The sequence below is a fragment of the Chitinophaga sp. genome, assembly GCF_039596155.1.
In the GTDB taxonomy this organism is placed as follows: domain Bacteria; phylum Bacteroidota; class Bacteroidia; order Chitinophagales; family Chitinophagaceae; genus Chitinophaga.
Genome location: NZ_JBCNKF010000018.1, coordinates 57,672 through 165,126 on the forward strand (window position 1 = coordinate 57,672; position 107,455 = coordinate 165,126).

Here is a 107,455-nt window from a genome sequence, read left to right on the forward strand (position 1 = left end):
AATTTCTGAAATTGAGAGAGAGGTGTTCTGTAATAATATCTTGGCTTCCTGCACCAGCATTTCCTGTATCGCCTCTGACGCTGTTCGGGTCGTAGCATTCTTCACCACTCTGTTCAAATGATTGGGGGTTACATGCAGCATACTGGCGTAGTCACTTACCTGCCGATATTGAAGAAAATGTTGACTTACGAGCTTGTGGAACCGGGTAACCAAATGCGTTGACTGTGATGGGGAGTCATTCATAGGCAATTGTCGCTCATAGGATCTTTTGGCTGTCAACAATAGTAGGTAAGCATACATTTTTATAGCAGTGAGTTTGCCTGCATGATCCGCCTGCAGTTCATTGTTTATTTTTTCTACAAAAGTTACTATTTCATTGATTTCCTGTTCATTGCATTTTAGCAACTGTGAACCCGAGTAGTCGTAAAAGGGGAACTCGGCACCTATGTTCAGTGAGGTGAGGAGGCCATCGAGGAAGGAGGGGTGGAACAGTATATAATAGCCGAAGATGTCATTACTTGCATTCGACTTACTATGTACCTGACCAGGGATAGAAAAGGTAAGGTTAAACGGTTGGATATCGAAGTGCTCGAGACCTAACTGCATATGAATATTTCCCTGTAGTAGAATACCTATCCTGTAGAATGAAGATTTTGCCGGTCCATAATCAGCTATCATGCCTGCTGATGAGTACAACTCAAATCCAGGGATTTGAAGTTGTACTGGTAGATTGTTATATCCAAAGATCACATCGGAAACTGTACGATGGCGGTCTTTGTGAAATCGATCCAGGTGATGTGTGGGCAGAGACTTGGACGAAGGCATGGATCATGTGTGTTGAGAAGTGGTAACTTTATTAAGAGAGTTCTTCTACCCAGATATAATCTGCTTCAGTTTTTCGAAGAGAGAGATTATATCCGGCTACCATTATTGAGATTGGATCACCGAGAGGTGCGATTTTTTCAATCTTTACGGTTTCACCTGGCACGCATCCCATTTCCATTAATTTGATATGCAAGTCGTCACTTTCGAAAGCAGTAATCACGGCACTTTTTCCTATGGCAAGGGAGGACAATTTAATCGCACTTTTTTTCATCTCATGTGGTGTTTAATCAACGATGCAAAGGTACTTGCTGAAGGGGAGACCCCCAAAGATAGTGTGCTGTTAATCAGAAATTTCACTATACTTTTACATATACAATTAAACAGCAGTGGTATATGGCGATCAATTTTGCTTCCCATGAGGTAAAGGTCAACCTGAGGGATAAAATCAGGTTGAAGGCATACTTAAAAGAGAAGTTTACAAGGGAAGGACAGCGATTAAAGAACTTGCAGTATGTATTTTGTTCTGATGACTACCTGTTGGAGATTAATCAGCAGTTTCTCCAACACGATACTTATACAGATATTGTAACTTTTGAACTCGGCACTAACCCCAAGGTAACAGAGGGGGAGGTTTATATTAGTTACGACCGGGTGAAAGAGAACGCTGAAAAGTTTAAGGTCCCAGTAGAGCAGGAGTTACATAGAGTTATTTTTCATGGAGCACTCCATTTGTGTGGATATAAGGATAAGTCAAAGGAGCAGGCAGCGATCATGCGTGCAAAGGAGAACGAATGCTTGCAGGAGTATTTAGGTGTATCCCTATAAATGTTCCACGTGGAACATTTTAAAAATTCAAAGCCATCTCATAGAGATGGCTTTTTTATTGGCGTGGCTTACACGCTTCATCGGAACATATCTTCATTCCTATTATATCCTTTTGTTTGGTAAGCTATGATGTGTCGATATGTGTTCGTGATTATCAGTACATCTAAAGTACATCATAAGGTCACCAATATATCACCTCAATATCCAATCGATATTGAGGTGATATATTGGTGACCTTTTAGTGCTGATTTGGTGATGTATTCGTAACGTAGTTACATTATGTTCATGCTATTTTACAAGTATAATTAGTGGAGCGGTTTCCAGGTATTAGATAAACTCTAAAAGAGACAAGAAAGAGGTTTCAGGTCTTTCTTCCTCCATGCTAATCTATATTTCAAATGTTCCACGTGGAACATAATATGTGCTCCCTTGGTTGTACCTTTGCATCTCTAGTTATAAATAAAGTTATGTTTCCATCTTACGATGTTATAGTGGTAGGCGCAGGACATGCCGGTTGCGAAGCAGCGGCGGCTGCCGCGAATATGGGTTCAAAGGTGCTTCTTGTGACCATGAACATGCAAACTATTGCCCAGATGAGTTGCAACCCTGCTATGGGAGGGATTGCAAAGGGACAAATAGTGAGAGAGATCGATGCCATGGGTGGATACTCTGGTATCGTGACCGACCAGTCCATGATCCAGTTCCGTATGTTGAACAGGTCAAAGGGACCAGCCATGTGGAGCCCTCGTACCCAGAATGATAGAATGCTCTTTGCCGCCAAGTGGAGAGAAGCATTAGAACAAACTCCTAATGTAGATTTTTACCAGGATATGGTTAAAGGCCTCCTTGTAAAGGATGGCCATTGCTATGGTGTAGTGACAGGTCTCGGGCATGAGATCAAATCAAAATCCGTGGTCCTTACAAACGGTACCTTCCTGAACGGTGTGATGCACATTGGTGATAAACAATTTGGTGGGGGTAGGGTAGCAGAGAAGGCTGCTACTGGGATCACCGAACAATTGGTTTCACTCGGATTCGAAAGTGATCGCCTTAAGACCGGAACGCCTCCCCGAATCGATGCCAGAAGTCTGGACTACTCCAAAATGGAAGAACAAAAAGGGGATGACGTTATCACCGGTTTCTCTTACCTGGATGTTGAAAAGATAAAACCTGAACAACAAAGGAGTTGCTTTATTACCTACACAAGTGACGAAGTACACGAAATGCTGAAGACCGGTTTTGATCGTTCACCTATGTTTCAAGGTAGAATACAAGGGAGAGGACCTCGCTATTGTCCAAGTATCGAAGATAAAATAAACAGGTTTGCCGAGAGAGACAGACACCAGTTGTTCGTAGAACCCGAAGGTTGGAACACCGTGGAAATATATGTGAACGGATTTTCTACTTCCCTCCCTGAAGACGTTCAGTATAAAGCCCTGCAATTAGTACCGGGTTTTGAAAATGTAAAGATGTTCCGCCCAGGGTATGCCATCGAGTATGATTACTTTCCACCTACCCAGTTACAGTTCTCCCTGGAAACCAAACATATTCAAAACCTGTTCTTTGCAGGTCAGATAAATGGAACGACCGGGTATGAAGAAGCAGCTTGCCAGGGATTAATGGCAGGTATCAATGCTCACCTTAAGGCAACCGGACAGCCACCTTTCGTACTAAAAAGAAGTGAAGCATATATTGGAGTACTCATCGATGACCTGATCAACAAGGGGACCGATGAACCTTATCGTATGTTTACCTCCCGCGCGGAATTCAGAACATTACTCCGCCAGGATAATGCGGACCTCAGACTAACTGAACAGAGTTATAATATTGGTCTGGCGAAAGAGAACAGGATGGAAAGAGTGAAAGTAAAATCAACAGGAGTTGAAAAAATAAAGGTTATTCTAAAAGAATTGCCAATCGATCCGGAGGATATTAATCATTTTATGGTCGAAAAAAATACTTCTCCACTCACTCAAAGAATTCGTGCTTACCAGATTTTGCTTCGTCCTTCCATGGATATTTTCTCTATGAGAGATAACGTGGTAAAAATGAAAAATGCACTTGCACAATTTGACGATGAAACTTTGGAACAGGCGGAAATCCAGATCAAGTATGAAGCATATATCGAGAAGGAAACTGAACTGGTAAAAAAAATGAGCCAGCTGGAAGATCTCGTCATTCCTGATAGTTTCGATTATACAAAACTGGTGTCACTAAGTGCCGAGGCCAGACAAAAATTTAACAAAATCAAACCCCGCACACTTGGTCAGGCATCCAGAATCAGTGGAGTAAATCCGAGTGATGTACAGATCCTGATGGTATATATGGGCCGGTAATAGGCGTATTTTAAATTTTCATTTATAGAATAAAAAATACATGCTTTTATAGAGCATGTATTTTTTTTTAACTATATTCGTTTCTATAAGTAATGAATCATATCCCTCAATTGAACGACTTAATGATGTGCAATAACCACGGTATTTTTCTGTAGTATGATTCCTGCTTAAGACTTATGAAATTATCCACCTTAGAAAATAACTATAATTCGTTTTTATAAATTCCTGTATTTGTAGCTTAAGAAATTTGTCATGAAGGGAAGGTATTGCCTTGCCTATACATTACTTAAAGTGAAGGTTAAATTAGAAGTATAAAAAACACCCGGTCCGTTTCTTCGGACTGGGCTCTTTAAAAAATCAGAAAATTTGCATTTTTAGACCTCATTCGTATTGATTTCTTATAACTACTTGATTATCAATTAAATAAGATGATCTCATTATCTCCTTAAATTTCGACGATCGCTCAATTCGCCATATGATTACCTCAAAATAGTGGTCAAATTAAATTTACCCCCTTAAAATGCGTTTTCCTGTTTTTAGATACTTTTAGTAATTTGTTTAGGCATAACAACTCCCACATATGATCAAAATCTTACTCACCAGCACAGCTTTATTATTTGCTTCTACTTTGCTTGCTCAAACAGACACATCTGCTGAGAAATATTTACTCATCGGGGCCTATACTAAAACGCCCGATGAAGGGATCAGCGTTTATGCCTTCAATACCCAAACCGGTGCATTTCGGTTTGTAAGCACAGCTAAGAATGTAGAGAATCCTTCTTACCTGGTTATTTCCCCGGATCACAAATATGTATATGCGGTGAATGAAACCAATGGTAATAAACCGGGCAATGTAAGTGCCTTTGAATGGGATACTGTTTCAGGTCAACTCACCTTTTTGAACAAACAACCTTCGGGTGGTGATGATCCCTGTTATATCACTACCGATCAGGATGGGAAATATGTAGTCGTTGCAAATTATTCTGGTGGTAGTTTTTCTATACTCCCTGTAAAAGCAGACGGGCGCCTCGAGGCACCTGTACAAACTATTGAACATACCGGTTCCGGACCTAATAAAGAGCGACAGGAAAAACCTCATGTGCATTGTGTGTATTTCAGTCCTGATCATCAACAACTATACGTATCCGATCTGGGTATCGATCAGATAGCCATTTATAATTACCGTCAGGGGGACGTACAACCACTGGTTCCTGCTAACCCGGGTTTTGCACCGTTTCCTCCGGGATCCGGTCCCCGTCATCTCGTATTTCATCCGAATGGGAAATGGGTATATGTTATACATGAACTGGACGGAAAAATCACTTCCTTCCATTATGACAATGGTAAGCTGACTCCTTTTCAGGCAGTGTCTATATTGCCGGACAACTTTAAAGGGAAGTCATGGGCTGCTGACCTCCACATTTCGTCCGATGGAAAGTTTTTGTATGCAACCAATCGTGATCCGCTGAATAATATTCTGACCTTTTCTATCAATTCGAAAACAGGGAATCTGGTGAAAAAGGCAGAGACACCAACAGGGGGAAAAACACCGAGAAATTTTGTGATCGATCCTACTGGCAACTTCCTGCTGGTTGCTCATCAGGGTTCTAATAACGTAACTGTATTCAGGAGAGATAAGGTAACCGGACTCCTCAAAAAGCAAAAAGAAGAACTCAAAACTACAAGTCCGGTTTGTTTGAAATTCATAGGCAGTAATTAAGCCGCATTGGCATAACTTTTTCGGTACAAACCTTAAAGAATAAGCCATGAAAAATAAAGACTTAAAAAATAAAAATGCCGGGAATGAGCATATTCCTACTCAGGATGAAATAAACGAAAAGAGAGATCAGACATTTCCGGGATATCCTACTTATCCGGCCAGTGAAGACATTATGAACAATGAAGAGAGGGAAGATCTGGATGTGGAAGGGGTAACCGGATCACGCAGGATTAACAATGAAATCGCGAGAGAAGAAAGTACTATTCCACAGGAATTTGATGAGGAAGATGACCTGGATGTACCAGGTGCGGAACTGGATGACGAAGAAGAACTGATTGGTGAAGAAGATGAAGAAAATAATTATTACAGCTTAGGTGGAGACAGGCATGAAGACCTGGATGAGACGAATGAAGATGATATTTAGGTAATTGCCTGTCCCGATCTTCTCTTACAATAACGGTGTTAGCAATCTGCACACAGCATCAATAAAACGCTGCCAGATAGAGCGGTTTTTCCAGGTGCGCCTTTCGATCTGAACGGCATCCTGCAAATCCTGTTCGAAGGCAGCGTTTAATTTATGAACTACCGGTCTGTCATACACGACTACTGCGATTTCACTGTTCAGGTAAAAGCTCCTGTTATCAAGGTTTACAGTACCCACTATGGCCAGGTTATCATCAATCACGATCGTCTTGGCATGGATAAATCCCTTCTGATAAAAATAAACTTTTGCACCTGCATCCAGCATTGGTTTTACATAGGATTGTGCCGCATGTTGTACAAAGAATGAATCGCTTCGCGAGGGAATCAGTAACTCTACCGTTTTCCCCGCCAGTGCAGCCATTTGCAATGCAGTCAGGATCTGATCATTAGGAATAAAATATGGATTGCTGATGCGGATACTTCTTTTTGCTACATTGATCGCCATGAGGATCGTTTGCATAGACATCGGGAAATCTGAATCAGGTCCGCTGGCTACGATATCTGCAAAGCAATGTTCCTGGATACGGGAACGATGAAAGTAGGGATCGCTGAATGGAAATGTGTTCCTGCTACAATACCGATAGCTCATCATGAACTGTAGCTGTAACAGATTGACTACATCACCTTCCAGCTGTAAATGCGTATCTCTCCAGAATACAGGATGCTTACCATTGTTGAGATAGCGGTCATCCATATTTATACCACCGGTGAAGCCGATATTGCCGTCTATGACAATGATCTTGCGGTGATTACGATAGTTAGCGTTCAGGTAGAAGTTAATAAGAACAGGAGAGAACTTGAATACTTCTGCACCATGTTCCTCCAGCAGATCCGGGATGTCGCCAATGTCGCTACAACCCAGGTCATCGTATACAAATCTTACTTCTACACCTTCCTTTAATTTCTCTACGAGAATGTTTGCTACCTCATTGCCTACATCGTCTGCGGCAAAGATGTAGTACTCCATATGTATATGGTGTTTGGCTTCCCTGAGTGCTTTCATAACAGCAGGAAACTTCTCTTCACCATTGAGTAGGATCTGGACTTTATTGTTTTGTGAAAGGACGGAGTTTCTGGTATTCAATAACATAGCAGAAATTTCCTGTTTATTGGCTACGTGATGACGGAGCGCAAGCTGCATATGTTCAATTTCTCTACGCTGTGATTCCCAGTATCTTAGCATCAAAGTCTCGTCTTTACTGCCCTTTAGGGTAAAGCGGCGGCGTTTGCGCAGGTCACGACCGAGATAATAGTATACGATCAGGCCAAGGATAGGAACGAACACCAGCAACATGATGTAAGACAACGCTTTAACCGGATTTCGGTTTTCCAGCAGGATGGTACCGACCACACCTACAAAAGAAAGGCTGATCAATACATAGCCGAATATCTTGATGGCAATGTGCCAATCTGTGCCCCAAAGGAAGTATAATACCTGATACAAGCTATACGATGGTTATGTATGATAAAGGTAATACTGTTTTTTGTTTCAAGTTCGCCGAACTGCCTGCTATTACCTTTGACAGTGCCAGGCAGTCTGACAGGTGATGGTAATTGTTAATTTTCTATCTCTTCACCTTTTGTACCAAATAATTCTTAATATCATTCGTTCTAAAAATAATTAGTAATTTTTTTGTTGTAACAACAAACTGTACATGCAGGAATCAATCCTCTCCAAACTGGAGGCCTCAAGAAGGGAGTTGCTCGACCTGGGACTGCGTAACCCTTTATTAAACTATCGCCTACCGGTGAGCCGTGGTGTTCATATCGATCAGGAAAAGAGTGCCAACGTATATGAAGTGTTGGTAAAGCAAGGTAAGGCGATGACGTTTTTACCCAAACCAGGTAATAAAGAAACCAAAGAGAAGTCGGTTGCCCCGGAAGATAATACAGCCAGTATACTCGACGACCCCCATGCATTTTTGAAAGATGAAGTATTGGTAACCCCACCCGTTGCGGACAATGCGGAACTTCAGAAAGAAGAGCAGAAAGAAGGTTCTACCGCACTACCCGAAAGTGTAGTGTATGATACCCGTTTACAAACTACTGAAGCCGCTGCTGCTTTACAAAACAGGCTATTGAATACATACTATGCTGCACGTACCAGTCTGGAAGAACAAGGCGTGAATATTCTCTTCCTTACTTTAGGTATGCTGCAATGGTATGAAAAGGATAATACTAAAGAAGCAAGACAGGCACCATTGATATTAATACCGGTATCATTGGAAAGAAGTAGTGCACGCGAGCGTTTTCGTTTACGCTATACAGGTAGTGATGTGGAAATGAACCTGAGCTTACAAACGAAGATCAAAACTGATTTCGGTATTGTGCTGCCAGACATGCCTGAAACGGACGAAATTTCTATCAATGATTATTTGCAGGAAATAGCAGATGCGATATACGGCATGCCGAAGTGGGAAGTGAAAATGGATACTGTTGAATTAGGTTTTTTCTCTTTTGGAAAACTCATGTTATATCATGACCTGGATAGTGAAAACTGGCCTGATGATGAACAACCCGCAGTACATCCTGTATTGCAAAGTTTATTTGGTGCAGGATTCAGTGAAGGTGAATCTGGTGTGAGCGATGAAACATTTATAGACACTGAAACCGATGCACATGAAATGCATCAGGTAGTAGACGCAGATGGTTCTCAACTACTTGCTATGCTTGCTGTACAGGAGGGTAAAAATCTTGTGATACAGGGACCTCCAGGTACAGGTAAATCACAAACCATTACTAACCTGATTGCAAATGCTATTGGTGAAGGGAAGAAAGTACTTTTCGTTGCAGAAAAAATGGCTGCGCTGGAAGTTGTAAAGAGAAGACTTGATACCATCCAACTTGGAGATGCATGTCTGGAATTGCATAGCCATAAAGCGAACAAGAAAGAACTCCATCAGGAATTACGTCGTACACTGGAATTAGGTAAACCGGCGATCATGCAACTGCAACAGGAAGTTGCGTTGCTGCATGAATACAGACGGGAGTTGAATGATTATTGCCTGGCTGTGAATTCACCGGTAGGCAAAAGTGGATTGACACCGCAGCAACTCATGGGCTACCTGCTGCAATTAAACGAGGTAACAGGTAATCTGATCTTACCTCGTATTCCTATTCCGGATATTGATCAATGGAATGCAGGCAATATGCAGCGTGCAGAGAATATGGCTAACAGGATCTCTGCCAGACTTGCTGAAACAGGTATGCCATCTGCACTTTTATTCTGGGGTAGTCAGCTAACTATTTTAAGCCCGTCTGAACAGGAGAAGCTAACACCGCTCATGCAAAGAACTGTTGAGACAATTAAAAGTCTGCAACATGAAAGTGCGATGATTGCTGCGCAGGTAGGTATGCCGATGCCTTTGAATAAGAAAGATACAATGGACCTTTCTTACGTGGTGCAGCTGGCTTCTGTACGTCCTGATTTAACAGGGGTGAATATTTCGAACACATCGTGGTTACAAAGAAAAGAGGATGTAAAAGAACTGTTGCAAACAGGAAAAAGATTAGCACAGATTCACCAGGTGTATGATGCTATTTTAATACCGGAAGCATGGGAACAAAATGTACTGGAGATAAGACAAAACCTGTTAGCATATGGTGAGAAGTGGTTTAAGTTTGCAATAGGAGATTACAATCGTAGTAATCGTCAGCTGGCTGCTTTGTGTAGAAATGGAGCACCTGGTGATACTGCAGCAAAGCTAGCTTGTGTAGACGCCATTATGGAAGCAAAGCGATTGGATAAGCAGGTAAAGGATTATGAGCATCTTGCCAAAGATTTATTTGGTCAACGCTGGCAAAAAAGTGGCAGTAACTGGAATGAACTGGAAGCCATCTCTAATTATTTGAGTGATGTACACAGGCAGGTAAGTATTGGTTCATGTGATAAAGTAATCCTCTCTTATCTCGAAAAAAATGAACCGGTAGCAACAGCAAAAAAATACCTGGATATACTATTGAAGTATCTGCAGTTGCATGGAACTGCCATTGAACAAATCGTGACAGCGACTGCTTTCAATGAACAGATTCGTTACAAGGAAATTACTCCCTTATTACAACGTGCATATGAAGATCAGATCGTATTGATGGAATCGTGGGTGGCAGGTTTACCTGAAATCCATTTGATGATTTCATGGAACAACTTAGCAGCATCTGCTATTAATGAAGGATTGGAATCTTTGATTGATGCGGTGGTTTATTGGCCCGAAGCACAAAAAGGATTGACACCTGCCTTGCAGAAAACATGGTATGAATATTTGTATGAGCAGGCATTGTTAAAACATGCTGCATTAAGGAAGTTTGAAAGAGCGAGCCATGAATCTGCTGTGAAGCAGTTTGTAAAACTGGATACACTCAATCTGCAATATAACCGTGCCCGTGCTGCATTGAAACATTATGATGGTATACCACCCTTAGATGCAGGTGGCCAGGTAAATGTACTACGTACTGAGTTTAATAAGAAGGCGAGACACATGCCTATCCGCAAACTGATGCAGGTAGCGGGATTGGCAGTGCAGGCGATCAAGCCTGTATTCATGATGAGCCCATTGTCTATTGCTAATTTTTTACCTCCCGGATCTCTGCAGTTTGATCTGGTCATATTCGACGAAGCTTCGCAGGTAAGGCCGGTTGATGCATTGGGAGCATTGCTGAGAGGAAAACAATTAGTCGTAGTAGGTGATAGTAAACAGATGCCGCCGGGTAGTTTCTTTGATTCGTTATTAAAGGAAACTGATGATGAAGAGAATGTGACAGCGGATATGCCGAGTATTTTAGGAATGTGCGATGCGCAGGGTGCTCCGCAGCGTATGTTGCGCTGGCACTATCGTAGCCGTCATGAATCATTGATCACTTTATCGAACCAGGAATTTTATGAAAACAAACTGGTGATCTTTCCTAGCCCCGGTGCTACGCACACAATGGGATTGATCTATCACCATCTGAAAGATACGGTGTATGATCGTGGTAAAACACGAACGAATCCGCAGGAAGCAAATGCGATCACTGAAGCGGTGATCAGGCATGCAAAGGAACATCCTGATTTAAGTTTAGGTGTGGTGGCATTCAGCACGGCGCAAATGCAGGCAATACAGGAATCGCTGGAAGCAGTGAGAAAGAAGCTACCTGAAGTAGAGTCATTCTTTAAAGCGCATCCACATGAGCCATTTTTTGTAAAGAACCTGGAGAATGTACAGGGAGATGAACGGGATGTAATATATATAAGTATAGGATATGGTCGTACAGCCGATGGATCTGTAAGCCTGGCATTTGGTCCATTGAATAATGAAGGAGGTGAAAAGCGATTGAATGTATTGATCACACGTGCCAAACAGAGATGTGAAGTATTTACAAATCTCAGTGCTGATGATATAGATCTGAACCGTACAGATAGTGAAGGCGTAAAAGCATTGAAGAATTTCCTCTACTTCGCGCAGCATGGACAATTACATACACCGTCTGCTAATGGACTGCCTGCGAGAACTCCTTTTGAACAGGAAGTAGCGAAGCATCTGGAGACAGCAGGCTATATTGTGCATAAGCAGGTAGGTAGTAAGGGGTTCTTTATTGATCTGGCTATTGCTGATCCTGAACATCCGGGGAAATATATCATAGGTATTGTATGTGATGGTGAAGGATATAACTCTGCACGATCTGCCAGGGACAGAGATAGATTGAGGCAACAGGTGCTGGAAGATATGGGATGGAATTTATATCATGTATGGAGTACTGATTGGTTCCGGCATCCTGCCAGAGAAATCAAACGATTACTAACAGCCGTTGAACAGGCAAAGCGGAACGAAGTAATTGCTGAAGAAGAAACAGCGGTAGAAGAAGATTTTACCATGGTGAGAGAAGAGGAAGATATAACGATGCCGGAGTTGCCATTGTACGAAACGGCTAGCTTGCCAAAGGAAATTTCTGACAAAGAATTGCATGCGCATGGATTGGATAAATTAAGAAGCTGGCTCGAGAGAATTGTAGCCGTAGAGAGTCCTGTACATACTGATGAAGTAGCGAGGAGACTAATTGAAGCGGCAGGTGTGGCGAGAGTGGGTAGCCGTATACGTGAGACGCTGAAGCAGGCAATATTAAGTGCAGAAGAAAATGGTAGTATTGTGGTGAAGGAACCATTCCTGTGGGATGCAAAGATGGAAGTACCTGTGTTGAGAAGCAGAGCGAATATGCCGGCGGCATCAAAGAAGCTGATGTACATAGCACCGGAGGAAATGATGGTAGCAATTGAGAAAGTAGTGAGAGATGCGGTGGCAATTACAGAAGAGGCAGCGATTCCATTGGTATCTAAGGCATTAGGATTTAACCGGGCGACAGAGGAACTAAAAACAGAATTGTCAGGTGCCATAAAAGCAGCGATTGTATCCGGAGTAATTATTCAGGATGACCAATGGCTAAAGACAAATTAAATAGTAAAAATAAAGAGGATGGCTCATAAGTAAAAATAGGGGCTGAGAATCACTTAAACGGATACCCGACTCTATAGGGATACGAATAAAAAGAGGCTGTATCGTACTTATGATGCAGCCTCTTTATTTTTTGAACGTAATGATTTTACCGGGGGAGAAATTCATTTACTTTTTTAATACAAGATCTTCTCTTGCAGCCCAGTTGTTGATATCCTGTTTACTCAGTGCTGCGGCCATCATATCGGGAAACTTATCCGGCGTACATGCAAATACAGGGATTCCCAGATTGGATAGGAACTGTGCATTTTCATGATCATAATATGGAGCGCCATCATCATTCAATGCAAGTAATACAATTACCTGCACACCAGCAGCCACCAGTTCTGCCGCACGCTTACGCATACGATCATTGCTGCCGCCTTCAAATAGATCAGTAATTAAAACAAGTACGGTATCTGCAGGTCTTGTAATAATCTGCTGGCAGTAATTTAATGCTAACTGTATATCCGTACCACCACCTAACTGCACACCGAACAACAGATCAACAGGGTCTTTCAGTTCTTCTGTAAGATCTGCTACTGACGTATCGAATACGACCATCTTTGTTTTGATAGCGGGAATAGATGCCATCACAGATCCAAAGATGCCGGAGTATACAACTGATGTTCCCATAGAACCACTTTGGTCCAGGCATAGCACAACGTCTTTTAATGCTGTTGTTTTACGACCATAACCAATGCGTGTTTCAGGAATGATAGTTTTATACTCAGGCTGATAATGGCGCAGGTTCTTTAAAATGGTTGCATGCCAGTTAATTTCGTTATGCTTAGGACGGCGGTTACGAATGCTGCGATGCAGACTACCTGTAATAGCTTGTTGTGTAGGTTGTGTAAGCTTCTTTAATAACTCTTCAACTACACGGCGAACTACTTGCCTGGCAGTATCTTTTGTTTTATCGGGAATAGCATGACGTAATGTTAGTAATGTTGCTACCAGGTGTACATCTGGTTCTACATTTTCCAGCATCTCTTTTTCAAAGAGCATCTGCGTGATGTTTAGCCTTTGCAATGCGTCGCGTTGCATAACTTGTACTACCGAGGCAGGGAAAAATGTACGGATATCGCCTAACCAACGGCTGACGTTAGGAGAGGAGGGACCTAGTCCGCCTTTCTTTTCGCTATCGTAGAGGGCTTCGAGGGTCTGATCCATTTTCAGTTCATCGCCGGCAAGGCTGAAGCCGGTGCCATCTGCTTCCTTACCTCCGAGTACGAGACGCCATTTATGTAAGTTGTCCATGAAGTTTCTTTTAAAGGCAATTAATTTATAGTTGAATGCCCAGCATTTTCATTACAACCGGAATACCTTTTTCTGCTCGTGTTGTATCGAATTGCACATCGATACCAAATGATGCCGTGCTACCAGTTGTGATACCATTTTTAGCTTTCTCACCCAGTTTCCTTCTTTCAGGTTTACTAAACCCGGAAAATGTTCTCCGCAGTAAAGGTAGCAACTGTGTAAATGTATCCTGTTCCAGCTGGTTCATCCAGTTGTTTACAACTGTCCACAAATCATTGTCTACTAACAATAAGGTACCACTTCCTTTCAGAAATCCTTCCAGCCACGCCGCAGCAACTGCTGGAGGATTGGCAGTAGACATAGCATAACTGAATGTCTTCACCAGTTCAGCACCTGTAATGGTTCTGTGATCAGAAAGTAAGCGGGTGGCATATCCTGCTATAACAGGAGAGGTGTTAGTATTATGCGCGATATGAGATAATGTATGTGTCCATTGTGTAGAAAGATCGTCCTGTTGTAATAACAGGATGGCATCGTTCATATTGTAAAACAGCTCCAGCAGCTGCTGTGCGGCATCTTCTGCCAGGCTGGTACACGCAGCTGGTAAGCTGATACAGATACGCGTAATCATTCCGTTGATGATCTCTTCTACAAGGGCCGCATCTGTTTTACGCACGTTACCATATCTGCTGATCTGAACAAGGTTGGGTAATACAGTCATCAACTGCATCACATCGCCGGTAGCGGCTGCAAGGTTATTGATCTGCCGGATCAACAGATCAATCGCTGCATCCAGCTCTGCGGGAATGGCGCTTTCAAGCAGGGTACAAACTTCTTTCAGGTTAGAGGCTGACTGTGCACGATATTTTACATAACTATTTGTTGCCTCTTCTACCGTGTTGCCCCAGCTTCCCCTTTCGATGATATCGATAGACAGGGATGGGTCCCATTGTAAACGCCATTGTTCTTTGAATGTACCTTTGCCGGATACATCGTAACGATCTCCCCACTTAATTCCCAGCAATTCAAGACGATGTAAAAATATACTTCGTTCAAGGTCATTTTCTTTTCTGAGATCCAGCGTGTAATCTTTGAAATCCGCGGTCTGTGGTAAGCGGAGTTTCTTTTGCTGTTTTTCAATATCGGTCTGCAATGGCGGACGGGGTACATCCATGGGTACTTCCCCGATCTTATCACTGACGATCAGGGCTTTCTCAATCAGTTTAATGAGAATGTCCTCACCATTGCATAGTACACTCAGTGTAGCCTCATTCAATTCTTCCAAACCAGCTCTTGGTAATCTGCGCAGGGCAGCCAAAGCATTGGCCAGACGAACGGCTTCCATTACATGTGCAACAGAAATGTCTTTTTGTTCTTCTCTGAACAGTCTTGCTACACGTGCCATCCAGCGGGTACCATCATCAGCCGGATGGTGCCAGAGATGTTCGTACCAACCCGGAGAATTGATGCCAGCACCATAACCGCTGTTGTAACTCAACCGGTTATATGTCCATGGTACCCATGATACGGCTGTTTTTACTTTGGGTAATCCTTTCAGCAGGTCATTGTCTTCTTTTGCTTTTGGCATGTGTTTGAGTGCGGGTGCGTGCCATGCACCACATATTACAGCGATCTCTGTGTACATTTCTTTTTCTGCCTGCCGGATGGTTTTACGCATCCATGCTTCACGCAATTGTTCTTCTCTGTCGTATGGCAAAGGCAGCTCCGTACGTAAGGCATGCATGCCTTCGGTAATGGCATCAAATACCTGTTCTTCATCCTGCCTGTATTCAAACTCATGTTCCCACCAGGTTTCTTCTTCTTCAAAACCAGCGGCGGCGGCAAGCCATGCGATGGGATTACGTTTCACTATCTCCGTATCAGGCACAATAGCCATATTATTATTCAGCGAAGAGTCAGCTGCCGGCTGATGGCGTAGTTCAAACTGATGTGCCATTGGCAGATCCATAAATTTGACCGGGATCTTATTCTGGCGTGCATATAGAATGGCCTGCCATTCCGGGGAGAATTCCGAAAAGGGGTAGAATACAGCCTTTTTAGGATCGTCTGGCTGGAATACGAGAATAGCTACCGGGGGCTTCAATTCATCGTGCCCCACCCATTCCAGTATGCCATCAGCATCCGGGGGACCTTCTACCAGCACAATGTCTGGTTTGATTTTTTCCAGGGCGGCACGAACTCTTCTGGCAGAACCAGGGCCATGGTGCCGTATGCCCAGTATATGAATTGACATATTACGTGTTTACAGGTCCCGGAATGCCCGGTAAATATCTTTCCACTCGTCTCTTGTTTTGATGACAGTCTCGAGGTATTCCTGCCATACAATTTTATCCTGCACGGGGTCTTTAATTACAGCACCGATAATACCGGCTGCCAGATCGGCTGCTTTGAGGGCACCATCACCAAAGTAAGCCGCCATTGCCAGACCATTGTTTACTACTGAAATGGCTTCGGCAGTGCTCAGTGTACCACTCGGAACTTTGATCTTGGTTTTTCCATCGGCGGTGATACCACTCCGCAGTTCGCGGAAGATGGTTACGATACGGCGGATTTCTTCGAGTGCCGGTTTTTCGGCAGGGAGGTCCATTACCTTTTCGTAGCTCTCTACTCTTCTTCTCACAATATCGATTTCCTCTTCCATGTTATCAGGAACAGGTAGAATAACAGTGTTGAAACGGCGTTTTAAGGCGCTGGAAAGGTCATTTACACCTTTGTCCCTGTTATTGGCCGTAGCAATTAGATTGAAGCCTTTTTGGGCCATTACTTCGCTGCTGAGCTCAGGAATCGGAAGTGTTTTTTCTGAAAGGATGGTGATGAGGGTATCCTGTACATCTGCACCGATACGGGTCAGTTCTTCGATACGTGCGATCTTGCCATCTTTCATGGCACGCATTACAGGCGTTTCCACGATAGCGCCAGTAGTAGGACCTTCGGCCAGCAGCCGGGCATAATTCCAGCCATAGCGGATAGCTTCTTCACCGGTACCGGCGGTACCCTGTACGATCAGGGTAGAGTCGCCACTGATAGCTGCCGCCAGGTGTTCACTTACCCAGCTTTTAGCAGTACCAGGCAGGCCATATAATAGTAAAGCACGATCGGTTGTCAGGGTAGCTACTGCGATTTCCATGAGACGGCGGTTACCGATGTACTTTGGTTGTATTTCAAATCCATTTTTCAGTTTACCCCCCATGAGGTAAGTAACTACGGCCTGTGGGGATAGCTTCCACATATAAGGACGCTTTTCAGTATCCTGCTTTTGCAGTTCTTCCAGTTCCTGAGCGAACAGTTGTTCGGCATGTTGACGTAAAATGTTGGACATTTTTATCTGCTTAAAAAGGTGATCATTTTGTATTTGAGAAAGCTTTATTGATGGCTGCCTTGCAGGTCAATAATCTTTTGATGTGTTCCGATGTGTTCTTCCACGTCGCCTGATAGGCAGGGAGTTCAGGGGTGAAGCTTTCCAGTTCACCGCCGATCGATAAGGGGATGTTCTGCACCTGTTTGTCAAAGAAATTGCGATTGTACTGGTAAGGATTTTTTGCAATCCATCTGAATAATTCCCTGGTAACAGGCAGGCTCCATTCATAATTACGTTCGCTGAGGAAGCGGATCATAAACTGAGGTTCTTTTTCAAAGAATCTGAGTACATAAGCTTCCTGTTCGTGAACGGGTAGTGCTTCGAGTGCATCTTTGAAGAAGTCTTTACTTTCTTTCAGGATCAGTTGTAACCATTCCTGGTCTTTGAAGCGGATAGCAGCTAAGCCCAATGCCTGTATGAATTGTTGAGTGAGCTCTGTATTGTTGAAATAGGAGAGTACGCCCTTTTTATCTGTTTGCAGATAACCTTCCCACCATACCGGGGGAACATAGGTCGTGAGCTGATAGAGAATGAAAGCGTCGTCACTCACGCTTTTGGAGCTGCTCAATAACTGTATCCCTGAATCCGCAATCCGTTTATCAGAGGGAAGTTGCAATGAAATATCCAGCGACTTTTTATTCAGCAATCCTTTTTTAGCGGGGATAATGCTTTGTTGCAGTAGTTGCCAATAGGCCTGAATGATAGCAGACGTTGGTAATTGCTTGAGCAGGGTCCAGGCTTCGTCTTTTACTTTTGAACTTTTGTCTGTGAGTAGTGTTTCCAGCCAGGGAACATCTTCTTCATTTGCATTGATTTGCAATATTTTCAGAAGTTCGGCACGGGTAGCCGCGTTTTCCAGCGGCCAGGTCTGTTGCAGCCATTCTCTGGCCAGTGCAGGATCATCCTGTCTCAGGGAAGAGAGTACCTGTTTACGTTCTTCAAGAGAGCCGGTCTGCCAGCGTTCTGCTGCCGTATCTGACCTTTTGAAAGCCCATGCAGGATTGAACTGGCCGAGCCATTCGCCTCTTTTCCCACAAACGATGATCGCCAGATTTCGCCATTGTTTTTCCTTGATAGACATATCCAGCAGGGTAGGAATAAACTCAGGAGGGGCCAGTTGCTGAGCGGCAGCGCAGGCTTCCATCCAATAGAGGATGAGCGCCTGAAGACCCATATCAATGGCGGTGTATAAGGCCTGCCATGCAGCAGGACTACAATAAGGAAGTATTTCTTCAGGAGCAGCTTCCAGTGAAACGCTGCTATCCTGTAGTGAAGTGACACCGCTCTGGCGGTAGTTGAGCGCCAGGGCGGCCAGGTGTAGAAACTGTGTTTCCACATCCAGAGATTTATCTCCCAGTACGGTATCTGCCACAGCGGATAGTGCAGGGGGAAGATCGTCTTTGCGTAGTTGCTTTTTGCCTGTTCCTAACAGGACGGTGTTAACAATATTATTCCACATAAGTTTTTGTCCCGCGGTTACAATAGTTTATAAGAGCCGTTATGCCAGGCGCCTAAAGGTTCATATTGTTGTTCTTTTCCGAGCAGCGCCATTTTCAATGGCTTCCCACCACTCAGGGCGAGGAGCCTCCAGATGTTTGAGTAGCCGGTTTTCAGTGGCATCAGTCGTTCTTCCTGGTCTTTGAGCCACCATTGCAGATTATGTTGTACAGGGGTGAGTTGCTGTACGATGTAGGGTCTTTCACTGCGCACGGGCATCTGTTCGTACAGTGCCGTTTCGGTATCTGTAACCTGGGCCCATCCTTCCATACCTGTAACTTCGGGCAGGGAGATATTGGAGACAGGAAATTTGATGATGGCTCTGAGTGGTGTGGGAGAGGGGAAGAATACGAGTTCCCCCTGTAGCGCAATGCCGGGCGTAATGAGCACTTCAGGTCTTGACTGGTTTTTTACAAAAAACTGCAGAACCAGTGCGGATTTTTTGCATTGTTGTCCATACAGCCAGTAGCGCTCTGTGATCAGGTTCTCTTCTTCAGTGGTTTGTTTGCTCAGTACCAGCCAGTTGTCTTTGATACCTGTCTGCTGTTTGAGTGCTTCCTGATTCTGCGTAAAACCGATGAGAGTGCGAAGTTCCTGTTGTAAGGGTTCTTCCAGGTTTTCGCTTTGAGTATATCCCTGTACCACGAGGTAGATGCGCAGTAGCTGATCAAGAAACGAGATTTGCCAGCCATCGCTGAAGAAGTTGGTTTCGCCCAAGGCGCGTACCATGCCTGCCAGGCCGGGGGCTTGTGCATCGACCATTCTTCTGGCCATATTTTCCCAGTAGGCGTCTCCTTTTTCCGGGATCTGCAGCAGGCCATGCCGAACAATATCTTTTATCCAGCGCATAAGTTCTGCGATGCCATCGGCTACCTTTTGCTGGCGAGCCTGTAGTCTTTTTGCCTGTGCATTTTCGTCTACCGGTTTCTCTGTTTTCCCGACTTTTTTTTCAGCGCGTTTAGATAGCCATTCATCTACCCAGGCCGGAGGTGTATGGTCGGTGAAGGTATCTTTTTGCCGGGCATACAGGAGCATGAGTCCAATACCATGCTTGCAGGGAAATTTGCGACTGGGGCAGCTACATTTGAAGGCAACGTTTACGATGTCTACCTGGGTCTGATACGGTTTGCTCCCGCTACCCTGGCATTCTCCCCATAAGGCGTCCGTGTTGACGCCTTTGCTTACCCATTTTCCCGGACTTGCCAATGCAGCTCCCGCTTTACGGGAAGCGTCGTCCGGGGCTAAACCTATTACATGTTCTTCTGTCAGGAGCAATGGAGTAAATATTATGTTTACACAAAAATGAGCGAATAGAGCCGGACGTAGATCATAGCGATATAAGCCAGCAGGATGACTGCATTCAGTACAAGCAGCCAGTTGTAATCAATAACGGAGTATTTCTTTTTGATCACCAGGATGATGAGGGTGAGCAGTCCTGCGAAGAGCAGCGCAGGTGCAATCAGGGTGAGTTTATTTGGGATGACGAAGTGGGAATTTTCCAATCTTTTACTCCAGGGTTGTTCGCCTGTAATAAAAGGGAGTGCGCCGACAAATACGATAATGACAAATAAACGGATGGCCGATTTTGCTGCAATTTTGCTGATCTTAAGAGCCCTTGTTTCCTTTTCCATGATTGATGAATTAGCGGTCACTAAGTTCGGGATTTCGTATTTAAAATCAATATCAAATGGATAAGTGTTCCTACTAATAAGCTCAGTACGCTGAGGAATGTCATCCAGGTATTTTCACTGGCAAATCCACCGAGAAAGAGCCAGCAGAAAAAGTAGATGTGAAACCATGCTGGCACCAGCCAGGTAATGAAGGGCAGATGGAATAGTTTTCGTTTCATTTTAATGATCCCTATTGCTGTTAGTACCGCAAAGAAAAGGAGGGTAAATACCAGCTTATCTGCGCTCAGGATATTAAAATGATTTTTCAGGAAAAAAGATATGGGGAAAAGGGTGACATATAGTGCTACTTGTGAAATGAGGATGGCGAGTATGGGAATAGCTATTTTCCAGATGCGGGTTTTTTCCAGGTACCGGGAAAATATAGAGTAGAAGAATACAACGCAGAGCCAGCCGTAAAAATTACCCCATGGTACGCCGAAATATTGCGCGGTGAGGGCTACGGATGGATTGATGATGGTTTCCCAGTTCCAGTGCCACATATGGAGGCGGTAAGCGACAACGTCCATGCTCCAGTCGATGCTGAGGGCAAGGAGTGCTTCCATGGCGGCTGCCGGCCAGGTGGGTAGTTGCATGCTTTCGGTGATGAGGCGGGAGGTATACATGATGATACCCCAGCCGGCGCCAATGCCTACAGGTATGTCCCGGATCATGAGGAGGAAGTGCCCATATTTATAACCGGCGTTCGCGCGTACATTGATGTATTCCAGCAGAAGGCCAAAGCCAAAGCCACCGAGCAGGTAAGCCAGTTTGGAGACACCTTGTTTATAAGCGTGCCAAAGGCAGATTAAAAAAAGAATGTACATGCATATCTCGGTAAGGGGATAGCAGTATGCGGGGGGATAGCCGTAGGGCATATCGGCAAATGGACGGTTCATGTATATCAAAAATTTGGATGGCCAGCGGCCAAAAGCTTATAGTTCTTTATTCATGTACGAAGTCTTTTTGGTATCTCCCGAAAACACATAAACCACGAGAGAAATAAAAACGCAGATGGTCACATACCAGTAATACCAGGATTCATGCCCTATCTTCTTACAGTACAATGCGATATATTCGGCAGTACCACCAAAGACTGCCACTGTCAATGCATAGGGTAAGCCCACACCTAAAGCGCGTACTTTCGAGGGAAATAGTTCAGCTTTTACCACTGCATTGATAGAAGTATACCCGCTCACGATCAGCAACGCGGATAGTAACAAGAGAAAAGCGGTTGTCTCGGTATCCGCATGACTTACCGCAGTCAGGATAGGTACTGTAAATAGGGTACCGGCTACCCCAAAGGTAATCAGTAAAGGTTTCCTTCCTATCTTATCACTCAGCAGTCCGCAAAGTGGTTGTATGCAGGCATAAATGAGCATGAGCCAGAAGGTAAGTACGGTTGATCTTTCTTTTGTAAGGTGTACCGTATTTACCAGGAATTTCTGCATATAGGTGGTGTAGGTATAAAACGCTAAAGTACCGCCCATTGTCAATCCTACCACTGTGAGGATAGCTCTTGGATGCTCATTGAATAATACTTTCAGTGAGCCGCGTTTTTCGTCTCCTTTTTTTACAGAGATTGTCTCTTCCATATGGCGGCGGATGATGAGTGCGAAAAGGGAGAGCAGGGCGCCGATCACAAAGGGGATACGCCATCCCCAGGCATGCAGCTGATCGGGGGTAAGAAATACTTTTTGTAATAATAATTGCACTCCCAGGGCAACGAGTTGTCCACCTATGAGAGTTACATATTGAAAGCTGGAGTAGAATCCTCTTTTATCAGGTGTGGCAATCTCGCTAAGATAGGTAGCAGAAGTACCATATTCTCCGCCTACACTCAGTCCTTGCAGGAGTCTTGCAAGCAATAATAATACGGGGGAAAATAAACCGGCAGTCTGATAAGTAGGGGCAATGGCTATAAGCAGGCTACCCAATGACATCAGCAACACTGACAATGTCATAGCAGTTTTGCGACCCGTACGATCAGCAATAGTCCCAAAGAGCCAACCACCTACCGGGCGCATGAGAAAACCTACGGCGAAGATGGCGGCGGTATCGAGTAGCTGAGCAGTAGGATTCCCTTTGGGAAAAAAGGAGGGAGCAAAGTAAATTGCAAATGCAGCATAGGCATACCAGTCGTACCATTCGACGAGGTTGCCGACAGAACCGGTAAAGATAGCCCTGATGCGAAGAAGCGTGGTCATTGGTCCCTTGTGCGAGTCGATAATCATAAAGTGGTGTAAGGTGGATCGTAAAAATAAGGCTTATATTGCTGTACACTAGCATTAAAATATAAAGAGTCATATACATGGATGCAATCACAAAAGCGAAGAAAGCTGCCGGCGAAAAAGCGGCTGCTTTGGTACAACCAGGTATGCTGGTAGGATTGGGAACGGGATCTACCGCATACTGGGCGATCGAAAAGATTGGTCAGATGGTGAAGGAAGGGTTAAATATTCAGGCAGTGGCTACTTCCATCGCTTCGGAAAAGCAGGCCCTGGCGCTGGGGATACCCATCACATCGTTCAGCGAGATCCAGCAGCTGGACCTGGATATTGATGGAGCAGATGAAATCAGTGAGGAAGGACAACTGATAAAAGGTGGTGGCGGGTCACTGCTCAGGGAAAAAATTGTGGCACTGGCGAGCAGGCACCGTGTGATAGTAGGTGACGAAAGAAAATATGTAAAGACGCTTGGAAAGTTTCCATTACCGATAGAAGTCGTACCTTTTGGTTGGGAACTGGTATTCAAAACACTGCAGGCCCTGCAGGGGTATCCAACACTCAGAACGAAAGACGATCAGCCATATATCACAGACAACAGCAATTACATTATAGATTGTTCATTTGGGGTGATCCGGGAACCGGAGCTGCTCCATCAACAATTAAAAGCGCTGACTGGCGTTGTAGAAACAGGACTGTTCCTGAATCTAAAACCCACTGTGATTATTGCCTATGAAAATGGAGATGTAAAAACCATTTGAGGGAACGGATCGTCAGACCATTGAAAAACCTACATCTTTATGCTATACACAACTATTGTCGCTATCTGGCTGGCTTCAGAGATCTTTCTGAACCGCATTTTCCGTTCTGGTCCACAGGAAAAACAGAAAGCAGACAGAAAATCATTGCTCTGGATCTGGGTAACGATTATGGCGACGCTACCGCTGGGATCTTATGTAGCGGAACATACAGCTGCCCCGATCACGAGCTATGTTTATTTTCCTAAGATAGGAATAGCCCTGATTGTATCAGGCATGTTGTTCCGGTTCTATTCGATCTATACGCTGGGACATTACTTTACGGTAGATGTAACGATCCGGGAAGATCATCGGATAGTACAACATGGTGTGTATAAATACTTGCGGCATCCTTCTTACCTGGGATCACTGGTATCTTTTATAGGCAATGGTATTGCGATGAATAATTACATTGCTTTTGTGATAACCGTATTGCCTGTCTCTGCTGCATTTTTGTACAGGATGTATATAGAAGAACGGGTATTGATCAATAACTTCGGAGAGGAGTACCGGATTTACAGACAGAAAACGTATCGTTTGATTCCTTTTATATTCTGAGTATATTCGGGTATACATGATGTTAACCTGCGAATATAAAAAATGCATTTCTTTTCCTGACGGACAAGTCTAACGAACCACTATCCCGGCATTTCAACAACTTTTTAGCTGGAACCAGGGATCTGGGAGATGGTCTTTATATTATTTCATCAGAAGGAAGATGCGCGCTGCCTGCTGCTATCACAGCCAATAAGCATTTATCTTTAACTATGATATGCTGGCAGCGCTTGATTACGTGGCTATTCCGGAAGATGTAATTCCGGGAAATAATCATTTCATGGATAAACAGTAATGGGTTAACAAAAGAAATTATTCGGCAGACTTTTTCTGTATCAGAAAGCTTACAGGTAAACCGATGCCTCCGAATATAGAGATCAAACGAATATAAACAGGGGAGAAGTCATGTCTGGGGGGCGGATCAATATAATATGCCAGCAATGCGCAGTACCGACCCCAATCAGAATGAGCGAATTTCTAAGATCCTGAAAGCATTGTTTATTTTTAAAGTCAGGCACGGTACCTTTTTCTATCATGTACATTCTTTCTTTGTTAGTAAGGTATCTGATAGCAAATAAAAATATCAGCACACCTACACCTAACAGAATTGTTCCTGTATTCATAAAGCTCGGCTTCTTCCGCATCTTCTCTGTTCTTCTGCATTCTTATAATAAATGAAAACAGCACATTACTGTACAACTGCATCGTCATGCCGCGGCTATTGCCAACAGGAAGGAGTAACTGCGAATCTGTAATAGTTATTACGATGATAGTAAATGCCTGGTATTTTCCACAAGCATTTTACATCATGGAGGGAAGACCTAATAAGGGGTATAAAAACAGATATAATGTACTGTTTTTTCTTTTCTATTTATCGGCTTTATTGCCTTACTTTGATAAAATCCTGATGGCATGAAGTATACAACCTTTATTCAGCCGAAAGAGGCGCTGGAGAATTTGCATGATTCCAATTTCCTTTTTGTTGATTGCAGTTATTCCCTGGCAGATAAAAAGTGGGGTGTAGAAGAATATAAAAAAGCACACATTCCGGGTGCGGTATATGCAGATCTGCATTTTGACCTGTCTGGAGAAATTATAGCTGGGAAAACCAGTCGCCATCCGTTACCCAGAAAAGAGGCTTTGGTAAAGACCTTTTCTAAGCTGGGCATTGATGAAAACACGCAGGTGGTGGTGTATGATGCGACAGCTGGTTTTATGGCAGCCGCCAGAATGTGGTGGTTACTGCGTTGGGCCGGGCATGAAAAGGTCGCTGTATTGAATGGAGGAAAGGGGGTGTGGGCTGCACAGGGGTATCCATTGACGGCTGATATTATGCCATTGCAACCCAGGCAGTTTGTTCCGCATTTTGATGATAGTATGCTTGCTTCTGTAAATGAAGTAATGGCTGCAATAGAAGCGGGTAATACCTGTCTGATCGATAGCAGAACGGCTGACAGATATGCAGGTCAGAATGAAACGATCGATCCTGTAGCGGGTCATATTCCTACTGCTATTTCCAAGCCGTTTAATGCGCAGATAGGAGCAGAAGGTGTGGCTGCACCGGAGGTATACAAAGCGCATTTTAAAGAAGAATTTGCGAAAGGCAATGTGGTGTTCTATTGTGGTTCTGGTGTAACGGCGGCGTACAATGTATTGCTGTCAGTATATGCTGGGTATCCTATTCCTAAACTGTATGCAGGTTCGTGGAGTGAATGGATTACGGATCCTAAACGTCCTGTAGCATAAATTAAAACAACAAGATATGGTCATTATTGCGAAGATCTTTGTAGGCCTGGTCGCGCTCGAGCATCTGTACATTTTGTGGATGGAGATGTTTGCGTGGGAGACGGCAGGCAGGCGAACTTTTAAACAATTGCCTGCTGAGCTGTTTAAGCCTACGAAAGGGCTGGCAGCGAACCAGGGGTTGTACAATGGCTTCCTGTCAGCCGGGTTGATCTGGTCTTTCTTTATCAGTGATCCGGAATGGCAGAAGAACATAGCTGTGTTCTTTTTGAGCTGTGTGGTAATCGCTGGTATTTATGGTGCGCTGACGGCGACGAAGAAGATTTTCTTTGTACAGGGCTTGCCGGCATTGATCGGATTGATACTTACTTTGTTGGCGTAAAAATGTATTTTTGGTGTCACTATGAAAAATGTAAGCAAAGATTTCAATCCGACCATCAATCAGTCGTTCTACATAACGCGTAATTTATTGATTACGAACCTTAAAAAACACTTTAAGGTGCTTCATGGCCGTATGTTGGACTTTGGTTGCGGTAGCAAACCCTATAAGCCCCTGATTAACGTAGATGAATATATAGGTGTAGATTTTCAGGGCGAGGGGCATAGTCATGAGAATGAGCAGATAGATGTGTTTTACGATGGTTTGACATTGCCGCTGGAGGACAATTCGTTTGACAGTGTATTGTCGACAGAAGTATTTGAGCATGTGTTCAATCTTGAGGATATGATTTCTGAGCTGCACAGGGTGATGAAACCGGGTGGTACTATACTGATTACAATGCCGTTTCTGATCGCTGAGCACGAGGCTCCGAATGATTGCAGCCGTTATACTTCATATGGTTTAAAGAGCTTGCTGGAGCGTAAAGGATTTGAGATCGTGTATTACGAAAAACTGGGTACATCTGTTCAGACGCAGGCACAGATCAGGATGTCGTATATGGATAGTTCTATATTGTCTAAGTTGAACTTTTTCCCGCCATTGAGAAAGCTGGTAACGAATGTTACTATTTCTTTGATGAATATCTGGGTGATGGTGTTGAACGGGATTTTGCCTAAACGATATGATGCGTTTTTGAATCACATTGTTGTCTGTAAGAAGAAGTAAGCTACTGATATAAGGGCCATCTGAAAAGATGGCCTTTTAAATTTTAGGAAGGATCCTTTTGTAGGTAGCAAATGGGAAGAATTAGTGTTGTTATAGGGTGGTATTGGTTAGGGGGATGAGGAAGGATATATTGAAGAGATGTTGGATGGATATGTTGTAAACAAGGTGTTGGTTGTTGTTTTGAATTGCGGGGGCTTAATATTAAGAAATGGGATTTGAATTGGGGAAAGGAGGTAATTGAATCGGGATTGGGATATACAAGCGTCGAAGAAGCATCGAACAAGCATCGAACAAGCGTCGAAGAAGCATCGAAGAAGCATCGAACAAGCATCGAACAAGCATCGAACAAGCGGCGAATAAGCATCGAACAAGCGGCGAACAAGCATCGAACAAGCGGCGAACAAAAGGGGTCCTTGATATGGGCTTTATGGGCATAAAAAAAAGCGACTACTTTCGTAATCGCTTTTTTTGTGGTGAGGGCCGGAATCGAACCGGCGACACAAGGATTTTCAGTCCTTTGCTCTACCAACTGAGCTACCACACCAACTCTTTACTCACGTCCTTCTCTCGAAGGGAGTGCAAAGATAACAAAATATGAATTTAAAATCCAAATATTATTCTAAGAAATTATTGCAGTTGCGCGAATTTCTTCCAGAATGCCTGTCCATAGTGCATTTCGCTGTTCCAATGCTTCGCGGCAGGCGATAGCTGCTGCTTCCCATTTACTGGTATCTGTACCGCAAAGCTCCTGTACCATTTCCATTCCAAGGTGGCTATGGTGGTCACCATCCACTTCAATATGGCGTTCCAGATAGTATTTAAACAGGCTGATCTGTCCTGGGAATTGCTTGTCCAGATCGTTTACCAATGCTACGAACATATCTGGGATGAGGTCTTCACGGCCAAAGGTGAAGACAGCGGCCTGCACATAGATCGGTGCTTTTTCGATCAGGTCAAATGTATGTTGAACGAAAGCTTTTGCAGCAGGAGGGAAGGTATTGATCACATCAGCAAGGGCTACACCTTTTTGCAGAGACAGCAGGGCTTTTTCCATTACGGAAGTATCGGCACCCACCTGTTTCATGGCGTCCAGGTATAGTTCGAAATGGCTTACACGCTTGCCGTCCGGATCGATGTCACTCTCTTCTCCGGTTACGATCTCATTGATTAGAAAGCGGGTAGCTGCGCTTCCTACAGGTACCCATGGCAGGTTGGTACAGGTAAGGTTGCGTTGCAGTGATTTCAGGAGTGACATGAAATCCCATACAGCGAAGATATGGTACTGCATAAAAGACCTGATGTCTTCCATGCGTTGCATTTCATGATATAACGGATGCTGAATAATTTTCTCCCGTACAGGCGCAATGGCGGCCCTGATCAAATCATGTCCCATAATTGTTTTTTTAGTTCCCGTATACAACAAGGAACTTAATACGCATCAATTTCAATTGTTCAATGGTGTAGTCGCTGTCGATAAGTTCTTCGCGGGCCAGTGCCAGACTGGAGGTCTCGCAGCCTTTGAAGTATTCCATGATCTCGTCCTGGGCGTAGTCGTCCAGTTCTTCGTCAAGGCAATAGTCAAGATTGAGCTTGGTACCGCTTGCCACAATGGTTTCCATTTCATCCAGCAATTGGGGAATAGTGAGTTCCTTGTTGCGGGCAATGGTTTCCAGCGGCATTTTTTTATCGATATTCTGGATAATGAATACTTTCAGACCACTTTTGTTTACAACGCTTTTCATGACGAAATCGTCCGGTTTGACGATATCATTTTCCTCTACGTATTTAGAGATGACATCGACGAACTGTTTGCCATAGCGAATTGCTTTTCCTTTGCTCACACCCTGGATCTTTTCCAGTTCCTGTACGGTAGTGGGGTACTGGGTAGCCATATCCTCGAGGGAGGTTTCAAGGAAGATAACAAAAGGAGGTAAGTTTTTTTCTTTTGCTACTTTTTTGCGCAGTTCTTTTAGCATTTCGAAGAGTACGGGATCGGCGGAGGCCTGGGCTTCGGCTGCTACTTCGTCTTCTTCATTGCCTTCTTCTTCAAATTGGTGGTTGAGTGAGACCATGATAGAGTAAGGTGTCTTGAGGAACTTTTTACCCTTATCAGTGATCTTTAGCAGGCCATATTCTTCGATATCTTTGGCTATCAGGTCTTCCAGCATCATTTGACGGATGAGGGAGTTCCAGAAGTGCGCATCGAATTCTTTACCCTCGCCGAACACTTCCAGCTGGTTGTGACCATAGGTGGTGATCTGCGGGTTAATCTTGCCAGTGATAATATTGACAACGTAGTCGGTGCCAAAGCGCTCTTCCAGGGACTGGATGGCTTTGAGAACAATAACTACGCGGTTCTTTACTTCAATTTTCTCTTTTGGATTGCGGCAGTTGTCGCAGGCGCCATTACATTGACCTTCTTCGTACTTCTCTCCGAAGTAGTGGAGGATCACTTTTCGACGGCAGGCGGAGCTTTCAGCGTAGGCAACGGTTTCGTTGATGAGCTGGGCGCCCATTTCCCTTTCGCTGAGTGGCTTGTCGCGCATCAGGTGTTCCAGTTTCTGTACGTCCTTGTAGGAGTAGAAGCAGACACAGATACCTTCCAGTCCATCACGACCGGCGCGGCCGGTTTCCTGGTAATAGTTTTCCAGGCTCTTGGGAATGTTGTAGTGTATAACGAAGCGAACATCTGGTTTATCGATACCCATACCGAAGGCGATGGTGGCTACGATCACTTCACATTCTTCGTGCAGGAACATGTCCTGACGTTGAGCGCGGGTGCCGGCATCCAGACCTGCATGATAAGCTACTGCTTTAATATTATTAGCGGTGAGCATATCTGCCAGTTCTTCGGTGGTTTTACGGTTCAGTGTATAAATGATCCCGCTTTTACCTTTATGCTGGTGAATAAACTTAACGATTTCGCGAATGGTTTGTTCTTTCTTCCTTTTCGGGCGGATTTCGTAATAGAGATTTGGCCTGTTAAAAGAGGAGAGGTATACCTCGGGATTGCGAAGGCCCAGGTTTTTGACAATATCGCTTTGTACTTTAGGAGTCGCGGTAGCGGTAAGGGCAATGATTGGCAGATCGGCATTGATCATTTCAATCATTTCCTTGAGGCGGCGATATTCGGGGCGGAAGTCATGGCCCCACTCCGAGATACAGTGGGCTTCGTCCACTGCTATAAAAGAGATGTCCAGTTCCTTGAAAAACTCCAGGTTTTCAGCCTTGGTCAATGTTTCCGGTGCTACGTATAACATTTTGGTTTTTCCGGAGAGGAGATCGGTTCTTACTTTCTTGATTTGAGCTTTAGAAAGGGTAGAGTTCAGAAAATGCGCTACATTATCCTTGCTACTGTAGGAGCGAACTAGATCTACCTGGTTTTTCATTAAAGCTATGAGCGGAGAGACGATCAGAGCACATCCTGGACTCATTAATGCCGGAAGCTGATAGCAAAGGGATTTCCCTCCGCCGGTTGGCATAATGACAAAAGTATCTTTGCGGGCAAGAATGCTTTTAATGATAATTTCCTGATTCCCTTTAAAAGAATCGAATCCAAAATGTTCCCGTAATGCATCTATCAAACTTACCTTTACAACAGCCATTGCATTCAAAATTTAAAACAAATAAACTCTAAAGAAAGTAACAAATTATGGATATTGTTTATGTGTTTTTTAGGGGACACGAAGTTAACTAAAATTGCATTGACCCCCAATTAAATTTATGCCAAATGAGGTACAGTACTGGTTTGGCATGCGATTTCACAGCAGGGCCAGCAGGTAGGGGCTGCGGCAGATATGACGGGAGAGGGAAAGTGGAATGATTCGGCACAACTCATTAGAAAATAAGTCCATGTATAGGACTGTTTCTCCCTAATACTGGTTAACTTTGCAGTGCTCATGAAAAACAGAACGGATATTAATATAGCAGCTATAGCAAAAAGGACACTTCAGGTTGAAGCTGCGGCGATAGACCATCTTCAAAAGTTTATCAATGCTGACTTTGAGCAGTCGGTGGCACTTATAGCCGGTTGTAAGGGCCGGGTGGTCATCACTGGTATAGGCAAGAGCGCTATCATTGGCCAGAAAATTGTAGCTACACTTAATTCTACAGGTACACCCGCCCTATATATGCATGCAGCTGATGCGATTCATGGGGATCTGGGTATGATCCGGGATGAAGATGTTATCCTCTGTATTTCGAAAAGCGGTAATTCGCCGGAGATTAAGGTATTGGTACCATTGGTCAAAAGTTTTGGCAACAAGCTGATTGCCATGACTGGTAATGTTGAATCTTATCTTGCCCGGGAAGCGGATTTTTTATTAAATACGACTGTTGAACAGGAAGCCTGTCCAAATAACCTGGCGCCCACCACGAGCACCACTGCCCAATTGGCAATGGGGGATGCGCTGGCTGTGTGTTTAATAGAATGGCATGGTTTTACGGCTGCTGATTTTGCAAAATTCCATCCCGGAGGTACACTTGGTAAAAAATTGTATCTCAAGGTATTGGACCTATGCCGACAGCACGATGCACCAAAGGTTTACCTGGATAGTTCATTGAAGAATGTAATAGTGGCTATTAGTTCCGGCATGCTGGGGGTAACAGCCGTTTTAGATAGCGATGAGCAACTTAGCGGGATTATCACAGATGGTGATCTGCGCCGAATGCTGGAAAAGAGTATGTCAACTGACAATGTGACTGCCAGTGATATTATGTCTCGCCACCCCAAAACAATTCAATGTGAAGAATTGGCTGTAAATGCCCTGGAGTTGATGAGACAACATGATATTACCCAGTTGTTAGTGCTGGATGACAAGAAGTATATAGGTATTATTCATTTACATGATTTAATCCGGGAAGGAATTATTTGACACGATGACTTACGTGAACAGGCATTTTTATGTGGCCATTATGGCCGGAGGTATTGGTAGCCGGTTCTGGCCTTATAGCCGTACTGACTATCCCAAGCAATTCCTCGATATATTGAATACGGGGAAGAGCCTTCTGCAATGGACATATGAGCGATTCTCCCAGTTTATTCCACGGGAAAACATTTTTGTAGTTACGCACCAGCATTATATTGGCAAGGTGAAGGAACAACTGCCGGATGTGGTCTTTGACAATATTGTCAGTGAGCCATCCCGTAAGAACACTGCGCCCTGCATTGCATATATTTCGCACAAGATCTATGGACAGGACCCCAAGGCAAACATTATCTGTGCGCCGGCCGATCACCTCATCATGGATGCGACTGCATTTACCAGTACCTGCCTCAATGCGCTGATGTTCGTACAGAAACACAGTGCACTGGTAACCCTGGGTATTAAACCTACCCGTCCTGATACAGGATATGGGTATATCCAGTTTGAAACCCAGCAGGTAGCAGATAATGTATACCCTGTTAAGACTTTCACAGAGAAGCCTAATTCAGAACTGGCCAGGACCTTTATACAGAGTGGCGACTTCCTATGGAACGCCGGGATCTTCGTGTGGAACGTGAAAACTATTCTCGCCGCCCTGAAGACGTACCTGCCAGAGGTAGACGAGCTTTTTGAACAATACAGTGCTGCGTTGAACACACCCGGGGAGAGAAAGGCGATTGAAACCATCTATCCTCAGTGTACCAATATTTCTATTGACTATGGTATTATGGAAAAGGCGGACAACGTCTATGTGATTCCCGCCAATTTCGGCTGGAGTGACCTGGGTACCTGGGCTTCTGCCTACGAGAACCTGGAAAGGGACGATGCTGGCAATGCCATTCAAGGGAAAAACGTGATGATGATAGATGCGACAAACTGTATGGTAAGGGCGCCACACGAGAAGTTGCTGGTTGTACAGGGCCTCGATGAGTTCATTGTGGTAGATACCAACGATGTATTGCTGATCTGCCGTAAAGACAATGAGCAGGCGATTAAAGAGTATGTCGCGGAGGTAAAGCGCAACAAAGGAGAGAAGTACCTTTAAGATATGTCTAAATTACCCAATGTAGGAACGACGATCTTCACGGTCATGTCGGGCCTTGCTGTGCAGCATGCTGCCATCAACCTGTCGCAGGGTTTTCCTGATTTTGATTGTAACGATACCCTGAAGCACCTGGTAAACGAGGCTATGGAAGATGGTTTTAATCAATATGCTCCCATGCCGGGTATTATGCCCCTGCGCGAGGCAATTGCCGAAAAAATCCATCTACTCTACGGACAAACCGTGAACGCAGACACAGAAATCACTGTAACACCAGGAGGTACATATGCCATTTTCACTGCTATTGCCACTGTGATCAGCCCTGGCGATGAGGTGATCATTTTTGAACCCGCTTACGACAGCTACATTCCTAATGTATTAGTGAATGGTGGTATACCGGTGCGCATTCCGCTTTCATTTCCTGACTATCATATAGACTGGTCACTGGTAAGGAGCAAGATCACGACCCGTACTAAAATGATCATGCTGAATACGCCGCACAATCCTACAGGCAGTATTCTTACAGCGAATGACATTGCCGAATTGGAAAAACTGGTGGCGGAACATAATATCCTCATTCTTTCTGACGAAGTATATGAGCACCTCGTATACGATGGTAAGGAACACCTGAGCATATTGCGCTATCCAGCTTTACGCAAAAACAGCTTTGTTACTTTCTCGTTTGGGAAGGTATTTCATATTACAGGGTGGAAAATGGGCTACTGTGTGGCACCGGCTCACCTGATGGCTGAGTATAGAAAAGTGCATCAATACCTTTGTTTCTCTGTGAATACACCTATGCAATATGGGTTGGCTAAATTCCTGCAAACACCGGATCATTATCTGGGGTTGCCGGCATTTTTTCAGGAGAAGAGAGATCACTTCCTGTCACTTATGAAAGATACCCGGTTTACACCATTGCAATCTTCAGGGAGCTATTTCCAGCTAATGAAATATGATCGTATTTCTGATGAGGGGGATAAGGACTTTGCCATCCGGATCACTAAAGAGTTCGGGGTTGCGAGTATTCCGGTATCTGCCTTTTATGAAGAGGGGAAGGATGATCATGTAGTTCGGTTCTGTTTTGCGAAAAAGAACGAAACACTTGAGAAGGCGGTTGAGCGCCTGAGAAAGATTTAAGACTGGCCGCAGGCCATGAAAGATAAAAAAGCCGCCCTGTAATCAGAGCGGCTTCTCCTTTGTATATGACTACAAGCAGGGCTTGTCTTACACAGTCACAGGTTCCAGTTTCTCCTTTGCTACTTCCTCTCCAATAATCAGTGTATTTTCCAGGAAGGTCACTACGCCGGTTTCGACATCATACATGGCTCCGATAATACCTACTTCTCCATTGAGAATCATTTCGCGTAAGATATGACTTTGCTCCATAATAGCCTGTACAGAACGTTCTGTATGGATGTGCGTAACAGCATCCACGAAAGCAGGATTGGCGGAGGTTCTGTCTTCTGTAATTGTCTTTTCTGCATACACGGCGGGGGTGATTTTACCGAGCAGGGCAGTCAGGTTACCCATTTCTACTTTGTCGCAAGCACCTTTTATCGCGCCACATTTGCTGTGACCCAGTACTACGATGAACTTGGAGCCAGCTACTTTACAGGCATATTCCAGGCTACCCAGTACGTTTTCGGAGATCACAGCTCCGGCCAGACGGATACTGAAGATGTCTCCAAGGCCCTGATCAAAGATCAGTTCAGCAGAAGTGCGGGAGTCCATACAGCTTACAATGGCAGCCATCGGCCATTGACCATCGCGGGTTTCGTTAATCTGCTCCAGGTGGTCACGGTGCAGGCGGAGGTTTTCCACGAAGCGAGCGTTACCATTTTTCAGGAGTTCCAGTGTAGTTGCTGGTGTCAGTTTGTCTTGCAGAGATTTATTTAACGTTTTCATTCTTTTCACTTGTTTTTATTGGTTTTTAAATGGTGGGTTGACAATAGGTTTAGTTCAATTGCAATTCTTTCAGTAATTGCTCATGATTACCTGTGGATATTGTATGTACGTGTCCGGAGGTCATATTGGCTTGGTAATCTGCCGGAATATTTTCAGAATTCTGAATTTTATATTCATTTTTAAACCCCGTGAGCACCACGTTAATATTCTTTTGAGCTGCTTTTACATCTTTAAACTCCCTGATTGATTCCAGCACGTCGAAATCTATATAGGTAGTGTTGCTGGCATCTATTACTACGGTGGTATTTTCAGGCATGTGATCCAGGGTGAGCAGGATGCTGGCTTTGTTCAGGAAAGATACTTCCTGTGCCAGTTCCAGCCTGATACTGTCGCCATTCTGGTATTTTTCTTTGCGGAAATAGTAAGAACTGCGCATGTTACCTCTCAGAATGGCAATTATGCTAACTGCCATACCAAGTGTAATACCAATCAGCAGATCGGTAAATACGATGGCAGCTACCGTCACTACGAAGGGCACCCACTGGTACTTCCCATTTTTGAACATCTCTTTAAAGATTGATATTTTACAGAGCTTATACCCGGTCACCAGTAATACAGCGGCCAGGGTAGCCAGCGGAATCTTGTTCAGGATGGTCGGAATCAGGGCCGTACATACCAGCAATAGCAGGCCATGTGTAATGGTAGCAAGTTTGGTACGACCTCCGGCATTGATATTAGCCGAAGAGCGTACGATAACGGAGGTAATAGGCAAACCGCCGATCATTCCGCTTATAATATTACCAATACCCTGTGCCTGCAGTTCACGATTTGGAGGGGTATGTCTTTTGAGCGGGTCCAGTTTATCTGTTGCTTCAACGTTCAGCAGGGTTTCTACTGAGGCAACGATAGCCAGGGTAGCGCCTACGATCCATACTTCCTTGTTCGTGATAGCACTGAAATCGGGTGTAGTGAATTGTCCCACAAAGTCGCCAAAGCTCTGTGGTACAGGCAGACTCACCAGGTGTGAGGATGCTATGGCCAGTTTACTATCCATAGCAATAAAGATACCATTCAGCACCACGGCAGTAACCACCGCCACCAGTGGTGCCGGGATCACCCCTACTTTAGGAATCTTGTTCCAGTAGAGGATGATCAGCACCGAAATAATACAAATCAAAGTCGCACCCAGGTGAATGTGGTTGATAGTGGACAGCAAAGCAGAAATGCTATTATGACCGTCTACCTGGATAAAGGTAAAATCTCCTTCAGAATCGGCATCATAGCCAAAGGCATGTGGTAGTTGTTTCATTATAATAATGATACCGATGGCAGTAAGCATCCCTTTGATTACATTGGAAGGGATGTAGTTAGCGACGGTACCGGCCTTGAGAAGCCCGAGGCCTAACTGGATGACGCCACCGATCACAACGGCCATGAGGAATATGTCGAATACGCCAAACTTAGTGATGGCGGAGAGTACAACAGCGGTAAGACCGGCAGCGGGACCGCTTACGCTCAGTTGTGCGCCACTCAGGGAGCCGATCACCAGGCCGCCGATAATGCCGGCAATCATACCGGAGAACAAAGGAGCTCCGGATGCCAGGGCAATACCAAGACATAAAGGCACCGCAATCAGGAATACAACAAGACCCGACGAGAGGTCACCTTTGGCGTTCGAGAATATATTTTGCCTGCTCATAGTCAATAGAATTTAATTACGCTTGCGCGTGTTTGCTCATGGAGACAACAGTGCCTGTGCGCTAAGTAGTGTAGCGTGGACATAGTATTCCCAATGAAATTTGTGTTTGAGTAGTAATAAATGTGTAAAAGCAGCATCAATAGGCTATTATGCCAGATGCGATAGAATTAAAGAAAATGAGCAGTTAGCAATTTGGAGGAGGACAATGTATTTCCCTGGCGGGACCTTGGGAGATAGTTTCCATTACTGTATAATGGATCTTGCTAAGAAAAAGGGAAGGTTCATGGAAAGCATGATCATGATGCTTCAGCCATTTTAAGTCTTTGGCCACTTTGACTACATCATCGCCTGAGCATCCATCTGAGGGATGCTCCTCCACAATCTGATTATTAAACAGTAGCCTTCCCATCTCCTTTATTGGAAGGAGCTGGATACACATCAGTGTAAGAAGGAATATGCCGATAACCCTTTTCATGTGTCTTTACAAAATTAATAAAAGCTGAGACGTATCGTGAATATACGATTTAAAAATATGTTAAAGGATGTTTTTTTACCACTCATCATAAATTTTATTTTACCAGAAAACATTAAATAATTGGTTATTAATTATTTATGCTTTGGCAAGTAATAAACAAAGCAAATTATTTTGCTTAAAAAGGTATTGTGTATTGCATAGTAGTATAAATCCCCTTATCTTTGTATCGTAGATATCAAAAACCAATCATTATGCAAATAGTAAGACAATTAATAAAGCTCACTTGCCATGAACATAGATAACACACAATCACAGATGCGAAAAGGCGTGCTGGAATTCTGCATCCTCAGCATCATCAAGCAAGGAGAAGCTTACCCTTCAGACATTATCGAGAAAATGAAAGAAGCAAAGCTGGATATCCTGGAGGGCACTCTTTATCCTTTATTAACACGGTTGAAGAACGCCGAACTGCTGAGTTACAGATGGGAAGAAAGTAATTCCGGGCCGCCAAGAAAATATTTTTCCATGACCGACAAAGGGGAGCAATTCTACCTGGAACTGGAAAAGACCTGGAATGAACTGGCCAATGCGGTACATCAGCTCACAAGTAAATAACAATCCATCCAAACTAAAATCTAATAAATAGCAAACAGTAATGAAAAAGATTATTAACATAAACCTGGCCAGCCGCCTTATTCCCATTGAGGATAGCGCATATGAGATACTGCGGCAGTATCTGGACAGTTTGAAAAAATACTTTGCAAGGGAGGAAGGTGCGGATGAAATTGTGAGTGATATTGAAGGTCGTATTGCAGAGATCTTTCAGGATAAAATAAAGAAGGGTGCTCATTGCATCACTGATGAAGATGTAGTTGCAGTAAAAGCGATCATGGGTACACCAGATCAGTTTGAGGAAAGCGACGAGACCAATACCAAACAGCAGTCCGCTCCTTTGAATGATCCTATCCTGGATAGTTTCCGTACTAAAAAACGCTTATATCGTGACCCGGATGCAAAGGTACTGGGCGGGGTGTGTGGCGGTCTGGGCGCTTACCTGAACGTAGACCCGGTGATCTTCCGTGTCATCTTTGCCCTGCTGGCGATTGGTGGTTTCGGTTCCGGTATACTGGTATACTTCATTCTCTGGATTGTAACACCTGAAGCTAATTCTGCTGCCGAAAAGCTGCAGATGAGGGGAGAGCGGGTAGATGTAAATAATATCAAGGCCGCTGTACAGGATGAAATTAACGCTACCAAGGCCCATTTCAAGAATATCGGAAACGAAATGCGAAATTTTTCTCAGGGCCGGGGAAGACAAGTTGGAAATGATATAGAACGTTTTGGCCGGAACTTCTTTGATGTACTGGGCCGTGTTCTGATCGTACTGACTAAAGGGTTCTTTTACTTCCTGGCTGTTGTCATTCTCCTCGTCCTGCTGGTAGTGGGTGTAATGATCACAGTTGCTTCTCCGGTCCTGCTGCCATTCAAAGACCTCTTGTTGTCAGGCACTTTGCAAAATCTCCTCTTCTGGCCATCCGTATTCCTGTTGATCGGGATACCGATCGTAGGGATTATCATCTTCATCATCCGCAAGCTCACGGGTGTAAAACAGACCAATCGCTATGTGGGGTACACCCTCAGCTTCCTTTGGTTCACAGGCCTGGTGTTTGCCATACTGGTAGGTATTTCGGTAGCAAAAGATTTCAGATTGCGTAATACTGTAAAAGAAAATTTTGATATCGTGCAACCTTCTAAGGGTAAACTCGTCTTTAAAGAGGCGGAGAACCTGGTTCAGGTAGAAGAAAGTTTCTTTGATGATGATCTGAAGCTGGCTGACGATACTGTAATTATCAATAATTATCGTGTTAGTGTTGAGAAGAGTAACAATGACAGTTTCTATCTGGAAGTGCAGCGTAGCGCCAGAGGACGCAGCATCTCCCAGGCCAGAATGTTGGCGAGAGAGATCTCTTATCCCATCAATCAGCAGGATACAGTGATTTACCTGCCCGCAGGTATCTCAATCCCAAGAAACAGCAAGTTTCGTGATCAGCGGGTACGCCTCATCATCAGGGTGCCGGTAAACAAACAGGTGGAGATGGACAGAAAAGTTCGTAACCACTACCGCAACTGGAACTTTGACTGGGATAACGACTTTGACAATCACCGTTGGGATGACGATGACAGCGATGACGGCGATCACAGCGAAGTAATTAAAATGACCACAGATGGTGTGGATCATAAAAACAACGACCGCGAATCTGATAAAGATTCTTCTGACGATAATTATCGCTACAAAGGGAAACAGGAGCGCAACACGACCCCGGTAGAAGATTCTACCAAGGCAGCGTCCGCTACTGGTAAGGGCAAGGTAGCCTTTGAAGGCGGAGATGCCATCAGCTATAGCCTTTATAAACTTTTGAGCTAAGCTTTTCATCACAATAAGTTCAATAGTTAAAGAAATGAAAACTACCACGGTCTTCACCGTGGTTTTTTTATTTAAACATCTTTTTCCCGAATTGATCTATCAGCTGACGTTTAAATGCCTAGTTTTGTTTTTTTAACCGGAGAGAATAAGGAATGCAGGCTAATAAAAATGGAAAGATCAGTATTGCGCTGGTAGGGAATCCGAACAGTGGCAAGAGCTCGTTATTTAATGCTTTGACAGGACTGAACCAAAAGGTGGGTAATTTCCCGGGGGTAACTGTTGACAAGAAGACTGGTGCGGCCAATATTACTGCCTCACTGCAAGCCAACATCATTGACCTGCCCGGTACCTATAGCCTTTATCCTAAGAGTGCCGATGAAATGGTAACGTACGATGTACTGGTAAATCCTCAGGGTGATGAGCAGCCAGACATGATCCTCATTATTGCCGATGCTTCCAATCTGAAACGTAACCTCCTCTTTTGTTCCCAGATCATAGATCTGAAGATCCCTGTTATTATTGGCCTGACCATGATGGACATTGCCCGTAAAAAAGGGGTAGAAATCGATGAAGCAGGCCTGGAGAGGGAACTGGGGGTGCCTGTAGTAGCCATCAACCCGCGCAAGAATAAAGGGATCCCGGAATTAAAAAAGATCATAGAACTTCTAACCCGGGAAAAGCAGGCTGCACCTCCCCGGGATTTTATAGATAGCCGGGCACTGGCTCCGGAGCTAATCACCGATATCAAGAAGGTAGTACCTGTAAAAAGTGACTACGCTGCTTTACACATAGCGGTGAATTACAATGAACTACACTTCCTGGATGCTGCGCAAAAACAGACTATCAGCAGGGCTATTGAAACCCACCAGTTCAACAAAACCAAAATACAGGCGGATGAAATTATGCAACGCTATGCGCGTATCAAGCATATCATGCGCAATTCAGTAGTAGAAGCAGATCCTTTACAGAAACAGTTACAGACGGAGAAGATCGATGATCTGCTCCTGCATCGTTTCTGGGGATATGTGATCCTGCTGGGAATTATGGCTGTGATGTTCCAGAGTATTTTCTGGCTGGCGTCTTTTCCAATGGACTGGATCGAAGGAGGATTTGGTGCGCTGAGTGGCTGGCTATCCGACGTATTGCCACAGAACCAGATTTCCGACATCTTCATAAATGGTATTATTGCAGGTTTGGGTGGCATCGCAGTGTTTGTACCTCAGATCATGATCCTCTTCGGGTTCATTACCATCCTGGAAGATACCGGATATATGGCCAGAATCAGCTTCCTCACAGATCGGCTGATGCGCCAGGTGGGATTGAATGGTAAGTCAGTGATGCCGTTGATCAGTGGTGTGGCCTGTGCCGTGCCTGCTATCATGGCCACCCGTAATATTGAGAACAGGAAGGAGCGGTTGATCACGATCCTGATCACTCCTCTTATGAGCTGTTCTGCCCGCCTTCCTATTTATACAGTAATGATTGCCCTTGTAATACCCAACAAACCAGTATTAGGTTTCCTCAACCTGCAGGGATTGGTGATGATGGGTTTGTACCTGCTCGGATTTGTAATGGCATTGGTCATTGCTGCTATCCTGAAATTGTTTGTCAAGATTAAGGAGAAAAGCTATTTTATCATGGAACTGCCGGTATATCGTGCTCCACGGTGGATGAATGTAGGTACTACCATGTTGCAGAAAGCGAAGATATTCATTACAGATGCAGGGAAGGTGATCATGGTAATTTCTATTATCCTCTGGTTCCTGGCATCGTATGGACCTTCGAAAAAGATGGAGGCTGTCTCTACCAAATATGAACAACTAAAAGCAGCCCAACCAGATAAGACTGAACAGCTGGATAGGGAAGAGGCAATGGAAAAACTAGCCAACTCGTATGCCGGAGGGCTGGGGCACGCTATCGAGCCGGCTATCCGTCCTTTAGGTTTCGATTGGAAAATTGGGATTGCATTGATCACTTCATTTGCGGCCCGCGAGGTGTTCGTAGGTACCATGGCTACTTTATACAGCGTAGGTGAATCAGAAGAAGATAATGACGCTACTTTACGGGAAAAGATGCATAGTGCCACCTGGAGAGATGGCCGGCCCGTGTATACACTTGCCTCCGGGATTTCGCTGATGTTGTTCTATGCGTTTGCAATGCAGTGTATGAGTACACTGGCCATTGTAAAGAGGGAGACGAAATCCTGGAAGTTGCCCGCCATTCAATTTGTGTACATGACAACACTGGCTTATCTGAGTAGTCTGCTGGTTTTCCAGCTGTTGAGCTGATACTTTTTTTCGGCAGGATGATAGTGCGCAGTGAAATGTTTTATATTGCGAGCGATCATCCAGCTGATTATGAAAACAACCATTCTCTGTTGCCTGTTATTGACAGGCTTGTTTGCTAAAGCGCAGACCAATATTGATTCAGTTCAACTCATTAAAGATATCCGCACGTTATCTGACGATAAATTTGAAGGCCGCCGTACAGGTACAAAAGGCAGCAGAATGGCCCAGTTTTATCTTTTAGATCGTTTCAAACAATCTGGTTTACAACCCTTTAATCATACTTACGAATATCCCTTTTATTACCAGGAAGGAGATAAACAGGTCATGGGCACTAATCTGTATGGCTACATCAAGGGTAAATCGGCGTCTGTTATAGTGATCTCAGCTCACTATGATCATCTGGGCATTAAGAAAGACCAGGCAGGAAAAGATAGTATTTACAACGGAGCCGATGACAATGCCTCTGGCGTGGGTAGCTTATTGGCCTTACTGGGATATTTCAGGAAACATACTCCTGAGCATACCCTGATCTTTGCTGCTTTTGATGGTGAGGAGGAAGGGTTGAAAGGAGCGGCTGCTTTTGTGAAACAAGCTCCTGTACCCATAAGCAGCTTTTTGCTGAATGTGAACCTGGATATGGTGAGTCGTAACGATAAGAATGAATTGTATGTATGTGGATTAACCCCATATCCCGCACTGAAAAAATTTGTGGACGCAGCTGCTGCAAAACCTGGTACAGTAAAACTCATCGCGGGTCACGATCATAAAGAAGATGCCGGTAACAATTGGATTAGCCAGAGTGATCAGTATGAATTTCACAAACTGAAGATCCCGTTCTTATACTTTGGAGTAGAAGACCATCCGGACTACCATAAGCTTTCCGATGAGTTTGAACATATTCAACCGTCTTTTTATTATCAGGCTACCAATCACATACTGAATGTAGTATTAGCCGCTGACAAAGGATTATAAAGCTTTCAGCGAATCGGCAATGGTTTGCTGCCACCTGTATTGGGCTGCGTGGTTAGTGCCATGGCCAGTTTCACTGTCATAGGCTGCCTGAAGGCGGTTCATTTCCCTGAATGATTCGATGTATTCATATTGGATCATGCTGTCGTAATCATCGGCTGTTAGTTCCATTTGCGTCACCTTTTTTCTGAATCGCAGGGCCACCAGCCAGGTGATATCAAAATGAAGTTGTTCGTGTGCCAGGCTGTAATCGTCTCTTACTGCCGGGGTAACCCAGGAAGCGCTTTTGATATGAAAGGTCTGTAGGGTGAGGTTGATGTAAAGGGTATCTTTTTTTCTGATACTCCCCCCTTCGTAGGAAAAGCTGCTGTAAGACACGGCGCCGCTTTTCGGATGGGTTGGGGGAGCAGCTTGAAAATCAGACCATTGTAGTTTCCTGTCAGGTTTATAAAAGAGGGTATCAGATTGGGGATTTTCGATCCGGGTGTCGGGCACAAACACAACTTTGATGACTGGTGGGGCACTCATCAGTGATCCAAAAAGGTAACAGGTCCATATCATAATACTGCACACACATTAAAGGTACATTTTTCGTAACTTACAGGTTACCAAAACAATCACGTTATGTACGGTGGTGGATACATCTTTGACGAGCCGAAAAGGCAACCCCAGTCAATACAGGAACAGGAGGACCCCGAAAAACTGGCCGCTTTTGAAAAGCGCATTGCCAATGGGGAAAAAATCGAACCCGGCGACTGGATGCCGGCAGAATACCGCAGGCAGCTGATCCGGCTCATAGAACAGCATGCTCATTCAGAAATCATAGGCGCATTACCAGAAGGTACCTGGATCACCCGCGCTCCGGGGTTCAAGCGTAAACTGGCGTTGATTGCCAAAGTGCAGGATGAAATTGGCCATGGTCAGTTGCTTTACAATGCAGCAGAAACCCTGGGTAAATCCAGAGAAGCTATGATCAACGACCTGCTCAGTGGTAAATCTAAATACTCCAATGTATTTAATTACCCTGCAGAGACCTGGGCAGATGTGGCAGTAATTGGTTTCCTGATAGATGCTGCGGCTATCGTAAATCAGGTCGCGAATGCGAAAGGTTCCTACGGTCCCTATTGCCGTGCACTGGAACGCATTTGTTACGAAGAGAGTTTTCACCTGAAGCAGGGACATGATGCATTTATAGAACTTGCGACGGGCACACCTGCACAAAAAGCGATGTTGCAGGATGCACTGAATCGCTGGTGGCAGCCTATCATGCACTTCTTTGGCCCTCCTGATAAAGCGTCTAATCACAGTGAAAAGCTCATGCAGTGGAAAGTGAAGATGGCCAGTAATGATGACATGCGCAACCAATTTCTTGACTCATATGTTCCTAAGATCTGGGAATTGGGATTAACACTGCCGGATCCATTATTAAAGAAGAATACAGCAACTGGTAAATGGGAATATTCTGATCCTGACTGGGACCTGTTTTTCGAGGTGATCAAAGGCAATGGCCCCTGCAACAAAGAAAGACTGGATGTAAGAAAATGGGCAGAAGAGAATGGTCGCTGGATTAGAAAAGCCCTGATGCGCCCGGAAGAAATGAAACGACAAACAGCCCCCGTAGCTTAACAAGTATTTTCCCGATTATGACTGACTCACTAGATCCACGTGTCAACCGGCTCCGGTTGAATAATATTGACGCCCCTTTTACCATAGAAGAAGGAGAAAACTGGCAGGCCTATGAAGTATTTCATCAGGAAAAACGTGGCGCACACCATGAACATGTGGGGTGTGTACATGCTCCTGATCCACAGATGGCACTCATCTTCGCCAAGGAACAGTTTGGCAGAAGAAAGAAATGTGTGAATCTCTGGGTCGTCCGCAGTGCTGACATACTGGCTTTCGATCTGGAAGACGAAGATATGTTTGCCAACAATATGGAAAAGACCTACCGCGATGCCAGCGGATTCAAGGTGATGGAAAAGATCAATAAGTTTAAAGGTAAGCCCTGACAATAATGGAACATTTAATAAAAGAATTCGTTACCAAAATGGCAGACGATGCCCTGATACTGGGGCACCGCAATTCTGAATGGACGGGACTCGGTCCTATTATGGAAGAGGATATTGCTTTCTCTTCCATGGCACAGGACAAGATAGGACATGCCTGGGCACTCTATCGTATACTCCAGGAAATGGAGGGAGGACAGGATCCTGACCAGTTTGCATTTTTACGTTCGGAAGGGGATTATAAATGTTGTCACCTGACGGAGATGCCGATTGGCACTTATGAGTTCAGCCTGATGCGACATTTCCTGTTTGACCATGCGGAAACCGTGCGGTATAGCAGTTTGCTCGAAAGCAGTTTTGTGCCCTTGCAACAGTTAGCAAAGAAAGTAAAAGGAGAACTGAAATATCATACGCTACATGCAGATGCCTGGATAATTCAACTGGGGAAAGGAGGGTCAGAGAGTCATGCAAAAATGCAGGCAGCTCTTGATAGTTGTTTTTCACTGGCTTGCGGCATTTTTGAACCAGGACCAGACGATGCACAGCTGAGCGATATTTATCCTGGAGAAAAGATCCTGCAGGAGCACTGGCTGGAGAGTATTTACCCTGTACTCACCAGGGCTGCACTCAATATACCTGAAAATATTACACCTGCATATGGTGGCAGGTATGGGCACCATACTCCTTATCTGCACGTATTGCTGGAAGAAATGGGAGAAGTATTCAGACAGGATCCTGCGGCTGCATGGTGATCCATTAACCGGAAAAAGATGAATACCATCAAAGACATTTATGACTCTCTGGAAAAGGTCATGGACCCTGAGATCCCGGTATTGAATGTACTGGAGATGGGAATGATCACGGAGGTAGCGCAGGATGAAAAAGGAATTCATATAAAAATGATCCCTACATTTTCCGCCTGTCCGGCTATATCTGTGATCAAACAACAGATCAGTAACACGGTAAGCAAAGATTTGCAATTGCCTGTAGAAGTTACCGTAGATACTGCTATACAATGGAATAGTAACAGGCTTACTGAGACAGCGAAGGAAAAGCTCCAGGGCTTTGGTATAGCGGCACCACCAGTACATCGTGGAGAAATAGATACTGATATGTTGCTGCATGTCACCTGCCCTCATTGTGGAAGTGAAAATACATTTATGCGTTCTCCCTTCGGCGCCACCCTGTGCAGGGCCACGCATTTTTGCCGTCAATGTGGAATGATGTTCGAACAGTTTAAGCCCCTTACCTGATTTTTCCTCATATTTATTTACTTTCACGCTTCAAAAAGCAAGGGGCATGAAGATAGGCTTGTATTTTGGATCATTTAATCCTATACATACCGGTCATATGATAATCGCGAATTTCGTGGCTTATCATACTGATCTGGACAAGGTGTGGCTGGTCGTTTCTCCACAAAATCCATTAAAACCATCGGCGTCATTACTAAATGAACATAATCGTTTTCACCTGGTAGAACTGGCCATACAGGATGAGCCGAAGCTCAGGGCCAGCAATATAGAATTCTCTTTACCCAGACCATCATTTACTGTTGATACATTAGCTTACTTATCAGAGAAGTTTCCAACACAGGAGTTTGCGATTATTATGGGAAGCGACAGTTTTCAGAACATTACCCGCTGGCGCAATTATCAGCATATTGTGAGGAATTATCCTATCTATGTGTACAAACGTCCCGGGCATGAGGTAACAGAGACGCATGGCGCCACAGTAAAAATACTGGAAGCGCCGATGCTGGATATATCAGCCACTGATATACGGAACTGGATAAAAGAAGGATTGTCAATCCGTTACATGGTCCCTGACAACGTAGCGGCTTACATAGCAGCGAATAATTACTACAAATGATTACTTTTCTATCCTTACTTCCCGCTTCTTTGTGAGGAATTCATTGGAATAGATTTCCAGCAGCAGGATAAACATAGATATCAACAGCGGTCCGAAGATCAATCCTATAAACCCGAACAGGTTTACGCCAACCAGCACGCCGAATACGGTAATCATAGGGTGTACATCACCAATTTTTTTAGCCAGAATAAATCTGAAGATATTGTCCGACGTGCCTACTACAGCAAATCCATAGACGAGTACTGCTATACCCTGCCAGGTGTTGCCTGTACCCAGGAGGTATACGCCCATTGGCACGTATACAGCAGCAGCGCCTACTACAGGTAGCATAGAGGTACAGCAGGTGACAGCAAACCAGAATATGGGTTCGGGAACTTTGAAAACAAGATACCCGATGAGCGAGACGATACCCTGGATGATGGCAATAAGTGGAATTCCCACCGCATTGGCAATCACCAGTTTGCGGAATTCAGAGCCCAACCGCAATACATTTTCATCTTTCAGGGGGATATATTCGTACAGGTAAGCTTCCATTTCACGGCCACACACCAACATAAAGTAGAGGATAAAGTACATGATAGCAATGGTGGTCAGTGTATTGAATGTCGCTCCCAGCAGGCGGGGGAGTACAGCTGTGAGATAGCCCTGCAATTGCTCCAGTTTTACCTGTGACAGTACGTCTACCTTGGTAGCACTGTGTATTCTTTCATTGAGTGTTTTGAGGCCAGCTATCAGTTCAGAGGTATGTTCCATAGCATAACTTACCTTGTCAGTGAGCATATTGATCATAAGTCCTACTGGCAGCAAGATGATAATGAAGGAAAGAATCATCAGCATGGCGGCGGCCAAAGGCTTTTTCCAGTTACGTTTCTCTACCAGTCTGAACATGTAATTTCTTGAAATTACATAGAGCGTGATGGCGCCCAGGAAGCCGGGGAAAAAAGTGTACATCTCAATAAAAAGGAGAGTAGCCAGCAAAACGATAATCAGCAGGAAACAAATCTGTTTCAGGCGTTCGTTGTCAATCGCGCTCATAAGGTTGATAAGTTAATGTGATAGAAGGTGATACAAAAAGAATACCGTTCACTGCTATTTTGTTCACTGCCTGAACCGTAAATTAATTGGTTGAATTACTGTTAGTTGTTCGGAAAATGTGCGGATCAGTTTTTTAACATGTATTTTCCTTTTAAATTTTAATCTTGGAATAGTGTTTGTACCTCTCATATTCCAAATATGTTAATCTAATTACTCACCTTAAAACCAGAAATTATGGCAAGCAACGGATCAAAAGCAGTTGTATCATTCATTGTTGGCGCAGCAGTAGGTGTTGCTGTAGGTTATTTCCTGAATTCTGACAAGAAAGACGAACTGGTAGACAAACTGAAATATCAGGCAGATAAACTGAAAGATAAACTGAAGAAGAAAAAGGAGCAATATGAGGATGCCCTGGAAAATGAGCTGGCTTAATCCCTTATTGCACTAAAATCATTTGCATGGAAGATAATTTCAGCAACTATTTTAACCAGACAGGCAAGGTTGCCAAAGAGTATCTGGAAACCCGTCTGGACCTCATTAAGCTCCAGGCAGCAGGAAAGCTGTCAAAGGCCCTCGGGCTTTTTTTCTCTTTGATTTTAGCTTTCCTGCTGTTCTTTTTTGTTGTCGTATTTCTTGGAATGGTACTGGGCTTCTGGATTGGAGAAATGACCAATAGTTATACAATTGGATTTTCCTGTTCCGCCGGGCTTTTCATCTTTTTACTCCTGATCCTTTTATGGTTCCGCGAGCCGCTTATTCAGCGACCGTTGTCCAATATGCTGATCAAGGAACTGGTAAGTGAGATGGAGATCGAAGCAAAAGAAGAAGCAGAACTGGAAAAGGAACTGAACAGAATGGAGGAGGAAGACGAATATCATGAGCAGTTATAATTTAACCATCATGAAAAAATAATTACACATGCCCAAGGTGAAGATCACCAATTCAACCACACTGCAAAGTGAGATCCTGAGGTTAAAGAAAAAATCCCGCGCGCTGGAAAATGAGCTGGGAGACCGCGTAGATCATTTCAAAGGTAATTATGGCAAAATGGCCCTCAATTCCATTATTCCCGGTAGTGCAAAGCATTCAGGGTGGATGGGTATTGCGGGCAAGGTAGCGAAAGTAGCCTGGCAAAGTAGCAGTGCCAAATCATTCGCTACCAATGCCCTGATGACAGCATTAGAGTTTGTTGGTGTCAGGATGGGTATCAATCTCTTTGATAAATTCCGCAAGAGCAGGAGTAAAAAGAAGAAAGCAAAGATGGCGGCTACTCCTCCGGAGGAAGATTAGCCCCATACTTTGGTGCCTTCACTGCAGTTTGCACAGATATCGATATTGGCCCGACCCTTCATAATCTGAGTACGGAATCCAACATACTTCTCGTTTTGCCACAGTTCCTTCATGGACTGTTGCTTCAAATCGCCCAGTTTATGCTGGGCGTCCTTGTCAAAACAGCAAGGTACAACCAGACCATCCCAGGTGATAACAGGAGCATGCCACAGGCGCCAGCAGTGATTCCCCATTTTATTCTTGATCTTATAGGTACCATCTTCCATACGGCGATAGCGGCTAAATTTATCAATAGTCGGAATCAGTCGGTTTCCTTCCTCATAATCATACACCTGGGCAGTTTTGAAACGCACCTGGTCTACTCCGATCTCCTTGGCCAGTAACTTGATATCCTCTATCTGGTGCTCGTTTGGCTTTACTACCAGGAACTGGAAGAAAACAAACGGTTTCTTGGAATTCAGTTCCTTTTTCCACTTTACAATGTTCTTTGCTCCCTGAATAACCTTTTCCAGGTTACCACCTACACGGTATTGTGTATACACATCCTGCGTGGTGCCATCGATGGAAATGATCAGGCGGTCCAGACCACTTTCTACTGTCTTACGGGCATTTTCGTCCGTGAGGTAGTGGGCATTCGTAGAGGTAGCAGTGTACAGGCCTTTACTGCTGGCATATTTTACCATGTCCAGGAATCCTGTATTCAGGTAAGGTTCCCCCTGGAAATAAAATATAAGGTAGAGGAGATCTTTGGAGATCTCATCGATAGTTTTTCTGAAAAAGTCCTGATTCAGCATGCCCGTAGGACGGGTGAAAGCGCGTAATCCACTGGGACATTCCGGGCAGCGGAGGTTGCAGGAAGTAGTGGGCTCGAATGATACGGAGATGGGTAATCCCCATTGCACTGGTTTCCGAGACCATTTACTTACAAAATAACTGCTTAGTACTTTTCCGGCATTCCACGCACGACGAGGGGTGAACTTAGAAAGCAGGTTCAACGAATCATTCCAATTAAAATCCGGCATAATACAAACACTTTGGATATTGTAAAAATAAGATAACTATATCGGTTATGGATAATAATATTATACTTGCCATAAATTTGACATAGTCAAAAGGTAGCGGATACTCCAAAAGCAAAGGCTATGCTAAAAGTAGAATTATTACAATCGTGACAAAGTCCAGAGACAAAAAAGCGTGGGGCCTTATAATACTTATCTTCCAATTGGTGGTGATAATCGTCGCCGGTCTCGTTTATTACCAGCTCAAAACAGGAAAACTCAACTTTGTGAGATATGAGGAGTTCGGTATCGACATGCCTGTTGACTATGAGATACATGGAATTGACGTATCTAAGTTTCAGAAGAATATAAACTGGGAAGCCGTGCAGCAGATGCAGGTGGAAAATATCCACATCTCATTTGCATTTATCAAGGCAACAGAGGGTATTACCCGCCAGGATGGTAACTTTAAGCAGAACTGGTCCCGGGCTAAAAAGGCAGGAGTCGTGCGGGGTGCGTATCATTTTTTTTACGCGACCCGGGATCCGCTGAAGCAGGCAATCAACTTCCAGAATGTAGTACAGCTGGAGCCGGGCGACCTGCCACCGGTACTTGATATCGAAGTGAGCAATGGGCAACCTCCTGCTGTGATCAGGAGTACCGCACGTGTATGGCTGGAAGAAATGAAGAAAGCATATGGTGTGAAACCCATCATTTATACGAACGTACATTTTTACGAAACTTATCTTGGCGATGAATTTGGCGACTATCCCCTGTGGGTAGCCCATTATTACCAGAAAAAGAAACCTGCATCTGCACGGAGCTGGCTCTTCTGGCAGCACAATGATGGGGGCAGGGTAAATGGGATCTCGACGACGGTAGACTTCAATGTATTCAGAGGAGATAGCCTGGCATTCAGTAAGTTATTAATTCGCGCAAAAAAACACTAATGGAAAATCAGGAAACACCCCGGCAGGGAGATGAGAAGGCTCCAATGGATATGCGGATCGTATATTACTTTGTGCGTATTATCCGCACCGTCTTTTTGTTTCTATTCTGGGGGATTGTCAATGTATTTCTGGGATTATATCTCGGCTTTGCTGTGCCGGAAGAATCGACACCCGGCCGCATGATCTTCTTTTATAGCTTTGCATTCCTCACACTTGTGGTATACCTCTTCATTGTGTGGAAAACGTGGAGGAAACAAGGCCACACTACCGATAATTATTAAAAAGAAAAATGGCGAACCACGTTTTCCGTAATTCGCCATTTATTGTTGATTAGATTAACTGAAATTAAAGGAGGGCCTGTTGCAGATATGCCTGCTGCATTCCCTTGATGATACGTGCAACGTCTTCCTGAGGTTTGCCAATTTTACGCTCCAACCGTACATAAAGCTCTTTCTCTTTGCCTGATTCAAATACCAGATCTTCATCAGACAACTCTGTGAAACGTTGTTTCAGCAATTTCTTCAGTACCGACCACTGGTAACTACGGATGTTCATTGTAAGCCTTTTTTTTATAGAGTTATTAATATGTGACGTGTTATCCATCGTTCCAGGGTAACAGGGGTATCCTCCATACGAGGTCTAAATCAAACAGTTATCTTCAAGAACGTTATACTATAATATTCAACATCTGTGCCATTTGGCAGCTTTTCGGGGTAAAAAAGTAAACCGCATTGATCAATTACATCCCTTTGTAATAAATAGTTTGCGGAGAACCTATTACTGAATATAGGAATCAAAATTATGCTAAAATTACCGATTTGCCATTTTAGCGCCTGAATTGCAATCAATTGCACGTATAAACTTTGTGTTAAGTTGTGGAGCGCCGGGAAAGCCGTTTGTTGTCGCTTTACGCAATGTGTGGAGGCATTTACTCATACGAGCATTATGAAACGCCCTATTAGCAAGTATTTCGGGATGGTACATACTTTGCAAAGGTATTAGCGTATTGATTGGTAAAAGGAACTGTTAACATTTAAAACGGAAAACCATGCTACATGATAGTGACAAACCGGATAAACAGCCTCCTCGTGAAGAGCATAAACAACCTTTACAGCACAAGGCTGAAGTACTAAAAACCGATAAAGCCGATACTTTTACTAATCCGCTCCATGGCGATCTTTCCGAAGAACCGGAAGATGAAAACCTGGCGGTGAGGGATCAGGATCGATCAAATAATAAAAACTAATTCGTTTGCCATAGTTTATTGATTAACCTATTATGGAGATCAAACGATTAGTAAGATTCTTCTTTAATGTTGTGGTGTATAGCAGGCCGTCCCATTCATGGGATGGTTTTTTTTTTTAGCCATTCCTAACTACTATGATCGGCTATAATTTTCCAATGGCCTTTGATCCTCTTGATTAATAAGGTATATGCTCCCTGAAGGTCACCTGCACTTCGCTGTAAATGCCATTTACCCACTACAAAACAAAGGTCTTTTGCCAGGGGCCTGATTTCCAGAATGTTAAAGTCCAGCTTTCCCATTGCGGCCGTGTCCGGATAAGATTGCCTATATTTTTCCAGGGTGGCTTTCCAGCCATACGTGGGGCCGTGGCTGCCAACAAATACCAAAGAATCTGACTGCCAGTACGTTTGCATAAAGCCCTCTATATTTCCCCGGTTCCAGGTGCTGGTTTGCTCCGCCATCAGCTGACGGATCTCGCTCTCCGGAGTTTGTGCCCAGGTTGCCAGAGAAGGCGTTGTCAACAGGATAAGATACAGGATAAAACGCATGTTAATTTTTAGTAAAAGATAAACAGTTTTTCCGAGGGCCGAGTACTTGATTATACTACCTTTGCAAAAAATCAACAACTTATGCCCGGATATGAATTTTTTGGACCGGAAGAACGCAAAGAAGTAAATGACGTGCTGGAAACCGGCATCTTTATGCGCTATGGGTTTGATGGCCCACGCAAAGGCATCTGGAAAGCAAAGGAGCTGGAACAGGCCATCTCCGAAAAACTGAATGTTGGATACACTCAGATCGTATCCAGCGGTACGGCAGCCCTCACTGTAGCAATGCAGGCGCTGGGTATAGGTGCAGGAGATGAAGTGATCATGCCGACCTTCACATTTGTGGCAAGTTTTGAGTGTATTTTCTCGGTTGGCGCCACCCCGGTGCTGGTAGACGTAGACGATACCCTGACCCTGGACCCTAAAGCGGTTGAGGCAGCAATCACCCCACGTACCAAGGCTGTAATGCCTGTGCATATGTGTGGTTCCATGGCTGACCTGGATGCACTGAAAGCCATCTGTGACAAACATAATCTGATCTTACTGGAAGACGCCTGTCAATCGTTTGGCGCAACTTATAAAGGTAAAGCGGTTGGTACTATCGGCCACGCCGGCGCCTTCTCCTTCGACTTCGTAAAGACCATCACCTGTGCTGAAGGGGGTGCCATCGTTACCAACGACAAGGATATTTATGTAAAAGCAGACGGTTTTTCTGACCATGGCCACGACCACCTGGGCGTAGATCGTGGTGCGGACCTGCACCCATTTATCGGGTATAATTTCCGTATTTCTGAATTGCATGCTGCTGTAGGCCTTGCACAGGTTAGAAAACTGGATACTTTCCTTAGCATCCAGCGCAAAACCAAGAAGATCTTTAAGGATGCACTGTCTGCTATTCCTCAGGTAACTTTCCGCCGTCTGCCTGATGAAGCAGGTGATAGTGCTACCTTCCTGGGCTTCTTCCTGCCTGAAGAATCTCAGGCAAGAGCTGCCGCTGCTGCTATGAAAGCTGCCGGTTTGCCTGCGTTCTACTGGTATGACAACAACTGGCATTATATCCGCAACTGGGAACACTTTAAGCAAAGCACGGTGTTAAGCCGTTTTGCGCCAGGGCTACAACAGGCTATGGAACTGTATAAGGTGAAACAATTCCCTGTTTCCGACGCCATCATGAGCCGCTGCATCTGTACGCCTATCAACTTAGGCTGGAGTGATGCTGAGGTAGCTGAACGTGCTGAGAAACTGGTAAATGCAGTAAAAAGTGCCCTCTAATGAAAAAAGTAGCCTTAATACCTGCCCGCTATGGCGCTACCCGATTTCCGGGTAAGCTGATGGCCAGCCTGGGTGGAAAATCTGTAATTCTCCGCACTTACGAAAGTACCGTGAAAACCGGCGTTTTCGACGAGGTAATGGTCGTAACTGATTCCGATATTATTTATCAGGAGATCATTAGCAATGGAGGGAAAGCTGTCATGAGCCAAAAGGAACATGAATGTGGTACCGACCGTATTGCCGAAGCCATTGCCGATAGGGAAGATGTGGAGATCATCGTGAATGTACAGGGAGACGAACCTTTCACCCAGAAAGAACCGCTGGAAAAACTCCTCCAGGTATTTGAAGGCGAAGCCGGGCAGCAGGTACAGGTCGCATCCCTGATGCAGGAACTGAAAGACTGGACATCCATCGAAGACCCTAACTATGTGAAGGTGGCCGTGGATAAACAGTTCAACGCACTTTTCTTCTCCCGTTCCGTCATCCCTTATCCCCGCGATAAACAGGTGAAATCTGTTTATTATGAGCACATCGGTATCTATGCCTTCCGCCGCAAAACCCTGCTGGACTTTACCACAATGCCGGTAAGCCCGCTGGAAGCCGCTGAAAAAATAGAATGCCTGCGCTACCTGGAAAACGGTATTTCCATGAAAATGGTGGTAACTGAGTACATGGGTGTGGAAATCGATACACCGGAAGACCTGGTGAAAGCAGAAAAATTATTGTAACAATATTAACTGTTCGAGATGAAATTCAGGAACTTTAAGATGGTTGACTACGTGGTATATGGCCGCGGATGTTTTGACCAACTGGATGAAATATTGGCTCCCAACCGTAAGGGCGATGCTCCAATGATATTCTTTGTGGACCATTTCTTTCAGGGAAATGATGCCTTTGCAAAGCGCATCCCGGTTAGAGGCAAGGACAAGATCATATATATAGATGTAACTGACGAACCTAAAACCAAATATGTAGACAAGGTCAGAGATGACCTGAAAGCTGAATTTGGTGAGGTAAGCGGTATCATCGGTATCGGCGGCGGTTCTGTAATGGACATGGCCAAAGCTGTATCCCTCATGATGAAGAACCCTGGTTCTTCTGCTGACTACCAGGGTTGGGACCTGGTGAAATTCCCCGGTGTATATAAGGCAGGAATCCCTACCATCTCCGGTACCGGTGCTGAAGTAAGCCGTACCTGTGTACTGACCGGACCTACCCGCAAACTAGGTATGAATTCTGACTTTACCCCCTTCGACCAGATTGTACTGGATCCTGAATTAATCAGGGGGGTACCTAAAAACCAGATGTTCTATACAGCAATGGATTGCTATATCCACTGTATTGAATCCCTGACCGGTACATATCTGAATGCTTTCAGCCGCTCTTATGGTGAAGAATCCCTGCGCCTGTGCCAGGAGGTATTCCTGCAGAAAGAACAGTGGGATGATGATGCTGATGAGAAACTGATGATGGCCTCTTATGCCGGTGGTATGAGCATCGCTTATTCTCAGGTAGGTGTTGCACATGCTGTGAGCTATGGTCTGGCTTACCTGCTGGGCACCAAACATGGTATTGGTAACTGCATCGTGTTCGACAAGCTGGAAGAGTTCTACCCTGAAGGCGTAGTTGAATTCAAAGAAATGGTGAAGAAGCACAACATCGACATTCCACAGGGTATTACCAAAGGACTGACAGATGAGCAATTCAACATCATGATCGATGTATCCCTGGGCATGGCTCCGCTGTGGGAAAATGCTTTGGGCAAGGACTGGAAAGAGAAGATGACAAGAGAAAGACTGAGAGCACTCTACGAAAGACTGTAATCAGAACAGATATTAAAAGAGAAATCCCGGTGCTGCGAGGCGACCGGGATTTTTATTTTACTAAGCATGAATTATCGTTGAAACCATTTGCCGGGTGAAAATACGAATTGTTTCACGGTTCTCATGCAGCGGTTCTGGTAGATAAAAATTAAATAGACCGTAGCGGCCAGTGTCACAATTGCGGTAGAGTAGAAAGTGACAGGGAAAAACCGGGGATCATTGTGATATACAAATGCAGAGAGATAAGCGCCTATCCCAATTCCTGCTTCCTGTGCTATGTACATAGAGGCCAGTGCCCTTCCTTTGTGTTCAGGTCTGCCCAGGTCAATTGTCCAGGCGGTGACAGCAGGAGAGTTCAAACCTACGGATACTCCATAGATTACAGCAGCTGTGAGCATCAGGGCGGGTGTATGGGCTACTCCCAGTGTGAAGACCCCGATAGCCATGAGCACAGTGGCGATCTTCAGTACAGGCAGCCTGCCGTAGCGGTCAGAAACCTTACCCGCCAACAACCGTATACTGATTGAACTGGCAGTAAAGAAGGTATAGAACAGGCCCTTGCTCGCTGGCGGCAGCCCTACATAATTGCTGAAATCCGGGATGATAGTGAACAACACCCCATAGCTATAATATGTAATGAAGGTAACGATCACGGGTGCGAGTACCAGTGGCTCAAATATTTCTGATTTAGAGATCCGGAGAGCAGAGAAGCTGAAGCGTTGCTTATTCGGCAGCGTCTCTTTCATACCCCCGACCAGAATGACTACTGAAAGAAGGGCAAACACAGCTGACAGCTGGAACATCACGTGTATATCCCAGATAGATGTGACATATCCTCCGATAGCAGGCCCCAGTGCCAAACCGATGGTGCTGAACAGTCCTACCATGCCCATGGCTTCTGCCCTGCGGGTAGTAGGTACGATGTCGGCTACATAGGCAGCTGTGCCGGTAGGTTTGAAACCTGTGGAGAAACCATGAAAGAAACGGAGTAGTAAAAAGGCAGCTACGGTGCTGACCAGGGGATAAAGCAGGCTGCAGATCACGCAGATGACAGCGCCAAAAATCATTACCGGAACGCGGCCAATGGTGTCTGTAAGTTTACCGCTAAAGGGACGTGATAGCCCGGCCATGAGTGTAAACAAAGCAAGAATATAGCCTTTATATTGTTCGCCGCCCATGCTGCTGAGGTAAGCAGGCAAGTCTGGTAGCATCATGTTGTAGCTGGCGGAAAACAGTGCATTGCTAAGGCATAGCATAATAAAGTGGAAGGAATAGATCCTCCCGTGCGACTGATCCATGCTGCAAAGGTAGTGAAGGGCAATAAAAAAGCCGTCTTAATTATTTAAGACAGCTCTTTAATATCATGAAGAAGTTGATTATTAGCGTTTTACGTATTTGAACGCAGCGAACAGGAACATTGCAGCAAATAAAGCGATTACAAGGTAAGTAGCGTAATGAGCAAATGCATCTCCTGCTCTGAAAAAATCTGTGGTCTCTACGTTATTAACTACGGCAAGCAACATAAAAAATTCGTTTAATGATCCGGGGTGCAAGTTAGCACATTCAATTTATAAAAAGGAGGAAAATTTCCGTTACTTCCTGACAGCAGTAAATAACGCAGAAAAGGCACTTATACCTCTGCCTGGAAGTTCCCGGCCTGTCAGGCTAATATTGAATTAATGCCTGTACACATGCATGTAGCCGTGATTTTGCAAGGAAGTGGGCTTCCAGCTCCCCGGCAAATGGTACCGGGGTATCGAGAGAAGCGCAACGCATCACCGGCGCATCCAGTTGGCGGAAACAATGTTCCGCTATCCACGCAGCGATTTCTCCTCCAAATCCTCCTGTAAGGGTAGCTTCATGTAAGATTAATACCTTTCCGGTGGCCGCCACGGTTGCCTGTATGGCCGTGTAATCCAGTGGTTGCAGCGATCTCAGATCCAGGATATGGATAGACATGTCCGCCTGCTGCCTCGCATATTCCAGTGCCCAATGTACACCTGCGCCATAGGTGATGATACTAAGGTCATCACCTTCCTGTACCACCTTCGCTTTTCCTATTTCTATGGTATAAGGCGTGTCCGGCACGGGGCCGCTGACACTTCTGTATAAAGCCTTGTGTTCAAAGAATAATACCGGGTTGGGATCTGCCAGCGCAGCCAGCAATAACCCTTTTGCATCTTCAGGGGTAGCGGGATACACCACTTTCAGTCCGGGAGTATGGGTAAACCATGCTTCATTGCTCTGGGAATGAAAGGGACCTGCTCCTACACCTGCACCAGCCGGTAATCGTACTACTACATTTGCATTTTGGCCCCAACGGTAGTGGATTTTAGCCAGATTGTTTACAATCTGGTTAAACCCGCAGGATACAAAGTCGGCAAACTGCATCTCTACCATGCTCCTGTATCCCATCACGGATAAACCCAGTCCGGCACCGATGATGGCACTTTCGCAGAGAGGAGTGTTGCGCACCCTTTCTTTCCCGAATTGAGTGACTAATCCTTCCGTGATTTTAAATGCACCACCATACTCCGCTATATCCTGCCCCATCAATATGAGATCCGGGTGTAGTTCCATGGCCTGACGCAGGGCATCGGCAATTGCATTGATGAACCGTTTTTCCGAAACTGCACCTGTAGGGGCGATCGGTGGCGGTGCTGGCGCATAGATATCGGCCAGCTCCTCATTTATATTGAAAGCATACACCGGTTCGTGCAATGCTGCCTGTATATCATGATCGATTTCCTGTTTCAAGGATTCCCTGATGGAGTCATCTGCCAGGTTCAGATACTGTAAGAATTGTTCAAAATGTAAGATCGGATCCCGCTGTGCCCAGTATTCCAGCAGGGCAGGGGGTACATACTTTGTGCCACTGGCCTCTTCATGGCCCCGCATTCTAAAGGTAATGGCCTCTATCAATACAGGTTGTCCTTCCTGCAGGGCATGTCGCTTAGCTTCCTGCACCGCATGGTAGACTTCTAAGATATTATTCCCGTCAATGCGCATACCACGGATGCCATATCCAATTGCGCGATCAGTTAACTGATTACAGCGATATTGCTCTGCTATCGGGGTACTTAGGCCATAACCATTATTCTCTATCAGGAAGATCACAGGTAGGTTCCACACAGCGGCCACGTTCAGTGCTTCGTGAAATTCACCTTCGCTGGTGCCACCTTCTCCTGTGAAGGCCAGGGCTACTTTGCCCTCACCCTCCAGTTGAAGAGCCAGTGCAATGCCGTCTGCCACCGACAACTGTGGTCCCAGGTGAGAGATCATTCCAAATATGTGGTGCTCCCTGCTTCCAAAATGAAAAGATCTTTCCCTGCCTTTACTATATCCCAGCGGACTACCCTGCCATTGATGAAACAATTGTTGCAGTGGCATCTGCCTCGTTGTGAACACACCAAGGTTGCGATGTAATGGCAATATCCATTCATCGTCGTCCAGGGCAAGCGTGGCACCTACGGCAATGGCTTCCTGTCCGATACCAGAGAACCATTTGCTGACCTTTCCCTGCCTTAGCAGCAATAACATTTTCTCCTCCACCAGCCGGGGGTATAACAGGGCTTTGTAAAAACCCCGCAATTGGTCGTCACTGATATGTGTGCGGTCGAAGTACATCAGTCATCGTTCCCGGTGCCTGCCAGGCTATTCATAATGCCGGTAACAACTGTCAGCACAAGGCTGAACAGCAGTGCCCAGATAAATCCGTCCACCTTGAAACCACGTACCAGTGAACTGGCGATCATAATGATCAGCGCATTGATGACCAGCAGGAATAATCCCAGTGTCAATACGGTTACAGGTAATGTGAGCAGTATTAAAATGGGTTTCACCAGCAGGTTCAGTATTGCTAATACAATAGCCAGAACGATGGCAGTCGTGAAGCTGTTAATATGCACACCAGGTAACACCTTAGCAGTAATGAGGGCTGCCAGGGCGCTTATTAACAGGCGGATCAGGAAATTCATACAGAGAAATTTGAATGAAAGGTACTGAAATTACAGAAATGCATCGCTTTCCCTGTAAGCCTTTATCAGTGCTACCTCACCTTCTTTTCCCGGGTTGGCATTTCCGTGTTCCATCCCCAGTACTCCTTTGTATCCTTTGTTATGTAAATGTTTGAAAATGTTCTTGTAGTTGATCTCTCCGGTAGTAGGTTCTTTTCTGCCGGGGTTATCTCCGATCTGGATGTAGGCAATTTCGTCCCAGCACAGGTCCATTGTAGGTATCAGGTTGCCCGTGTTGCGCTGCATATGGTAGATATCGTAGAGTATTTTACAACTGGGGCTGTTTACTGCTTTACACACCATATAGCTTTGTTCAGCGGTACGGAGAAAGAGGTCTGCATTGTCGCTCAGGGGCTCCAGTACCATTACCAGGCCCTGTGGTTCCAGGATGGCGGTGCCCAGTCGCAGTGCTTCGATCACATTGGCGGTCTGCACACCCATTGGGAGGTTGCGCTCAAAGTAGCCGGGTACAAAGGTTGCCCATTTGGCATTCACCCGTTTTGCAGTTTCAAGTGCCTTACGGCATATTTTCACGAAGGTATCTTTGAACTCCTGTTTGCCGGTGGTGAGAGAAGTCTTCCAGTTGTCGCCACCGTCTATCACAAAAACGCCCATTTGCATGCCCAGTTTTGCCAGCAGGTTGCCAATCTTTTCCTGTTCGGCAACGTCCCGGTTCATGAGGCCATTGTCTTCAAAGGACCGGAATCCCTGATCGTACATAAACTGAATCTGGTCCAGTACATTATTGCCTGCACTGTTCTTAAACATGCCATCATGGGGGGCATAGTTCAGGTTAAATGGTTTTCCTACAGCTGGTAGCGCTGTTGCCGAGGGATGAGCTGCAGCAGTAGCAGCGCTGAATGCAAGGGTTGACAGACCTGCCAGTGTGCCCTGTTGCAAGAATTTTCTTCTTTCCATAACGTTATATTTATTGCATGAGAGTACTAAATGTATAAAAAACATTGCTTTACCGCAATCGATTTAATAAATTCACTACCGATTATTTAAATCAGTGTTATGAAAAACAAATTGCTTGTACTGTCGCTAGGCTGTATGATCACCCAAAGTGTATCCGGCCAGGACAATAGTCCTCCCAACCAGCCCTATACGGCGACCCTTCCTGGTACTACCGTTTCCTTCAGGATGGTACCTGTTCCCGCTGGTACTTTTAACTGGGGAAGCCCGGTCACGGAGAAGGGGCGAAAGGAAGATGAAGGACCTCGTCAACAGGTCAAAATCGGGGCATTCTGGATGAGCGCACATGAGGTGACCTTCGATGAATACGATGTGTATGCAGATGCTGAAAAAGACAAAACACCTATTCCGGATGGCATGACCCGCCCCAGTCCGCCCTACATTGATCTGACCCTTGGAATGGGGAAACAGGGGGGCTTCCCCGCTAATAGTATGAGTCAGTACGGCGCCCTGAGTTATTGCCGCTGGCTGTATGCAAAAACAGGGATCTTCTATCGCCTGCCTACAGAAGCAGAGTGGGAGTATGCCTGCCGTGCCGGGGCGGCAACGGCCTATCCTTTCGGCAAGGACAGTGCTACCCTGAAACAATATGCATGGTATGCCGGCAACAGTGGCGGTAAATACCATAAAGTAGGGGAGTTGCAACCCAATGCCTGGGGATTGTACGATATGCTGGGTAACGTAGCTGAATGGACCCTTGACCAGTATGATGTACATTATTTAGAACAGGCACCAGATACAGACCCCTGGAAGCAGCCTACTTCCAAAACACCTCGTAGCATCAAGGGAGGAAACTATCTGGACGATGCGACACACCTGCGCAGTGCGGCCCGCCTGAAATCTGATCCGGACTGGAACAGACGTGATCCGCAGATACCTAAGAGCAAGTGGTGGAATGCCGATGCACCTTTTATCGGTTTCCGCATCATCCGTCCTGTAAAGCAACCAACAAAAGAAGAAGCCGAACAGTTCTTTGCTGACGTGCTGGATAAATATATCGGTTCCAGATAACTCGTTAAATAAACTTACTATCATGCAAAAAAAAGAATTCCACTCAGGTCGTCGTGACTTCGTAAAACAAACCTCGCTGCTGGCAGGAGGGTTATTAACCCTGCCTTTGATCAGTCAGGCCAATTTTTTCTCTGGCAGCAATGACGTCATTAAGATCGCTGTGATTGGCTGTGGTGGCCGTGGTACCGGGGCTGCTGTACAAGCCCTGAGCACAAAACAGAATGTTCAGCTGGTAGCAATGGCCGACGCCTTTGCTGACCGCCTGAAAGAAAGTTATGAGAATATAAAAGGCGAAGTAGGGGATCAGCCAGGTCGCCTGAATGTAAAAGAGGAACATAAATTCGTAGGCTTCGATGCTTATATGAAAGCCATTCCACTCGCAGATGTGGTAATACTGGCTACTCCTCCGGGTTTCAGACCTATTCACTTTGAAGAAGCGGTCAGACAGGGGAAACATATTTTCATGGAGAAGCCAGTGGCCACTGATCCTGCCGGCATCAGAAGAGTACTGGCTGCTGCAGAAACGGCAAAGGCAAAAAAGCTGAACGTTGTAGTGGGTTTACAACGTCGCTATCAGAACTCTTACCGGGAATTATTCAAGCGCGCAGAGGATGGCATTATCGGGGATATTACTTCCATAAATGTATGGTGGAACCAGGGTGCACTGTGGGTAAGACCCCGTAAACCAGAATATACGGAAATGGAATACCAGATGCGCAACTGGTATTATTTCAACTGGCTTTGTGGGGATCATATCGTAGAGCAGCACATTCATAATATCGATGTGGGCAACTGGTTCATGAATGAATATCCGGTGACAGCCGTGGGGATGGGCGGACGCCAGGTCCGCACCGGCAAGGAGTATGGGGAAATATATGATCACCATGCCGTGGAATATCGCTTTGCCAATGGTGTAGCAATGAACAGCCAGTGTCGTCACTGGAAGGATAGTGCGAGCCGTGTAGACGAAGAACTGATAGGTACCAAAGGCCGCATCATCTGTGACCGGGCTGTGATACAGGATCACAAAGGGAAAGTATTGTACCAGTTTGATAAGAAACAGGAGAACCAGCCATACCAGTCAGAACATGACGAACTGTTTGCCGCAGTAGCAAAAGGGGAGTACAAATACCATGATGCAGAGCGGGCAGCAAAGACCACGCTCACTGCTATCATCGGCCGCCTGGCTACCTATTCAGGGCAGATTATTCCATTTGATCAGGCATTGAAGCTGGATTTAAATTTACAACCAGCTACCTACGCCTTTGATGCGAAGCCACAGATCTTACCTGATGCGGACGGCAACTATCCCGTAGCAAAACCAGGTACTACCAGATACGTTTAAATTTTGTATAGAGGTTGTATCATAGTTAATTGAGCCTTACCTATATGGAGAGGATGTCCGGGTTAAACCGGATAAAATTGCTGTAGATACAACCTCTATTTATTATATTGGAGTATGAGGAATTGCAGAATCTTACTTGTTGTCATGTTGTTGTTCCTATTGCAACAACCCTTGTTTTCACAGAATACTAAAATTAAAACCTGGTCAGAAAAAGAATTACTTGCCAGCAAAGCCCTGAAACAGGCGCATGTTGGCATTTGCATATACGAACCGGCTACCAATAAATACTGGTACAACTACCAGGAAGATCATTACTTTACACCTGCCTCCAACACTAAGATATTCTCATTATACACAGGTATGTTGCTGCTGGGCGACTCTCTCCCTGCACTCAGGTACCTGGATACGGATTCTGTATTGTATGTACAGGGTACGGCAGATCCGGCTTTCCTGCATCCGGATTACACCCTGCAACCCGCTTTCCGGTTGCTGCAACAAACGAATAAGAAAATAGAGATCGTTCCCGCCAAAAATGAAAATGCACGCTTTGGTTATGGCTGGTCATGGAATGACTATGCAGATTACTACCAGTCAGAGCTGAATGAATGGCCGATGTATGGCAATGTAGCAAGGGTGCGTCATCACGGGGATAGCCTATACATTGTTCCCAAGCTCTATGAACTGACTACAAATAAGGATAACCAACTCACATCGCTGGAGGTAAAGAGAGATGAGCGGAACAACCGTTTCTCCATGGGCTATAACAGCACTATATATAAACCGGAAGAAGAGGAAGTTCCTTTTATCACAGGTGGGCTGGAAGACCTGGCTTTACGCCTGCAGGACACCCTGCACAAACCTGTATATATTGCACGGCAGGTACCTGCCGGACTACAACTCATGAAAGGCATTCCATCCGATTCGCTCTTCCTGCCTATGATGCACAGAAGTGATAATTTCTTTGCAGAGCAAACGTTGATGATGTGTGCCAATCAACTTTTTGATACCATCAGTACACAACACATGATCAGTTATATGCTGGATCATTATCTGAAAGAGCTGCCGGATACGCCTAACTGGGCAGATGGTAGCGGTTTATCAAGGTACAATCTTTTCTCACCCAGAGACTTTGTGTATGTACTCGCTAACATGTACAAAACGTACCCTACATCACGACTCTATAGCCTGTTTGCCACAGGCGGCAAGGGGACTTTAAAGAATTATTACAAAGAGCAGTTTGTACATGCCAAAACCGGTACGCTCACTGGCGTAGTAGCCCTGAGCGGATACCTTGTCACTAAGAAAAATAAGACACTGGTATTTAGTGTGCTTGTGAATAATCACAACAACAGCGCTTCTACCGTCCGGAGGGAGGTCGAGCATTTCCTGACACAGGTGTACGAAAACTATTAGTTTTTACGATCGTAACTCAGCAGAACGATCGTATCGGTCGGAGAATCTTTTTCGATAAACCCGGTGCTGTCGGCATAGAAGTAATTGGCGATCGTACCAATGCTATTGGCCTGGCCGCCGGCAATGATATACCCATCCTGTTTTACACCAATTACCCGTGAATACGTCTTGCCCATTACTGTCTTCGGAGTTCCTTTCTGAATGATGTGATAATCCAGCAAAGCTGTTTCCGGATCACCGTGGAAGGTGGTGGCTTTGATGGTATCAGACCAATGTGCGTTCAGTGCATAATTATCGTACAGAAATGGTCTTACAGCAGCAGGATGATAAGAGGTAGATGAAGTATAGGCTGGCTCAAACAGGTAGTACCCTCCCTTATTGTAGCGAATGAATTGCAGGTTATAGCCATCGGATAGAACGGCGTAGGTATTACCCTGCAATACCGTATCGCCCGTGACTGTCACGGTATAATAATAGGTAGCAGTTTGTGTTTTGTACATATAGTTATATGTAGAGCCCTTCGTATATGGCGCATAGTCATATACAACTTCCGGGGTCTTGACGGTATCTGCCTTCGGTATTTCAGGCATTCCTTCATAACTATATTCTTTTTTACAGGCAGTCGCCAGGCACAGTACGAGGATAACGGGTGCAAAAACCCGCTTAAAGTATGGCATAGTCTTATCACTCTTTTAAAGTTGGCAATCGGTTTCAGAGGATAGTATATCAATAAACGTAATTGGGAGTCCTACAGATTTTCTTATGGATTACAAAGGGTAAGATTGTCGGTTTTGAGGGTGTCAATGATGCTATTTGCGGTATAGGGGCCCAGTTCTTTCTGAAATACGAGATGACCGCATTGGTCGGTAAGTGTAAGAATCAGTGGTTGGTTAGCGGCTACGTTTCCTGTCAGGTGGCCAGCTGCATTGGTATAAGTGAAGGAAGGGATGAAATCGATTTTGGTAGCAATAGTGGTGAGCAGGTTTGCCACTGGTACACCAGACTCCTGGAAGATATTAGCATCCAGTGTGACCTGTGCATAGGTTGTGGCAAACAGCCAGCGGGTACCCTGCCTGATATTGCCGGTATAGTTGGTCCCTTGTTTATACCCCAGGGTTTCCTGTTTCCAGTAGCCGCTGATGGTATCCAGATAGTAGAGGCCAATTTGTGCCGGAGCGCTGGCCCGGTAGGCTCCGGGGATGTTCATGGTGATATTCACAAGGTGCTCACCATCCGGATGAAGCGCCACATTGCTGGTATCTTTCAAATCGACAGCCACCTGTCCATAAGGGATCAGGCCCACTTGATGACCGTTGTTATCAATCCCGCGCAGATCGCCTGCCATGCGGGTAGCAAGGGTAGGATCTGAGGGATAGATATAATCTACAGATACCGAAACGGTACCTTTATACACCTGATTGGCAGAATTATAAATCTGGTTCGGAGAGAAGACGATGTTCACCCCTGTAAACCCAACATTCCCCACGGCAGTTCCGGAAAAGGATGTCGTCAGGTCTTTGGGAGCCAGCATTATCTCCAGGTATTGGTGTCCGTAGGCATGTGCCATGAGAGTGCGTATGCCATCAAGATAGCCTGTTTTTTTAATGGAGATCACCGCAGCATTTGTATCGACCATGACGTTGGAGAATACAAAGTTGCCATCTTCGTCAGTGGTCGTGCTTTGACCACTACAGAACACGGTTGCATTGGAAAGTGGTTGCCGTGATTTGTCTATTATCCGGCCCTGAAAAGAGGAGGGAGCAGTAGTTATTTCCTGAACGGGATGCATTGTTTCGGCGGAAATGATCTTTTTACAGGCAGTTGCTGCCAACAGTAGTAGTAATGGGGACAATCTTAATAAGTACATAGTGACAGTGTACCAAGCGGGATAAGCTCTTGTAATAAAGTTAGGATAAATAACTGGTTTACAACACATGAGGCTGACCCGCAACAGCAAGTCAGCCTCATTAAGGGGAAAAATGTCTGGTGTAATAGTTTATACCCCCAGGCTCCAGCCCTGACGATAAGTTCTCTTCACGAACTGATTCGCCTCGTCAAAGTTGGTCACCTTCATATTTTTGTTATCCCACAGCAGTTTTACATAACGGCCTGGGTAAGAGGTTTTACCATTTTCTTCTTTACGGATGTCAAAGCTTCTGATAGCCAGGTTAGCCATCAGCAATGCTTCGGTCAATGGGCCTGCAATAGAGAAAGGAGAGGAGATGGCCTTATCCTTATCACTGTTATAACCGGCAATGGCCGCATTTACCCATTGTACATAGTGGCCTTCAGGTACACGTGCATATTTCTGTGGTACTTTTGTCTGCTCGGTACGGCTTGTAGGTAATAATTTAGGATCACGGCCATAAGTACCGCACATCATTTTACCTTTTGTACCAATGAAAATAGCTCCGTTACCACCGTCGCCCATTATTTCGTTAGGTCCCAGTTCTTCAGGTCTTTCCGGCTGGATACCACCATCCATCCAGTGAAGGGTTACTTCCTTGCCTTTATGGTCCTCAAATTTCAGGATGACGTGAGAAGATGGAGGGCAACTTTCAGGGAAATAGCCTCTCTTGAATTCATCTACATAAACGCTACCTACGCTACATTCTACTGATTTTGGGGAACCCAGGCCCAGTGTACGGAACGGTGGTTCGATGATGTGGCAACCCATATCACCGAGTGCGCCGGTACCATAATCCCACCAGCCACGCCAGTTGAACGGAACGAGTTTATCAATGTAATCTTTATATGGAGCCGTACCTAACCACAGGTCCCAATCCAGTTCCGCGGGAACGGGCGCTTTCATGCTGGACCATGGAATACCTTGCGGCCATACAGGTCTGTCGGTATAGCAATATACGGTGTGTACATCGCCAATGGTGCCTGCATCGTACCATTCACGCAGTTGGCGAACACCATCACCGCTTGAACCCTGGTTACCCATCTGGGTGACCACTTTGTACTTCCTGGCGGCTTCAGAGAGCATGCGGGCTTCATAGATGTCGTGGGTAAGCGGCTTTTGTACATACACATGTTTACCCAGCTGCATAGCTGCCATCGCGGCAACAGCATGCTGGTGGTCCGGTGTGGATACAGTCACGGCATCGATGTTCTTGTGCTCTTTGTCGAGCATTTCCCTGAAGTCTTTGTAAAACTTAGCTTTCGGGAAGCGTTTTACAGAATTTGCTGCGCGACGGGTGTCTACATCACACAGGTAGACTATATCAGAAGGGCCTTTTGCTATTTCCTCCAGATCGCTTTCCCCTTTACCGCCAACACCGATACCTGCTACACGCAGACGATCGCTGGGGGCAATGAACCCTTTTCCGCCTAATACATGCCGTGGCACGATCATGAATCCGGCTGCTGCAAGCGCGCCTTCTTTCAGGAACGATCGGCGGGAGACCTGATTTCCCGGGGTGTTTTTTTCGTGGACCATATTAACAATGTTTATTTAGTTGAGACTGATTATATACCATAATCGTGGATCGCATTTTGCGTCTTATACGGTTTTAAATTATAAATTTATTTTTAAAGAAAGAAGGTAAAATATAGCAATGGCATACATCATTGGAGTAGATATAGGAACCAGCAGTGTCAAAGTGATTGCAGTAAAGGAAGACGGGAGCGTGAAAGCACACTGCCAGCAGGAATACACTATACACCAGCCCCAGGCCGGATATAGTGAACAGGATCCTGCTTTCATACTGACAGCAGTGAAGAATGGAATCCGAAGCGTGGCTACTATAATGAGGGAGCCGCCGGCTGCTGTATCTTTCAGTAGTGCCATGCATAGTGTGATGATGATGTCTGCACAGGGGGAGGCCCTGACTCCTTTGGTGATCTGGGCTGATAACAGGAGTGAAGCGATTGCAGATCGTCTGAGAGGTACAGCACAGGGAGCCCGTATTTACCAGCAAACAGGTACGCCTATCCATGCCATGAGTCCCTTGTGTAAAATCATCTGGTGGAAGGAAAATGAACCGGCATTATACAAGCAGGCAGCCTGCTTCGTTGGCATCAAAGAATACATCTTCTACCATTTCTTTGGTAAGTATGTCACAGACTATTCCATTGCCTCAGCCACCGGGTTATTCAATATACATGAGCTGCGCTGGAATGCCGATTCCCTGGCACTGGCCGGCATCACGGAAGACCAATTGCCGGCGGCAGTAAGTAGTGATAGTATCATTACAGGATTGAACCAGCTTATTGCGGCAGAACTGGATATCCCTGCAGACACGAAGTTTGTAGCCGGTGCCAGTGACGGCTGCCTGGCCCAATTAGGCAGCAATGCCCTCGATGCAGGACATGCTTCGTTAACGATAGGAACAAGCGGGGCTGTGAGAATGACCATTCCGGCAGCGATGACGGATGAGCATAACAGGTTGTTTACCTATGTGCTGACGCCGGGTCATTTTGTAATAGGCGGTGCAATTAATAATGGAGGTGTATTGCTGCAATGGTACCTTGATAAGTTTTTGAAAGCAGGAATGAGTATAGATGCAGGTCTGCAGCAGGCTTTTGCTACGCCTGCGGGTGCCGAAGGGGTGATCTGCCTGCCTTATCTGCATGGAGAGCGGGCCCCGGTATGGGATGGGCATGCGAAGGGTGCTTTTATTGGTGTGCAGCCGCAGCATACCCAATGGCACTTTATGAGGGCGATCCTGGAAGGGATGGCATATGGCTTATTGAGTATAACCAAAGCTTTGGGTGAGACTGCGGGAGAGGTAAGAAAGATTTCGGTGAGCGGAGGGTTTACGGCCTCCAGGGAGTGGGTACAGTTGCTTGCTGACGTATTTCAGCAACCGATGTATATGGCAAAGGAGAGTGATGCATCTGCACTGGGAGCCGTATTGCTGGCGGCAGATAAGATACAGCTTGATATTGCCCTGGCAGCTCAGGAAGAAATGATGGTAACACCGGATCCGGCCAAGGCAGCGCTTTATCAGAAAGCGTATGAGCTATATATAAAATTATACGAGGCGTTGAAGCCAGTATTTCCTATTATGTAAAAGGAGGTATCATAGATAATCGGAAGGTGCCGGGAATCGCGGCGGCGAGTTGATAGGTACCAGTTATCATACTAAAAAAGAGACTGTCTCTGGTTTGACAGCCTCTTTTTTAGTATCAACCACCGAACATTTTGGCAAGGTCGGTTAGTTTAAATGATATGTAAGTGTACTTACCGCCTGGCGCTGCATTGGGCATTGCGCAGGCAAAAAGTTCATCAATAATATTCTGCATTTCTCTGGTGGTGAGCGACTTTCCTGAAGGGATGGCATTGTTTCTGGCCATAGACCGCACCAGTTGTTCGCGCTTATTCACCTTGAGTTCGCTGCTGAAGTGTTTGAACTGTTCGAGCAATCCTTCGATGCTGGCTTGTTCGTTGCCGCTCTGGATATCGGCGGGGGTACCTCTTACAACGAAGGTATTGTTGCCGAAAGGTTCCAGATCGTAACCCAGTACCTGCAGGTCAGGGATCATTTCGCTGATCAGCGCGGCATCGGCAGGGGGCAGTTGCAGGGTTTGCGGGAACAGGCTTTGTTGTGCCGGTACCGGTGTTTCCTGCAGTGCACGGAGGTAGCGTTCGTAAAGAATGCGCTCATGTGCGGCCTGCTGATCGATCAGGATGAAACCTGACTTGATCTGCGAGAGGATGAACTGCTGATGTACCTGAACGGGTACTTTCTGATCGATCGTATTGTCCTGCCAGCGTTCGTCGATTACAGAAGCGGTGGAGGCCCTGCTTTCAAAGCCCACAGCTGGTAATGGCTGTGTGAGGGTTTCTTCGCGTTCTTCTCTGTAAGCGGAAGTGTTATCTGAAGAGGATCTGCCAATATCATAGAGGTCTTTCCAGTGCTTCAGGTTGCTGCTGCTCTTGTCGATCACATGTGCCTGGTTGGCCTGGGTGAAGGTTTTGTACAGAGACGAGGCGGCGGACTGTTCCTGACGTTCGGCAGTAAATGGCTGGCTCACGGCATCCAGGTGTTGGATTTCCGGGTCCAGTTCGAAGTTGAGGGTAGGCATCACATTGAATTGTGCCAGTGAATGCTTGACAGCAGACTGTACAAAAGCATACATCACTTTCTCATCGTCGAATTTAATTTCCTGTTTGGTTGGGTGCACGTTGATATCCACATGCCCCGGGTCGAGGTCTATAAACAGCACGTATAACGGAAAACTATCTGCCGGAATCATATCGGCATAGGCCGTCATGATAGCATGGTTCAGATAAGGACTCTTGATAAAGCGGTTGTTGACAAAGAAGAACTGGTCGCCCCTGGTCTTCTTGGCAGCATCAGGTTTACCTACGAACCCGTGTACATCCATATAGTCGGTACTTTCCTTCACGCTTACCAGCTTTGAATTGTAGTGCTGGCCGAGGATGGCAATCACGCGCTGTTTCAGGGATCCTTTCTCGAGATAGAAGAGCTGCTGGGTATTGTTCAGCAGCGTGAACTGGATTTGTGGAAAAGCCATGGCTACCCGGATGAACTCATCAACGATGTGTCTCATCTCAGCGGCATTGCTTTTCAGGAAGTTTCGTCTGGCTGGTACGTTGAAGAACAGGTTCTTCATCGCAATAGAGGTCCCCTCCGCCGTTTGGCAGGGCTCCTGTTTCCTGACGGCACTATTGTCGATCTCGATATAAGTACCTATGTCTGTACCACGCATCCTGGTTTTCAGTTCAACCTGTGATACTGCGGCAATTGAAGCCAGTGCTTCGCCCCGGAAGCCCATCGTCCGGATCTGGAACAAGTCTTCAATGGTTTGGATCTTAGAGGTGGCATGCCTCTCGAAACACATGCGGGCATCTGCTTCACTCATTCCCTTACCGTTATCAATTACCTGTACCAGTTCCTTCCCGGCATCCCGGATGATTAGTTGAATTTCCGTTGCACCAGCGTCCACCGCATTTTCCATCAGTTCTTTTACTGCTGAAGCTGGCCGTTGGATCACCTCACCTGCTGCGATTTGATTGGCTATGTTGTCTGGTAATAGATTGATAATGTTCGCCACGTATAATGTGCCTTTATGCTGTAAAGTTAGGAAAGTTTACTGTTGATTCCGGAGGCGGGGATAAGATGCTGGCAAAATGTGGACTAGCGTTTTGTCAATTCTCTAAAGTCCGGTATTGACAAGGCTTTCAGCGATTTGTGGAAAGTGTGGATATGTTATTAACATTTTCACCTTGTTAACAAGACGTTAATCGACGTGATTTTCAGCCATCTACTGAGGGAATCTGATAATTTTGATCCTCGCAGTATAAAAACGTATTTGATTAGGGAAAAAACCTGCATATGGAAGACGAAAAAAAGAGTGATGTATATTCCCGGACGGATACCAATAAGGTGAGTCTGACTAACGAAGAATGGCAAAAGCGTCTTACTCCTGAGGTGTATCACATAGCACGGGAGAAGGGTACAGAATGGGCATTTACAGGCAAATACTGGAATTCAAAAGACCATGGCACTTACTATTGTGCCGCCTGCGGGAACCCACTGTTTGTATCCAATGCCAAGTTTGAAAGTAGCTGTGGCTGGCCCAGCTTTTTTGAGCCGGTGACCAAAGGCAGTGTTATTTACGCGCCAGACAATACACATGGTATGCACCGGACTGAAGTAATGTGCGGTCGCTGCAAAGCACACCTCGGACATGTATTCGACGACGGTCCCCCACCAACAGGCTTACGCTATTGCATCAATTCTGTCATCCTCGACTTCGAAGGAGACAAGCAGTAAATACTTATATAACAGGGAAAAGGACTGACTGAATTGAATTTGGTCAGTCTTTTTTGTTGGCAGTTCTACGACAGGTAAGCCTGCAGCTCGGTGACGTACGATGTAGGCTCAAATTCTATAATTTCATATAGCGCCAGCTGGAATTTATCCAGCGGATCTTCGCTCATAATTTCTTCTACTTCTTTGCGACTTGATGCTTTACATATGATCAGGCCCCCGGATTTAGGTTTCCTGCGACCTGCCAAAATAAATTTACCACTTTTATAATACTTGTCAAGAAATGCCCGATGCTGTTCCATATAGTGTTCTATGGCAGCGACAGGTCTGATATATTGTAACAGGATCAGGTACATGATAGCGTTTCAATAATAGGATTTAGTGATCATGAGTTGGAAACCTTGCTACAAAGGTATAAAACTATTGCAGCTTTCAATTTTATAATACTCAATATAAATGAATGGATTGTGATATCCCTGAAAACAGCCACATATCTCGAAAAGCTGTAACTTAATATTAACCCTTCATAGCTTTACTAACGAAAAACGAAGTACTTTAGCGTCCAGTATATCTATATTATTAAATTCAGATCCCCTTTTTATGACAAAAATGTTTTCCAAAGTTTTGTTAACTGCTGTTACTGCGGCAGTTATATTGTCTGCATGTTCGAAGGTACCTGATCAGAGCAAATATATCCCAAAAACAGCAGGCGTTGTACTGAGCGTCAACAGCAAGCAGATCACTAATAAACTGGTGACAAACGGGCTGACTATGGAGAAAATGTTTTCTGCCCTGCAGGAAAAAGACACAGCTAACCCTGCTATGAAAGCCTGGAAAGACGCCGAAAACTCGGGTGTAGACCTTCAGGAAAATTTCTTCGTATCTGTTGTATTCAATGGTAGCCAGCAGTCCTATGTGACCCTTACAGGTGGCCTGAAAGATGCAGCTAAGTTCGAAACTTACCTGAAAAAGAACCTGCCAAACTTCACCCTGCAAAAGAAAAATGACTTCCAGTATGTATGGGAGGCAGACCAGCAGGCTGTAATTGGCTGGAACAAAGAGACGGTCATTTACCTGCGTGGTGTAGACGCCAACAAACTGAAGAACGGTGGTCTCCCGGGTGGTATGCCAGGCGGTATGCCGGGCATGGACCAGGATGAAGACGATAGCAGTGCTGTAGACAGCGCCGTAGCTACACAGGTTCGTTACCAGACCACAGACGTCGAAGCTACCTGGGTAGCGGAAGCGGATCACCTCTTCCACCTGAAGAAAGATGAATCTGCTGCCGATATCTCCGCTTTTCATGACCTGCTGAAAGATAACGCTGACCTGAGCGTATATGTAAACCCTGAACCAATGTATGCTTCGCAGGGTGCTGCCATCCCCGCTAACCTGAAGAAGCTGCTGCAGGGTAGCTACTATACCGGTGCCGTAAACTTTGAAAAAGGGAAAGTGGTAATGGACGGTGTATCTTATGCTGGCAAAGACCTGGCAGAGATCTACAAAAAATACGGTAAAACAGAAGCGGATGTAAAACTGCTTGAGCAATATCCTTCTAACAATATCCTGGGCTACATGGTATACGGTTTCGACTTCCGCATGATCGGCGATATCGTAAAAGCGACCGGTCTGGATGGTATGGCTAATATCAGCCTCCGTATGTACTCCGGCAATCAGAACCTGACCCTGGATGATATCCTGAATGCATTCAACGGCCAGATGTTCTTCGCAGCTTCCGATCTGAGTGTAAAGAAGGCGCCAAGCACTATTGTGCCAGGTGATTCTATGACCAGGACAGACGTGAAATGGGTATTCGCTATGAAAGTGGGTGATAAGGCTGCTTTCGACAAAGTGATCGGCATTCCGGCGCTGCAGTCATTTATTACTAAAAAAGGTGATAAATATGTACTGGCAGATATGATGCAACAGCCAGGTATGCCCGCAGTATCGATCGACGATAAACTGATCACCGTGGCAAATGACCAGCCTACACTGGATGCTTACCTGAGTGGAAAAAGTAAAGCGGGTGGTCTCGACAATAGTTTCGTTAGCAAGATCAAAGGCAACCCAATGGGCGCTTATATCAACTTTGAAAAGATTGCAGCGGCTATTCCTGACGAAGAGATCCCTCAGAATGGTAAAGCTATCGCTGGCCAGGTGAAAGACCTGCTGAAAGATGCTACTGCTATTACCCATCCATTTGATGGCAAATCACAGCATTCTGAAATCGTGCTGAACTTCAAGAAAGATGAAAACAGCCTTGTTCAACTGGTGAATCTTGGTACCAATGTTGCCAAATTTGTACAGGAAGAAAAGAAGGCAGATACTACCGCAGTATATTAATCCGGCGTAAATAATTTAAATTAAAAGATCATCCGTTCCAAAGAGCTGGATGATCTTTTAATTTAATAAATAGCATCGCAACCATGCAGTTACAATTAGATAACCTGGTTCCCATTCCTCTCAGGGACAAAATCCTGCAGCGTACTTCAGAAATCTGGAACCAGGCTGTTACATTCACTCCCGGCAGTTTTGTCAAGATCAAGGCTCCATCCGGCACTGGAAAGACGACCCTGGTTCACTACCTGTACAATATCAGGAATGATTATACCGGAAAAGTGCTGGTAGATGGTCAGCCATGGAATACCTACACGAAAGACCAGATTGCCCGCATGCGCCAGCAACAGGTCAGCGTTGTTTTCCAGGACCTGCGTATCTTCGAACAACTCACCGCCCAGGAAAATATAGAGCTCAAAAGAGTCATGCTCCCCCATCCATACTGTACTGCCGAAAAGGTAACAGAAATGGCCGCCCGCCTGAACGTTTCTCACATCATGCACCAAAGTGGTAAGACACTATCTTACGGTGAAAGGCAGCGTATTGCCATCATCCGCGCGCTGGTACAACCCTTCGAGTGGCTCGTCATGGATGAACCTTTCAGCCACCTGGACGATGAAAACGCACAAAAGGCCGCTGATCTGATCGCAGAAGAATGCCGCGCCCGCAAGGCCGGATTTATTTTAACAGACCTGGACCATGACAACAGGTTTGCCTACGACACACATTTCAATCTATGAAGCAATCGTTTTTTGGCTTACTCAAAAAGATCATTCAGACGGGCATAGGCAAAGGCCGCCTGCTTATGGCTACTACCGGCCTGGGTATTGCCATGTTCCTGCTGTTGCTGTCTATACAGATGCATACGGATTTCGACCAGTTGCTCTACAACCAGCAGAACCAGAATGAAAGCGTCGACTTCCTCGTTATCAATAAGAAGATCACGAACGATATGATGGGGCAATCGGAGAAAAGTGAGTTCACCCCGCAGGAAATTGCCGATATCAAAAAGCAGCCATTCACCGCTGCCTTTGGCTTCATCACCGCTAACCAGTATAAAGTAACTGCTGCTGCTCCCGGCGATCTGCACTTCTATACCGAAATGTTTTTTGAAGCTGTACCCGATACCTTCATCGATGTTAAAAGTGAAGACTGGAAATGGCAGGCAGGCGATAATACCATTCCTATTATCCTGCCCAACGACTTTCTTAATCTATATAATTTTGGCTATGCATTGAGCCAGGGATTACCGCAAATTTCCCAGGAAACTATCAAAGCCCTCCCGATGAAAATCACGATTTCCAAAGGCCTGCTTACACAGGAATTTACAGGCCGGATCGTTGGTTTTTCAGACAGAATTTCTTCTTTCCTCGTACCGGGTAGTTTTATGGACTGGGCGAATGGGAAATTTGGCAACGGGTTGACACCGGCGCCCAGCCGCGTAATTATCAAAACAAAAGATCCTTCCAATCCTGTATTAGTGAAATACCTGGAAGAAAAAGGATATAGCACCAATCAGGATAAACTCAAGTACAGCAAAACAAAAGTGATTGTACAAACCATCGTTTCCGTGATCGGGTTCTTTGGAGTGATCTTATTGCTCTTTGCTTTGTTAGTATTCAGCATGTTTATACAGGTCGTGATCGCCAGCTGCAAACGGGAAATTCAACTGCTGGTGACCCTGGGTACTGCTCCACGGCAACTGCAACGATACCTGATGCGACAATTCGTGCCTTTGTATATATTTACAGCGATCATCTCGCTGGTAGTAATTACAATCGTGCAATGGAAGGCTGCAGGTATACTCGCCGGCATGAATATGTTTGTATCTTCATGGATCAGTCCTGCAACAGGAGGAGCCGCGCTACTGGTGATCGTACTGGTATATATTGTAAACCTGCGGAGTGTAAAGCGGTATATCAACGAAATCAGTTAATTCAATTTATTCTTTTTAACACATAAAATGCAAGTTGAACATGTTTGTACACGTTGTAAATTTTTATCTGAAAGCAGATCTTTCAGCAGCTGATATCAAAGCATTTGAAGAAGGTGTGAAATCCCTCAGTGCTGTGGAAACCCTCGTGACGTTCAATGTAGGCAAACCTGCAAATACCGACAGACCTGTGATCGACAAGAGTTATAGCTATTGTCTGCTCACTGTGTTCAATGACGAAGCAGGTCATGATACCTACCAGGTACATCCGGTGCACCTGGCATTCGTAGAAAATTGCAAACACCTGTGGGAAAAGGTAATCATCTTCGATTCTGAATCTTTCTAAGACAGCGCCAGCTACATCATTAAAAAGGGTATTGATCGTCGGATCAGTACCCTTTTTCTTTGCCGGTTACCGATCGATGTGGCATGATAAAAGTATCTTTCACCTGCTGTGATTGCAGCAGGTATGGGGTAAGCAAAATCCCTTTTACAAAACTATATATCACACCTTTTAGTTCTCCGATCTCCCAGTATGTTCTGTACAGATAGTGTGACATACCCGTATCTATTATGTTGAATACCACAGCCGCCAGCATATAATATACCATTGCATTCGGAAATGTATCCCTGCGGTTGATGAATAGTGCAACCAACAGGATACTGTATACAAAGAAGAAACAGGCGGTTACTACCCTGATTATAAACCAGCATTCCAGGAATGATGTATTGCTGATGAGGTGTGTTGTTTTGCTTAACAGCAGCCATTCCTTATAACTGAAAAATCCGCTGTTAATAAGGCTGCTTAGCATGATCAATGGTGTGGCAAATACAAAGAGTGCGATGATGTAAAGCATACCTTTTAACGCTGCCGGGGTAAGGGCATCCTGAAGCGGATAAATGGTGTACTGATTATACTTCCATGCCAGCCGTCCGAAGTAAGCGAGGAAAAAAATGGCGAGTGACAGTGTTACCCAGTTCACCGCATTGTCAGTGGGGTTTGCCATTTCTGCTGGATCGTTCGGCGACCAGAAGAGACTAAAGGAAATGATCTGATCCATCTTGTCCCTGTCACTTTCATATTGTGCTAAGTAATGAGCGGGAATATTGTCCTGAAAGGTTTCAAAAGTATAATGAAATGTAACGTGTCTTCCATTCACGACAGACTTAAATGAAAAAGTATAATAGGGATTACTGATCCTGATAGGCTCATCGCTCAGGGACCAATCTATCGGCATATCCATATCAATAGTATAGTCCAGTGAATATGGATATCGCAGTGCCAGTGGAGCCTGCGATTTGGTATTTTTCTTTTTACTGAGCTTAGGCAGTGCTTCCTGTAAGATGCCCGCTGTTACTGAGATCTCCAGCCGGCCGGGTTCTTCTGAATCTTTCTTCCAGGGTTCATCCAGGATATAGCTTTCGATCACGCTGAATTGATTCTTAACAGGATTATCAATCGTTTTCAATGAAGAATCAGTATGCAGTTCTCCATAGATATTTTTGTAGTAATCGAGATAAGTTTTCTCCTGTTCTTTCATGCTATTGTTGGCAAATACATCCCTTTGCTGATCGGCAAATCGCAAGGTGTATTCACTACGCACGGTGAGAGTTCCTTTCTTGCTCCTGGAATCGGGTAGCGTGAAATGTTCCCTGATCTTCTGTGTGCCCTTGTTCACTTGCGGAATACGGGTGAGTTTATCACTGCCACCCATTTTAATAATCAGCGCCTGTTGATAATCAGGTACCGTGTGTTGACTCAATGGTCCCCGCTGGTAACTGATAGTTGGATCTATCCAGTAACTGCTATCTCCCAGCGTTGCATATACAATCACGTGGTTGAACATGAAGGGAGAAGGCAGGTAATCTGATACATGTGCCTTCAGGTAAGTATTCGTATAAGCCATGCTGGCATTGATACTATCTGCCTGTAGTAGTGTGGTGAGCAAGAGTGATTTGTCTTTACAATCACCAAAACGTTGATCTAATATTTTGTCGGGGTTGTTAGGACGATGAGAATATTCTCCCATTTCAATGCCCATATAACGGATGTCGTCCTGTACAAAGCGCATCGCATGTTGCAGGTATAATGCCTTGTTATTGCCGGATTGCTTTTTTAATTCAGCAATTTTCTTTTGCAGGCGTTCGCCCGGTGGCGGCGGGGTATTGATCTTTGCTCCCCAGCTAATAATTTCTGACCATGAATGATACTCACTGGCCTGTACAAAGGGCAGCGTGGTGTACCATTCCGGAGCGTTATCATCTTCATCGGCAGGCATTACATCTGCAATCTTCCATTCGTACAACTGCATGCCATTCCAGGTGCTTTTTACAGGTAGCCGGGCGCCATTAAATGCTTTGAATTGTATGTTTCTTGCAGGTGCTGCGATGAGTGCTTTGTAATAATTGACGATGGGGTCGTAGGAAGTGAAGTAGAAAGTATTGGCGTATTTGTTTTCAAAAATGGGATTTGCACCTTCTAGCGTATATGCATATTCTATCTGGTCACCTTTGCGCACATCTTCGAGAATGTAGTAGGCTGTAAAGGTGCCGCTGTAAATGAAACGGGAGAGATCTTCTTCTTTTTGCAGAATGCGGAAGCGGGATGGATCCAGCTTACTGATCACCTGTCCATTGCGGCGAATGATGAGCTGGTGAAAACGGAGTTTCTCATAAGTGGGGTCGTATTCTACAGAGATCTCTGCGCCGTTTTGGATACCGGCCTCCGATACAATCTGCCTGATAATATGCCTGTATACTGCATTTTTTTCTGCATGGTGTTGTTCTTCGAGTAGTAGCAAAAAGTAGCCATTACTTACTTCTCTTGCATCCGGTGTCTTGCCCAGGTCGGGCTTGTAGGGGGCCAGCCAGTCAGGCGTTGGGGATACTGTGAAGTTTTTTTGGGCCCTCAGGCTGGCTTGCAGTACGAACAGGGATATTATCAGCAGAATGAATCGCATATTGAAATTAGTTATTCTCCACGGTCAGCGCATACACAGCAAAGGAGGCCAGCCAGTGTTCTCCTGCATAATCGCCGCTGGCTACATGTGGTATGGCAGCTTCGAGATGCTGGTTGGCAAGTGCCTGAATTGCAGCGGTGTTTTTACCAGCATGTCGTGCAATGCCATACAGGCACCAGGCACGGCTCAGGTTCAACCCGTCGAGGTGTACGAGTTTACCATCTGTGCGGTCTTTTACCTGAGCAAGGCTAAAGATGCTGATCTTTTTTGTAAACAGTCCCGGCAGGAATTCCTGGATCCATGACTGGTATTGTGCCGTTGGCAGTATTCTCCACATCAGGTCTGCTTCTTCCAGGCAGGGAGAGAGGAAATCATAGCCGCCTGGTTCGTAGCTGACAGGGCCATTCTTATCCGCCAGGTAGAAGCGCGTGGCTGCCGCCCTGATAGCGTCCTGCAATGGCTGATCTTTTGCCGTGACAGCGTAATCCCATGCCAGCGAAAGACCGAATGCCAGGTTGGTATGTTCACCTACGCGGATGGGATACATCAGTTTTCCAAGAAAGTCGATGTAGGCTTTCGAAAACTGTGTAGCCAGTGGTTGTACGTTGGCCGCCAGTTGTTTTCCTTCCGGAGAATCCCAGGTGAGCAATTCTCTTTGCAGTTGAAGCAGCCAGCTCCAGCCATAGATGCGTTCAAAACTTTTATTCTCTTTGTTGGTAAACAATTGTTGTTCCTGCTGAATGTGTTCGGCAGTCAGGTTTTGCTGCAGTTTAGCCAGGATCTGTTCATGCTGCGGCAGGGCAGGGAATGACTTGAGTAATCTTACCAGCATCCAGTGTCCATGTACGCTGCTATGCCAATCGAAGCAGCCATAGAAAGCAGGATGATAGTTTCTCGGGTTGGTGACGAGAGAGGTATCGGTAAATACCACCCCTGTTTTGTATGGAAATTCCTGCTGCATACATCTCAGCGGCAATTTAGACAGGTGTGCAGCGCCCTCGATCGTCAGTTCCAGGTGGCCTGCACTGTTGTGCGTATACAACGGTTGTTGTGCAAAGGCAGTAGACATAAAAGTGCTGATTAAGAGTGCAGCCAATACGATGGACTTCTTCACGTGTTATCTGTTAAGCAATAGTTTAAAATAAAAGGATGGTTTAGTAAGTCGTTTGCGCAGGTCTACCTCGTAGAACATGCAGGAGAGCAGTTCCTGCAGTTGTTTGTTCCGGCTGCTTACCTTCATGAGAGTGTTAAACAGCCATGGGTAGCGGATGAGCTTTTGCAGGCGATAGCTTAGTTTCAGTTCTGGCCCCATTACGCGGTATACTTCTGCATCGTATTTCGCCAGTTGGGCGGTAGAGAAATTGTTGGCCTTGAGTGCTTCATGTGCCTGTAAACCTGCAATTCTGCCGGAGTACAATGCGTTGCCGATACCTTCGCCAGTGAATGGATCGATCAGGTAAGCCGCATCGCCTACCAGCATATAGCGTTCGCCATGTAGCACACGTACTTTACTGCCCAGTGGCAGGCCATACCCTTCGATATTACTGGTCAGTTCTGCATCTTTGAAGCGCTCTTTGAATACAGGATCGCTGGCGATGATATCCAGCATTTCCTTTTTCAGGTTGATCTTCTTTTTGCGTACCGTTTCACTGAGTATACCTACACCCACATTGGCTTCGCCGTTTGGCAGTGGGAAGATCCAGAAGTAGCCTGGGAGCAGGTTTTTCAGGAAGTGCAGTTCTATAAAGTTGTCGGGATTGTTGCCAGTTACGTTTTTGTAATAGGCTCGGATGCCGGCGATATAATGGTTGGGTTCCATGGTGATGCCGGCTACTTCTTTTGTAAAAGAAGAGTGAGCGCCATTGGCAATGATAAGTAGTTGAGCTTTTACCTGGAAAGCGCCATTGTTACCGCTTACAAGGTAGCCATCCTCCAGTAGTTCGTATTTATCAACATTTACTTTTTCGTATAAGCTGATTTCTTTGCGACGTTTTATCTCATCTACAAGAAAGTTGTCGAAGTCCATACGTTTGGCTACGTAGCCGATAGGCGTTTCTTTATGACCTTCGTTTTTGCTGTTGTAATCGGGTCTGTATCCTACATCCAGGCTATGACGGCCGGGGGATACAAAGGTGACACCCCAGCTGTTCACTTTGAAAGAAGCCTCTTTAAGGCGGGTAGCAATGGCAGGGTCGATACGGTTAAGGGCCGTGATTACTTTTCCACTCAATCCATCACCACAAACCTTATCACGGGGAAAAACAGCTTTATCTACAACGATACATTCAACGCCGAGTTGTGCAAGTTGTAGTGCTGCTGCAGCACCGCCAGGACCGGCGCCGATAATACATACTTTGGTTTCCAACATGTTGGTGATTTAAGATGGTAAGATAAAGAAAAGTGAAATATCTTCGCGGGCTAAAATAGTCCCACCATGTTTGATATGTTTGGTAAGCTGCAGGAAGCGCAGCAAAAACTGAAAGAAAGTAAAGAACGCCTGGCCCTGATCACAGTAGACGGTGAAGCGGGAGATGGCGCAGTAAAAGTGACAGTAACAGGCAACAGGGAAGTAAAAAGTCTGGAAATAGCTGAGCGATTGTTAGAAAAAGATAATAAGGAAGAACTGGAAGATTTGGTGATCACCGCTATGAACCGCGCGCTGAAAGCGGCCGAAAATACCTGGGAGTCTGAAATGAAGGGCGTAGCTGGCGGTATGCTGGGCCCGCTGGGAGGATTGTTCTAAGAGATAGTTTAGCTATAGTGCTTCCCTGGTGCTATAAGTTCACTAAAAGAGCACCATAAGGTCACCAAAAGGGCACCTCTATATCGATTGGATATTGAAGTGCCCTTTTGGTGACCTTTTAGTATTAATTTGATGACAAGATAGTATTATAGACTAATTACACAGCAGGTGTATCTTTCCTCCTGTTAAGGCCCCATCGTATTATAAAAATCTTACATTATCTTTAGCGCATAAAGTACTCTCGTATGCGTCAATTGTTATTGTTTGTAACAACAGCCACTCTATTTGCCTGTAATGGGCCCTCGGAAAGTAAAAAAGGATCAGCATCCGGTGTTGCGCTCACACAAAGTAACCTGTACTCAGAAGATACCGTGCTGATGGTAGCGAATGCCAGTTCCGGCAAGAACAAGGAGGCCGATAAACTGTTCCTGCAGGCAATCGATGTTTATCGCAACAAAAAGAATCCCTCTCATGCCGTAGCTATCTTCAGGAAATCTATCCTGACACAGCCACAAGCCAAGGCTTATTACGAACTGGGGAATGCCCTGGGTGATATCGGCGAACTGGAAGAAGGGTTACAGGCATATGATATTGCTGATGTGCTGGATTATAAACCACTGAATAAACTGCTGTACAACAAAGCCTGTTTATATTCGAGATTGAAGGACCTGGACAAGGCAAAGCAATACCTGGTTTCTGCTATTGAATTTGGCTATGGCAACCTGAAGAATATCCGGAACGACAAGGACCTGGCGAATCTTCGTGAGGATAATCAATATACTTTCAATGATATTATCATGACTGCGATGTCTGGTTCGACAGATCCGGATAAGCTGCAATGGGCGGTATTCAGTCATGAATTTACACAGGTGAAATTTCCCTTGTTGCTGGATATGAAGTATGCGGCTAACATGACAGAGGATAAGATCATTTCTTACGACAACGAGCGTTATGTACCGGAGATGCGTGACTATGCATTTTCAAGGGATGTAGGTGCTGAATATTACCGGGTAGGATTAGTGAGATCCAACGACAGTAATCGCACCCTTATCTATGGGGTCGTGGATGAGATGGGGGGCAATAAACTACCTGTTTACTATATTGCCAGTTTCAATACAAAAGGTATCCTGATTGATAAGTTGATGATCGGTGGTCAGAAGATCCTGAAAGATCCTTTCAAGGTGGCGACCATCAATGCAAACTACGACATTGAGATCTCCAGTTTTGAATTGACTTATGAAAAGGATCCTGACCAGGAGGGTTACGAGGATAATCCCGTTAAGAGCCAGCGTCCATTAGGAAAGGATACTTATGCGATCAAAGAAGATGGTCATTTTGTGAAGAAGGATGTTGTATTAGGAATGCGTTAGTTCCTTTTTGACAGGGTAGGTCTTTGCCAGTTTCCTGATAATCAGTTCTGCAATGATCAGGTTCAGCGTCCAGCTCAGCCAGGCAATGAGGATATAGGAAGTACGGGGGCGGATAGGAATATTCAGAACATCTATCAGGTAGGCATACAGGCGTAAGCTGACGGCAGACAATGTGAGGGCGTAGCTCCGGAGCATCATGGCTCCATGAAGCATCCATTTGTGCTGCCTGGCATAATACCAACCCATCGCTGTGGTATATAGCCATAGGAGGGAAAGGATAATGAAACTGATACGCGCAGGCATACCACCATTTGCATAGAATGCCATTACCAGGCCACTGGGGCCACTAAAAAATAGTACGACCCCTGCATATATTGTCCCGGCTCTGCGATGCAGGCCGGGATATTTTTTTATCACATACCAGCTGAACTGCAGCAGGCCGGTGAGCATTACGATAAAGCTGATGAGCACATGTACATAGAAACTGATTCGCCAGGTACGGATATGATATACCCGTTGCTTGGTCATCAGGAAATCGGTGTACCTGTTAAAGGCAAGATAGGGAATGCTCAGCCTGATGAGCAGCCAGGTGGCGAACAGGATGCCGGCAGCGAACAAGGCGATACCCCCTTTTTTCAATATTTGTCGTGCGTGTATCAAGGTCCTACCCAGTAGCGAAGGCTGTCAGCGGTTTGAACGCCGGTTAAAAAGCGGTTATCATCTTCACCTTCGTAAGTGACCGTATAGAGAGTCGCAGGAGCAGGTATATCATCTTTCTTTTCCCAGGTCACATATATAGAATCTCCTTTTCTCTCCCAGGTACCTCTTACGGTGATCATTTGCTGACCAAATGTGGAATCATTTATTTGCTCATAGTAGTTCAGTATAGCGCTACCATCTTTTTTAAAGCTAATATCCCGGTGTTCTCCTCCTAATGGATAATCATCATTGATGCCATTGTCCTTATCACCTGTTATAACCACCTTTACCAGGTCAAATGATTTGGTTGTAAGGCGGGAGTTATTCAGCGGCACCCACTTACCGGAACCTTTTTCACCATCTGCATTGAGGCGGATGGTAAACTTACCATCAAATGGATGATCGCCGGGTTCGTTGAGGGTCACGTCGATACCGTCACTGGTCACTTTGTAACTACCGCTGACATTACGGCGTAATCCGAGGTGTACATCGTAACCTGCGAGATGGTTGTTTCTTGCATAGTTGATCGTGATATAGATCTTTTTGCCATCGAAATCACCCGTATATAATCCGGTTAAACCATCAGCTGGTTTAGATGCGGTTACAGCGGTGCTATCCGTGGCCGGAGGTGAGGAGGTCGACGACTTACAGGCGCAAAACAAGGCGGCGCTAAGACAAACTTGGATTAAGTACTTCACAGGGTAATTTTTTGTAAAGTAAGACAAAAATTTTTAGTGATAAAAGCCGGAGCTTTTCTTCGTATATTTAGTTGACGTGATGATCCAATTTGAATTGATGTAATAATCCAGACCCCTGCATCCCCATTTTTAATTTATAACAACCAAAATTTCTGTACATGAAACGAATCTTCAGTTCTGTTAATGTGTCCCTTTTACTCCTGGCTGTAGCCTTTTGTTTATTTAGTTGTAGTAAGGAGGGCAAGACGGGTCCCCAGGGAGATACCGGCGCTACTGGTCCGGCGGGTCCTGCTGGTCCGCAGGGAAACCCGGGTACTGCAAATGTGATCTATTCCGACTGGTTGACGGTAGCATTCCTGGCTGACACCATTCATAACGCCGGCGGTACGATTGATACGATTGGATTTTATGCGGACCTGGATGTACCAAAGCTGGACCAATCGCTGATCAGCACCGGCGAAATAAAGGTATACCTGAATCTTGGTTCTGCCACTACGTCTGCCGTTACGCCTTTGCCTTATCTGAATATTTATTCGAACTGGAATATCACGGCTACGTTCTTTAAAGGAGGAATTGAATTGTATTCGAATGGTGATGCCAGCACCTGGAAAGATGGGAGCGGCAATACCCGGTGGCAATATCGTTATGTGCTGATTCCGGGAGGAACGGCGGCAAGGCAGTCAAAAACACTGGATATGAGTGATTACAAAGCTGTGCAGGCTTTTTTAGGTCTGAAGAACTAAACAGGCTAAAATAGAAAACCGCGTCTGTTATTGACAGACGCGGTTTTTTATGCCTGAAAGGGTCTTTTATGCTCTGGGTGTTGCATTCAACGCATTCCACAACATGTCTTTCAGTTGCGGCAGTCCCTGTTGGGTGACCGATGAAATGAATACATGTGGTACATCTTCCGGCAATTCTGCGGCGATGGCTTCTTTCAGTTCATCGTCCAGCATATCGCTCTTACTGATGGCCAGCAGAAACTGTTTATCCAGTAATTCAGGATTGTACATTTCCAGCTCGTTCACCAGGATTTCATAATCTTTCCTGTGATCAGCACTATCTGCTGGTATCAGGAATAGTAATACCGGGTTTCTTTCAATATGTCTCAGGAACCGGTGTCCTAAGCCTTTCCCTTCATGTGCGCCTTCGATAATACCTGGTAAGTCGGCAATACAGAATGAACGGTCATTTCTATATGGCACCATGCCCAGTTGCGGGGTCAGCGTGGTAAATGCATAATCCGCAATCTTGGGTGTAGCTGCTGTGATGGTAGAGAGGAGGGTAGATTTGCCCGCATTCGGGAATCCTACCAGGCCTACGTCTGCCAGCATTTTCAGTTCCAGTACTTTCCAGCCTTCGGTACTTGGCATACCGGGTTGAGCATAATCCGGCGCCTGGTTAGTAGCTGATTTAAAGTAGCTGTTACCTCGGCCGCCCTGGCCGCCAGGGATCCAGATCACTTCTTCTCCGTCATTCAGGATCTCTACTTCCAGGTCTCCGGTTTCTTCATCGAAGGCCTGGGTACCCAACGGTACTTCGATAATGATATCTTCGCCATTTTTACCGGTACTGTTATTGTCTCGTCCGTTACCCCCATCTTCTGCTACTACGTTCTTGTACCAGCGCAGGTGTAGCAAGGTCCATAACTGGGAGTTGCCTCTGAGTATGATATGGCCGCCACGACCACCGTCACCGCCATCGGGGCCGGCTTCGGGGTTGTACTTGGTACGCATAAAGTGGGCGCTACCTGCGCCGCCTTTACCCGATTTGACGGATATCCTGATATAGTCAACGAAATTGCCTCTTTCCAATTTGGAGCGATTTATTTATAAATTTAAAAACGCAAAGATCGTGAAGTTCATCCACTTTACATGGATGGTTACTTACGATCTTTGCGTCTAATATGATAAGATCAGCCTGCTGGTTATACTTTTTCTTCTACCAGCGGGTCGATTTCTTTGCTTAAACGAGCGAAAATTTCATCAACAGTACCTTCCCCGTTTATCTTTTTAAACTTGCCAAAACGGGCATAGTGATCAGCCACAGGAGCGGTTTTGTTGTGATATTCCACGAAACGTTCACGGATGGTTTTCTCATTATCATCCGGGCGTTTTCTGGCCAGCAGGCGCTGTACCAGGTTATCTTCATGTACTTCGAGGGACAATACATTAGAGATAGCGGTTTTTTTCAGATCCAGCAGTTTGTCCAGTGCTTCTGCCTGCGCAGTCGTACGTGGGAAGCCGTCAAAAATAAAACCTCTTGCTTCCGGGTTGGCTTCAAGCTTCGAACTGATCATACCAATCACAACAGCATCCGGCACCAGTAATCCCTGGTCCATCAGGCGCTTTGCTTCAAGGCCCAGGGGAGTCTGAGCAGCAATCTCTCCACGCAGCAGATCACCGGTAGACAGGTGAATCAGCCCGTATTTCTCAATCAGATTCGCACTTTGTGTGCCCTTTCCACTACCGGGAGGGCCAAATAGAATAATATTGACCATGTGTTTAAAAAAACTTTAGCAAGACTGCAAATATAACAAACAATTGAATGTATAGGTAACTAAAATTACAATTGCTTGAATAACATGAAATATTTAAGAAAATTCGTAGATATGTTTTAATGATTTGCTGGAAATAATGGATTATTTTTAAGCAGATTGTTCCGTAAAGAATAAAAAAATGGTCGTTTGAGGGTCATAGTCGAAAGATATTTTGTTATGTTTAAGGATTACAGGTCATTTGTTCCTACCTCCTCATGTAAATATAAATATTTATACTGCTGCTTTACGTCCGTGAATCGTAAGGTAGCATAATAATTGGGACTCGAAATGTAATGAGGGTGCGCCTCCCGGTGTTGGGAGATAATTCCCCGTATGATAACTTTTTATTGACAAGCAGCAAGATTATGAAGCAGTTACTGATTTTAGGACTCTCCGGATTAATGTTAGCAGGCTCGGGCAAACAGCCAGCTTCGCCCCCAGGTGGACCCGTTCCCCGATTATTAACAGCAGATGCTGCCGCTACGCATTGGGTGGACAGCGTTTTTGAATCGCTTAACAACGATGAGCGTATTGCTCAGCTTATCATGATCAGGGCACATTCTAACCTTGGCCCGGATCATGTGAAGAAGATCGTCAAAGACATTAAGGAAAACAAAGTGGGTGGCCTGATCTTTTTTCAGGGCGGCCCGGTACGACAGGCGAACCTTACGAACTATTACCAATCCATTTCCCAGACGCCGCTTATGATTGCCATTGATGGTGAATGGGGGCTTGGTATGCGGCTCGATAGTGTGATCAGCCTGCCCCGCAATCTTATGATCGGCGCTGCACAGGATAGTACCCTTGCCTACAAAGCCGGGAAAGTACTAGGGCAGCAATGTCGCAGGCTGGGTATACATGTAGACTATGCCCCGGATATGGATATTAACAATAATCCGAACAACCCTGTTATCAACGACCGTTCATTCGGACAAGACAAGTATCAGGTAGCCCGCATGGGCGTGCAGATGATTAAGGGTATCCAGGATCAGGGGGTGATGGCAGTCGCCAAGCATTTCCCGGGTCATGGAGACACTGACACCGACTCGCACCTGGATATGCCGGTGATCCGCAAATCCAGGGCACAACTGGATTCGCTGGAATTATATCCGTTCAGGCAGGCGATAGATGCAGGTGTTACAAGCATTATGATGGCGCATCTATACATTCCTGCTATTGACAGTACACCTAATACTCCTACTTCTATTTCACACAAAGCAGTGACTGATCTGCTGAAAGGTGAAATGGGGTACAAAGGCATCGTAATCACTGATGCGCTTGAAATGAAAGGTATTGCTAAGTTCTACTCCGGTGGAGAAGAAGCAGCCAGGTCATTTGTTGCTGGTAATGATATGCTCATGCTGCCTTCTACTGCGGCAGGTAGTGTAGATGCTATCAAAAGAGCCATCCGCCGCGGAGAGGTGTCATGGAATGATGTAAATGAAAGGGTAAAGAAAGTGCTGTTGGCTAAATACAACCTGGGATTGAACAAACCACAGGTTGTAGAAACGGCTAATCTTACAGCCGATCTGAACGCCGTAACCGATACGCTGATCCGGGAAATCGGGCGTCAGTCGCTGACCCTGCTGAAGAATGATAACCAGCTGATACCTTTCAGGCAACGGAGCCCTGGCAAAGTAGCGGTGATCGCTGTAGGCGCTGATGTGAACAACGTTTTTCTGCAAACAATTAAAGCTACCCGTCCGGATGTCAATACTTTCATCTTTACTTCCCGCCAGTCAGCAGCGCAGGTAGCACCTGTTGTAGACCGATTGAAGAAGGAATTCCAGGCAGTGATCATCGGTGTGCATAACTATGGACGCAGGCCTGCAAACAATTTCGGGATCAGTTCAGCAGAAAGGTTGCTGGTGCAGCGCCTGCAACAGGAAATGCCTTCTGCTACTGTGGTATTTGGTAATCCGTATGCGATTCAATACTTCTGCGATGCACCAACGATTGTAGCAGCTTATGAGGATGATGATGCAACGCAGAAATCTGCAGCAGAATTGCTGTTTGGCCAATTGATCCCAACAGGCCGTCTGCCGGTAACTGTATGTCCTAACTTCACTTATGGAATGGGAATCGTACCGGCTACACCGGCACCGGCAGTCGCGTTGCAACCGCTGGAAGAAGTAGCGCCGGGCAAAGTAGGGATGAATGGCGCAACATTGTCAAAAATTGATAAACTGGTGGCAGATATGATCGCGAAAGGTGCTGCACCGGGATGTGAAGTGCTGGCGATGAAAGATGGCAAGATTGTATACAACAAGGCATTCGGTCATTACGATTACAGCACTAATGAACCCGTGACACATTCCAGTATTTACGACCTGGCGTCTGTAACGAAAGTCTGCGCTACAACGATCTCTGTCATGAAACTTTATGATGAAGGGAAACTAAGCCTCGATGGTACATTGGGCGATTACCTGCCCTGGGTGAAAGGAAGTAATAAGGCGAACCTGAAGATCAGGGATGTGCTGTTGCACCAGGCAGGTCTGGTTGCATTTATTCCTTTCTATCAGAGTGTGTTGATGAAGAATGGGGCACCAGATACCGCTTTGTTTCACAGCTATGCAGATTCTGTTTATTGCAAACGGGTGGCAGAGCACTTGTACATGAAGGATAGTTATGTAGATACTATGTTACAAAAAATCCTGGATAGTCCGCTGAAACCACAGCAGGGATATGTATACAGTGACAATGATTTCATTTTCCTGGGTAAGGTAGTAGAAGCGATTACGGGACAGAAACTGAATCACTATGTGAGAGAAACTTTCTACGAACCACTTGGTATGACAACGACAGGTTTTAAACCGAGAGAGCGTTTCCCGCTGTCGCAAATTGCGCCTACAGAGAGTGAGCGCACGTTCAGGATGCAGTGGATCAGAGGGGATGTACATGATCCGGGCGCGGCTATGTTTGGGGGAGTAGCAGGGCATGCTGGTTTATTCTCCAATGCAGAAGATCTGGCTGTGCTGATGCAGATGTTGCTAAATGGGGGAACTTATGGTGGCAGGCGTTTTATCAAAGAAGAAACCATTAAATTATTCACCGCATACAACAGCAATATCAGTCGTCGTGGGTTGGGTTTTGACAAACCTGATAAAAACAATGGCAAGCATGGCGAAGCATATCCTGCTAAGAGTGCATCTTCACTTACATTCGGGCATACCGGTTTTACTGGTACCTGTATCTGGGTAGATCCTCAATTCAAGCTGACATTTATTTTCCTGAGCAACAGGGTTTGTCCTGCTGGAGGAGACAACAAGAAGCTGATCACCATGCATGTAAGAGAGAATATAATGGAAGTGTTGTACGAAGCTATGAATGGGAAGTAGTGCCTGACGTAGTGCACTCCACCAGGAAGTGCACTACGTGGACTTATAGTAAAAGAAGATAATGCTATTTCATAGGAATAGGCAATAGTGACAAAGTGAGATATGCCTCTGCAGCCACTCATTTTGTCACTATTTGTTTTATTGGACAGAAACAGTTCTGTTAATGCTTGTTTCGGTTTTGATACCGATGATTTTTTCTGCCAGGCGGGTCTTACCTCTTCTGATTTCGAAGGTATAATTACCGTCCTGCAGATCTGCGAGGTTAAAACGGGCTTTATAGACCAGTGTTACCGGCAGGGATTCCTGGTGCAAAGTAGTGTTGTTGGCATCTTTGATACTCAGGATGATTTTGTCGCTGCCTGGATTTTCGACAGTTACGCGAAATACCAAATCACTTCCTGTCACCTGTGCTACGTCCAGTTTGAAGCTGCCGGAAGTAGTTGGTTCTGTAATGGCTGCAGCAGTTGGCTTTACTTTGTTCATTGCAAAGTCCTGGGCAACAGCAATGGACTGGTTCAGTAGGATAATTGCGATGACTGCTATAAATTGTATGTGTTTCATACAAAAGTTTTGTTTTAGTGTTTTGATGTTTCTTCAGGGTCCCTTTTGTCGCCGCAAAGATCAGGAGGAGTTGTTAAGGGAATATTATGGAGATGTTAAGAAAGCATTACGAATGTCATATCTCAAAGTACTAACTTTGCCATCGATTTTTTGATTTATGGAAAGACTGACAACACAACAGCAAAGGCCGGTAGCGATCTGGTTATACATAGGGGTGGGGATGCTTATTATTCAGGTATTATTGGGCGGAGTGACCCGTCTTACAGGTTCCGGCCTGTCTATTACCGAATGGCAACCGATCCTGGGTGCTTTTCCACCAATGAATGAAGCGGCCTGGCAGCAGGCATTTGATCATTACAAAGAGATCGGGCAATCAAAATATCTCAACAATCATTTCACCCTGTCAGACTTCAAGGGAATTTATTTCTGGGAGTGGCTGCACCGTGACTGGGCCCGGTTAATGGGAGTTGTATTTGCCGTGGGCTTTGTATACTTCCTGATCAAAAAAAGAATAGACCGTTCTATGATACGCCCGATGGTGATCCTGTTTATGTTAGGCGGATTGCAGGGGGCTATCGGATGGATCATGGTGAAGAGTGGATTGAATGAAGAGAACCTGTATGTCAACCATATACGACTTGCTATTCACTTTCTGACCGCATTGTCGCTGCTGGTATATGTGCTGTGGTTTGCGCTGAAGTTGAGTACACCGGTAAAGGAAATACTGGCAGTGCCTGGATTGAGAAAGCTGAATACCTGGATGCTGGGATTATTGTCGCTGCAATTGTTCTTTGGTGCGTTGATGGCTGGATTACATGCTGCACTGGCTGCAAATACATGGCCGGATATTAACGGTGTGTACGTACCGGGCACGATGTTCACGCAGGGAAGTTTTTTAGAAGACCTGACACATAATACACAGACGATACATTTTGTGCATAGAAACCTCGCTTACATTATTACAATTCTCGTTGTGATCTGGTGGTGGAAGGCGGCTGCTGAAACACCGGAGCACAGCCTGTTGCACAGGATACGTTACCTGCCTTTATTGTTGGTTTTGGTACAGGTATTACTTGGTGTACTGACATTGCTGGGTAGTCAGACGCACATTCCTATTTTGCAGGCGATCCTGCATCAGGGAGTAGGTATGTTGCTGCTACTGGTGTTGGTATGGACATATTTTTTAAGTGGAGGTAAAAAATAAAATATTTGGGGCTTGCTTTTGGCAGGCCCCAAATGTTTTCAGGTACCCGGCATCTAATTTGTAACCATATTACAATTTTTCGTAAGTTTAGTTGTAATTGCGTTACGGATGAAAGTGAAATATCTGCCGGTTAAATTTTTCTATTCTTTTCCGATCCAACTATTGTTGCTCCACTTCAGGAAGTACCAGGTGCTGCTTATTTTCTGGGCTATCCTGTTTAGTACCATTAATGGGGGATTCGCAAAAGTATTCGGCGGGGACGCTTTGTATCTGGCGCCAGAATACCTGGGGAACGTAAATTTCTACAGCACTACAATACTGGGGCTGTCTACCGGCTTATTCACCATGAGCTGGAACATCACTACTTTCATTCTTCATACCGGTCGTTTCAAATTTCTGGCTACTACCTCGCAGCCATTTTTCAAGTATTGCCTCAACAACTTCATTGTACCTGTTGCATTTATCATCAATTTGCTGATCCGCTCATGGGAATATCAGCGTTATCAGCAACTGAGCACAGTGCCGGAAATTATGCTGCTGACAGAAGGCTTTATCTGCGGATACCTGTTCGTCATTTTTTTCTCTTTCTTTTACTTTTTCAACGCCGATAAGAACATTGGCCGCAGGTTGGAGAAAAAGTTTGGCACGCCTCGCAATTTCCTTCGGCTCGTGCTGAAGCCTACCCAGGAAAAGGATGAAAACGCACTCCCCGTTACCAACTATTTTAACTCTCCCTGGCGAATTCGCCGTGCCAGAAATGTAGATCATTATAACAAGGTTTATCTGGACAGTATTCTCAAGCAACATCACTATGCAGCGATGATCACTGTAGTCTGCGCCCTGTTTTTCCTGGTGGTCCTGGCATATATGATGGATTATCCTTTCTTCAGAATCCCTGCAGGTGCCAGTGTGATGATCTTTTTTGCCTTCCTGATCGGGGTGGCAGGCGCATATGCATACCTGTTACAGAGCTGGGCGATCCCTCTTGCGCTGGTGCTGATGATAGGCATGAACTGGATGGTAGAACATGACCTGCTGGACAACCGGAATAAAGCTTATGGCTTAAACTATAAGCAACATGATCAACGACCTGAATACAGTACCGTGGCTTTGCAGAAGTTTTTCTCTGAAAAGCGTATGGCTGATGATAAACAACAAACCCTGCGGATATTGAAAGCGTGGCGCGCGCAGTTTCCTGCCGGCCAGCGCCCTAAGCTGATTGTGCTGAACTTCAGTGGTGGAGGTCTGCGGGCGGCTACCTGGAGCATGAATGTGTTGCAGCGGCTGGACTCGATCATGGGCGGTCAGCTTATGAATCAGACAGTATTAATGACGGGTGCTTCGGGAGGAATGATAGGGGCTACCTACTTCAGGGAATTATACCTGGAAAAAGAAAACGGAAAGCACCTGAACCTATACGACAGCAGCTTTACAGAGCGTACCAGCCGGGATTTGCTGAACTCTATTTTCACGTCGATGTCGGTGAATGATTTTATTACTCCCTGGCGGAGCTTTAAGATCGGTGACAATCGTTATGCAAAAGACAGGGGGTATGCTTTTGAAATGCAGCTGAATGCAAATACAGATAATGTGCTTGCTAAAACCATCGGTGACTACAAACAACCGGAACTGGAAGGGAAAATACCTATGCTGATCTGGAACTCAACCATTAATGCGGATGGCAGAAGATTGATCATATCACCACAACCGGTGAGTTATCTCTGTGCACCTACGTACCCGAGAGGAAAACAAACCTGGCAGGATGTGGACGGGGTAGATTTCGCACAGTATTTTTCAAAACAGAGCCCTTTGCAGTTAAGGGTAACGAGTGCAATCAGAATGTGTGCTACATTCCCTTATGTATTACCCAATGTATTTTTGCCCAGTGATCCTATTGTAGACGTGATGGATGCGGGTATCAGAGATAACTTCGGACAGGATGTATCCATGCGTTATGTGTATACATTCAGAGAATGGATCAATGCAAATACAAGTGGTGTGATCTATATCCAGATCAGAGATACCAGAAAGAACGATATCCGGCCTATCCGGAAAACAAAGGTATTGACAGACCTGATGTTTGATCCGCTGTTTACGATGCAGCAGCATTGGAGCTCAATGCAGGACTTTTCGCAGGATGACAAGCTAAGTTATCTCGAGGGTTATTTCCCGGCAGGATTTCACAGGATTATTCTACAATATGTACCCCAGAAAGAAGATAAGGCGGCAGCATTGAGTTTTCACCTTACCTCCCGTGAGAAAATTGATATTGCAGGCGCATTGGACAATCCTACCAACCAGGCATCATTTGACAGTATCATGAACCTGATAAGAAAGCCAGCACCGGTTGAATAAACTGGGGGAATGCCTGAATATGTGGCAGGTGGCCAACATCGGGAATTGTCACCAGTTTACAGTCAGGAATTCTTTGGCTGATCTGTGGACCCAGTACCGGGTAGTTTCCCAATGTCTTTCTTACTTCTTCAGTGGCATTAGCTTTACCTAAAGCCGTTCGGTCTTTCAGGCCAATGATAAGCAGGGTAGGAGCCTTAATGTTCTCAAATTCATAAAACACAGGTTGTGTAAAGATCATATCGTAGGTAAGCGCATTGTTCCAGGCAATGCGGGCTGCGTCCGGACCTTTGGCCCAACCTGCCAGCACAACTGCCCATTTCTCATAAGCCGGTTTCCACTGTCCTCCATAATATCCGTCCAGCTGATATTTTTTTATTTTCTCAAAATTCTGGGCGAGTTCACCCTGGTACCATTTATCCACCGACTGGTAGGGCACTTTTACCTTCCAGTCTTCCAGGCCAATGGGATCTTCCAGGATCAGTTTTTCAACGACTTCCGGGTACATCAAAGTAAAGCGCGTAGCAAGCATGCCGCCCATAGAGTGGCCCAGAACGGCAACTTTCCGGAGATGCAGACTATCCAGCAGGGCCTTGGTATTTTGTGCCAGCAGCTGGAAACTATATTGTAAGTGCGCTGGTTTGGATGATTTACCAAACCCAACCTGGTCTGGCATGATGACCCTAAAACCACTTTTACTCAATTCAGCCGCAGTACTGTCCCAGTAAGCAGCGGGAAAGTTCTTGCCATGTAACAGTATAATGGTTTTGCCGTTGGGCCTGGCCGGGTGCAGGTCCATATATGCCATGCTTACCTGCTGGCCCTGAATTTGCAGCGAAATAGTATGTACCGGATAAGGGTACTGAAAAGTGGTAAGTTCCGCGTCCAGAGCCGGAATTTGTTGTGCACGGCCCGGTAAAATGGCTGCACTAAGAAGAATCGCTGTTAAAATTGACCTGATGAGCATGGTTACGTCTAATGAGTGAATTAAATAATGGGTACGGCGCAAAAGTAATGCCGGTGCGGGTACGCCTATTGATCACAATTATTTAAAGGGATTTCCCCACTTTTTCCACAATTTGTTTTAACTTTGCGCCTTCTTTTGGCTGGGAACCAGCTAGCCGAAGTCAACTAATTTGATTTATGAATATCCGTAACATAGCAATTATTGCGCACGTAGACCACGGTAAAACGACCCTGGTTGATAAGATCCTCCATTCTACCAACGTTTTCAGGGCCAACCAGGAAACAGGTGAATTGATCATGGATAACAACGACCTGGAAAGGGAGCGTGGAATCACCATCTTAAGTAAAAACGTTTCCGTTGAATACAAAGGGGTGAAGATCAACGTGATCGATACTCCAGGCCACGCCGACTTCGGTGGCGAGGTTGAACGAGTATTGAGAATGGCTGATGGTGTGATCCTGCTGGTGGATGCCTTCGAAGGCCCGATGCCACAGACACGCTTCGTGCTGCAAAAAGCGCTGCAGCTTAACCTGAAGCCTATCGTTGTTATTAACAAGGTAGACAAGGCGAACTGCCGTCCTGATGAGGTACACGACTCAGTATTTGAGTTGTTCTTCAACCTGGATGCAACGGAAGAACAGCTGAACTTCCCAACCTATTATGGTTCAGGTAAGAATGGCTGGTTCAACGATTCATTAACTCCCTGTGATGATATCACTCCACTGATGGATGGTATCCTGCAGCACGTACCAGAGCCAAATATTGCTGACGGTACCCTGCAGTTGCAGATCACCTCTCTGGATTACTCTACCTTCCTGGGCCGTATCGCTGTAGGAAGAGTAGCACGTGGTTCCATCAAGGAAAACCAGCCAATTTCCCTGGTACAGACTGATGGTACTATCAAGAAATCCCGTGTTCGTGAACTGTACATATTCGAAGCGCTCGGTAAAAAGAAAGTAACCGAAGTAGCGGCAGGTGATATCTGTGCGGTAGTAGGACTGGAAGATTTCGGTATTGGTGACACTATTGCCGATTTCGAAAATCCTGAAGCTTTACCGGTTATCAGCGTAGATGAGCCGACAATGAACATGTTGTTCAGCATCAACAACTCTCCATTCTTTGGTAAAGATGGTAAGTTCGTTACTTCCCGTCACCTCCGTGACCGTCTGGTGAAAGAAACTGAAAAGAACCTCGCATTACGCGTAGTTGATACAGACAGTGCTGATAGTTTCCTGGTTTATGGCCGTGGTATCCTGCACTTAGGCGTACTGATCGAAACCATGCGTCGTGAAGGATTTGAGTTGACCGTAGGTCAGCCTCAGGTAATCCTGAAGCAAGTAGATGGGAAGAAATGTGAGCCGTATGAAAACCTGGTAGTAGATGTACCTCAGGACTTCGCCAGCAAGGTGATTGACCTGGTTACCCGTCGTAAGGGTGAAATGCTGATCATGGAAACTAAAGGTGACATGCAGCATCTGGAATTCGAAATTCCTTCCCGTGGCCTGATCGGTCTGCGTACACAAATGCTGACCGCTACTGCTGGTGAAGCTGTAATGGCGCACCGTTTTAATGATTATAAACCATGGAAAGGTCCAATCCCCGGACGTAGCAATGGTGTGCTGATTGCTAAAGAAGCGGGTACCACCACTGGTTATTCTCTTGATAAGCTGCAGGACAGAGGGTTCTTCTTTGTAGATCCGGGAGAAGATGTGTATAGAGGTATGATCATCGGTGAGAACAACAAGCCTGGTGACCTGGTAGTAAATCCTAATGAAGGAAAGAAACTGACCAACATGCGTGCGAGTGGTACTGATGGTGCAACTAACATTGCTCCTAAGACGCTGATGACACTGGAAGAGTGTATGGAATACATCCAGCAGGATGAGTGCATCGAGGTAACGCCTAACCACATCCGTATGCGTAAGACTATCCTGGATGAGGAGGAAAGAAAGCGTTTCCAGAAGTCCATGAAAGCTGATGGTGTCGCTTAACTGAGATCGTTATAATACTAAGTATATTAGTGCCGTCCCGCCAACAGGTGGGACGGCTTTTTTTATGCAGTTACCATTTTTTGATGAACCTTCGGGACATGTCATTCCGTTGCAGGATGGCGAATTGCTCTATTACCCTCATTTTTTTAACGCTGAGGTAGCGGATAGCTATTTCCGGTTACTAATGGAGAAGGTTGACTGGAAGCAGGAAGGCATGATGATGTACGGGAAGCCGGTATTATTTCCCCGCCTCATGGCATGGTATGGGGATAAGGGGAGTAGCTATGCATTTTCAGGAAAGCGATATGAGCCGGCTGAGTGGATAGCAGAATTGTCAGCAATAAACAGGCATGTTTCGTCTGTTGCAGGTGTGGTATTCAACAGCGTGTTGCTGAACCGTTACAGAAATGGCAATGATTCTATGGGCTGGCATGCCGATGATGAGCCGGAACTAGGGCGAAATCCGGTAATCGCGTCTGTGAATTTTGGTGCTACCCGCCGGTTTATGTTCCGTCATCAGCAGGCAGGGCTGAAATACGAACTGAATCTGGCGCATGGTTCCCTGTTGATTATGAAGGGAAGTTTACAACACTACTGGCAGCACCAGGTACCGAAGACAGCAAAGCCATTGGCAGAGCGGATCAATCTCACTTTCCGGGTAATAAAACCTGTGGTTTGATTTTTGTTTTGGCTGGTAGAAAAACAAGCATATGATAGGTAAAGTAACATTGGGTCTACTCTTTCTGGTGGCATGCACCTCGCTTAAAAAGGTCCCGGACCTGGGAGGTCATCGGTGGAGCCTTGTACAACTTGAAAATGAGAAACAGGATTCGTCACCGGTTTACATTCAGTTTGATACTGCGGCGCACCGTTTTAGTGGTAATGCAGGGTGCAATAAAATGTCAGGCAACTACACGGCTACAGCTACAATGGTAACTTTTGATGAAGTGATAAGTACCCGCATGGCATGTCTGGATACAAAAGCCAATGAGCGGGAAAGCCAGTTGCTCCGTTTGCTAAATAATCACACGTATGCATTTGATATAAATGGAGCGACCCTGCAACTGAAAGACAGTGGCAAGGTCGTGCTGGTGTTTAAAGGTCTTTAGGGCAGGATGATGTTGTCCTTTTCGTCCAGTTCCCAAAAAGGATTGTGTGCAACTTCGAAGAGGAAACCTTCCGGGTCTCTGAAATAACCGCTATATCCGCCCCAGAAGACTTCTTCTGCGGGCTTTACTATTTCTGCCCCTGCTTTGGCAGCCTGTTCCAATACACTGTCGACTTCAGCTCTGTCTTTTGCATTCAGCGCCAGCGTAAAGGCGGGAAATCCACTGCCAGCTTCAGGTACGTTGGCATCCGCTGCCAGTTCTTTTCTGCCAAAAAGAGATAATACCATTCCATTCAACTGGAAAAAGGCAACGCCCTCCTGGCTGGCGGAAGAACGCCTCCATCCCAAACCGTCTTCGAAAAAAGAAATAGATTTTTGCAGGTCTCTCACCCCCAGGGTTACCAGCGTCAGTTTTTGTCGCATGTATGTGAATATTAGTATGTAAAGGTAAATAGCGAATAGCTGTCACTATTTGTATAAAAACGACAAATATTCACTGGGGGTTTCGCCGGTGATTTGCCTGAACTCCCTGGTCAGATGGGCATGGTCGTGGTATCCGTATTGGATGGCGAGTGAGAGCAGGTTGGAGGTGGGTTGTTTTTGCAACGCCTCTTTTGCACTTAAACAACGTACGATGCGGGAAAAGGTTTTGGCTGACGTGCCTACCTGTTGGAGAAAGGAGCGTTCAAAATTGCGGGGGCTCATATTGACCTGTGCAGCGATGAAAGCAGGAGAAATGTTACCCTGGCTTGCCTGAATTGCATGGATAGCCGCCTGCATACGGGCTGGTTGGCCCGGAAGTGCTTTTAACAGACATTGGGAGATGGCCTGGAACGGATTGCCGCCTTTTGCTAATACTTCCTGCAGTTGCCGCACCAGGGGAAGTGACAGGTCATTGCCCATTATATGCTGATCTGTTAGTAACTGCATGGGGAGGCCTGCAAATGCTGCCATGCCGGCGGGCTTAAAACGGATACCCAGCAGGCGGGTAGCAGCAGCAACCTGGGTATCATGATAGGTGGTCATTGTGCCAACGGCCCTGACACTATAATCGTCCAGGTTGAAAATAAAATCAGCACAGAGATCGGGAAGAATGCGGGAAGTGGCCGGACCGGAAGTAGTGACGGTCCAGTATGCGTCTATATAAGGCGCCAGTAAGGCCGGGGGACTATATGCTGCATACACGGGATAAATGTAAAAAAAAGCACCTGCTTTTTGGCAGGTGCTTTCTAAATACTTATTTAATGAGTTTGAGTTCACTCACAATATTCGGTGCGCCTCCCAGTTTGTCAATACACCAGAGTACGTAGCGTATATCAACACAAATAGTGCGGTTGTACACGGGATCAAACTGAATTTTGTGGCTCAACGCTTCATAATTACCATCGAAAGCTAAACCAATCAGTTCACCGTTGCCATTCAGTACAGGAGAACCGGAGTTACCGCCTGTGATATCGTTGGTAGTGATGAAGCAGGTGACGATATCATTCTTGCGGGCGTCCTTGTATTGACCGAAATCCTTCTTGTTGTAAAGGTCTACATAATTTGCAGGCAGGTCAAATTCGTAATCACCTGGTTTATATTTTTCCAGCACACCCTTCATGGTACAAACGTAATCGTAAGATACCGCGTCGCGGGGTGAATATGGTTTTACCTGTCCGTAAGTCAGGCGCATAGAGAAGTTGGCATCAGGATACCATTTTTTGTTAGGTTCCATCTGCATCAGTCCTTTCAGGTAGGCTCTACCCAGGTCATTGATTTTAATTACGAACTGGTTGTAGAGTGGCAGGTATTTCATGACCCAGTTCTTGACAAATGCGCTGGAGTAAGCAAAGGCAGGGTCCTGTTGCAGGGTTACCGCGTCAGGGTGCTCGATGAAAGCTTTCCAGCGGGCATCGTTCATAATCATGGAACCTGACATCAGGGCTGCTGCCCACAGGCGGTAGGTGTTGTCTTCGTCCAGGCTGCCGAATTTCGCTTTGACAGCATCATAGAATCCGATTGGATGCTGGGCAGCAGGGATATCAGTATAGAACATGCGGCAGGTAGCAGCCAGTATTCTCTGATCGCTTGGTTTATCTTCTTCTTCGAGGAAGGCGGTACGTGCTTTATCAGCCGCCTGAATGCTTTTTGCAATGACATCAGCGCTGGTGCCTGGCTGTACCATTGCTCTTTCCAGGGCTTGTAAGCTGGCAGCAAAAGCGGCCAGAGGAGAACCCATAATGCCTTCATTGATATAAATGCGGTGTTTGGCGTATGGTGTCCATTCTTTGTAAGCCTGGGCATAATCGTCGAAGATGTGTTCAAACTCAGGTTTACCTTGTGCCCATTTTACAAAAGCGCTTTCGTTCAGCTGTTTCTGTTCCTCCACTTTGTATTTGAGGAGTTGTTTGGTTTCGCCATCGTAGAACTTCCAGTAGTTGGCTACACCCGCATAAGAAGATGCCAGTTTCAGTTTGATAGCCGGATCTTTCTTCATCTGGTCAAACATATATTTCAGACGAACAGCACGGAGATTTACGATAGACGGGTTCTCAACCTCGATCTTCAGTTTTACGCCTTCGGAGCTTTCGTACCTGTTGGTACCGCCAGGGTAGCCAAAGATCATGGCGTAATCGTTCTCCCGGATACCCTTGATAGATACCGGCAGGAAGTGTTTTGGTTTGAAAGGTACATTATCGGCAGCATATTCAGCTGGTTTACCGTCTTTGTTGGCATAGACACGAAAAACGGAGAAGTCGCCGGTATGGCGGGGCCATTCCCAGTTGTCGGTATCACCACCAAATTTACCGATGCTTTCCGGAGGGGTACCTACGAGGCGGATATCTTTATAGCGTTCGTATACGAAGAGGAGGAACTGGTTGCCTTTGAAGAGGGGGAGTACTTTTGCTTCGTAGCCGGTACCATTGGTTGCTTCGGTTACGATTTCGCTGATGGTAGCCTGCTGTTTTTTCATTCTGTCCTGGCCACTGAGTCCCTGGAGGGCTTCATCCATTTTTTTGGTCACATCATCCACACGTACCAGGAACTGTACGGTCAGGCCGGCAGCTGGGATCTCCTGTGCTTTGGACTGGGCGTAGAATCCGTTTTTGAGATAGTTATGTTCCACGGAGCTGGCGGTAGCGATGGCATCATAACCACAGTGGTGGTTAGTGAAGATGAGTCCCTGATTGCTCACGATTTCGCCGGTACAGCCTCCGCCGAATATAATAATAGCATCTTTTACTGATGCCTTATTAATGCTGTATAGTTGTTCTTTGGTGAGTTTCAGTCCTTTCTGGACCATATCATTGTACACTTGCTGCCCTAATAAATAAGGAAGCCACATGCCTTCGTCTGCTTTGGCAAATTTAACTGCCAATAACAGCAAAAGCAGCAGAGCTTTTTTCTTCATTGATATCGAATTTTTTGAAAACAGGGTCAAACCTAGGGATTTTTTCAATATTGACAGCTGATATTATGATGGGAGGGGGCTGATTGTGTGCCGGGCATAATTATGGAATGGCATTTGTTAAAGGGAGGTGATTAATACAATCAAGCATACAAACTTTATTTAAAAACCTACTTATGAAGAAGCTGTTGTATCTATTGGCTGCCGTTGCATTCTTCGCTTGTAATGAGACGCCGAAACAGGAAGAGAAAAAAGATTCGCTGAGGGAAGGTGTGGAAAAAATTGGACAAGATGTCAAGGCTGCTGCCAGTGATGCGGGGGATTACCTGGATGAAGAACGGCAGAAGCTGAAGGGAGATCTGGAAGAAAGGAGAAATGAGATAGATAATAAAATGGACCAGCTGAAGAGTGATGGATCTGCCAGAAGTAAGGAGGCCCGGAAGAAACTGGCCCGATTGAGGGATCAGATCAACGGGAAACTGGATGAACTGAAAAATGGCACAGCAGCCGGCTGGGATAGCACCCGTACCGACATTGATACTGCATTAAAACGTTCCGACCGGGAATGGACAAATTTCAAACAGGATTTCAAAGAATTATTCCAATAAGAATTTAGATTTTTGACGGGTATCGGAACAAGGCTAAAATCCCTAACTTTACCGGGCAACAATCAAAAGAATCGCCTTGTTACGTTCATACCATCAGAAAGAGATAGCATTAGAGGCAGGCTGTGACGAAGCCGGCAGAGGGTGTCTGGCAGGGCCGGTTTTTGCGGCGGCGGTAATTCTGCCTCCAAAATTCCGACACAAGCTGCTAAACGATTCCAAACAGCTGAAAGCCGCCGACAGGGAACACCTGCGCGGAGTGATTGAGGAAAAGGCGCTTTTCTATGCAGTAGCAAGCGTAGACAACGAAGAGATAGATAAAATCAACATATTACAGGCTTCATTCAGGGCCATGCACTTAGCACTGGAAAAGTTGCAGCAGCAGCCGGGATACATCCTGGTAGATGGCAACCGTTTCAAACCCTATGGAAATGTCCCCCATGCCTGCATTATCAAAGGAGATGGTATTTATGCTTCAATAGCAGCAGCATCTATATTGGCCAAGACGTACAGGGATGAATATATGATGAAGCTGCACGAACAATTCCCGCATTTTGGCTGGCTGGAAAACAAAGGATATCCTACAATCCAGCACCGGAATGCCATCAGGGAACATGGAGAAACTCCCTTTCACAGAAAGTCTTTCCGGTTACTGCCGGATGAACAGCTGACGCTGGACTTTGGGGGAGCAGCCGTGGACTAAGATTATTAAACACTATTGTTATTATTTTTGCCCTTGGATAGGATCAGACTATGTTAAAGCAGACACAACAGCAGAAGCTATTACAGAAATTGTCGCCTCAGCAGATTCAGCTTATGAAATTGCTGCAGGTCCCTACAGCCGTACTTGAAGAACGTATCAAGGAGGAGCTGGAGGAGAACCCTGCCCTTGAATACGGGGAAGAGGCACATGAAGAAGAATTTAAAGATCCGCAGGACGAGTTTTCAGGCAATGAAGATGGAGAGGGCGAGGACGAGTTTGAACCAGATGGAAGTGAGAACGAGTATGATAATATTGACATTTCCGAGTATGTAAGCGAGGGAGATGATGATATCGCTGACTATAAACTGCGTGACGACAATTATCCAGATCAGGATGAGAATAAAACCATTCCTGTGCGGGTAGAGACGTCTTTTCATGAGCACCTGCTTGAACAACTGGGCATGCTGGAGCTGGATGAAAGAAAGAATGCGATCGCTGAGCAGATCATCGGGAGCATAGATGATGATGGATATTTGCGTAGGGAAGTGAGTGCGATAGTGGACGACCTTTCCTTTTCACAGAATGTAAGTACAGATGAGGAAGAGATCAGGGACCTGATTAAGAAGATCCAGGATTTCGACCCGCCGGGTATCTGTGCCACTGATCTGAAAGAGTGCCTGTTGCTGCAGTTAAAGCGCAAGCCGCAGGACGATGAAGGGGTAGTAGGAGCTTACCAGATACTGGAGAATTACTTTGATGAGTTTACCAAGAAGCACTATGAGAAGATCCAGAAGGGGTTGAACATGAGTGACGAAGGGTTGAAGGAAGCAATTGGTCAGATCATTCGCCTGACGCCGAAACCAGGGGGGAACTTTGCTACCCTGAATAAGGCAGAAAGTTATGTAGTGCCGGATTTCTTTATCATGAATAACAATGGTAAGCTGGAACTGACACTGAACTCAAAGAATGCGCCTGATCTGCGCATTTCAGAAGGCTACCGCGACATGCTGAAAGAGTATGACCGTGGAGATAAGAAGGATAAGCGCCAGAAAGAGGCGGTATTGTTCATCAAGCAGAAAATTGATGCTGCCAAATGGTTTATTGATGCCATCAAGCAAAGGCAACATACCCTGTTGTCTACCATGGAATCCATCATGGGTTACCAGCGTGAGTTTTTCCTGACAGGGGATGAAACAACCATGCGCCCGATGATCCTGAAAGACATTGCAGATATTACCCAGCTTGATATTTCTACAGTAAGCCGTGTGGCGAACAGTAAGTATGTGCAGACAGAGTTCGGTACTTTCAAGCTGAAATTTTTCTTTAGCGAATCATTATCGACAGATAGTGGGGAAGAGGTATCTACCCGTGAGGTGAAGAAGATATTGTCTGACCTGATAGAAGGGGAAAACAAGCGGAAACCGCTGAGTGACGAGAACCTGACGAAGATGCTGCAGGATAAGGGATATAATATTGCCCGCCGTACAGTAGCAAAGTACCGTGAGCAGCTGAATATTCCGGTAGCTAGGCTGAGGAAGGAGTTATAATAGGGTAGCTGTACAGCCCCATGTGTACAGATTATTTAAATGGAACAAGCAACTATACACGCAACAGATAACCGGCCGGAACAGGTTTCGGAATTTAGCCCCGTGCTTCGCGGGATTGCCATGTTTATATCTTATCTGCTGCACCCTCTTTTTATACCGCTGCTGGTGACCTGGCTGGTGGTGCATGCACTGCCTGAATACTTCGTGACCTTCAAGCAGATCAGTTATCGCTTTCCTTACGATACCCTGTATTTCAGGGTAGTAGCTATCAGCATATTTTTTCCGGCGCTGACGGTAGGGTTGTCCCGGGCGCTGAACTTTATCGATAGTTTGCATCTGCGTACACAGAAAGATCGTATCATACCTTATATCTCCTGTACAATTTATTATTTCTGGGCATTCTATGCTTTTAAGAAACAGGGAGTAGCACCCCCATTCTTCAATGTGTTCTTTTTAGGGGTCTTTATAGCGGTGATAATGGCTATGGTACTCAATATACGCATGAAAATAAGCATGCATACGGTAGGCTGGGGTGGTGTAATCGGGTTTGTGCTGATCGTGATGTTCAGCCTGCAATTGAATGTAAGTGGTGTATTGCTCCTGGCTTTCTTCCTTTCTGCTATTGTCGCTACGGCACGTCTTATATTAAATGCCCATGCACCGGTGGAGATCTATGCAGGTTTCCTGGTGGGTATACTGGCACAGCTGATCGCATATGTCATAGTGGGATAAAGAGAAAAATCTGTCCTTTTTTAAAGTATTTTCTGGCTGCGCAAATTCAGTGCGCGAGGGCTTCCCATCTTTGTAGTGTTATTTGATAATTGACATGTGCGTCTGTTGTAAGTTAACCCCCTCATTTTATTTTGCTAGCAGATTTAGCAAAGCAGATAAAATGCTAAAAATTTTAGGAAAATCGAAATTAATATTATAATTTAGCACACCATTAAATTTGTAAAAATCTTACTAATATGTCTACAGCAAATGCAGATAAACTGAAGGCCCTGCGCCTTACGATGGACAAGATCGAGAAGGATTTCGGAAAGGGTTCCGTGATGATGATGGGAGAGAAGGGATCTGATCCGATGGAGGTGATCTCCACAGGTTCTCTGGGACTTGACATTGCGTTAGGTATTGGTGGTTTCCCCAAAGGAAGGATCATTGAAATCTATGGTCCAGAATCTTCCGGTAAAACAACAATTGCTATACATACGATCGCAGAAGCTCAGAAAAAGGGTGGTATTTGTGCGATCATCGATGCGGAGCACGCATTTGACAGCTCTTACGCACAGCGTCTGGGTGTGGATGTCGATGCACTGCTGATCTCTCAGCCAGACCATGGTGAGCAGGCGCTGGAAATTGCTGACCGTCTGATCCTCTCCGGAGCGGTAGACGTGGTAGTAATTGACTCCGTAGCAGCCCTGGTACCAAAAGGTGAACTGGAAGGTGAGATGGGAGAAAGCAAAATGGGTTTACAGGCACGTTTGATGTCTCAGGCGTTGCGTAAACTGACTGCTACAATTTCAAAAACTAATTGCTGCTGCATATTTATTAACCAGCTGCGTGAAAAGATCGGAGTGATGTTTGGAAACCCGGAAACCACAACGGGTGGTAACGCGCTCAAGTTCTATGCCTCTGTACGTCTGGATATTCGCCGTATGAGCCAGATTAAGGATGGTGATGAGGCTGTAGGTAACCGCGTGAAAGTAAAAGTGGTTAAAAACAAGGTTGCACCTCCCTTCCGCCAGGCTGAGTTCGATATCATCTTTGGAAATGGTATTTCCAAGATGGGTGAAATTATCGATATGGGTGTTGAATATGGCATTATCCAGAAAAGCGGCAGCTGGTTCAGTTATGAATCAAACAAGCTGGGCCAGGGCCGCGATGCCGTGAAGACATTGCTGGGCGATAATCCTGAAGTAGCTGCTGAAATTGAAGGAAAGATCAAGGCGAAGTTAGCAGAACAGGCAGCACAGGCTTAATTAAGAGTTGTTTTAGTTTTAGATATATTAAAGCTTAGAAATAAGCATTGGGTTAGTTAGTATTAACGTAATGTCCCTGCCTTTTTTAAGGCGGGGATTTTTTTATGACAGGCGTTTTTTAGGATGTGCCTTTTAAGCGGGTATTTTTCGGGAGTGGGTATTTCAGGAAGCGATCGTTTTAAGAGGAGGGAGTGTTGGGGAAATAATCGTTGGGGAGGAGAGAGTATTTGGAAGCGATCGTTTTAAGAAGAGGGAGTATTGGGGAAATAATTGTTT

General features: G+C 45.4%; 96 protein-coding genes and 1 tRNA gene (1 of these 97 running past the window's edge). 54 read left to right on the top strand and 43 right to left on the bottom strand.

The window, feature by feature from the left end; all coding sequences use genetic code 11:
* Positions 1 to 825: the 5' portion of an AraC family transcriptional regulator gene (locus ABDW33_RS17955; RefSeq protein WP_343691466.1), read on the bottom strand. It extends 96 nt beyond the left edge of the window; 825 of the gene's 921 nt are visible here — the first part of the coding sequence; its start codon is at positions 823 to 825; the stop codon falls past the left edge of the window.
* 31 nt (positions 826 to 856) lie between these two features.
* A complete protein-coding gene (locus ABDW33_RS17960; RefSeq protein ID WP_072358978.1) occupies positions 857 to 1,096 on the bottom strand; it encodes a FeoA family protein in 240 nt (79 codons plus the stop codon).
* A gap of 122 nt (positions 1,097 to 1,218) precedes the next feature.
* Here ABDW33_RS17960 and ybeY point away from each other — a divergent pair, with 122 nt between their 5' ends.
* From ybeY to ABDW33_RS17980, 4 genes are all read left to right on the top strand, one after another.
* Entirely contained in the window at positions 1,219 to 1,650 is a 432-nt protein-coding gene (gene ybeY / locus ABDW33_RS17965; RefSeq protein WP_343691467.1) for an rRNA maturation RNase YbeY, read from the top strand.
* A gap of 467 nt (positions 1,651 to 2,117) precedes the next feature.
* On the top strand, positions 2,118 to 3,986 hold the full coding sequence (mnmG, locus tag ABDW33_RS17970; RefSeq protein ID WP_343691468.1) for a tRNA uridine-5-carboxymethylaminomethyl(34) synthesis enzyme MnmG: 1,869 nt from the start codon (positions 2,118 to 2,120) through the stop codon (positions 3,984 to 3,986).
* 580 nt (positions 3,987 to 4,566) lie between these two features.
* The gene (locus ABDW33_RS17975) at positions 4,567 to 5,706 is read left to right on the top strand and encodes a lactonase family protein (protein WP_343691469.1); all 1,140 of its coding nucleotides are present in this window, start codon (positions 4,567 to 4,569) and stop codon (positions 5,704 to 5,706) included.
* A gap of 46 nt (positions 5,707 to 5,752) precedes the next feature.
* The gene (locus ABDW33_RS17980) at positions 5,753 to 6,130 is read left to right on the top strand and encodes a hypothetical protein (protein WP_343691470.1); all 378 of its coding nucleotides are present in this window, start codon (positions 5,753 to 5,755) and stop codon (positions 6,128 to 6,130) included.
* Between the two features lie 24 nt (positions 6,131 to 6,154).
* Here the strand turns inward: ABDW33_RS17980 and cls are convergent, their stop codons facing one another.
* Complete coding sequence (cls, locus tag ABDW33_RS17985) at positions 6,155 to 7,633, bottom strand: cardiolipin synthase (RefSeq protein WP_343691471.1); 1,479 nt, start codon at positions 7,631 to 7,633, stop codon at positions 6,155 to 6,157.
* A 211-nt stretch (positions 7,634 to 7,844) separates the two neighbouring features.
* Here cls and ABDW33_RS17990 point away from each other — a divergent pair, with 211 nt between their 5' ends.
* Positions 7,845 to 12,614: a DUF3320 domain-containing protein gene (locus ABDW33_RS17990; RefSeq protein WP_343691472.1), complete on the top strand. Its 4,770-nt coding sequence runs from the start codon at positions 7,845 to 7,847 to the stop codon at positions 12,612 to 12,614.
* A 165-nt stretch (positions 12,615 to 12,779) separates the two neighbouring features.
* Here ABDW33_RS17990 and ABDW33_RS17995 read toward each other — a convergent pair whose 3' ends face one another.
* The 8 genes from ABDW33_RS17995 to ABDW33_RS18030 are packed head-to-tail and all read right to left on the bottom strand — an operon-like array spanning position 12,780 to position 22,687.
* Positions 12,780 to 13,910: a VWA domain-containing protein gene (locus ABDW33_RS17995; protein WP_343691473.1), complete on the bottom strand. Its 1,131-nt coding sequence runs from the start codon at positions 13,908 to 13,910 to the stop codon at positions 12,780 to 12,782.
* Between the two features lie 25 nt (positions 13,911 to 13,935).
* Positions 13,936 to 16,164, bottom strand: a complete 2,229-nt coding sequence (locus tag ABDW33_RS18000; RefSeq protein WP_343691474.1) for a DUF5682 family protein — start codon at positions 16,162 to 16,164, stop codon at positions 13,936 to 13,938.
* Between the two features lie 9 nt (positions 16,165 to 16,173).
* On the bottom strand, positions 16,174 to 17,250 hold the full coding sequence (locus tag ABDW33_RS18005) for an AAA family ATPase (RefSeq protein ID WP_343691475.1): 1,077 nt from the start codon (positions 17,248 to 17,250) through the stop codon (positions 16,174 to 16,176).
* A 22-nt stretch (positions 17,251 to 17,272) separates the two neighbouring features.
* The gene (locus ABDW33_RS18010; RefSeq protein WP_343691476.1) at positions 17,273 to 18,748 is read right to left on the bottom strand and encodes a DUF5691 domain-containing protein; all 1,476 of its coding nucleotides are present in this window, start codon (positions 18,746 to 18,748) and stop codon (positions 17,273 to 17,275) included.
* A gap of 17 nt (positions 18,749 to 18,765) precedes the next feature.
* Entirely contained in the window at positions 18,766 to 20,061 is a 1,296-nt protein-coding gene (locus tag ABDW33_RS18015; RefSeq protein ID WP_343691477.1) for an SWIM zinc finger family protein, read from the bottom strand.
* Positions 20,062 to 20,078: 17 nt separating this feature from the next.
* The gene (locus ABDW33_RS18020; RefSeq protein ID WP_343691478.1) at positions 20,079 to 20,417 is read right to left on the bottom strand and encodes a hypothetical protein; all 339 of its coding nucleotides are present in this window, start codon (positions 20,415 to 20,417) and stop codon (positions 20,079 to 20,081) included.
* 20 nt (positions 20,418 to 20,437) lie between these two features.
* Positions 20,438 to 21,352 (bottom strand): carotenoid biosynthesis protein, encoded by a 915-nt coding sequence (locus ABDW33_RS18025; protein WP_343691479.1) that lies wholly within the window; start codon positions 21,350 to 21,352, stop codon positions 20,438 to 20,440.
* A gap of 36 nt (positions 21,353 to 21,388) precedes the next feature.
* Complete coding sequence (locus ABDW33_RS18030; protein ID WP_343691480.1) at positions 21,389 to 22,687, bottom strand: MFS transporter; 1,299 nt, start codon at positions 22,685 to 22,687, stop codon at positions 21,389 to 21,391.
* A 77-nt stretch (positions 22,688 to 22,764) separates the two neighbouring features.
* Here ABDW33_RS18030 and rpiA point away from each other — a divergent pair, with 77 nt between their 5' ends.
* The 5 genes from rpiA to ABDW33_RS18055 all read left to right on the top strand — a co-directional run bounded on the left by rpiA (position 22,765) and on the right by ABDW33_RS18055 (position 26,878).
* On the top strand, positions 22,765 to 23,439 hold the full coding sequence (gene rpiA / locus ABDW33_RS18035; RefSeq protein WP_343691481.1) for a ribose-5-phosphate isomerase RpiA: 675 nt from the start codon (positions 22,765 to 22,767) through the stop codon (positions 23,437 to 23,439).
* 39 nt (positions 23,440 to 23,478) lie between these two features.
* Positions 23,479 to 24,033, top strand: a complete 555-nt coding sequence (locus tag ABDW33_RS18040; protein WP_343691482.1) for an isoprenylcysteine carboxylmethyltransferase family protein — start codon at positions 23,479 to 23,481, stop codon at positions 24,031 to 24,033.
* A 909-nt stretch (positions 24,034 to 24,942) separates the two neighbouring features.
* Positions 24,943 to 25,776, top strand: a complete 834-nt coding sequence (locus ABDW33_RS18045) for a sulfurtransferase (RefSeq protein ID WP_343691483.1) — start codon at positions 24,943 to 24,945, stop codon at positions 25,774 to 25,776.
* 16 nt (positions 25,777 to 25,792) lie between these two features.
* Positions 25,793 to 26,155 carry a DUF1304 domain-containing protein gene (locus tag ABDW33_RS18050; RefSeq protein WP_343691484.1) on the top strand — a complete coding sequence of 121 codons (363 nt, stop codon included), beginning with the start codon at positions 25,793 to 25,795 and terminating at the stop codon, positions 26,153 to 26,155.
* Between the two features lie 21 nt (positions 26,156 to 26,176).
* On the top strand, positions 26,177 to 26,878 hold the full coding sequence (locus tag ABDW33_RS18055; RefSeq protein ID WP_343691485.1) for a class I SAM-dependent methyltransferase: 702 nt from the start codon (positions 26,177 to 26,179) through the stop codon (positions 26,876 to 26,878).
* A 471-nt stretch (positions 26,879 to 27,349) separates the two neighbouring features.
* On the opposite strand, the gene ABDW33_RS18060 is transcribed toward ABDW33_RS18055, so the two are convergent.
* The 3 genes from ABDW33_RS18060 to recQ all read right to left on the bottom strand — a co-directional run bounded on the left by ABDW33_RS18060 (position 27,350) and on the right by recQ (position 30,483).
* Positions 27,350 to 27,422 (bottom strand) — tRNA-Phe (locus ABDW33_RS18060).
* A 75-nt stretch (positions 27,423 to 27,497) separates the two neighbouring features.
* Positions 27,498 to 28,271, bottom strand: a complete 774-nt coding sequence (locus ABDW33_RS18065) for a DUF3050 domain-containing protein (protein ID WP_343691486.1) — start codon at positions 28,269 to 28,271, stop codon at positions 27,498 to 27,500.
* 10 nt (positions 28,272 to 28,281) lie between these two features.
* A complete protein-coding gene (gene recQ / locus ABDW33_RS18070; protein ID WP_343691487.1) occupies positions 28,282 to 30,483 on the bottom strand; it encodes a DNA helicase RecQ in 2,202 nt (733 codons plus the stop codon).
* A 294-nt stretch (positions 30,484 to 30,777) separates the two neighbouring features.
* Between recQ and ABDW33_RS18075 the strand changes: the two genes are divergently transcribed.
* The 3 genes from ABDW33_RS18075 to ABDW33_RS18085 are packed head-to-tail and all read left to right on the top strand — an operon-like array spanning position 30,778 to position 33,985.
* Positions 30,778 to 31,752, top strand: a complete 975-nt coding sequence (locus tag ABDW33_RS18075; protein ID WP_343691488.1) for a KpsF/GutQ family sugar-phosphate isomerase — start codon at positions 30,778 to 30,780, stop codon at positions 31,750 to 31,752.
* Between the two features lie 4 nt (positions 31,753 to 31,756).
* Positions 31,757 to 32,848 (top strand): mannose-1-phosphate guanylyltransferase, encoded by a 1,092-nt coding sequence (locus tag ABDW33_RS18080; RefSeq protein ID WP_343691489.1) that lies wholly within the window; start codon positions 31,757 to 31,759, stop codon positions 32,846 to 32,848.
* Between the two features lie 3 nt (positions 32,849 to 32,851).
* Entirely contained in the window at positions 32,852 to 33,985 is a 1,134-nt protein-coding gene (locus tag ABDW33_RS18085; protein ID WP_343691490.1) for a methionine aminotransferase, read from the top strand.
* Positions 33,986 to 34,072: 87 nt separating this feature from the next.
* Here ABDW33_RS18085 and ABDW33_RS18090 read toward each other — a convergent pair whose 3' ends face one another.
* Together ABDW33_RS18090 and ABDW33_RS18095 are read right to left on the bottom strand one after the other, a co-directional pair.
* Positions 34,073 to 34,753 carry a carbonic anhydrase family protein gene (locus tag ABDW33_RS18090; protein ID WP_343691491.1) on the bottom strand — a complete coding sequence of 227 codons (681 nt, stop codon included), beginning with the start codon at positions 34,751 to 34,753 and terminating at the stop codon, positions 34,073 to 34,075.
* A 49-nt stretch (positions 34,754 to 34,802) separates the two neighbouring features.
* Entirely contained in the window at positions 34,803 to 36,452 is a 1,650-nt protein-coding gene (locus ABDW33_RS18095; protein ID WP_343691492.1) for a SulP family inorganic anion transporter, read from the bottom strand.
* A gap of 763 nt (positions 36,453 to 37,215) precedes the next feature.
* Between ABDW33_RS18095 and ABDW33_RS18100 the strand changes: the two genes are divergently transcribed.
* The 4 genes from ABDW33_RS18100 (at position 37,216) to ABDW33_RS18115 (ending at position 42,612) form a co-directional block, all read left to right on the top strand.
* The gene (locus ABDW33_RS18100; RefSeq protein ID WP_343691493.1) at positions 37,216 to 37,542 is read left to right on the top strand and encodes a PadR family transcriptional regulator; all 327 of its coding nucleotides are present in this window, start codon (positions 37,216 to 37,218) and stop codon (positions 37,540 to 37,542) included.
* 40 nt (positions 37,543 to 37,582) lie between these two features.
* Complete coding sequence (locus ABDW33_RS18105) at positions 37,583 to 39,352, top strand: PspC domain-containing protein (RefSeq protein WP_343691494.1); 1,770 nt, start codon at positions 37,583 to 37,585, stop codon at positions 39,350 to 39,352.
* A 152-nt stretch (positions 39,353 to 39,504) separates the two neighbouring features.
* Complete coding sequence (gene feoB, locus ABDW33_RS18110) at positions 39,505 to 41,640, top strand: ferrous iron transport protein B (protein WP_343691495.1); 2,136 nt, start codon at positions 39,505 to 39,507, stop codon at positions 41,638 to 41,640.
* 69 nt (positions 41,641 to 41,709) lie between these two features.
* Positions 41,710 to 42,612, top strand: a complete 903-nt coding sequence (locus tag ABDW33_RS18115; protein WP_343691496.1) for a M28 family peptidase — start codon at positions 41,710 to 41,712, stop codon at positions 42,610 to 42,612.
* Here the strand turns inward: ABDW33_RS18115 and ABDW33_RS18120 are convergent.
* On the bottom strand, positions 42,607 to 43,170 hold the full coding sequence (locus ABDW33_RS18120) for a hypothetical protein (RefSeq protein ID WP_343691497.1): 564 nt from the start codon (positions 43,168 to 43,170) through the stop codon (positions 42,607 to 42,609). The genes ABDW33_RS18115 and ABDW33_RS18120 overlap by 6 nt on opposite strands.
* Positions 43,171 to 43,233: 63 nt before the next feature.
* On the opposite strand from ABDW33_RS18120, the gene paaA reads away from it, so the two are divergent.
* Genes paaA through nadD form a run of 5 tightly spaced genes read left to right on the top strand, consistent with a single transcriptional unit; the run spans position 43,234 to position 46,484 of the window.
* On the top strand, positions 43,234 to 44,235 hold the full coding sequence (paaA, locus tag ABDW33_RS18125) for a 1,2-phenylacetyl-CoA epoxidase subunit PaaA (protein WP_343691498.1): 1,002 nt from the start codon (positions 43,234 to 43,236) through the stop codon (positions 44,233 to 44,235).
* A gap of 17 nt (positions 44,236 to 44,252) precedes the next feature.
* Positions 44,253 to 44,618 carry a 1,2-phenylacetyl-CoA epoxidase subunit B gene (locus ABDW33_RS18130; RefSeq protein ID WP_146968425.1) on the top strand — a complete coding sequence of 122 codons (366 nt, stop codon included), beginning with the start codon at positions 44,253 to 44,255 and terminating at the stop codon, positions 44,616 to 44,618.
* Between the two features lie 5 nt (positions 44,619 to 44,623).
* The gene (gene paaC / locus ABDW33_RS18135; protein WP_343691499.1) at positions 44,624 to 45,367 is read left to right on the top strand and encodes a 1,2-phenylacetyl-CoA epoxidase subunit PaaC; all 744 of its coding nucleotides are present in this window, start codon (positions 44,624 to 44,626) and stop codon (positions 45,365 to 45,367) included.
* Between the two features lie 18 nt (positions 45,368 to 45,385).
* The gene (paaD, locus tag ABDW33_RS18140; protein ID WP_343691500.1) at positions 45,386 to 45,868 is read left to right on the top strand and encodes a 1,2-phenylacetyl-CoA epoxidase subunit PaaD; all 483 of its coding nucleotides are present in this window, start codon (positions 45,386 to 45,388) and stop codon (positions 45,866 to 45,868) included.
* Between the two features lie 46 nt (positions 45,869 to 45,914).
* Positions 45,915 to 46,484 (top strand): nicotinate (nicotinamide) nucleotide adenylyltransferase, encoded by a 570-nt coding sequence (gene nadD / locus ABDW33_RS18145; protein ID WP_343691501.1) that lies wholly within the window; start codon positions 45,915 to 45,917, stop codon positions 46,482 to 46,484.
* Here the strand turns inward: nadD and ABDW33_RS18150 are convergent, their stop codons facing one another.
* Positions 46,485 to 47,519 carry an AI-2E family transporter gene (locus ABDW33_RS18150; protein WP_343691502.1) on the bottom strand — a complete coding sequence of 345 codons (1,035 nt, stop codon included), beginning with the start codon at positions 47,517 to 47,519 and terminating at the stop codon, positions 46,485 to 46,487.
* Between the two features lie 234 nt (positions 47,520 to 47,753).
* On the opposite strand from ABDW33_RS18150, the gene ABDW33_RS18155 reads away from it, so the two are divergent.
* Genes ABDW33_RS18155 through ABDW33_RS18165 form a run of 3 tightly spaced genes read left to right on the top strand, consistent with a single transcriptional unit; the run spans position 47,754 to position 48,809 of the window.
* A complete protein-coding gene (locus ABDW33_RS18155; RefSeq protein ID WP_072366229.1) occupies positions 47,754 to 47,951 on the top strand; it encodes a YtxH domain-containing protein in 198 nt (65 codons plus the stop codon).
* A 26-nt stretch (positions 47,952 to 47,977) separates the two neighbouring features.
* The gene (locus ABDW33_RS18160) at positions 47,978 to 48,409 is read left to right on the top strand and encodes a hypothetical protein (protein ID WP_343691503.1); all 432 of its coding nucleotides are present in this window, start codon (positions 47,978 to 47,980) and stop codon (positions 48,407 to 48,409) included.
* Between the two features lie 28 nt (positions 48,410 to 48,437).
* Positions 48,438 to 48,809 carry a hypothetical protein gene (locus ABDW33_RS18165; RefSeq protein WP_343691504.1) on the top strand — a complete coding sequence of 124 codons (372 nt, stop codon included), beginning with the start codon at positions 48,438 to 48,440 and terminating at the stop codon, positions 48,807 to 48,809.
* On the opposite strand, the gene ABDW33_RS18170 is transcribed toward ABDW33_RS18165, so the two are convergent.
* A complete protein-coding gene (locus ABDW33_RS18170; protein WP_343691505.1) occupies positions 48,806 to 49,831 on the bottom strand; it encodes an SPASM domain-containing protein in 1,026 nt (341 codons plus the stop codon). The genes ABDW33_RS18165 and ABDW33_RS18170 overlap by 4 nt on opposite strands.
* Before the next feature lie 146 nt (positions 49,832 to 49,977).
* On the opposite strand from ABDW33_RS18170, the gene ABDW33_RS18175 reads away from it, so the two are divergent.
* Positions 49,978 to 50,757, top strand: coding sequence for a glycoside hydrolase family 25 protein (locus ABDW33_RS18175; protein ID WP_343691506.1), 780 nt, complete (start codon positions 49,978 to 49,980; stop codon positions 50,755 to 50,757).
* Positions 50,757 to 51,038, top strand: a complete 282-nt coding sequence (locus ABDW33_RS18180) for a hypothetical protein (RefSeq protein ID WP_343691507.1) — start codon at positions 50,757 to 50,759, stop codon at positions 51,036 to 51,038. Before ABDW33_RS18175 ends, ABDW33_RS18180 begins: the two co-directional genes overlap by 1 nt.
* A gap of 64 nt (positions 51,039 to 51,102) precedes the next feature.
* On the opposite strand, the gene ABDW33_RS18185 is transcribed toward ABDW33_RS18180, so the two are convergent.
* A complete protein-coding gene (locus ABDW33_RS18185; protein ID WP_083725077.1) occupies positions 51,103 to 51,312 on the bottom strand; it encodes a hypothetical protein in 210 nt (69 codons plus the stop codon).
* 493 nt (positions 51,313 to 51,805) lie between these two features.
* On the opposite strand from ABDW33_RS18185, the gene ABDW33_RS18190 reads away from it, so the two are divergent.
* Entirely contained in the window at positions 51,806 to 52,003 is a 198-nt protein-coding gene (locus tag ABDW33_RS18190) for a hypothetical protein (RefSeq protein ID WP_343691508.1), read from the top strand.
* Between the two features lie 125 nt (positions 52,004 to 52,128).
* Here the strand turns inward: ABDW33_RS18190 and ABDW33_RS18195 are convergent, their stop codons facing one another.
* Positions 52,129 to 52,551, bottom strand: a complete 423-nt coding sequence (locus ABDW33_RS18195) for a DUF4440 domain-containing protein (RefSeq protein WP_343691509.1) — start codon at positions 52,549 to 52,551, stop codon at positions 52,129 to 52,131.
* Between the two features lie 81 nt (positions 52,552 to 52,632).
* Between ABDW33_RS18195 and ABDW33_RS18200 the strand changes: the two genes are divergently transcribed.
* Genes ABDW33_RS18200 through ABDW33_RS18210 form a run of 3 tightly spaced genes read left to right on the top strand, consistent with a single transcriptional unit; the run spans position 52,633 to position 55,646 of the window.
* Positions 52,633 to 53,823 carry a DegT/DnrJ/EryC1/StrS family aminotransferase gene (locus ABDW33_RS18200; protein WP_343691510.1) on the top strand — a complete coding sequence of 397 codons (1,191 nt, stop codon included), beginning with the start codon at positions 52,633 to 52,635 and terminating at the stop codon, positions 53,821 to 53,823.
* Complete coding sequence (kdsB, locus tag ABDW33_RS18205) at positions 53,823 to 54,551, top strand: 3-deoxy-manno-octulosonate cytidylyltransferase (protein ID WP_343691511.1); 729 nt, start codon at positions 53,823 to 53,825, stop codon at positions 54,549 to 54,551. Before ABDW33_RS18200 ends, kdsB begins: the two co-directional genes overlap by 1 nt.
* 18 nt (positions 54,552 to 54,569) lie before the next feature.
* Positions 54,570 to 55,646, top strand: coding sequence for an iron-containing alcohol dehydrogenase family protein (locus tag ABDW33_RS18210; protein ID WP_343691512.1), 1,077 nt, complete (start codon positions 54,570 to 54,572; stop codon positions 55,644 to 55,646).
* 71 nt (positions 55,647 to 55,717) lie between these two features.
* On the opposite strand, the gene ABDW33_RS18215 is transcribed toward ABDW33_RS18210, so the two are convergent.
* From ABDW33_RS18215 to ABDW33_RS18235, 5 genes are all read right to left on the bottom strand, one after another.
* A complete protein-coding gene (locus ABDW33_RS18215) occupies positions 55,718 to 56,944 on the bottom strand; it encodes an MFS transporter (protein ID WP_343691513.1) in 1,227 nt (408 codons plus the stop codon).
* An 81-nt stretch (positions 56,945 to 57,025) separates the two neighbouring features.
* On the bottom strand, positions 57,026 to 57,169 hold the full coding sequence (locus tag ABDW33_RS18220) for a hypothetical protein (RefSeq protein ID WP_343691514.1): 144 nt from the start codon (positions 57,167 to 57,169) through the stop codon (positions 57,026 to 57,028).
* Between the two features lie 142 nt (positions 57,170 to 57,311).
* Positions 57,312 to 59,273: a dehydrogenase E1 component subunit alpha/beta gene (locus tag ABDW33_RS18225; RefSeq protein ID WP_343691515.1), complete on the bottom strand. Its 1,962-nt coding sequence runs from the start codon at positions 59,271 to 59,273 to the stop codon at positions 57,312 to 57,314.
* Entirely contained in the window at positions 59,273 to 59,623 is a 351-nt protein-coding gene (locus ABDW33_RS18230; protein WP_343691516.1) for a phage holin family protein, read from the bottom strand. Before ABDW33_RS18230 ends, ABDW33_RS18225 begins: the two co-directional genes overlap by 1 nt.
* Before the next feature lie 30 nt (positions 59,624 to 59,653).
* A complete protein-coding gene (locus ABDW33_RS18235) occupies positions 59,654 to 60,580 on the bottom strand; it encodes a TIM barrel protein (protein ID WP_343691517.1) in 927 nt (308 codons plus the stop codon).
* Between the two features lie 99 nt (positions 60,581 to 60,679).
* Between ABDW33_RS18235 and ABDW33_RS18240 the strand changes: the two genes are divergently transcribed.
* The 3 genes from ABDW33_RS18240 (at position 60,680) to ABDW33_RS18250 (ending at position 64,406) form a co-directional block, all read left to right on the top strand.
* Positions 60,680 to 61,648, top strand: coding sequence for a formylglycine-generating enzyme family protein (locus ABDW33_RS18240; RefSeq protein WP_343691518.1), 969 nt, complete (start codon positions 60,680 to 60,682; stop codon positions 61,646 to 61,648).
* Between the two features lie 22 nt (positions 61,649 to 61,670).
* Positions 61,671 to 62,993, top strand: coding sequence for a Gfo/Idh/MocA family oxidoreductase (locus tag ABDW33_RS18245; RefSeq protein WP_343691519.1), 1,323 nt, complete (start codon positions 61,671 to 61,673; stop codon positions 62,991 to 62,993).
* Between the two features lie 114 nt (positions 62,994 to 63,107).
* Positions 63,108 to 64,406: a D-alanyl-D-alanine carboxypeptidase gene (locus ABDW33_RS18250; RefSeq protein ID WP_343691520.1), complete on the top strand. Its 1,299-nt coding sequence runs from the start codon at positions 63,108 to 63,110 to the stop codon at positions 64,404 to 64,406.
* On the opposite strand, the gene ABDW33_RS18255 is transcribed toward ABDW33_RS18250, so the two are convergent.
* From ABDW33_RS18255 to ABDW33_RS18265, 3 genes are all read right to left on the bottom strand, one after another.
* Positions 64,403 to 65,083 carry a hypothetical protein gene (locus ABDW33_RS18255; RefSeq protein WP_343691521.1) on the bottom strand — a complete coding sequence of 227 codons (681 nt, stop codon included), beginning with the start codon at positions 65,081 to 65,083 and terminating at the stop codon, positions 64,403 to 64,405. The two genes, ABDW33_RS18250 and ABDW33_RS18255, sit on opposite strands and share 4 nt — an antisense overlap.
* A gap of 83 nt (positions 65,084 to 65,166) precedes the next feature.
* Positions 65,167 to 66,273, bottom strand: a complete 1,107-nt coding sequence (locus ABDW33_RS18260; protein WP_343691522.1) for a carboxypeptidase-like regulatory domain-containing protein — start codon at positions 66,271 to 66,273, stop codon at positions 65,167 to 65,169.
* Positions 66,274 to 66,402: 129 nt separating this feature from the next.
* Positions 66,403 to 67,851, bottom strand: a complete 1,449-nt coding sequence (locus ABDW33_RS18265; RefSeq protein ID WP_343691523.1) for a Gfo/Idh/MocA family oxidoreductase — start codon at positions 67,849 to 67,851, stop codon at positions 66,403 to 66,405.
* A gap of 118 nt (positions 67,852 to 67,969) precedes the next feature.
* Between ABDW33_RS18265 and ABDW33_RS18270 the strand changes: the two genes are divergently transcribed.
* Complete coding sequence (locus ABDW33_RS18270; RefSeq protein ID WP_343691524.1) at positions 67,970 to 69,427, top strand: gluconokinase; 1,458 nt, start codon at positions 67,970 to 67,972, stop codon at positions 69,425 to 69,427.
* A gap of 115 nt (positions 69,428 to 69,542) precedes the next feature.
* Here ABDW33_RS18270 and mutL read toward each other — a convergent pair whose 3' ends face one another.
* The gene (gene mutL / locus ABDW33_RS18275) at positions 69,543 to 71,435 is read right to left on the bottom strand and encodes a DNA mismatch repair endonuclease MutL (RefSeq protein ID WP_343691525.1); all 1,893 of its coding nucleotides are present in this window, start codon (positions 71,433 to 71,435) and stop codon (positions 69,543 to 69,545) included.
* Positions 71,436 to 71,716: 281 nt separating this feature from the next.
* Here mutL and msrB point away from each other — a divergent pair, with 281 nt between their 5' ends.
* Complete coding sequence (gene msrB, locus ABDW33_RS18280; RefSeq protein WP_343691526.1) at positions 71,717 to 72,157, top strand: peptide-methionine (R)-S-oxide reductase MsrB; 441 nt, start codon at positions 71,717 to 71,719, stop codon at positions 72,155 to 72,157.
* A gap of 65 nt (positions 72,158 to 72,222) precedes the next feature.
* On the opposite strand, the gene ABDW33_RS18285 is transcribed toward msrB, so the two are convergent.
* Positions 72,223 to 72,510 (bottom strand): YciI family protein, encoded by a 288-nt coding sequence (locus ABDW33_RS18285; protein ID WP_343691527.1) that lies wholly within the window; start codon positions 72,508 to 72,510, stop codon positions 72,223 to 72,225.
* A gap of 244 nt (positions 72,511 to 72,754) precedes the next feature.
* Between ABDW33_RS18285 and ABDW33_RS18290 the strand changes: the two genes are divergently transcribed.
* The 4 genes from ABDW33_RS18290 to ABDW33_RS18305 all read left to right on the top strand — a co-directional run bounded on the left by ABDW33_RS18290 (position 72,755) and on the right by ABDW33_RS18305 (position 76,770).
* Entirely contained in the window at positions 72,755 to 74,497 is a 1,743-nt protein-coding gene (locus tag ABDW33_RS18290) for a DUF4836 family protein (protein WP_343691528.1), read from the top strand.
* 83 nt (positions 74,498 to 74,580) lie between these two features.
* A complete protein-coding gene (locus ABDW33_RS18295) occupies positions 74,581 to 75,231 on the top strand; it encodes an ATP-binding cassette domain-containing protein (RefSeq protein WP_343691529.1) in 651 nt (216 codons plus the stop codon).
* Positions 75,228 to 76,427, top strand: a complete 1,200-nt coding sequence (locus ABDW33_RS18300; RefSeq protein ID WP_343691530.1) for an FtsX-like permease family protein — start codon at positions 75,228 to 75,230, stop codon at positions 76,425 to 76,427. Before ABDW33_RS18295 ends, ABDW33_RS18300 begins: the two co-directional genes overlap by 4 nt.
* A 40-nt stretch (positions 76,428 to 76,467) precedes the next feature.
* Entirely contained in the window at positions 76,468 to 76,770 is a 303-nt protein-coding gene (locus ABDW33_RS18305) for a Dabb family protein (protein ID WP_343691531.1), read from the top strand.
* A 43-nt stretch (positions 76,771 to 76,813) separates the two neighbouring features.
* On the opposite strand, the gene ABDW33_RS18310 is transcribed toward ABDW33_RS18305, so the two are convergent.
* The 3 genes from ABDW33_RS18310 to ABDW33_RS18320 are packed head-to-tail and all read right to left on the bottom strand — an operon-like array spanning position 76,814 to position 81,752.
* The gene (locus tag ABDW33_RS18310; protein WP_343691532.1) at positions 76,814 to 79,384 is read right to left on the bottom strand and encodes a DUF3857 domain-containing protein; all 2,571 of its coding nucleotides are present in this window, start codon (positions 79,382 to 79,384) and stop codon (positions 76,814 to 76,816) included.
* 7 nt (positions 79,385 to 79,391) lie between these two features.
* Positions 79,392 to 80,498 carry a DUF2891 domain-containing protein gene (locus ABDW33_RS18315; protein WP_343691533.1) on the bottom strand — a complete coding sequence of 369 codons (1,107 nt, stop codon included), beginning with the start codon at positions 80,496 to 80,498 and terminating at the stop codon, positions 79,392 to 79,394.
* A 3-nt stretch (positions 80,499 to 80,501) separates the two neighbouring features.
* On the bottom strand, positions 80,502 to 81,752 hold the full coding sequence (locus tag ABDW33_RS18320) for a geranylgeranyl reductase family protein (protein ID WP_343691534.1): 1,251 nt from the start codon (positions 81,750 to 81,752) through the stop codon (positions 80,502 to 80,504).
* 66 nt (positions 81,753 to 81,818) lie between these two features.
* Between ABDW33_RS18320 and ABDW33_RS18325 the strand changes: the two genes are divergently transcribed.
* On the top strand, positions 81,819 to 82,127 hold the full coding sequence (locus ABDW33_RS18325) for a YbaB/EbfC family nucleoid-associated protein (protein ID WP_146968391.1): 309 nt from the start codon (positions 81,819 to 81,821) through the stop codon (positions 82,125 to 82,127).
* A gap of 245 nt (positions 82,128 to 82,372) precedes the next feature.
* A complete protein-coding gene (locus tag ABDW33_RS18330; RefSeq protein WP_343691535.1) occupies positions 82,373 to 83,497 on the top strand; it encodes a hypothetical protein in 1,125 nt (374 codons plus the stop codon).
* Here ABDW33_RS18330 and ABDW33_RS18335 read toward each other — a convergent pair.
* Both ABDW33_RS18335 and ABDW33_RS18340 read right to left on the bottom strand, forming a co-directional pair.
* Complete coding sequence (locus ABDW33_RS18335) at positions 83,483 to 84,136, bottom strand: DUF2306 domain-containing protein (protein ID WP_343691536.1); 654 nt, start codon at positions 84,134 to 84,136, stop codon at positions 83,483 to 83,485. The genes ABDW33_RS18330 and ABDW33_RS18335 overlap by 15 nt on opposite strands.
* A gap of 17 nt (positions 84,137 to 84,153) precedes the next feature.
* The gene (locus ABDW33_RS18340; protein WP_343691537.1) at positions 84,154 to 84,894 is read right to left on the bottom strand and encodes a hypothetical protein; all 741 of its coding nucleotides are present in this window, start codon (positions 84,892 to 84,894) and stop codon (positions 84,154 to 84,156) included.
* A gap of 158 nt (positions 84,895 to 85,052) precedes the next feature.
* Here ABDW33_RS18340 and ABDW33_RS18345 point away from each other — a divergent pair, with 158 nt between their 5' ends.
* A complete protein-coding gene (locus ABDW33_RS18345) occupies positions 85,053 to 85,637 on the top strand; it encodes a collagen-like protein (protein WP_343691538.1) in 585 nt (194 codons plus the stop codon).
* A 66-nt stretch (positions 85,638 to 85,703) separates the two neighbouring features.
* On the opposite strand, the gene obgE is transcribed toward ABDW33_RS18345, so the two are convergent.
* Together obgE and ABDW33_RS18355 are read right to left on the bottom strand one after the other, a co-directional pair.
* On the bottom strand, positions 85,704 to 86,708 hold the full coding sequence (gene obgE / locus ABDW33_RS18350; RefSeq protein WP_343691539.1) for a GTPase ObgE: 1,005 nt from the start codon (positions 86,706 to 86,708) through the stop codon (positions 85,704 to 85,706).
* A gap of 113 nt (positions 86,709 to 86,821) precedes the next feature.
* Entirely contained in the window at positions 86,822 to 87,394 is a 573-nt protein-coding gene (locus ABDW33_RS18355; protein ID WP_116853129.1) for an adenylate kinase, read from the bottom strand.
* A 404-nt stretch (positions 87,395 to 87,798) separates the two neighbouring features.
* Here ABDW33_RS18355 and ABDW33_RS18360 point away from each other — a divergent pair, with 404 nt between their 5' ends.
* On the top strand, positions 87,799 to 90,771 hold the full coding sequence (locus ABDW33_RS18360; protein ID WP_343691540.1) for a glycoside hydrolase family 3 N-terminal domain-containing protein: 2,973 nt from the start codon (positions 87,799 to 87,801) through the stop codon (positions 90,769 to 90,771).
* Between the two features lie 138 nt (positions 90,772 to 90,909).
* Here the strand turns inward: ABDW33_RS18360 and ABDW33_RS18365 are convergent, their stop codons facing one another.
* The gene (locus ABDW33_RS18365; RefSeq protein ID WP_343691541.1) at positions 90,910 to 91,332 is read right to left on the bottom strand and encodes a hypothetical protein; all 423 of its coding nucleotides are present in this window, start codon (positions 91,330 to 91,332) and stop codon (positions 90,910 to 90,912) included.
* Between the two features lie 157 nt (positions 91,333 to 91,489).
* Between ABDW33_RS18365 and ABDW33_RS18370 the strand changes: the two genes are divergently transcribed.
* On the top strand, positions 91,490 to 92,536 hold the full coding sequence (locus tag ABDW33_RS18370) for a COX15/CtaA family protein (protein ID WP_343691542.1): 1,047 nt from the start codon (positions 91,490 to 91,492) through the stop codon (positions 92,534 to 92,536).
* A 108-nt stretch (positions 92,537 to 92,644) separates the two neighbouring features.
* Positions 92,645 to 94,891 carry a patatin-like phospholipase family protein gene (locus ABDW33_RS18375; RefSeq protein ID WP_343691543.1) on the top strand — a complete coding sequence of 749 codons (2,247 nt, stop codon included), beginning with the start codon at positions 92,645 to 92,647 and terminating at the stop codon, positions 94,889 to 94,891.
* Here the strand turns inward: ABDW33_RS18375 and ABDW33_RS18380 are convergent.
* Positions 94,854 to 95,855: an alpha/beta hydrolase gene (locus ABDW33_RS18380; protein ID WP_343691544.1), complete on the bottom strand. Its 1,002-nt coding sequence runs from the start codon at positions 95,853 to 95,855 to the stop codon at positions 94,854 to 94,856. The genes ABDW33_RS18375 and ABDW33_RS18380 overlap by 38 nt on opposite strands.
* 176 nt (positions 95,856 to 96,031) lie before the next feature.
* On the opposite strand from ABDW33_RS18380, the gene typA reads away from it, so the two are divergent.
* The 3 genes from typA to ABDW33_RS18395 all read left to right on the top strand — a co-directional run bounded on the left by typA (position 96,032) and on the right by ABDW33_RS18395 (position 98,955).
* Positions 96,032 to 97,846 (top strand): translational GTPase TypA, encoded by a 1,815-nt coding sequence (gene typA, locus ABDW33_RS18385; protein WP_343691545.1) that lies wholly within the window; start codon positions 96,032 to 96,034, stop codon positions 97,844 to 97,846.
* A gap of 64 nt (positions 97,847 to 97,910) precedes the next feature.
* On the top strand, positions 97,911 to 98,525 hold the full coding sequence (locus ABDW33_RS18390; protein ID WP_343691546.1) for an alpha-ketoglutarate-dependent dioxygenase AlkB: 615 nt from the start codon (positions 97,911 to 97,913) through the stop codon (positions 98,523 to 98,525).
* A gap of 31 nt (positions 98,526 to 98,556) precedes the next feature.
* The gene (locus ABDW33_RS18395; RefSeq protein WP_343691547.1) at positions 98,557 to 98,955 is read left to right on the top strand and encodes an META domain-containing protein; all 399 of its coding nucleotides are present in this window, start codon (positions 98,557 to 98,559) and stop codon (positions 98,953 to 98,955) included.
* Here ABDW33_RS18395 and ABDW33_RS18400 read toward each other — a convergent pair.
* The 3 genes from ABDW33_RS18400 to ABDW33_RS18410 are packed head-to-tail and all read right to left on the bottom strand — an operon-like array spanning position 98,952 to position 102,348.
* On the bottom strand, positions 98,952 to 99,377 hold the full coding sequence (locus ABDW33_RS18400; protein WP_343691548.1) for a VOC family protein: 426 nt from the start codon (positions 99,375 to 99,377) through the stop codon (positions 98,952 to 98,954). The two genes, ABDW33_RS18395 and ABDW33_RS18400, sit on opposite strands and share 4 nt — an antisense overlap.
* Positions 99,378 to 99,422: 45 nt before the next feature.
* Positions 99,423 to 100,139 (bottom strand): helix-turn-helix domain-containing protein, encoded by a 717-nt coding sequence (locus ABDW33_RS18405; protein ID WP_343691549.1) that lies wholly within the window; start codon positions 100,137 to 100,139, stop codon positions 99,423 to 99,425.
* A 52-nt stretch (positions 100,140 to 100,191) separates the two neighbouring features.
* Positions 100,192 to 102,348, bottom strand: a complete 2,157-nt coding sequence (locus ABDW33_RS18410) for a S46 family peptidase (protein ID WP_343691550.1) — start codon at positions 102,346 to 102,348, stop codon at positions 100,192 to 100,194.
* A 173-nt stretch (positions 102,349 to 102,521) separates the two neighbouring features.
* On the opposite strand from ABDW33_RS18410, the gene ABDW33_RS18415 reads away from it, so the two are divergent.
* From ABDW33_RS18415 to recA, 5 genes are all read left to right on the top strand, one after another.
* Entirely contained in the window at positions 102,522 to 102,953 is a 432-nt protein-coding gene (locus tag ABDW33_RS18415; RefSeq protein ID WP_343691551.1) for a hypothetical protein, read from the top strand.
* A 76-nt stretch (positions 102,954 to 103,029) separates the two neighbouring features.
* On the top strand, positions 103,030 to 103,653 hold the full coding sequence (locus ABDW33_RS18420) for a ribonuclease HII (RefSeq protein ID WP_343691552.1): 624 nt from the start codon (positions 103,030 to 103,032) through the stop codon (positions 103,651 to 103,653).
* Between the two features lie 50 nt (positions 103,654 to 103,703).
* On the top strand, positions 103,704 to 105,200 hold the full coding sequence (rpoN, locus tag ABDW33_RS18425) for an RNA polymerase factor sigma-54 (RefSeq protein ID WP_343691553.1): 1,497 nt from the start codon (positions 103,704 to 103,706) through the stop codon (positions 105,198 to 105,200).
* Positions 105,201 to 105,239: 39 nt separating this feature from the next.
* Positions 105,240 to 105,932: a hypothetical protein gene (locus ABDW33_RS18430; protein WP_343691554.1), complete on the top strand. Its 693-nt coding sequence runs from the start codon at positions 105,240 to 105,242 to the stop codon at positions 105,930 to 105,932.
* Between the two features lie 236 nt (positions 105,933 to 106,168).
* Positions 106,169 to 107,179, top strand: coding sequence for a recombinase RecA (gene recA, locus ABDW33_RS18435; protein WP_343691555.1), 1,011 nt, complete (start codon positions 106,169 to 106,171; stop codon positions 107,177 to 107,179).
* Positions 107,180 to 107,455 lie beyond the last annotated feature (276 nt).

What these genes read in the sequence shown, in the direction of transcription:
- ABDW33_RS17960 (WP_072358978.1), bottom strand. Translation starts at nt 1,096, where the DNA reads ATGAAAAAAAGTGCGATTAAATTGTCCTCCCTTGCCATAGGAAAAAGT.
- ybeY (WP_343691467.1), top strand. Translation starts at nt 1,219, where the DNA reads ATGGCGATCAATTTTGCTTCCCATGAGGTAAAGGTCAACCTGAGGGAT.
- mnmG (WP_343691468.1), top strand. Translation starts at nt 2,118, where the DNA reads ATGTTTCCATCTTACGATGTTATAGTGGTAGGCGCAGGACATGCCGGT.
- ABDW33_RS17975 (WP_343691469.1), top strand. Translation starts at nt 4,567, where the DNA reads ATGATCAAAATCTTACTCACCAGCACAGCTTTATTATTTGCTTCTACT.
- ABDW33_RS17980 (WP_343691470.1), top strand. Translation starts at nt 5,753, where the DNA reads ATGAAAAATAAAGACTTAAAAAATAAAAATGCCGGGAATGAGCATATT.
- ABDW33_RS17990 (WP_343691472.1), top strand. Translation starts at nt 7,845, where the DNA reads ATGCAGGAATCAATCCTCTCCAAACTGGAGGCCTCAAGAAGGGAGTTG.
- ABDW33_RS17995 (WP_343691473.1), bottom strand. Translation starts at nt 13,910, where the DNA reads ATGGACAACTTACATAAATGGCGTCTCGTACTCGGAGGTAAGGAAGCA.
- ABDW33_RS18000 (WP_343691474.1), bottom strand. Translation starts at nt 16,164, where the DNA reads ATGTCAATTCATATACTGGGCATACGGCACCATGGCCCTGGTTCTGCC.
- ABDW33_RS18005 (WP_343691475.1), bottom strand. Translation starts at nt 17,250, where the DNA reads ATGTCCAACATTTTACGTCAACATGCCGAACAACTGTTCGCTCAGGAA.
- ABDW33_RS18010 (WP_343691476.1), bottom strand. Translation starts at nt 18,748, where the DNA reads ATGTGGAATAATATTGTTAACACCGTCCTGTTAGGAACAGGCAAAAAG.
- ABDW33_RS18020 (WP_343691478.1), bottom strand. Translation starts at nt 20,417, where the DNA reads ATGGAAAAGGAAACAAGGGCTCTTAAGATCAGCAAAATTGCAGCAAAA.
- ABDW33_RS18025 (WP_343691479.1), bottom strand. Translation starts at nt 21,352, where the DNA reads ATGAACCGTCCATTTGCCGATATGCCCTACGGCTATCCCCCCGCATAC.
- ABDW33_RS18030 (WP_343691480.1), bottom strand. Translation starts at nt 22,687, where the DNA reads ATGATTATCGACTCGCACAAGGGACCAATGACCACGCTTCTTCGCATC.
- rpiA (WP_343691481.1), top strand. Translation starts at nt 22,765, where the DNA reads ATGGATGCAATCACAAAAGCGAAGAAAGCTGCCGGCGAAAAAGCGGCT.
- ABDW33_RS18040 (WP_343691482.1), top strand. Translation starts at nt 23,479, where the DNA reads ATGCTATACACAACTATTGTCGCTATCTGGCTGGCTTCAGAGATCTTT.
- ABDW33_RS18045 (WP_343691483.1), top strand. Translation starts at nt 24,943, where the DNA reads ATGAAGTATACAACCTTTATTCAGCCGAAAGAGGCGCTGGAGAATTTG.
- ABDW33_RS18050 (WP_343691484.1), top strand. Translation starts at nt 25,793, where the DNA reads ATGGTCATTATTGCGAAGATCTTTGTAGGCCTGGTCGCGCTCGAGCAT.
- ABDW33_RS18055 (WP_343691485.1), top strand. Translation starts at nt 26,177, where the DNA reads ATGAAAAATGTAAGCAAAGATTTCAATCCGACCATCAATCAGTCGTTC.
- ABDW33_RS18065 (WP_343691486.1), bottom strand. Translation starts at nt 28,271, where the DNA reads ATGGGACATGATTTGATCAGGGCCGCCATTGCGCCTGTACGGGAGAAA.
- recQ (WP_343691487.1), bottom strand. Translation starts at nt 30,483, where the DNA reads ATGGCTGTTGTAAAGGTAAGTTTGATAGATGCATTACGGGAACATTTT.
- ABDW33_RS18075 (WP_343691488.1), top strand. Translation starts at nt 30,778, where the DNA reads ATGAAAAACAGAACGGATATTAATATAGCAGCTATAGCAAAAAGGACA.
- ABDW33_RS18080 (WP_343691489.1), top strand. Translation starts at nt 31,757, where the DNA reads ATGACTTACGTGAACAGGCATTTTTATGTGGCCATTATGGCCGGAGGT.
- ABDW33_RS18085 (WP_343691490.1), top strand. Translation starts at nt 32,852, where the DNA reads ATGTCTAAATTACCCAATGTAGGAACGACGATCTTCACGGTCATGTCG.
- ABDW33_RS18090 (WP_343691491.1), bottom strand. Translation starts at nt 34,753, where the DNA reads ATGAAAACGTTAAATAAATCTCTGCAAGACAAACTGACACCAGCAACT.
- ABDW33_RS18095 (WP_343691492.1), bottom strand. Translation starts at nt 36,452, where the DNA reads ATGAGCAGGCAAAATATATTCTCGAACGCCAAAGGTGACCTCTCGTCG.
- ABDW33_RS18100 (WP_343691493.1), top strand. Translation starts at nt 37,216, where the DNA reads ATGAACATAGATAACACACAATCACAGATGCGAAAAGGCGTGCTGGAA.
- ABDW33_RS18105 (WP_343691494.1), top strand. Translation starts at nt 37,583, where the DNA reads ATGAAAAAGATTATTAACATAAACCTGGCCAGCCGCCTTATTCCCATT.
- feoB (WP_343691495.1), top strand. Translation starts at nt 39,505, where the DNA reads ATGCAGGCTAATAAAAATGGAAAGATCAGTATTGCGCTGGTAGGGAAT.
- ABDW33_RS18115 (WP_343691496.1), top strand. Translation starts at nt 41,710, where the DNA reads ATGAAAACAACCATTCTCTGTTGCCTGTTATTGACAGGCTTGTTTGCT.
- ABDW33_RS18120 (WP_343691497.1), bottom strand. Translation starts at nt 43,170, where the DNA reads ATGATATGGACCTGTTACCTTTTTGGATCACTGATGAGTGCCCCACCA.
- paaA (WP_343691498.1), top strand. Translation starts at nt 43,234, where the DNA reads ATGTACGGTGGTGGATACATCTTTGACGAGCCGAAAAGGCAACCCCAG.
- ABDW33_RS18130 (WP_146968425.1), top strand. Translation starts at nt 44,253, where the DNA reads ATGACTGACTCACTAGATCCACGTGTCAACCGGCTCCGGTTGAATAAT.
- paaC (WP_343691499.1), top strand. Translation starts at nt 44,624, where the DNA reads ATGGAACATTTAATAAAAGAATTCGTTACCAAAATGGCAGACGATGCC.
- paaD (WP_343691500.1), top strand. Translation starts at nt 45,386, where the DNA reads ATGAATACCATCAAAGACATTTATGACTCTCTGGAAAAGGTCATGGAC.
- nadD (WP_343691501.1), top strand. Translation starts at nt 45,915, where the DNA reads ATGAAGATAGGCTTGTATTTTGGATCATTTAATCCTATACATACCGGT.
- ABDW33_RS18150 (WP_343691502.1), bottom strand. Translation starts at nt 47,519, where the DNA reads ATGAGCGCGATTGACAACGAACGCCTGAAACAGATTTGTTTCCTGCTG.
- ABDW33_RS18155 (WP_072366229.1), top strand. Translation starts at nt 47,754, where the DNA reads ATGGCAAGCAACGGATCAAAAGCAGTTGTATCATTCATTGTTGGCGCA.
- ABDW33_RS18160 (WP_343691503.1), top strand. Translation starts at nt 47,978, where the DNA reads ATGGAAGATAATTTCAGCAACTATTTTAACCAGACAGGCAAGGTTGCC.
- ABDW33_RS18165 (WP_343691504.1), top strand. Translation starts at nt 48,438, where the DNA reads ATGCCCAAGGTGAAGATCACCAATTCAACCACACTGCAAAGTGAGATC.
- ABDW33_RS18170 (WP_343691505.1), bottom strand. Translation starts at nt 49,831, where the DNA reads ATGCCGGATTTTAATTGGAATGATTCGTTGAACCTGCTTTCTAAGTTC.
- ABDW33_RS18180 (WP_343691507.1), top strand. Translation starts at nt 50,757, where the DNA reads ATGGAAAATCAGGAAACACCCCGGCAGGGAGATGAGAAGGCTCCAATG.
- ABDW33_RS18185 (WP_083725077.1), bottom strand. Translation starts at nt 51,312, where the DNA reads ATGAACATCCGTAGTTACCAGTGGTCGGTACTGAAGAAATTGCTGAAA.
- ABDW33_RS18190 (WP_343691508.1), top strand. Translation starts at nt 51,806, where the DNA reads ATGCTACATGATAGTGACAAACCGGATAAACAGCCTCCTCGTGAAGAG.
- ABDW33_RS18195 (WP_343691509.1), bottom strand. Translation starts at nt 52,551, where the DNA reads ATGCGTTTTATCCTGTATCTTATCCTGTTGACAACGCCTTCTCTGGCA.
- ABDW33_RS18200 (WP_343691510.1), top strand. Translation starts at nt 52,633, where the DNA reads ATGCCCGGATATGAATTTTTTGGACCGGAAGAACGCAAAGAAGTAAAT.
- kdsB (WP_343691511.1), top strand. Translation starts at nt 53,823, where the DNA reads ATGAAAAAAGTAGCCTTAATACCTGCCCGCTATGGCGCTACCCGATTT.
- ABDW33_RS18210 (WP_343691512.1), top strand. Translation starts at nt 54,570, where the DNA reads ATGAAATTCAGGAACTTTAAGATGGTTGACTACGTGGTATATGGCCGC.
- ABDW33_RS18215 (WP_343691513.1), bottom strand. Translation starts at nt 56,944, where the DNA reads ATGGATCAGTCGCACGGGAGGATCTATTCCTTCCACTTTATTATGCTA.
- ABDW33_RS18220 (WP_343691514.1), bottom strand. Translation starts at nt 57,169, where the DNA reads ATGTTGCTTGCCGTAGTTAATAACGTAGAGACCACAGATTTTTTCAGA.
- ABDW33_RS18225 (WP_343691515.1), bottom strand. Translation starts at nt 59,273, where the DNA reads ATGTACTTCGACCGCACACATATCAGTGACGACCAATTGCGGGGTTTT.
- ABDW33_RS18230 (WP_343691516.1), bottom strand. Translation starts at nt 59,623, where the DNA reads ATGAATTTCCTGATCCGCCTGTTAATAAGCGCCCTGGCAGCCCTCATT.
- ABDW33_RS18235 (WP_343691517.1), bottom strand. Translation starts at nt 60,580, where the DNA reads ATGGAAAGAAGAAAATTCTTGCAACAGGGCACACTGGCAGGTCTGTCA.
- ABDW33_RS18240 (WP_343691518.1), top strand. Translation starts at nt 60,680, where the DNA reads ATGAAAAACAAATTGCTTGTACTGTCGCTAGGCTGTATGATCACCCAA.
- ABDW33_RS18245 (WP_343691519.1), top strand. Translation starts at nt 61,671, where the DNA reads ATGCAAAAAAAAGAATTCCACTCAGGTCGTCGTGACTTCGTAAAACAA.
- ABDW33_RS18250 (WP_343691520.1), top strand. Translation starts at nt 63,108, where the DNA reads ATGAGGAATTGCAGAATCTTACTTGTTGTCATGTTGTTGTTCCTATTG.
- ABDW33_RS18255 (WP_343691521.1), bottom strand. Translation starts at nt 65,083, where the DNA reads ATGCCATACTTTAAGCGGGTTTTTGCACCCGTTATCCTCGTACTGTGC.
- ABDW33_RS18260 (WP_343691522.1), bottom strand. Translation starts at nt 66,273, where the DNA reads ATGTACTTATTAAGATTGTCCCCATTACTACTACTGTTGGCAGCAACT.
- ABDW33_RS18265 (WP_343691523.1), bottom strand. Translation starts at nt 67,851, where the DNA reads ATGGTCCACGAAAAAAACACCCCGGGAAATCAGGTCTCCCGCCGATCG.
- ABDW33_RS18270 (WP_343691524.1), top strand. Translation starts at nt 67,970, where the DNA reads ATGGCATACATCATTGGAGTAGATATAGGAACCAGCAGTGTCAAAGTG.
- msrB (WP_343691526.1), top strand. Translation starts at nt 71,717, where the DNA reads ATGGAAGACGAAAAAAAGAGTGATGTATATTCCCGGACGGATACCAAT.
- ABDW33_RS18285 (WP_343691527.1), bottom strand. Translation starts at nt 72,510, where the DNA reads ATGTACCTGATCCTGTTACAATATATCAGACCTGTCGCTGCCATAGAA.
- ABDW33_RS18290 (WP_343691528.1), top strand. Translation starts at nt 72,755, where the DNA reads ATGACAAAAATGTTTTCCAAAGTTTTGTTAACTGCTGTTACTGCGGCA.
- ABDW33_RS18295 (WP_343691529.1), top strand. Translation starts at nt 74,581, where the DNA reads ATGCAGTTACAATTAGATAACCTGGTTCCCATTCCTCTCAGGGACAAA.
- ABDW33_RS18300 (WP_343691530.1), top strand. Translation starts at nt 75,228, where the DNA reads ATGAAGCAATCGTTTTTTGGCTTACTCAAAAAGATCATTCAGACGGGC.
- ABDW33_RS18305 (WP_343691531.1), top strand. Translation starts at nt 76,468, where the DNA reads ATGTTTGTACACGTTGTAAATTTTTATCTGAAAGCAGATCTTTCAGCA.
- ABDW33_RS18310 (WP_343691532.1), bottom strand. Translation starts at nt 79,384, where the DNA reads ATGCGATTCATTCTGCTGATAATATCCCTGTTCGTACTGCAAGCCAGC.
- ABDW33_RS18320 (WP_343691534.1), bottom strand. Translation starts at nt 81,752, where the DNA reads ATGTTGGAAACCAAAGTATGTATTATCGGCGCCGGTCCTGGCGGTGCT.
- ABDW33_RS18325 (WP_146968391.1), top strand. Translation starts at nt 81,819, where the DNA reads ATGTTTGATATGTTTGGTAAGCTGCAGGAAGCGCAGCAAAAACTGAAA.
- ABDW33_RS18330 (WP_343691535.1), top strand. Translation starts at nt 82,373, where the DNA reads ATGCGTCAATTGTTATTGTTTGTAACAACAGCCACTCTATTTGCCTGT.
- ABDW33_RS18345 (WP_343691538.1), top strand. Translation starts at nt 85,053, where the DNA reads ATGAAACGAATCTTCAGTTCTGTTAATGTGTCCCTTTTACTCCTGGCT.
- ABDW33_RS18355 (WP_116853129.1), bottom strand. Translation starts at nt 87,394, where the DNA reads ATGGTCAATATTATTCTATTTGGCCCTCCCGGTAGTGGAAAGGGCACA.
- ABDW33_RS18360 (WP_343691540.1), top strand. Translation starts at nt 87,799, where the DNA reads ATGAAGCAGTTACTGATTTTAGGACTCTCCGGATTAATGTTAGCAGGC.
- ABDW33_RS18365 (WP_343691541.1), bottom strand. Translation starts at nt 91,332, where the DNA reads ATGAAACACATACAATTTATAGCAGTCATCGCAATTATCCTACTGAAC.
- ABDW33_RS18370 (WP_343691542.1), top strand. Translation starts at nt 91,490, where the DNA reads ATGGAAAGACTGACAACACAACAGCAAAGGCCGGTAGCGATCTGGTTA.
- ABDW33_RS18375 (WP_343691543.1), top strand. Translation starts at nt 92,645, where the DNA reads ATGAAAGTGAAATATCTGCCGGTTAAATTTTTCTATTCTTTTCCGATC.
- ABDW33_RS18380 (WP_343691544.1), bottom strand. Translation starts at nt 95,855, where the DNA reads ATGCTCATCAGGTCAATTTTAACAGCGATTCTTCTTAGTGCAGCCATT.
- typA (WP_343691545.1), top strand. Translation starts at nt 96,032, where the DNA reads ATGAATATCCGTAACATAGCAATTATTGCGCACGTAGACCACGGTAAA.
- ABDW33_RS18390 (WP_343691546.1), top strand. Translation starts at nt 97,911, where the DNA reads ATGCAGTTACCATTTTTTGATGAACCTTCGGGACATGTCATTCCGTTG.
- ABDW33_RS18395 (WP_343691547.1), top strand. Translation starts at nt 98,557, where the DNA reads ATGATAGGTAAAGTAACATTGGGTCTACTCTTTCTGGTGGCATGCACC.
- ABDW33_RS18400 (WP_343691548.1), bottom strand. Translation starts at nt 99,377, where the DNA reads ATGCGACAAAAACTGACGCTGGTAACCCTGGGGGTGAGAGACCTGCAA.
- ABDW33_RS18410 (WP_343691550.1), bottom strand. Translation starts at nt 102,348, where the DNA reads ATGAAGAAAAAAGCTCTGCTGCTTTTGCTGTTATTGGCAGTTAAATTT.
- ABDW33_RS18415 (WP_343691551.1), top strand. Translation starts at nt 102,522, where the DNA reads ATGAAGAAGCTGTTGTATCTATTGGCTGCCGTTGCATTCTTCGCTTGT.
- rpoN (WP_343691553.1), top strand. Translation starts at nt 103,704, where the DNA reads ATGTTAAAGCAGACACAACAGCAGAAGCTATTACAGAAATTGTCGCCT.
- ABDW33_RS18430 (WP_343691554.1), top strand. Translation starts at nt 105,240, where the DNA reads ATGGAACAAGCAACTATACACGCAACAGATAACCGGCCGGAACAGGTT.
- recA (WP_343691555.1), top strand. Translation starts at nt 106,169, where the DNA reads ATGTCTACAGCAAATGCAGATAAACTGAAGGCCCTGCGCCTTACGATG.